Origin of the sequence: Lishizhenia tianjinensis, from assembly GCF_900116425.1 — a bacterium.
GTDB classification, from domain to species: Bacteria; Bacteroidota; Bacteroidia; order Flavobacteriales_D; family Crocinitomicaceae; genus Lishizhenia; species Lishizhenia tianjinensis.
Window position 1 is genome coordinate 1 of the sequence record NZ_FPAS01000003.1, and the last position, 115,343, is coordinate 115,343.

103 protein-coding genes and 1 tRNA gene (1 of these 104 running past the window's edge) are annotated in these 115,343 nt (G+C 37.7%); 52 read left to right on the forward strand and 52 right to left on the reverse strand.

What is annotated here, in order from left to right; genetic code table 11:
* Nucleotides 1-219 precede the first annotated feature (219 nt).
* The 3 genes from BM327_RS09745 to BM327_RS09755 all read right to left on the reverse strand — a co-directional run bounded on the left by BM327_RS09745 (nt 220) and on the right by BM327_RS09755 (nt 2,345).
* Nucleotides 220-837, reverse strand: coding sequence for an SET domain-containing protein (locus tag BM327_RS09745; protein ID WP_090248940.1), 618 nt, complete (start codon nt 835-837; stop codon nt 220-222).
* A 120-nt stretch (nt 838-957) separates the two neighbouring features.
* Nucleotides 958-1,941 carry a 6-phosphofructokinase gene (gene pfkA / locus BM327_RS09750; protein ID WP_211664732.1) on the reverse strand — a complete coding sequence of 328 codons (984 nt, stop codon included), beginning with the start codon at nt 1,939-1,941 and terminating at the stop codon, nt 958-960.
* The gene (locus tag BM327_RS09755; RefSeq protein WP_090248942.1) at nt 1,941-2,345 is read right to left on the reverse strand and encodes an SRPBCC domain-containing protein; all 405 of its coding nucleotides are present in this window, start codon (nt 2,343-2,345) and stop codon (nt 1,941-1,943) included. The genes pfkA and BM327_RS09755 overlap by 1 nt, the downstream gene beginning before the upstream one ends.
* A gap of 192 nt (nt 2,346-2,537) precedes the next feature.
* On the opposite strand from BM327_RS09755, the gene BM327_RS15785 reads away from it, so the two are divergent.
* The 3 genes from BM327_RS15785 (at nt 2,538) to BM327_RS09770 (ending at nt 11,083) form a co-directional block, all read left to right on the forward strand.
* Nucleotides 2,538-9,299 (forward strand): T9SS type B sorting domain-containing protein, encoded by a 6,762-nt coding sequence (locus BM327_RS15785; protein ID WP_139230328.1) that lies wholly within the window; start codon nt 2,538-2,540, stop codon nt 9,297-9,299.
* A gap of 112 nt (nt 9,300-9,411) precedes the next feature.
* Nucleotides 9,412-9,987 (forward strand): RNA polymerase sigma factor, encoded by a 576-nt coding sequence (locus BM327_RS09765; protein WP_090248945.1) that lies wholly within the window; start codon nt 9,412-9,414, stop codon nt 9,985-9,987.
* The gene (locus BM327_RS09770) at nt 9,962-11,083 is read left to right on the forward strand and encodes a tetratricopeptide repeat protein (protein WP_090248947.1); all 1,122 of its coding nucleotides are present in this window, start codon (nt 9,962-9,964) and stop codon (nt 11,081-11,083) included. Before BM327_RS09765 ends, BM327_RS09770 begins: the two co-directional genes overlap by 26 nt.
* A 49-nt stretch (nt 11,084-11,132) precedes the next feature.
* On the opposite strand, the gene BM327_RS09775 is transcribed toward BM327_RS09770, so the two are convergent.
* The 3 genes from BM327_RS09775 to BM327_RS09785 form a co-directional block, all read right to left on the reverse strand.
* Nucleotides 11,133-12,281 carry a 3-hydroxyacyl-CoA dehydrogenase NAD-binding domain-containing protein gene (locus BM327_RS09775; protein WP_090249858.1) on the reverse strand — a complete coding sequence of 383 codons (1,149 nt, stop codon included), beginning with the start codon at nt 12,279-12,281 and terminating at the stop codon, nt 11,133-11,135.
* Nucleotides 12,282-12,291: 10 nt separating this feature from the next.
* Nucleotides 12,292-13,065: an enoyl-CoA hydratase-related protein gene (locus BM327_RS09780; protein WP_090248949.1), complete on the reverse strand. Its 774-nt coding sequence runs from the start codon at nt 13,063-13,065 to the stop codon at nt 12,292-12,294.
* Nucleotides 13,066-13,152: 87 nt separating this feature from the next.
* Entirely contained in the window at nt 13,153-14,166 is a 1,014-nt protein-coding gene (locus BM327_RS09785) for a helix-turn-helix transcriptional regulator (RefSeq protein WP_090248951.1), read from the reverse strand.
* A 205-nt stretch (nt 14,167-14,371) separates the two neighbouring features.
* Between BM327_RS09785 and BM327_RS09790 the strand changes: the two genes are divergently transcribed.
* Both BM327_RS09790 and BM327_RS09795 read left to right on the forward strand, forming a co-directional pair.
* A complete protein-coding gene (locus tag BM327_RS09790) occupies nt 14,372-14,869 on the forward strand; it encodes a C40 family peptidase (RefSeq protein ID WP_090248953.1) in 498 nt (165 codons plus the stop codon).
* Nucleotides 14,866-15,468, forward strand: coding sequence for a toxin-antitoxin system YwqK family antitoxin (locus BM327_RS09795; RefSeq protein ID WP_090248954.1), 603 nt, complete (start codon nt 14,866-14,868; stop codon nt 15,466-15,468). The genes BM327_RS09790 and BM327_RS09795 overlap by 4 nt, the downstream gene beginning before the upstream one ends.
* On the opposite strand, the gene BM327_RS09800 is transcribed toward BM327_RS09795, so the two are convergent.
* The 8 genes from BM327_RS09800 to paaA all read right to left on the reverse strand — a co-directional run bounded on the left by BM327_RS09800 (nt 15,433) and on the right by paaA (nt 23,381).
* Nucleotides 15,433-15,987, reverse strand: coding sequence for a hypothetical protein (locus BM327_RS09800; RefSeq protein WP_090248956.1), 555 nt, complete (start codon nt 15,985-15,987; stop codon nt 15,433-15,435). The two genes, BM327_RS09795 and BM327_RS09800, sit on opposite strands and share 36 nt — an antisense overlap.
* The gene (locus BM327_RS09805; RefSeq protein ID WP_090248958.1) at nt 15,968-16,327 is read right to left on the reverse strand and encodes a DUF1801 domain-containing protein; all 360 of its coding nucleotides are present in this window, start codon (nt 16,325-16,327) and stop codon (nt 15,968-15,970) included. The genes BM327_RS09800 and BM327_RS09805 overlap by 20 nt, the downstream gene beginning before the upstream one ends.
* A 2-nt stretch (nt 16,328-16,329) precedes the next feature.
* The gene (locus BM327_RS09810) at nt 16,330-16,644 is read right to left on the reverse strand and encodes an antibiotic biosynthesis monooxygenase family protein (RefSeq protein ID WP_090248960.1); all 315 of its coding nucleotides are present in this window, start codon (nt 16,642-16,644) and stop codon (nt 16,330-16,332) included.
* 83 nt (nt 16,645-16,727) lie between these two features.
* Nucleotides 16,728-20,627 carry a beta strand repeat-containing protein gene (locus tag BM327_RS09815; protein WP_090248962.1) on the reverse strand — a complete coding sequence of 1,300 codons (3,900 nt, stop codon included), beginning with the start codon at nt 20,625-20,627 and terminating at the stop codon, nt 16,728-16,730.
* A 237-nt stretch (nt 20,628-20,864) separates the two neighbouring features.
* On the reverse strand, nt 20,865-21,353 hold the full coding sequence (gene paaD / locus BM327_RS09820; protein ID WP_090248964.1) for a 1,2-phenylacetyl-CoA epoxidase subunit PaaD: 489 nt from the start codon (nt 21,351-21,353) through the stop codon (nt 20,865-20,867).
* Between the two features lie 10 nt (nt 21,354-21,363).
* Complete coding sequence (gene paaC, locus BM327_RS09825) at nt 21,364-22,122, reverse strand: 1,2-phenylacetyl-CoA epoxidase subunit PaaC (RefSeq protein ID WP_090248966.1); 759 nt, start codon at nt 22,120-22,122, stop codon at nt 21,364-21,366.
* A 12-nt stretch (nt 22,123-22,134) separates the two neighbouring features.
* A complete protein-coding gene (gene paaB, locus BM327_RS09830) occupies nt 22,135-22,422 on the reverse strand; it encodes a 1,2-phenylacetyl-CoA epoxidase subunit PaaB (protein ID WP_090248968.1) in 288 nt (95 codons plus the stop codon).
* An 11-nt stretch (nt 22,423-22,433) separates the two neighbouring features.
* A complete protein-coding gene (gene paaA, locus BM327_RS09835) occupies nt 22,434-23,381 on the reverse strand; it encodes a 1,2-phenylacetyl-CoA epoxidase subunit PaaA (protein WP_090248970.1) in 948 nt (315 codons plus the stop codon).
* A 660-nt stretch (nt 23,382-24,041) separates the two neighbouring features.
* Here paaA and paaE point away from each other — a divergent pair.
* From paaE to BM327_RS09865, 6 genes are all read left to right on the forward strand, one after another.
* Nucleotides 24,042-25,118 carry a 1,2-phenylacetyl-CoA epoxidase subunit PaaE gene (gene paaE / locus BM327_RS09840; RefSeq protein WP_090248972.1) on the forward strand — a complete coding sequence of 359 codons (1,077 nt, stop codon included), beginning with the start codon at nt 24,042-24,044 and terminating at the stop codon, nt 25,116-25,118.
* A gap of 16 nt (nt 25,119-25,134) precedes the next feature.
* Nucleotides 25,135-26,208, forward strand: a complete 1,074-nt coding sequence (locus BM327_RS09845) for a 2Fe-2S iron-sulfur cluster-binding protein (protein WP_090248974.1) — start codon at nt 25,135-25,137, stop codon at nt 26,206-26,208.
* Complete coding sequence (locus BM327_RS09850; RefSeq protein ID WP_090248976.1) at nt 26,201-26,881, forward strand: SDR family NAD(P)-dependent oxidoreductase; 681 nt, start codon at nt 26,201-26,203, stop codon at nt 26,879-26,881. The genes BM327_RS09845 and BM327_RS09850 overlap by 8 nt, the downstream gene beginning before the upstream one ends.
* Before the next feature lie 134 nt (nt 26,882-27,015).
* On the forward strand, nt 27,016-28,062 hold the full coding sequence (locus tag BM327_RS09855; protein ID WP_090248978.1) for an AI-2E family transporter: 1,047 nt from the start codon (nt 27,016-27,018) through the stop codon (nt 28,060-28,062).
* Nucleotides 28,063-28,237: 175 nt separating this feature from the next.
* Complete coding sequence (locus BM327_RS09860) at nt 28,238-28,912, forward strand: hypothetical protein (protein WP_090248980.1); 675 nt, start codon at nt 28,238-28,240, stop codon at nt 28,910-28,912.
* A gap of 22 nt (nt 28,913-28,934) precedes the next feature.
* Nucleotides 28,935-30,602 (forward strand): hypothetical protein, encoded by a 1,668-nt coding sequence (locus BM327_RS09865; RefSeq protein ID WP_090248982.1) that lies wholly within the window; start codon nt 28,935-28,937, stop codon nt 30,600-30,602.
* 312 nt (nt 30,603-30,914) lie between these two features.
* Here BM327_RS09865 and BM327_RS09870 read toward each other — a convergent pair whose 3' ends face one another.
* Nucleotides 30,915-31,706 (reverse strand): hypothetical protein, encoded by a 792-nt coding sequence (locus BM327_RS09870; protein WP_090248984.1) that lies wholly within the window; start codon nt 31,704-31,706, stop codon nt 30,915-30,917.
* A gap of 12 nt (nt 31,707-31,718) precedes the next feature.
* Nucleotides 31,719-33,068: an APC family permease gene (locus BM327_RS09875; RefSeq protein ID WP_090248986.1), complete on the reverse strand. Its 1,350-nt coding sequence runs from the start codon at nt 33,066-33,068 to the stop codon at nt 31,719-31,721.
* Nucleotides 33,069-33,283: 215 nt separating this feature from the next.
* Between BM327_RS09875 and BM327_RS09880 the strand changes: the two genes are divergently transcribed.
* Together BM327_RS09880 and BM327_RS09885 are read left to right on the forward strand one after the other, a co-directional pair.
* Nucleotides 33,284-34,291, forward strand: coding sequence for an amidohydrolase family protein (locus BM327_RS09880; protein ID WP_211664733.1), 1,008 nt, complete (start codon nt 33,284-33,286; stop codon nt 34,289-34,291).
* 148 nt (nt 34,292-34,439) lie between these two features.
* A complete protein-coding gene (locus tag BM327_RS09885; protein WP_090248989.1) occupies nt 34,440-35,075 on the forward strand; it encodes a MarC family NAAT transporter in 636 nt (211 codons plus the stop codon).
* A gap of 72 nt (nt 35,076-35,147) precedes the next feature.
* Here BM327_RS09885 and BM327_RS09890 read toward each other — a convergent pair whose 3' ends face one another.
* The 3 genes from BM327_RS09890 to BM327_RS09900 all read right to left on the reverse strand — a co-directional run bounded on the left by BM327_RS09890 (nt 35,148) and on the right by BM327_RS09900 (nt 41,062).
* Nucleotides 35,148-37,220 carry a LamG-like jellyroll fold domain-containing protein gene (locus tag BM327_RS09890; RefSeq protein WP_090248992.1) on the reverse strand — a complete coding sequence of 691 codons (2,073 nt, stop codon included), beginning with the start codon at nt 37,218-37,220 and terminating at the stop codon, nt 35,148-35,150.
* 147 nt (nt 37,221-37,367) lie between these two features.
* Entirely contained in the window at nt 37,368-39,512 is a 2,145-nt protein-coding gene (locus BM327_RS09895; protein WP_090248994.1) for a peptide MFS transporter, read from the reverse strand.
* A gap of 11 nt (nt 39,513-39,523) precedes the next feature.
* Nucleotides 39,524-41,062, reverse strand: coding sequence for a peptide MFS transporter (locus tag BM327_RS09900; RefSeq protein ID WP_244526210.1), 1,539 nt, complete (start codon nt 41,060-41,062; stop codon nt 39,524-39,526).
* Between the two features lie 195 nt (nt 41,063-41,257).
* Here BM327_RS09900 and BM327_RS09905 point away from each other — a divergent pair, with 195 nt between their 5' ends.
* Nucleotides 41,258-43,174 carry a M1 family metallopeptidase gene (locus BM327_RS09905; RefSeq protein WP_090249863.1) on the forward strand — a complete coding sequence of 639 codons (1,917 nt, stop codon included), beginning with the start codon at nt 41,258-41,260 and terminating at the stop codon, nt 43,172-43,174.
* A gap of 73 nt (nt 43,175-43,247) precedes the next feature.
* On the opposite strand, the gene BM327_RS09910 is transcribed toward BM327_RS09905, so the two are convergent.
* The 10 genes from BM327_RS09910 to BM327_RS09955 form a co-directional block, all read right to left on the reverse strand.
* Nucleotides 43,248-44,102 (reverse strand): VOC family protein, encoded by an 855-nt coding sequence (locus BM327_RS09910; protein ID WP_090248997.1) that lies wholly within the window; start codon nt 44,100-44,102, stop codon nt 43,248-43,250.
* A 108-nt stretch (nt 44,103-44,210) separates the two neighbouring features.
* A complete protein-coding gene (locus BM327_RS09915; RefSeq protein ID WP_170853729.1) occupies nt 44,211-45,791 on the reverse strand; it encodes a M1 family metallopeptidase in 1,581 nt (526 codons plus the stop codon).
* A 203-nt stretch (nt 45,792-45,994) separates the two neighbouring features.
* The gene (locus tag BM327_RS09920; RefSeq protein ID WP_090249001.1) at nt 45,995-49,852 is read right to left on the reverse strand and encodes an FG-GAP-like repeat-containing protein; all 3,858 of its coding nucleotides are present in this window, start codon (nt 49,850-49,852) and stop codon (nt 45,995-45,997) included.
* Nucleotides 49,853-49,980: 128 nt separating this feature from the next.
* Nucleotides 49,981-51,939, reverse strand: a complete 1,959-nt coding sequence (gene gyrB / locus BM327_RS09925) for a DNA topoisomerase (ATP-hydrolyzing) subunit B (protein ID WP_090249003.1) — start codon at nt 51,937-51,939, stop codon at nt 49,981-49,983.
* A 214-nt stretch (nt 51,940-52,153) separates the two neighbouring features.
* Nucleotides 52,154-53,449 (reverse strand): NADH:ubiquinone reductase (Na(+)-transporting) subunit F, encoded by a 1,296-nt coding sequence (gene nqrF / locus BM327_RS09930; RefSeq protein ID WP_090249005.1) that lies wholly within the window; start codon nt 53,447-53,449, stop codon nt 52,154-52,156.
* A gap of 3 nt (nt 53,450-53,452) precedes the next feature.
* Nucleotides 53,453-54,160 carry an NADH:ubiquinone reductase (Na(+)-transporting) subunit E gene (gene nqrE / locus BM327_RS09935; protein WP_090249007.1) on the reverse strand — a complete coding sequence of 236 codons (708 nt, stop codon included), beginning with the start codon at nt 54,158-54,160 and terminating at the stop codon, nt 53,453-53,455.
* A gap of 35 nt (nt 54,161-54,195) precedes the next feature.
* Entirely contained in the window at nt 54,196-54,885 is a 690-nt protein-coding gene (locus BM327_RS09940) for an NADH:ubiquinone reductase (Na(+)-transporting) subunit D (protein ID WP_090249009.1), read from the reverse strand.
* 8 nt (nt 54,886-54,893) lie between these two features.
* Nucleotides 54,894-55,604, reverse strand: a complete 711-nt coding sequence (nqrC, locus tag BM327_RS09945) for an NADH:ubiquinone reductase (Na(+)-transporting) subunit C (protein ID WP_090249011.1) — start codon at nt 55,602-55,604, stop codon at nt 54,894-54,896.
* A gap of 2 nt (nt 55,605-55,606) precedes the next feature.
* Entirely contained in the window at nt 55,607-56,854 is a 1,248-nt protein-coding gene (locus BM327_RS09950) for an NADH:ubiquinone reductase (Na(+)-transporting) subunit B (RefSeq protein ID WP_090249013.1), read from the reverse strand.
* Nucleotides 56,855-56,880: 26 nt separating this feature from the next.
* Nucleotides 56,881-58,242 carry a Na(+)-translocating NADH-quinone reductase subunit A gene (locus BM327_RS09955; RefSeq protein ID WP_090249015.1) on the reverse strand — a complete coding sequence of 454 codons (1,362 nt, stop codon included), beginning with the start codon at nt 58,240-58,242 and terminating at the stop codon, nt 56,881-56,883.
* 188 nt (nt 58,243-58,430) lie between these two features.
* On the opposite strand from BM327_RS09955, the gene apaG reads away from it, so the two are divergent.
* Nucleotides 58,431-58,817 (forward strand): Co2+/Mg2+ efflux protein ApaG, encoded by a 387-nt coding sequence (apaG, locus tag BM327_RS09960; RefSeq protein WP_090249017.1) that lies wholly within the window; start codon nt 58,431-58,433, stop codon nt 58,815-58,817.
* Between the two features lie 145 nt (nt 58,818-58,962).
* A complete protein-coding gene (pruA, locus tag BM327_RS09965; RefSeq protein ID WP_090249019.1) occupies nt 58,963-60,591 on the forward strand; it encodes an L-glutamate gamma-semialdehyde dehydrogenase in 1,629 nt (542 codons plus the stop codon).
* 48 nt (nt 60,592-60,639) lie between these two features.
* Here the strand turns inward: pruA and BM327_RS09970 are convergent, their stop codons facing one another.
* Both BM327_RS09970 and BM327_RS09975 read right to left on the reverse strand, forming a co-directional pair.
* A complete protein-coding gene (locus BM327_RS09970; RefSeq protein ID WP_090249021.1) occupies nt 60,640-61,182 on the reverse strand; it encodes a GNAT family N-acetyltransferase in 543 nt (180 codons plus the stop codon).
* A gap of 70 nt (nt 61,183-61,252) precedes the next feature.
* Nucleotides 61,253-62,803 carry a glycosyltransferase family 39 protein gene (locus BM327_RS09975; RefSeq protein WP_090249023.1) on the reverse strand — a complete coding sequence of 517 codons (1,551 nt, stop codon included), beginning with the start codon at nt 62,801-62,803 and terminating at the stop codon, nt 61,253-61,255.
* A 139-nt stretch (nt 62,804-62,942) separates the two neighbouring features.
* Between BM327_RS09975 and trhO the strand changes: the two genes are divergently transcribed.
* Nucleotides 62,943-63,998 carry an oxygen-dependent tRNA uridine(34) hydroxylase TrhO gene (gene trhO / locus BM327_RS09980; RefSeq protein WP_090249025.1) on the forward strand — a complete coding sequence of 352 codons (1,056 nt, stop codon included), beginning with the start codon at nt 62,943-62,945 and terminating at the stop codon, nt 63,996-63,998.
* A gap of 95 nt (nt 63,999-64,093) precedes the next feature.
* On the opposite strand, the gene BM327_RS15935 is transcribed toward trhO, so the two are convergent.
* Both BM327_RS15935 and BM327_RS09990 read right to left on the reverse strand, forming a co-directional pair.
* Complete coding sequence (locus tag BM327_RS15935) at nt 64,094-64,627, reverse strand: DUF1573 domain-containing protein (protein ID WP_244526211.1); 534 nt, start codon at nt 64,625-64,627, stop codon at nt 64,094-64,096.
* 6 nt (nt 64,628-64,633) lie between these two features.
* Nucleotides 64,634-66,238, reverse strand: coding sequence for a S41 family peptidase (locus BM327_RS09990; RefSeq protein ID WP_090249027.1), 1,605 nt, complete (start codon nt 66,236-66,238; stop codon nt 64,634-64,636).
* Nucleotides 66,239-66,459: 221 nt separating this feature from the next.
* On the opposite strand from BM327_RS09990, the gene BM327_RS09995 reads away from it, so the two are divergent.
* A complete protein-coding gene (locus BM327_RS09995) occupies nt 66,460-67,368 on the forward strand; it encodes a C40 family peptidase (protein WP_139230329.1) in 909 nt (302 codons plus the stop codon).
* Here BM327_RS09995 and BM327_RS10000 read toward each other — a convergent pair.
* Genes BM327_RS10000 through speE form a run of 3 tightly spaced genes read right to left on the reverse strand, consistent with a single transcriptional unit; the run spans nt 67,365 to nt 70,205 of the window.
* Nucleotides 67,365-67,895, reverse strand: coding sequence for a hypothetical protein (locus BM327_RS10000; protein WP_090249030.1), 531 nt, complete (start codon nt 67,893-67,895; stop codon nt 67,365-67,367). The genes BM327_RS09995 and BM327_RS10000 overlap by 4 nt on opposite strands.
* Before the next feature lie 2 nt (nt 67,896-67,897).
* Nucleotides 67,898-68,926 carry an agmatinase family protein gene (locus BM327_RS10005; protein ID WP_090249032.1) on the reverse strand — a complete coding sequence of 343 codons (1,029 nt, stop codon included), beginning with the start codon at nt 68,924-68,926 and terminating at the stop codon, nt 67,898-67,900.
* Between the two features lies 1 nt (nt 68,927).
* Complete coding sequence (gene speE / locus BM327_RS10010; RefSeq protein WP_090249033.1) at nt 68,928-70,205, reverse strand: polyamine aminopropyltransferase; 1,278 nt, start codon at nt 70,203-70,205, stop codon at nt 68,928-68,930.
* 141 nt (nt 70,206-70,346) lie between these two features.
* Here speE and BM327_RS15880 point away from each other — a divergent pair, with 141 nt between their 5' ends.
* From BM327_RS15880 to BM327_RS10035, 6 genes are read left to right on the forward strand one after another with little or no spacing between them, the layout of a single operon-like run.
* Nucleotides 70,347-70,496, forward strand: coding sequence for a hypothetical protein (locus BM327_RS15880; protein WP_170853730.1), 150 nt, complete (start codon nt 70,347-70,349; stop codon nt 70,494-70,496).
* Nucleotides 70,497-70,502: 6 nt separating this feature from the next.
* Nucleotides 70,503-71,306: a hypothetical protein gene (locus tag BM327_RS10015; protein ID WP_090249035.1), complete on the forward strand. Its 804-nt coding sequence runs from the start codon at nt 70,503-70,505 to the stop codon at nt 71,304-71,306.
* Nucleotide 71,307: 1 nt separating this feature from the next.
* A complete protein-coding gene (locus tag BM327_RS10020; RefSeq protein WP_170853731.1) occupies nt 71,308-71,850 on the forward strand; it encodes a DUF4178 domain-containing protein in 543 nt (180 codons plus the stop codon).
* 2 nt (nt 71,851-71,852) lie between these two features.
* Nucleotides 71,853-72,533 (forward strand): hypothetical protein, encoded by a 681-nt coding sequence (locus BM327_RS10025; protein WP_090249039.1) that lies wholly within the window; start codon nt 71,853-71,855, stop codon nt 72,531-72,533.
* An 11-nt stretch (nt 72,534-72,544) separates the two neighbouring features.
* A complete protein-coding gene (locus BM327_RS10030; RefSeq protein ID WP_090249041.1) occupies nt 72,545-73,408 on the forward strand; it encodes a DUF350 domain-containing protein in 864 nt (287 codons plus the stop codon).
* Nucleotides 73,408-73,830 (forward strand): GNAT family N-acetyltransferase, encoded by a 423-nt coding sequence (locus tag BM327_RS10035; protein WP_090249043.1) that lies wholly within the window; start codon nt 73,408-73,410, stop codon nt 73,828-73,830. The genes BM327_RS10030 and BM327_RS10035 overlap by 1 nt, the downstream gene beginning before the upstream one ends.
* Nucleotides 73,831-73,875: 45 nt before the next feature.
* Here BM327_RS10035 and BM327_RS10040 read toward each other — a convergent pair whose 3' ends face one another.
* The gene (locus BM327_RS10040; protein WP_090249045.1) at nt 73,876-75,066 is read right to left on the reverse strand and encodes a proline dehydrogenase family protein; all 1,191 of its coding nucleotides are present in this window, start codon (nt 75,064-75,066) and stop codon (nt 73,876-73,878) included.
* A 91-nt stretch (nt 75,067-75,157) separates the two neighbouring features.
* Between BM327_RS10040 and aroB the strand changes: the two genes are divergently transcribed.
* From aroB to BM327_RS10055, 3 genes are read left to right on the forward strand one after another with little or no spacing between them, the layout of a single operon-like run.
* Nucleotides 75,158-76,222, forward strand: a complete 1,065-nt coding sequence (gene aroB / locus BM327_RS10045; protein ID WP_090249047.1) for a 3-dehydroquinate synthase — start codon at nt 75,158-75,160, stop codon at nt 76,220-76,222.
* 1 nt (nt 76,223) lies between these two features.
* The gene (locus BM327_RS10050; protein ID WP_090249049.1) at nt 76,224-77,234 is read left to right on the forward strand and encodes an AMP-binding protein; all 1,011 of its coding nucleotides are present in this window, start codon (nt 76,224-76,226) and stop codon (nt 77,232-77,234) included.
* On the forward strand, nt 77,215-78,081 hold the full coding sequence (locus BM327_RS10055) for a J domain-containing protein (RefSeq protein ID WP_090249051.1): 867 nt from the start codon (nt 77,215-77,217) through the stop codon (nt 78,079-78,081). Before BM327_RS10050 ends, BM327_RS10055 begins: the two co-directional genes overlap by 20 nt.
* Here BM327_RS10055 and smpB read toward each other — a convergent pair.
* Nucleotides 78,072-78,536, reverse strand: coding sequence for an SsrA-binding protein SmpB (gene smpB / locus BM327_RS10060; RefSeq protein WP_262987299.1), 465 nt, complete (start codon nt 78,534-78,536; stop codon nt 78,072-78,074). The genes BM327_RS10055 and smpB overlap by 10 nt on opposite strands.
* Nucleotides 78,537-78,577: 41 nt before the next feature.
* The gene (locus tag BM327_RS10065) at nt 78,578-79,282 is read right to left on the reverse strand and encodes a DUF6962 family protein (RefSeq protein WP_090249053.1); all 705 of its coding nucleotides are present in this window, start codon (nt 79,280-79,282) and stop codon (nt 78,578-78,580) included.
* Nucleotides 79,283-79,483: 201 nt separating this feature from the next.
* Between BM327_RS10065 and recR the strand changes: the two genes are divergently transcribed.
* Both recR and mscL read left to right on the forward strand, forming a co-directional pair.
* Nucleotides 79,484-80,101, forward strand: coding sequence for a recombination mediator RecR (recR, locus tag BM327_RS10070; RefSeq protein ID WP_090249055.1), 618 nt, complete (start codon nt 79,484-79,486; stop codon nt 80,099-80,101).
* A gap of 47 nt (nt 80,102-80,148) precedes the next feature.
* A complete protein-coding gene (gene mscL / locus BM327_RS10075) occupies nt 80,149-80,592 on the forward strand; it encodes a large-conductance mechanosensitive channel protein MscL (RefSeq protein WP_090249057.1) in 444 nt (147 codons plus the stop codon).
* 183 nt (nt 80,593-80,775) lie between these two features.
* On the opposite strand, the gene BM327_RS10080 is transcribed toward mscL, so the two are convergent.
* From BM327_RS10080 to BM327_RS10090, 3 genes are all read right to left on the reverse strand, one after another.
* Nucleotides 80,776-81,057: a hypothetical protein gene (locus BM327_RS10080; protein WP_139230330.1), complete on the reverse strand. Its 282-nt coding sequence runs from the start codon at nt 81,055-81,057 to the stop codon at nt 80,776-80,778.
* 248 nt (nt 81,058-81,305) lie between these two features.
* Nucleotides 81,306-82,376, reverse strand: a complete 1,071-nt coding sequence (locus tag BM327_RS10085; protein ID WP_090249061.1) for a branched-chain amino acid aminotransferase — start codon at nt 82,374-82,376, stop codon at nt 81,306-81,308.
* Nucleotides 82,377-82,494: 118 nt separating this feature from the next.
* Entirely contained in the window at nt 82,495-83,097 is a 603-nt protein-coding gene (locus BM327_RS10090; protein ID WP_090249063.1) for an acyltransferase, read from the reverse strand.
* Nucleotides 83,098-83,241: 144 nt separating this feature from the next.
* Here BM327_RS10090 and BM327_RS10095 point away from each other — a divergent pair, with 144 nt between their 5' ends.
* Nucleotides 83,242-83,796, forward strand: coding sequence for a DNA-3-methyladenine glycosylase I (locus BM327_RS10095; protein WP_090249065.1), 555 nt, complete (start codon nt 83,242-83,244; stop codon nt 83,794-83,796).
* Nucleotides 83,789-84,466, forward strand: coding sequence for a hypothetical protein (locus tag BM327_RS10100; RefSeq protein ID WP_139230331.1), 678 nt, complete (start codon nt 83,789-83,791; stop codon nt 84,464-84,466). The genes BM327_RS10095 and BM327_RS10100 overlap by 8 nt, the downstream gene beginning before the upstream one ends.
* On the opposite strand, the gene BM327_RS10105 is transcribed toward BM327_RS10100, so the two are convergent.
* From BM327_RS10105 to BM327_RS10125, 5 genes are read right to left on the reverse strand one after another with little or no spacing between them, the layout of a single operon-like run.
* Nucleotides 84,440-85,306: a serine/threonine protein kinase gene (locus BM327_RS10105; protein WP_170853732.1), complete on the reverse strand. Its 867-nt coding sequence runs from the start codon at nt 85,304-85,306 to the stop codon at nt 84,440-84,442. The two genes, BM327_RS10100 and BM327_RS10105, sit on opposite strands and share 27 nt — an antisense overlap.
* Nucleotides 85,307-85,310: 4 nt before the next feature.
* Nucleotides 85,311-87,716 (reverse strand): TonB-dependent receptor family protein, encoded by a 2,406-nt coding sequence (locus BM327_RS10110; RefSeq protein ID WP_090249071.1) that lies wholly within the window; start codon nt 87,714-87,716, stop codon nt 85,311-85,313.
* Nucleotides 87,713-89,050 carry an HTTM domain-containing protein gene (locus BM327_RS10115; protein ID WP_170853733.1) on the reverse strand — a complete coding sequence of 446 codons (1,338 nt, stop codon included), beginning with the start codon at nt 89,048-89,050 and terminating at the stop codon, nt 87,713-87,715. Before BM327_RS10115 ends, BM327_RS10110 begins: the two co-directional genes overlap by 4 nt.
* 19 nt (nt 89,051-89,069) lie before the next feature.
* Nucleotides 89,070-90,152 (reverse strand): imelysin family protein, encoded by a 1,083-nt coding sequence (locus tag BM327_RS10120; protein ID WP_090249076.1) that lies wholly within the window; start codon nt 90,150-90,152, stop codon nt 89,070-89,072.
* Between the two features lie 18 nt (nt 90,153-90,170).
* Entirely contained in the window at nt 90,171-91,316 is a 1,146-nt protein-coding gene (locus BM327_RS10125) for a DUF4856 domain-containing protein (protein WP_090249078.1), read from the reverse strand.
* A gap of 116 nt (nt 91,317-91,432) precedes the next feature.
* Here BM327_RS10125 and BM327_RS10130 point away from each other — a divergent pair, with 116 nt between their 5' ends.
* Entirely contained in the window at nt 91,433-92,275 is an 843-nt protein-coding gene (locus BM327_RS10130; protein WP_090249080.1) for a hypothetical protein, read from the forward strand.
* Between the two features lie 102 nt (nt 92,276-92,377).
* On the forward strand, nt 92,378-92,779 hold the full coding sequence (locus tag BM327_RS10135) for a DUF1987 domain-containing protein (protein ID WP_090249082.1): 402 nt from the start codon (nt 92,378-92,380) through the stop codon (nt 92,777-92,779).
* Here the strand turns inward: BM327_RS10135 and BM327_RS10140 are convergent.
* Together BM327_RS10140 and BM327_RS10145 are read right to left on the reverse strand one after the other, a co-directional pair.
* A complete protein-coding gene (locus BM327_RS10140) occupies nt 92,766-93,641 on the reverse strand; it encodes a DUF1853 family protein (protein WP_170853734.1) in 876 nt (291 codons plus the stop codon). The two genes, BM327_RS10135 and BM327_RS10140, sit on opposite strands and share 14 nt — an antisense overlap.
* 63 nt (nt 93,642-93,704) lie before the next feature.
* Nucleotides 93,705-97,139 carry a T9SS type A sorting domain-containing protein gene (locus BM327_RS10145; RefSeq protein ID WP_090249087.1) on the reverse strand — a complete coding sequence of 1,145 codons (3,435 nt, stop codon included), beginning with the start codon at nt 97,137-97,139 and terminating at the stop codon, nt 93,705-93,707.
* Between the two features lie 301 nt (nt 97,140-97,440).
* Here BM327_RS10145 and BM327_RS10150 point away from each other — a divergent pair, with 301 nt between their 5' ends.
* From BM327_RS10150 to BM327_RS10160, 3 genes are read left to right on the forward strand one after another with little or no spacing between them, the layout of a single operon-like run.
* Nucleotides 97,441-97,707 carry a hypothetical protein gene (locus BM327_RS10150; protein WP_090249089.1) on the forward strand — a complete coding sequence of 89 codons (267 nt, stop codon included), beginning with the start codon at nt 97,441-97,443 and terminating at the stop codon, nt 97,705-97,707.
* Between the two features lie 14 nt (nt 97,708-97,721).
* Nucleotides 97,722-98,381: an OmpH family outer membrane protein gene (locus BM327_RS10155; protein ID WP_139230332.1), complete on the forward strand. Its 660-nt coding sequence runs from the start codon at nt 97,722-97,724 to the stop codon at nt 98,379-98,381.
* Nucleotides 98,382-98,396: 15 nt separating this feature from the next.
* Nucleotides 98,397-98,957: a DUF4924 family protein gene (locus tag BM327_RS10160; protein ID WP_090249093.1), complete on the forward strand. Its 561-nt coding sequence runs from the start codon at nt 98,397-98,399 to the stop codon at nt 98,955-98,957.
* 108 nt (nt 98,958-99,065) lie between these two features.
* Here the strand turns inward: BM327_RS10160 and BM327_RS10165 are convergent, their stop codons facing one another.
* Entirely contained in the window at nt 99,066-99,512 is a 447-nt protein-coding gene (locus tag BM327_RS10165) for a PaaI family thioesterase (RefSeq protein WP_090249095.1), read from the reverse strand.
* 56 nt (nt 99,513-99,568) lie between these two features.
* Here BM327_RS10165 and BM327_RS10170 point away from each other — a divergent pair.
* Nucleotides 99,569-99,641: transfer RNA gene (locus BM327_RS10170), tRNA-Gly, on the forward strand.
* Nucleotides 99,642-99,678: 37 nt separating this feature from the next.
* On the opposite strand, the gene aroQ is transcribed toward BM327_RS10170, so the two are convergent.
* A complete protein-coding gene (gene aroQ, locus BM327_RS10175; RefSeq protein ID WP_090249097.1) occupies nt 99,679-100,083 on the reverse strand; it encodes a type II 3-dehydroquinate dehydratase in 405 nt (134 codons plus the stop codon).
* Nucleotides 100,084-100,088: 5 nt separating this feature from the next.
* Between aroQ and xerD the strand changes: the two genes are divergently transcribed.
* The 11 genes from xerD to BM327_RS10230 all read left to right on the forward strand — a co-directional run bounded on the left by xerD (nt 100,089) and on the right by BM327_RS10230 (nt 111,285).
* The gene (gene xerD / locus BM327_RS10180; protein WP_090249099.1) at nt 100,089-100,988 is read left to right on the forward strand and encodes a site-specific tyrosine recombinase XerD; all 900 of its coding nucleotides are present in this window, start codon (nt 100,089-100,091) and stop codon (nt 100,986-100,988) included.
* 119 nt (nt 100,989-101,107) lie between these two features.
* Complete coding sequence (locus tag BM327_RS10185) at nt 101,108-101,542, forward strand: hypothetical protein (protein ID WP_090249101.1); 435 nt, start codon at nt 101,108-101,110, stop codon at nt 101,540-101,542.
* A 160-nt stretch (nt 101,543-101,702) separates the two neighbouring features.
* On the forward strand, nt 101,703-102,065 hold the full coding sequence (locus tag BM327_RS10190) for a hypothetical protein (RefSeq protein ID WP_090249103.1): 363 nt from the start codon (nt 101,703-101,705) through the stop codon (nt 102,063-102,065).
* 243 nt (nt 102,066-102,308) lie between these two features.
* Nucleotides 102,309-103,115, forward strand: a complete 807-nt coding sequence (gene proC / locus BM327_RS10195; protein WP_090249105.1) for a pyrroline-5-carboxylate reductase — start codon at nt 102,309-102,311, stop codon at nt 103,113-103,115.
* A gap of 18 nt (nt 103,116-103,133) precedes the next feature.
* Nucleotides 103,134-103,919: a glutamate 5-kinase gene (gene proB, locus BM327_RS10200; protein ID WP_090249107.1), complete on the forward strand. Its 786-nt coding sequence runs from the start codon at nt 103,134-103,136 to the stop codon at nt 103,917-103,919.
* Nucleotides 103,920-103,946: 27 nt separating this feature from the next.
* Nucleotides 103,947-105,146, forward strand: coding sequence for a glutamate-5-semialdehyde dehydrogenase (locus BM327_RS10205; protein ID WP_090249109.1), 1,200 nt, complete (start codon nt 103,947-103,949; stop codon nt 105,144-105,146).
* 193 nt (nt 105,147-105,339) lie between these two features.
* Nucleotides 105,340-107,232: a SpoIIE family protein phosphatase gene (locus tag BM327_RS10210; RefSeq protein ID WP_090249111.1), complete on the forward strand. Its 1,893-nt coding sequence runs from the start codon at nt 105,340-105,342 to the stop codon at nt 107,230-107,232.
* 124 nt (nt 107,233-107,356) lie between these two features.
* Nucleotides 107,357-108,496, forward strand: a complete 1,140-nt coding sequence (locus tag BM327_RS10215; RefSeq protein WP_090249112.1) for a sensor histidine kinase — start codon at nt 107,357-107,359, stop codon at nt 108,494-108,496.
* Between the two features lie 15 nt (nt 108,497-108,511).
* Nucleotides 108,512-109,354 (forward strand): hypothetical protein, encoded by an 843-nt coding sequence (locus tag BM327_RS10220; RefSeq protein ID WP_139230333.1) that lies wholly within the window; start codon nt 108,512-108,514, stop codon nt 109,352-109,354.
* A 201-nt stretch (nt 109,355-109,555) separates the two neighbouring features.
* On the forward strand, nt 109,556-110,461 hold the full coding sequence (locus BM327_RS10225; protein ID WP_090249116.1) for a hypothetical protein: 906 nt from the start codon (nt 109,556-109,558) through the stop codon (nt 110,459-110,461).
* 95 nt (nt 110,462-110,556) lie between these two features.
* Nucleotides 110,557-111,285, forward strand: coding sequence for a sulfite exporter TauE/SafE family protein (locus BM327_RS10230; protein WP_090249117.1), 729 nt, complete (start codon nt 110,557-110,559; stop codon nt 111,283-111,285).
* 50 nt (nt 111,286-111,335) lie between these two features.
* Here the strand turns inward: BM327_RS10230 and BM327_RS10235 are convergent, their stop codons facing one another.
* Nucleotides 111,336-113,246 carry an acetate--CoA ligase gene (locus tag BM327_RS10235; RefSeq protein WP_090249119.1) on the reverse strand — a complete coding sequence of 637 codons (1,911 nt, stop codon included), beginning with the start codon at nt 113,244-113,246 and terminating at the stop codon, nt 111,336-111,338.
* 199 nt (nt 113,247-113,445) lie between these two features.
* On the opposite strand from BM327_RS10235, the gene BM327_RS10240 reads away from it, so the two are divergent.
* The 4 genes from BM327_RS10240 to BM327_RS10255 form a co-directional block, all read left to right on the forward strand.
* A complete protein-coding gene (locus BM327_RS10240) occupies nt 113,446-113,913 on the forward strand; it encodes a hypothetical protein (protein ID WP_090249121.1) in 468 nt (155 codons plus the stop codon).
* A gap of 80 nt (nt 113,914-113,993) precedes the next feature.
* Nucleotides 113,994-114,461, forward strand: a complete 468-nt coding sequence (locus tag BM327_RS10245) for a hypothetical protein (RefSeq protein ID WP_090249123.1) — start codon at nt 113,994-113,996, stop codon at nt 114,459-114,461.
* A gap of 190 nt (nt 114,462-114,651) precedes the next feature.
* Nucleotides 114,652-114,972 (forward strand): hypothetical protein, encoded by a 321-nt coding sequence (locus BM327_RS10250; protein WP_090249125.1) that lies wholly within the window; start codon nt 114,652-114,654, stop codon nt 114,970-114,972.
* Between the two features lie 60 nt (nt 114,973-115,032).
* Nucleotides 115,033-115,343: the start of a hypothetical protein gene (locus tag BM327_RS10255; RefSeq protein ID WP_090249127.1), read on the forward strand. 538 nt of this gene lie beyond the right edge of the window; the window shows 311 of its 849 coding nt (coding positions 1-311); the start codon lies at nt 115,033-115,035; its stop codon lies beyond the right edge, outside the window.

Consider the following 115,343-nt stretch of genomic DNA (forward strand, 5'->3'; position numbering starts at 1 on the left):
ATAGACCACTAAGCTGATCACAACGGAGTAGAACGGATAGCGCGGCTAACAGCCAATTATAATTCATCATTCAAAATTCAAAAATCAAAATTGAATAGTTCTACTTATAAGAATTCTTAATTCAGCTTTCTTAACTCTTAACTCAACATTCTTAACTTGATTTTATACCTTATATATAGTATAGTAAAAAAGTCCACCTAATAAAGATGGACTTTGGGGTTAAAGATGTGTGCCGTTGAGGAGATTTAACTTGTCATTAAACTTTAGGTGATAAACGGACTTGTATTTACTTGCATCCTTTTGGAATACCTTTAATTCTTCTTGGGTATCGTTATCTATAAAATTCCAGAGCTCTTGATTTACTTTAAACATTTTAGGGAGGGACTTTTTAATTTTCGTATCCCAATCCATGTAGTATCTATCGAAGTCCGTTGGATGTAACACTTTTCTACAATTATCGAAACCACAATTGAGCATCATGGGTTCATCTAGGTTAAAGATTCCGTACTCATCGGTAATTTGCTCTCCGGCTTTGATATCTCGAATGGCAATTTCAAAACCATAGCCTGTACTAATTGTATTACAGTTACAACAGTGATTTACATATTTGGCAAAATCCCAACTGATGATGCGGTATCCTCTTTGGTCTTTATAGGAATACTTTTCTATTACCTCTTGCATAGCAGAGGAATGATTTTGGTATTCGGTTGGACTCACTTCCAGTTCTAAACTATCTTTTACATAAACGATGGTTCCTTCTGGTATATCAGTTTTGGCAAATACTCCGTAACCGATTTGCTCACTGATGAATTTTAATTCCGTATGGGGGTGTATCATATACGATAATAAAACAACATAATTTTAGTTTTCATTTTGCACCTCATTGTGCAATTATAGACTAAAGTTACGCCAGAAAATCATACGAAATTCACCCCGCGAAAAATTTAACAAAAGAAGCTAATGCTGGTTATACATGTGTTTTAAAAGTGTATTTGCTTCGGCAGATATTTCTCGTTTTTTATCGATGATATCGGCAATGCTGTGCACCACAATTTTGTTGTCTTGGTAACCAATAAAAATACGGTTGTTTCCTTTTAACAACTGCAACACACTCTCTGCTCCCAGGGCCGTAGCTAAATAGCGATCGAAATAAGAAGGTTTTCCTCCCCTTTGCATGTGTCCCAACACCGTAGAGCGCAGTTCATGCTTAGGCAAAAGACTTTTCATTTTCGCTACCACATCTCCACTACCACCGGCGTCATCACCTTCTGCCACGATAATAATTGCGCTACGCTTCCCTTTATACTGTGTTTTAATAGTGTTGGCTACCTCCTCTAAATTGGTGTGGGTCTCCGGGATCAGCACATCATCGGCTCCAGCTGCCAGGGCTGAATGTAAAGCCAAAAACCCCGTATCTCTACCCATTACTTCTATAAAGAAAACGCGGTGATGAGAGTTAGCTGTATCCCTTATTTTATCTACAGCATCAATTATCGTATTTAAAGCCGTATCGTAACCTATGGTGTAATCTGTTCCAGCAATATCGTTATCTATTGTACCTGGTAGAACAATTACTTTGAGCGCTGGAAATTCTGTGGCCAATATTTCGGCCCCTTTGAAACTTCCATCCCCTCCTATTACAACCAAAGCATCGATGCCTCTCGACTCCAATTGTTGGTAAGCCTTGGCTCTTCCTGCTTGAGTTCGGAACTCTTCACTCCTAGAGGATCCTAGAATTGTACCCCCTTGCTGAATAATATTGGCTACCTCATCATAGCCCATGGGTTGAATATCTCCTTGAATGAGACCATCATATCCATTTCGAATTCCGAAGGCTTCTATATGATGATAAAGCGCAGTCTTTACAAAAGCCCTAACTCCCGCATTCATACCCGGGGAATCTCCTCCACTGGTCAATATAGCTACTTTCTTCACGCTCATTATAATTGCTCTGTATAGTTTTTGAAATTATTGAGTATGGCTTGCCAACCTTGTGTTTGCATTTCCTCAGGATTTTCTTTTTCAGGATCAAAACATTGTGTTAATGTAACCGATCCGTTTTCTTCTTCGAAGCTACATGTCACCTTTCTTCCATCTTCCAAGGTATAATCTAGCTGAACACAAGGGTTTACTACATCAAACTTTGCTTTTAAATCGAAGCCCATACTTCCATCTACCGCCTCCATTCTATTGTTCATTTCACCACCAACTCTTAAATCTACACTGGACTTAGGGCAACACCACGAAGGATGTGCAAAATTCCACTTGGTTATATGATCAGCATTTGTGAAAGAATCCCAAACTTTATCTTTCGACTGATGAATGATTGCGGCAACTTTTAGCATTTTGAATACGTTTTATTTCTACAGCTTTAAAATAAGGATAATTCTTTAGAAGATAACTTCTGGCTTGGTTCTTTACGTACACTTTTCAGGTTAACCCTATTACTTACTCTTGAAAGATACACGAAGTAACTTAAGCTAAACATTTCATTCTATTTAAGTTACATTTCTTATTTTTGGTAAAACACGAAATCTATGACACCCACTCTCTGTAAGAATAAATTCGTTCTTTATCTATTTCTCCTTTGTTTAATAGCACCTTTTTCATGGGGACAAAATGGATATTTTGAAATCAGTTCTTACATAGACAATGGGAATCCAAAAACATTGACCAACTACGATTATCAAAGTCATTCAGACCCTGAAATTAATCGTGTTTATTATTACGGTAGATTCAACAAAACGACATCCACAGTATCCTCATCCACTCCAGGTAATTTCTTAACAACGAATGGTACACATACAGACACCAGTATGATGGGGAATTATGCCTTTCTTATGGTTACTGACACCACAGGAACTTTAGAATATTCAACCCTCATCCCTTTTGGTCCAGGCAATACTTTCAACCTTCAACTTTACACAAAAAATGGAGATGTTTACTTATATGGAAATACACCCTCTGATAGTTTAGCAACCACAAACAACTCTAACCAAACCAGCAATAGTGGATTTATTCCTCACGGATTTATTATTAAGTATTCTAACAACACCATTAGCTCCAACGGTGTTCAACCCGATTACGCAAGTTATATAGGTGATAGCTCCTTGGTGGATGTGCAGAGTATAGAACACGATGGGAATACACTTTGGCTTTTGTGTAGAACCGGTGACACAACTTTACCTGTTACACAAGTTGCCAATAGTGCTCTCGCCACCTACAATTGTTATTTGTTAGGAATCTCTGATGCCATGATGGCGGCCAACAGTCCCATAAGCGCTACACCCTATGCACGATACTTTACATCAGACTCCCCCAACCTCATCCCCCGAAGTATATTATCTAACAACGGGAACCTTTATCTATTGATAAGAAATTTGGGCGGTAATTTCTACCCTATAACACAATCAAGTTCTGGCTCTTATGAAACTGTGCTTGTAAAAATTAGTGCGGCAACGCTGGCGAACAATTTAGCCTTCACCGCCGCGAATGGAAACTACAGTACTTATATCCCTATAAAAGCAAGTTTACCCACACAATCGGGTCAACTCTTACTCCACTCCAATAACAAAATTTTGCTTTGCGGTTTTCCAGATGGTGCCAACCTTCCCTTTACGGTTAGCAACTATCCCTTTGACTTGCAGGGATTGACGATAGCAGCCATTAGTGAGAGCACAATGAATAACAATTTGGCTTTCCCCCAAAACAATAGTGATTACCTCGCGCAAACCGGTATGCCCACCTTACAAGGATCTAGAATAAGGTATGAAAGCTACCAAGGAGATTTGTTTATTTACACACGTGCAGGAAACACAAACCCCAATAATTTAGTAGGTGTAACAAACAACAATGCGGTAATGACAGGTCCCTTATACCTTCAAAAAATTGGTGCATCCACTTTAACCAACAACCTCTCACCGAATACAACTTCGAATGATTGGATACAGTTTTTCGGCACACAAGGCTTAGACAATATTCGTCATTTAAAAGTGAATCAAAATGGTATTCATATTACAGCAGAGACCAATGCTTCATCCTTCACTACTGGACTCTCTTTCCCAACAAATTACACGGCTATCACACCAAGTTTCCCTACTCCTAACAGCTCAAATAAATTCGGTTGGTATGTTAACTTATGCTTTGATGGTTATATCAATTATTCTACCTTACTTTCCAATGCTAATTTCACTGGATTATCGTTAGGGGTTACAAATCACGCTACGTATATCACCTCAAGAATTATCCACTCTACCAATAGTACATTATCAGAACCTGCGCATCCATTAACCTTATCAACTTCTAATTGGGGAGGTGAACAAAATGAGTTTGGATTTCAAAAAATTGTATTTAAATCAGAGGTTACGATTACCGATAGTATTTTTCCCGTTTCACAAACAGTATGTAAATTTGCCACACCTGAAATGCTAGGGTCTGTAGCTCCAAGCTTTCCGAGTGACAGTCTTCCTTCTTTATATTTAGAAAATCAAGTTCTTAATCAATATATAGGCAGTAGTTATTTTCACTATCAATGGCAAATTTCAGCTTCTCCTAGCGGACCATGGACTAATATTTCTGGTGCCAATTTACCAAGTTACCTGCCCAGTGTAACGACCTTTGACAAGTATTACAGAAGACTAACTTACATACAAAATTGTGGAAACAATACACTTTTTTCAACCAGTAATGTTTCTGCCATATTGGTCAACAACCTAACGGCTCAAACTGTAGATGCTGGTGGACCTTATCATTCATGTCCTGGTGTAGCCTTAAACATTGGAGGTGCACCAACAGCTATTGGAGGATTAGCACCTTACACCTATGTATGGAATCAAAATATAGATTCGGTAGCAAATCCTCTCTTCTCTACCTCTCAAAATGCCATTCTAGAATTAACAGTTATTGATGCCAACGGGTGTATTAAAAAAGATCAAGCTGTATTTTACGTTCATCAAGCCAATGCTGGGCCCGATAGAGCAATATGCGATGGAAGTCCAACTTCGGTAGGAACTCCCCTTCAAGGTTTATCTGGGGTATCGTATAATTGGACACCCTCGGCAGGTTTAAGTTGCACCACTTGTCCAAGCCCTACAGCAACACCTACAACGCCTACTCAATATATCTTTACACAAACCTTGCAGTTAATAAATGGAAGTAGTTGTACAACCACCGACACGATCAATTTAGATATTGTTGCGGGACCAGGACCCAACTTTGCGGGTGCAGATACGGCCATGTGTTATTATGGAAGTATCAATATAGGTTCACCTTCTCTACCTGGTTTTGTCTACGAATGGAGTCCTATTGATGGTTTAACGACAACCAGTAATTCAATGACTGCATTTTATCCAACCTCCTTAACGAGCTCTGGTAATTTAAATCCCATTACCTATACATTAACTGCTCAAAATCAAAACTGTTTTTATACAGATGAAGTAACTATATCTTACATGCAAGCCAATGCTGGTCCAGACGTATGTGACTCCGGAGCCATAGGGACAGCAGACAATACACCCAGCTTAAATGAAACTTATAGTTGGTCAATTTTATCAGGGCCTGGTGATTTTACTGGTCCAACAAACACAGCAACTTCATCAGCTTATACTTATACAGGGCAAAGTACAATTTTAGAACTGGAAGTTACTTTGGACGGCGTTACTTGTGTTGATCAAGTGGTAATTTCTGATTGTGGAGGTTCTGCCAGTGCTGGAGGTGTTGGTTCAAACTCTCCGGTTTCTTGTCCGAGTAATATACTAGCGGGTGACACCATCACTTTAGCAGCTACTCCTATTCCCAATCCTAATGTGGTATACAACTGGTCTCCCCAAACAGGGTTATCGGCATATACAGGACAACAAGTTGAATTATGGACAAACCAGCACACGTATTACTATGTAACCTCTGTGGATACGGTAACCAATCAAGTACTAGCCTATGATTCTGTAGAGGTAAATAATCCACAATGGACCTTACCAGATGTGAGTTTGTTGGATACCTTAATTTGTCCAAACACCACTGTGGCTATCTTAAATAATTACAACAGTAATTACACCTATTACTGGTCTGGGTTACCTTTCGGTGCAGGAGCAAACCCTTATGTTACTCCTTATGCCACAAGTACCTATTATGTTACGGCACTTGATCCTTCTAACGGATGTTCAGCCTCAGATACCTCAACAATTATCGTTGATAACAAACAAATTTTTTCTGCTGCGGGACAAGATAAATTCACCTGTAGCAATGATATTATTCAAATTGGAAAAGTGGAGGATACCAACTTTACTTATTTGTGGAGTCCAGCCATTGCTCCTTGGCAAAATGGAACAGATGAGTATGATGCAGATCCTTATGTAAGTTTATCTACCACCACACAATTCTTCTTGACTTATACAACCAAATTGGCCGGATGTGTTTATCAAGATTCTGTGACCATAACCATTAGCGACCAACCTATCGCACCCGTTATTCCAGATGAAAGCTCTTGTAATGGTGGCTATACTTCTGTCAACTTAGGCAATCAAAGTGGAATTGAATACGCTTGGTCTCCAGCTTCGGCTGTAAACTGTTCTACCTGTAGCTTTAACGCGCTTTCCCCTGCCGCAACAACGCAATACACAGTTACCCTCTATTACGAAAACAGTTCGGTGTGTCCAGACTCATCTTCTACTTCATTTACCATCTTCGTTTCAGACCCATCTTTTAACTTAACAGACTTCACATATTGTTATGATGGTTCTGCAACCAGCTTACTGAATAGTAATCCCCCCGTAGGTTTTTCTCAATATAGTTGGACCCCCTCTAATTTATTTACCAACCCGAATACCATGGCACCCGATGCAAATTTGGTGAACGGAAACTATCAATTAAATTTAACCGTTACGGATAGTGCAGGTTGTACAGCCTCTGACGTTGTGAACATCACCTCCTCTCTCCCTTCGCCAAATGCTGGATACGATAAAGTTGTTTGTTTAGATGATTTACCGGTAAGTATAGGAAGTCCGAATAACACAGGTATTTTAAGTTGGTCGCCCGCTATAGGAATAGCAGATCCTAGCGCTGCACAAACTACTTTTACCACTACCACTCCAGGTACTTATAATTTGATACTCACCTCTACGGTTGGAAATTGTAGTCAAACAGATTCAGTTCAAGTTACAGTTCACGGTCAACCCGCAACGCCAACATTAACAGACCAGATGGTTTGTTCAAACGGGTGCGTGGATATAGGTATCACAGCTGTTCCGGGGATGTCATATAACTGGTCACCAATCACAGGCTTAACAAGTACAAATTCAGCAACAACAACGGCTTGTGTTTCCCAAACTAGTCAATATGATTTAGAGATCACTGACCAGAATGGATGTTCTACAACAGGCAGTGTCAATATCATAGTAAACAATGTACCACCGCCCGCCATTAGTTTACCTCCACTTACGGTTTGTGATGATGTTCCTACAGTAAACATTGCTTATCAAATAAACCCCGCAACTGGGAATTATGCGTATACATGGGGACCATCCTCTTTGTTCAGCAATCAAACATCTTCCAACCAAACTCTGAACACTCCTGCCCTGGGTAATTATAACATTTCTTTAGAGGTATTGGACCAATCAACAGGGTGTATAGGTAGTACAAATACGAACTTACAAGTAATTGATTGTAGTTTAATAGATACGTGTGAAGCTGACATAGACCTCAACCTTTCTGCTTCTGCATTGTGTAGCACTGACACGCTAAACTTCCAAATTAGCAGTGATACTATGCCCATCAATTATAACTGGACCTATACGGGATATTCTTCTAATTCCTCAGGTTACACCTCTTCAGGAAACATCATTTACACCAACACCATTAACCAAATAGATACCGTTCATTTCCAAATCTCACCTTATTTATCAACTTGTATTATAACCCCTATCGATAGTTTTTTCATTGTTTACCCTAACGTACAACCCAATTTATACGCTGACTTATTGTATTGTGCGGGAGATAGCAGTTTATTTTACACGGATGATATTTATACGTCCTACAATTGGAATGGCACCATAAATACGGATACTTCTGCCTACTTCACAGCTCAAAACAACCCTATACTTATCTCACTCACGGATACCAATAACTGTGTGTACACGGAAGAATTTAATATAGCTGAACACAATTGGCAAAACTATTATGATACGACCTACATTTGTATGAATGATTCTGCACTCATACATGGAAATTATCAAAGCCTGGCTGGAACCTATAGCGATACCTTCTCAACTGCCTTGTGTGACAGTATCAGCACTGTAACTTTACTCGTTAACTCAAGTGTAAACCTGACCAACAACTTCAGCTCTACAACTATTTGTCAGGGTGATGATATACAATTGAATTTAAGTGGAGCCGTTGATTATTATTACGATGGAAATCCCATCAGCGCAACTGAATTGATATCTATAGATTCAACTTCAACAATAATCATTTACGGTGAGGATGTAAATGGATGTTCAGATACACTTCAACTACAAGTAACCGTTAACTATACGGATAGTGTAACACTTTTTCCCCCTCCCATATCTTGTGATTACTTTGAAGGATATTTGAATATGCAGTCTGCTGTGAGTTTAAGTGATTGTCAATGGACACTTTCGAATGGAAGTACATACAATGATTGTAACCCGCTGGTTAGTGTAAATTCAACAGGTTGTTATGATGTTAGTTTTAGCGCCACAGATCCAAACGGTTGTTTAATTACTGCCAATGGTACAAATTTCATCTGTATAGAAGAAGGGCCGCAAGCTCAATTTACCATGACTCCGAACGAGGTTAGCACCATCAACAATCAAGTCACCTTCATATCACAGGCCACAAATGCCACTGATATTACTTGGCTAATCCATCAAGATCAATTCTCCACGGAACAAGTTTATTACAATTTCCCCACCGAGAACCCGGATAGTTATCAAGTATGTTTAATTGCAACCTCAAGCTTAGGATGTATAGATACCAACTGTATCTTACTAGAGGTTAAAGAAGAACTTATTCTATATGTTCCAAATACTTTTACACCAGATGGGAACTCAATCAATAATGAGTTTTTTGCCGTCTCAACTACGGAAGTGGAAACGTTCCACCTACAAATCTTTAACAGATGGGGAGAAGTGATCTTTGAAAGTAAAGACATCAATGAAGGTTGGGATGGAACTTATAAGGGAAAACTTTGTCAGGACGGAGTTTACACTTGGAAAATAAAATACAAAGAAATAGATAAACCCGAACCGAACTACATGCAAGGTCATGTAACCTTGGTAAAATAAAAATGAAAAGGGAGGTATTGTACCTCCCTTTTTTTTATGTTCTACAAAAAGAAAGGATAAAAAATCTAATTAGTTTTATGGAATATTAATTCAAACCTCATCTCTATAGCGTATGCTATTCAAGAAACGAAATTTAACACACTTAAGTGATGCCGAATTGGTGGATCTCTATAAGCAAAAACAGCAGAAGCTTGTGATTGCAGAGGTTTATCAACGCTACGGACATTTAATGATGGGACTTTGCTTAAAGTACTTGCAACAAAGTGATTTAGCGGAAGACATGGTGATGGATATCTTTGAAAAGTTACCCAAACTACTCCTCAAGCACGATATCACCTATTTAAAATCTTGGCTGTATACAACAACCAAAAACGAATGTTTGATGGCGCTGCGTAAAAAGAAGCATCATTTTAAAGACATCACCAACGAACAAGTGGCTTACGAAAATGAATTGGAAGACAAACAATTCTTAGACCTTCAATTGGAAATTGTTGAAGAGAAAATGGATGAATTAAAAACTCATCATAAAAAAGCGCTGAAACTCTTCTACATCGAAGGAAAATCTTACCAAGAAATTGCGGATTTACTCCATATTGATTTAAAGAAAGTAAAAAGTGATGTGCAAAACGCGAAAAGAAATTTAAAAATTAAACTACAGGAAGATGTTGTATTTAAATCTGCTCAATAGAATATTTGGTCCTTCTAAAGGCGTAAGTCGGGATGATCTAAAGGAGTACCAACAAAACACTCCTGGTATAGACAAGAACGAAATTGAACGCGCTTCACTTTCCGATGACTTCGAAGCAGAGGCTTTTGAAGGATGGGAAGGGCATGATGTCCAAAAACACATGCAATCCTTAGATAATAGATTTGCCAAAACTCATGGAGGTTCTTCTAAAAGATGGACTTTAGCTCTTATTGGAGGAAGTGCATTGCTGACACTTTTATTTATTTACCTTAATCTGAACACGGAAGAAGCTAAAAATATAGCTCAGGAGGTTCAACAAATTCAACCTGCTGAAGAAGGTTTACAAGAAAACACAGTTTTTGAAATTAAGGAAAGTAATGAGGAAGTTGAAATAGAAGCAATCGAAAACCTTCACCCCAAAGATCTTGAACATACTTTAGACAGAACAGAATTGGTAGAATTGAGAAAAGGAAACTCTCCTAAAGCTGAAGAATTCCAACAATCTCAATTATTAATGGAAAAACTAAGCATAGACGAGGTTGAATTAAAACAAAACCCCTTGCCTGAATTAAGTTATCTTCTCAAGAAAGAAATTTATCTCTACGAACTCAAATTGGTAGACTATAGGCCTTATCGTAAAGAGAAAATGAAGGAAGAAAAGTTAGTGATGACGGGTACTCCAGCTAGTCAAGAAACCAAAAATTCTAATGAGACTCAAAATTTTGAATTAAAAGAAGTGGACATTCCTTACATCGATTATTTGGACAAAAGCATGTATTACTTCTCAAAAGGTATGTACAAAAAGGCGCTTGTTCGCTTCCATAAAATATTGGAGTATTTCCCAGAAGATGTAAATGCTCGTTTTTATGGAGGTTTGTGTTACTACAATTTAAATGATGGAAAAGCAGCTTTAGATTATTTCAGTAAATCCTTCTCTCCTGCCTACGGGAATTTCAAGGAAGAAGCAGAATGGTTAAGTTATTTAACTTACGTTGATCTGAAACAAAAGAAAGAAGCCAACGCACTGCTTCAGCAAATTGCCCAACAAAAGGGCTTCTACAGTGAAAGAGCTCAAGCAATATTAAATAAGAAATAAAATTATTTCCCAAAAAAAGCCCCCCGATGATTTTCGGGGGGCTTTTGCTTTATGCTTGTTTATCTCTCACCATTCTTTTTAACAATGGACTAGGTCTGTATCTGTCTTCACCATATTCCTCGAATAATTCTTGCAATTGGTTCAATACCGTTTCTTCACCTATTTCTTCCATCCAAGCCAACAATCCCTTTGGATAGTTCACTCCTTTGGTCATGGCTAAATCTATATCTTCTTTCGAAGCAATGTTTAAGAACAAAGCATCAACCGCCTCATTGATCAACATCGCCAAAATTCTATTTAAGATTTTTCTTCCCAAAACCTCATCTTTCGTAGGCTCAGGTTTTACAGCTCCTTCCGCGTAATCGAAGTATCCTCTACCCGATTTTCTACCTAAGTAACCCGCTTCAGCATGACGCTTTTGTGTAAAGCTTGGCTTGTAACGTGGATCATAGTAGAAAGATTGGAATACAGTTTCAGTAACGGTATAGTTAATGTCATTACCGATGTAATCCATCAAAGTAAAAGGTCCCATTCTAAAACCTCCCAACTCAGTCATTGCCCAATCAATAGTAGCAAAATCTGCTACTCCTTCTTCATATATACGCAAAGCTTCACCGTAGAATGGTCGAGCAACACGGTTTACAATAAATCCAGGAGTATCTTTGGCCAATACGGTTACTTTCTTCCAAGAATCAATGATAGCTCTCGCTTCTTTCGTTACTTCCTCACTTGTTTGTACCGCTGGGATAATCTCTACCAAAGGCATCAAAGGTGCGGGGTTAAAGAAGTGTATCCCTATCATTCTGTTTGGCTTTTCCAATACAGAACCTATAGAGGCAACAGACAAAGAAGAAGTATTCGATGCCAAAATACAGTCATCACTAACGATAGACTCCATTTGCTTAAACATCTTGTGCTTTACCTCTAAGTTCTCAACGATGGCTTCTATGATCAATCCACAATTTTGAAAATCATTTCTATCTCCAGAATAGTTAATGCGCTCCAATATCGTTTCTGCTTCTTGGGCCGTATATTTTCCTTTTTCAACTAAACGACCAAATATTTTCTCCATGCTTGCTTGTGCTCTTTTCAAAGCATCAGCATTCACGTCTATCAAATTTACTTGGTGTCCGGCTTGTGCAGCAACCTGAGCAATACCCGCTCCCATTGTTCCTGCTCCTAAAACTCCTACTTCTATCATTTCAATCTTATTTTCCTGTAAACTCTGGTTTTCTCTTTTCTAAGAAAGCACTTGTACCTTCTTTAAAGTCGTGTGTTTGTCCAGCCTCTGTTTGCAACACTTCTTCCACGGCTAACTGCTGTGTTAAATCGTTGGTAAAACTTTGGTTGATCGCTTTTTTCGTAAGTCCTAAACCTCTGGTAGGCATTAGAGCTAATTTCCCAGCGAAGGCAGCCACTTCCTCTTCGAAAGTTTCTTCTCCTAACACTTTATAAATCATGTTCAGTTTTTCAGCTTCGGCCGCACTAACTTTATCTCCCGTCATCATCAAGGCCATTGCCTTTTGAGCACCAATTAAACGCGGTAAAAAGAAGGTTCCTCCAGAATCTGGAATTAAACCTATTTTAGAAAAGGCTTGAATAAAGCTTGCACTTTCCTTGGCAAAAACGATATCACACGCCAAAGCAATGTTTGCTCCGGCACCTGCTGCTACACCATTCACTGCTGCAACTACAGGTTTCTCTAAATTTCTAATTTTTTCAATAATCGGGTTGTAGTGCTTTGCCACGATAGATTTCAATTCTGGTCCGTTAGGATCCGTAGCTTCTGCCAAATCTTGTCCGGCACAAAAAGCTTTTCCAGCACCTGTTAATACCACACATCTTACGCTATCATCCGTAGCACATGCATCTATCTCGGCCTGCAAAGCCATCGCCATAGCTTGGTTAAAGCTGTTAAATACCTTTGGACGATTGAAAGTGATCGTGCGAACACCTCCGTTATTTTGTATATCTAAAACCATGATTTTTCTTTTGGGCGAAAATAGCCAATTTGTGTGCAAAAGCCAATCTTTACTGCCTTTGTACTCTGTTAGCCCTTTTCAATATGATTAATTATTATATAATTCTACAGATTGTTGGAAACGCATAGCCAATTCATCTCTCAACCATAAAGGTTTTACGACTTCAATTTCAAAAGCATAGCTCACCAATTGACGAATTAACTCTTCTGAAATCAAAACCTCCATCTCAAAACTGGTACGTTTTTTCCCTTCTTTTACAATTTTTTGAGAAGCGTGAAAAGGTTGAGACGCAATGTACTTTGCCGCCACATTATTGGCTTTGAATTTTATTTGTTCCGGACTGTTTTCGTTGGCTGTTATCCCCACAGAATGTTTAAAGAACAGTTCTGCATTAAAATTAGCAGGCTGTTTTCCCATTTCTTCAGATAACTCCAAATCCATCATTCTATCCAAACCATAGGTAATGATGCTATCCTTCACCAAATCAAAAGCGATAAGGTACCATCTGTTTCTATATTCCTTCAACAACAAAGGGGTAACTTTACGACGCTTCTTTTTACCAGAAACAAAACTTTCGTAATCAAAATACACTACTTTTTGTTCCTTGATGGCTTTCAATAAAGGACTTAAAAAATCACTTCCTTTAAATTCAGTTACCGTTTCAAACTGCACGTAATTATCCAATTCTTTGTCGTTAGGGTTGTTGGATATGTTTACGCGATCAAAAATTTTATCCAAAGCCGAACCAAATTGTTTAAACATGTCAACATCCCTAAACTGAACCAAGGTATTGGCTGCAAATTTTATGGCTTGTACATCATCCTCTGACAAAGGAATTTCATTGATGGTAAAATCATCTTCAGTGTAATAATAGCCTTTGTCTCTTTTCGAGTACTTAATTGGTGCATCATGTTCCATACGCATGGCGAACATGTCTTTCTCTATCGTTGAATCACAAATATTTTCACCGGTAGAATCTCCATAAAGCGCTTCTTCACAAGCCTGCCTTAAGTCTTGTTTACTCGGAAAGGGTTTGTATTTATTGCGTAAACATTTGTCTATAATTCTGTAACGAATAAGTGCATTTTTAATGTGAGGCATGATGAAATTTTCTTTCGTTCTTTTCCTGAAATGTGCGCGTAATAGCTGCGCTCATCAAAAATAAGAGAAAGCTTTTACAATTAACAGCAATGTTACTTTTTTCCGCGAATTTCACATCAATTTAACCTAGCATAGCCTTGCTTAGGATAGTGTTACTTTTCTGTAAAAAAGTATTTTAACATGAAACAATTCTTAATTTTAATGCATGAAAATAATTGTTGCTTTCATAGGACTTCTTGCTCTATACCAGGCGCGTGCATTTGAGCCTACGGCAGATAGTTCTGCACAGACTTTAGATACAGTTTGTTGGAACGATAGCCTCGTGCGTTTTGCTCAAAATCATCTCGGCACACCGTATGTTTACGGAGGTAGCTCCCCGAAAGGTTTTGATTGTTCTGGATTTGTACGCTATGTTTTTCAACAATACAATTGTACTGTTCCCCGAAGTTCTTCTTCTTACCATTCTTTTAACGACACCATACCTTTGAAAGAAATTCAAGTAGGAGATATTCTTGTATTCACGGGAACAAATGCAGCGATACGCAAACCAGGACATTTAGGAATCGTGACAAACATCACTGAAAATGAAATCATTTTTATACATTCGTCGTCATCTAAAAAACACAGTGGCGTTGTTGAAAGTAAATTATATACTACAGGCTACAGAAAACGTTATATTAAAACATTGAGATTACTACCATGAGAATTACTGTTTTTGCCCTTTTATTGATCACCTTATTTGCTTGTAAAGATGATAGTCTTACCTACGGCGAGGCGAAGTCTAAATTAATGTTGGGAGAATTTGAGGTATACGAAAACTTAGCTTCTTGTAACTGTGATAGTTTGGTAAAAAATGAAGAAGGTTTTTATCTCATGGCCGACACACTTTATACGGGTACGTGTTACTCTTACTATGCCAACGAACCCTCAAAAAAATTAGAAGCCAAACAAATCTTTAAAGGAAAATTGCACGGTGCTTACATCGTATACTCACCTGCTGGTGATACTTTGGAATTTAACCTATACAAAGAAGGTAGGTATTTGGGCAAAACTATAGCCAACGCTTTTGAGTGCAACTGTGACTCTTTAAAAGTTGTTGATCCAGAAGTTTTGATTAAAAAGAAAACCCTTTACGGATTTGATTACAACGGAGCCTGTATACGTTACTACCCCAATTCAGACTCCATTATTTACATGAGAGAGAATTACAAGGATGGTTATTTAGACGGCTCTTATTTCGTTTACGATAGAGAGGGAAACATCATCTCAGAACAAAAATATAAAGAGGGCGAATTGCAATAATTCGCTTTTTTTATGCTTTAAAAATTTACCAACTCTTTGTTGCATTCCTCTTTCATACAGCGGATAATTAGCAATTAAAATGGCGACTAACTCTTGGCTCAAATCAGGGTGTTGAAGTATCACTTTTTGCATTACCCTAAGTGCTCTAGATTGAATAGTCGTTGTATGTTTATTTTTCTCCAAGACCTCCATTAGATAATTAATTGCTATGGTTTCTTGACTAGACGGCACACCACAGTACCTCCAATAATTAGTGAAGGAACTTTTAAAATCGAAGCCTTCGACTTTCTCGGCTATTTCCCATAATGTGGGTAAGTCGCGTACTAAATATTCTGGATTTAATTGTGCTAAATTTGAAATCATCCAGGAAAACCTCCTCCCTGTTTTTTCACACAGCAACAAGTCTTTAAATTGAGAAGGTAAGCATTGAGAACGCATCATCTCTATGGCCATAGCTTTGCGTTGCTCCTCTGAACTTTGAGGTAGTATTTCTATGAGTTTATTTCGAAAGCTTTTCATTTTTCACCTTTATAGCTTCATCTAGAACCTCTTTCACTAAAGCAATAGGAATATCTTGTAATGGATCAATCTCCATACTTTTCATCTTTTTTCTCCCTTTAAAATCAAGGGCTGGATGATGTAAAGAATTCCCATCAGAAAAAAGGATATAGGGTTGGTTGGATTTTTTATCCTTCCAGAGGTAACACAAAATTTTATCCCTATACAAAAAACAGGGCGAGCCATATTTCACACACTCCGTAATTAAACTATCCTGCTTTCGAATAATGGTTCTTAAGGCCAACCAGCAAGACTGTAAAGGTTCATCTTGCTTTAAGTAGATATGACTGATCTCTTCCATCTTTAAAGAAAATCGTAATCCATTTCTACCTTAGCTATTCTGGTTTTATAAGTTGCAAACCAATCCTTCTTACCTTTTTCTTTGGCAAGGGTATGCAAGGGGTTATTTTTCCATTTGCGTATAGATTCTAAATCTTTCCAATACGAAACACTAATTCCCAGTCCATCCCTACAATCTTCTACCCCTAAAAATCCTTCAGCGTCCTTAACTGCTTCTTCAATTGCTGCATTCATTTCTTTATAATTCTCTACAACATCTGTTCTTGTAGAAGTGAAAATCACGGCGTAATAGGGAGGTTTGGGAGTTTGTGCTATCATGTTTACCTTGTTTTCACCAAAGCTACAAACAAAAAAGAGATCTCCTTTCGAAGATCTCTAATCAATTTAAGTGGTTACTAATTTTACTGAAGTACAAACTTAAAATTAGCTGATTCGTCGTCGTTATCTAGCTGTAATATGTAAAGTCCTTTTGCCAAATCATCTACCTGTAATTGAGTATTACTTTGGTTAATGGTAAATGATTGTACAATTTTTCCGGTAGCCACCTCAATTATATTCCCGTTTAGGTTATCACCCTTGAGTTGTTCCAACTTAACATTTAATACTCCTGATGAAACTGGGTTTGGATAAACTGAAATACCATAGGCTTCCAAATTATCCTCAACATTTAATAAGATGCTCTGCGCTTCAACGGCACCTATATCTCTTGTTCCGTCGTAAACTGCATTACCATGTTGATCGTCAAACATATCTGAAGGTGCACCTGCGTTGTATGCAGGACTTCCCACAACTAAACTGTGACTTAGCGTTACTCCTCCGTTAAATGCTAAAGGAGCAATCACTGGATCTACAGGGAGAGAGACCGTTCCTGTGATATCACCAGATGCAGAAGCAAAGGTGCTTACTTCAAGAATTCCGATTAAGTTGTACCCATCACTTGCTATAGGTGATGTTGAAGTATATAAGTCTGCACTTGTACCTAGGTTGAGGGCAACAATAGTATTTTTTAAAGTTGGTAACATAGCGCTGTTATTGGCTATACCTCCCCCTTCGTTATTTGCTGTGTTGTAAACAATAGTAGATGCATTTACATCTAACCCCGCATTGGAGTAAATTCCACCTCCTTGATTCATAGAACTATTTCCAGAGATCGTTGATGTCATAACCGTTGCCGTACCAGCTTTCACGTGAATAGCTCCACCATTACCTAGGGTTCCATTCGACATATTATTCATCAGGGTTGATGCGTTTACCACAAGATCTCCACCATTTACAAAGATGGCACCACCACCAAAGGCTTCACCGTCTCCGTTCGCTTCATTCTCCTCGAGTGTTACACTCGTCAATGTCATTGTAGAACCCGTTTGATTCCACAACGCACCACCTTCTCTTCCGGCCAAATTACCTTCAAAAGATGAGTTTTCTATATCTATGGTTGCAACTCCCGTAATGTGAATAGCTCCTCCATTTCCTGGTGCGGGTGTTCCTGCTGTTCCATCTACATCATTTTCTACAAAATCAGAATTTGCAATATCCAACACTCCGTTTACGACTTCAATAGCACCACCTGCTCTATTGGCTGCGTTTGCTTCAAAATGTGTATTAGAGATAAGTACATCACCATCTAAACTCAACACACCTCCACCAGAAGCAGAAGCTCCAGTAGCCATGTTATTGATGATATCAGCACTTACAATGTTTACTTCTCCCGAAACATTAAAAATTGCACCTCCTCCATCATCAGCTCCAGCACCAAGGGCAACATTGTTCATAATTTCTGTATTGTTTACAGCCATCATTCCTGAACCATTCCAAAGTCCTCCTCCTTCTAAACCAGCAGAATTTCCATTTACAGTTCCACCAATAATCGTTGCATTTCCAGCTCCTGTGATGTGTAATCCACCACCGTTACCAGGTGCAGATAAAGCAGAATTGTTATCTAGGTTTACATTAGAAAGCATGATGGTGCTTCCTCCAGAATTATCTTCAATTCCTCCTCCTGCTCTCAAGGCAGAATTCAGAGTAATACTAGAGTTGCTGATACTTAAATCAGCTCCTACATCATTTAAAATTCCACCACCAGAACCCGCAGCTCCATCGGCTGAATTGTTTGTAATCGTGGTATTTACGATGGTTAAATCACCTCCATTAAAGTTGTAGATTCCACCACCACCATTATCGGCAGCAGCACCTGAAGCAACATTTCCTGAGATTGTTGTTCCGTCTATATCCATAGAACCTGATCCGTTCCAAAGTCCACCACCTTCTGAACCCGCTGTATTTCCATTTACGGTTCCACCGTTTATTTCTATGGTTCCAGGACCAGTCATGTGTAATCCACCTCCATTTCCGGGTGCAGACAAAGCCATGTTGTTGTTTAAGTTTACGTTGTTAAGTGTTATAAAGGAAGTACCTCCTGTTGCATTACCTTCGATTCCTCCACCTGCTCTTAGGGCAGAATTCGCAGTAATAAATGAGTTGTTTATTGTTAGTATAGCGCCTACATCATTCAAAATTCCACCGCCAGAACCCGCTGTTCCATCTGCAGAATTATTCGTAATAACGGCATTCGAAATGGTTAAAGTACCATTGTTTAAGTTGTAGATACCTCCACCTCCATTATCGGCCAAATCACCTGAGGCTGTATTGCCTGAAATTGTTGTTCCATCTATGGTCATGGTACCTACACCATTCCACAATCCTCCACCTTCAGATCCTGCAGTATTATCGTTTACAGTTCCTCCGGTAATGCTTATCGTTCCTGGTCCTGTCATGTGCAACCCACCTCCATTTCCTGGAGCAGATAAGGCCATGTTATTGTTTAAATTCACATTCGTCAAAGTGATGTCATTGCTTCCTGCTGTAGCTACACCTTCAATTCCTCCACCTGCTCTTAGCGCTGAGTTTCCAGTTATAGATGTATTATCAACAGTTAGGGTAGCATTCACATCGTTGAGAATTCCTCCTCCAGAACCTGCTGCTCCATCTGCCGTGTTATTTGCAATACTTGCATTCATAATCACAAGCGTTCCACCTGAAAGGTTGTAGATTCCTCCACCACCATTATCGGCAGCCGCTCCTGAAGCAGTGTTTCCCGAAATACTCGTTCCGTCTATGGTCATAGTACCTGTACCATTCCAAAGTCCACCACCTTCTAATCCAGCTGTGTTCCCATTCACTGTTCCTCCAGTAATGTCTATAGTTCCCGGACCCGTCATGTGTAATCCACCACCATTTCCTGGTGCAGATAAGGCCATGTTATTGTTTAGCGTAACTCCTGTAAGGGTAATAGAATTTGTTCCAGCTGTAGCTACACCTTCAATTCCTCCCCCTGCTCTTAAGGCTGAGTTACCTGTAATTACAGAGTTACTAATTGACAAGGTAGCATCTACATCATTTAGAATTCCTCCTCCAGAACCTGCAGCTCCATCGGCGTCATTATTGGTTATGATAGCATTTGAAATTGTTAGAGTTCCACTGTTTAGGTTATAGATACCTCCACCACCGTTGTCCGGAGCCGCACCTGAAGCAGTATTTCCAGTAATGGTAGCTCCATCTATGGTCATTGTACCCGATCCATTCCACAAGGCTCCACCTTCTGCGGCAGCTACATTGTTTGAAAAAGTACCACCTGTAATTACAGCAGTTCCAGCGCCTGTAATGTGCAGAGCACCACCGTTACCTGGGGCTGGAGAAGCAGGACTCACCCCTGCATTGTTTCCAGAAAGTGTACACGTTGTTAAGGTAACCGTAGTACCTGCAACGGCCTCTATGGCTCCACCTGCTCGGTTTGCCTGGTTATTTGTAAAAGAAGAGTTTACCGCTGTTAAGGTAGCCCCTGCTCCAACGAGTATAGCTCCACCACTCCCACTTATTCCTGAAGCGGTGTTACTTTCAAAGTCTACGTTATTGGCAATTACGTTTGCCCCAACAACTTGAATGGCCCCACCATTTCCGGCAGAACCATTCGTTAAGGTTAAATTATTCAAGGTAAGGGTACCTGTTGTAACGTCAAAAATTCTTCCTAGGTCATCTCCATCTATAGTTGTTGTTCCGAAGATATTTCCATTAATGGTTAAACTTTTGTCTATGGTAATTTCACCACTTGCTAATACTATGTTTGAAACTGTAAAGTCGACAGATAAAGTTGCTCCTGGCGCGGCTGCTGCGATTTGACTCCTTAATGTACCGGGAGAGCCATCATCAGCACCACTGGTTATTATTTGTCCAAATGCCACCACCGAGCCCATGGCCAGTGATACAGAAAGGACCAAAAAACGAAGCGTAAAAGATGTTTTCATAGGTTCTAAAGTTTTAGATTAAATATTTTTTTGAAACCTACGCGTCAACTTCTTTTTTGGATTTCAGAACCCTCTAAAAAGCAAACGTTTACACCATAAAAACTCGTCCTAACTCACTATTTACAGGAGTTCAACGAAATTTATTTTTTATTAAATCCTCTTTAAAAAACACTTTTTTGTAAAAGTTTAGACCAAAAAAAAGAGCTCTACTGAGCTCTTACATATTCTAATAAACCTTTATCTCAAACATTTGAAATAATCGAAAGGTTCTTGACAATCTAAACACTGATAATGTGCTTTACATGCTGTTGATCCAAACTGACTGACCATTTTGGTATTTTTGGAATCACACTTTGGACAGGGAACTACAACAGGGTCTGAAAACAACACCGATTTATCTACCTCATCTTGTGGAGGTGCTATACCGTACTCTTTTAGTTTTCTTCTACCGTTTTCTGTTAACCAGTCTGTGGTCCATGCAGGTGACAATACCGTTTGAACGGTAACCTTCTCTAAGCCTTCATTCTTTAAAGTTTCTCGAATATCTTCTTCGATTACTTGCATGGCCGGACAGCCAGAGTAGGTAGGTGTGATGGTCACAGAAACTTCCTCTCCCTTCACTTCAACACCTCTTACCACGCCTAAATCGACAATGGTTAAAACAGGAACTTCCGGATCACTTACGTGTTCCAGAAGTTCCCAAATATATTCTTTCGTAATTGTCATAGTGCAAATATTACCACTCCATTCCTGGATAAGCTCTTTGCATGTATTGCATTTCTGCTAAGAGATATCCAAGGTGCTCTGAGTGCAATCCTTTTCTTCCTCCATCTAATTGCCATTTTGTTTCTGGCAAAGTTAAAGTTGCTTCTTCAACGACACGTTTTACCAATCCTTCCCAATCTGCTCTAAGATCTTCTAGGCTTGTTATAATACCCGCTTCAATTAAAGTTTGATTTACTTCATCTTCAAAGAAAATTTCTTGTGAGAACCTCCATAAATCATTCAAGGATGCTTGAACTCTTTGGTGCGATTCTTCTGTTCCATCTCCCAAACGAATTACCCATTCCGCACTGTGCTTCACGTGGTATTTTACTTCTTTCAAAGACTTCTCGGCGATAGCTGCCAATTGCTCATCTGAGCTTTTCGTTAAAGCTGCATACATGAACTGTTGGTAAGCAGAGAACAAAAATTGACGAACAATGGTTGCTCCGAAATCACCATTAGGTTGTTCACACAACAATAAGTTGGTGTAATCTCTTTCGTATCTCAAGTAAGCTAAATCATCTGCTGATCTATCTTTACCTTCAACCTTAGCGGCGTATTCTAAAAGTACCGTTGCCTGTCCTACTAAATCCAAAGCGATGTTTGTTAACGCGATGTCTTCTTCTAATATAGGACCATGACCACACCACTCTGATAATCGTTGAGAAACAATTAATGCATCATCTCCCAAACGAAGTGTATATTTAAATAATGCTTCTTCTTTTGTCATGCTAAAAATCGTTTACATGTGCGAAATACCATCTGGTACATCGTAAAAAGTTGGGTGACGGTAAACTTTGCTATCCGCTGGTTCAAATAAGCTATCCGCTTCTGAAGGATCTGAAGCAAAGATGTTTTTAGATTCTACAACCCAAATACTCACACCTTCTGATCTTCTTGTGTAAACGTCTCTTGCATTTTCTACAGCCATAGTTTCGTCAGCTGCACGTAAACTTCCCACGTGTTTGTGGCTTAACCCTTGTTTACTTCTTATAAAAACCTCGTATAAAGGCCATTCTTTTTTTGTCATGTAAATTCTTTTTAAGATGCTTTACGTTGAGCTTTTTTGGCAGCATACGCATTGGCAGCTTCTCTTACCCAACTTCCGTTTTCTTTTGCTTTTCTTCTTGCTTCAACACGTTCTTTGTTACAAATTCCGTTACCAGAAACTACTTGCCAGAACTCGTCCCAGTTAATTTCTCCGAAATCATAACTACCTTTCTCCTCATTCCACTTTAAATCTGGATCTGGAATCGTAAGTCCAACCAACTCCGCTTGAGGAACCGTTACATCCACAAACATTTGTCTTAACTCGTCATTAGAATTACGCTTAATTTTCCATTTCATAGATTGCTCAGAGTGCTGCGAATCTGCATCACTTGGTCCGAACATCATTAGAGCTGGCCACCAGAATCTATTTAAAGAATCTTGCGCCATTGCTTTTTGCTCTGGAGTTCCTTGTGCCAATTTGGTAACGATTTCGAAACCTTGTCTTTGGTGGAAAGATTCTTCCTTACATACTCTCACCATTGCTCTGGCGTATGGTCCGTAAGAACATCTACATAAAGGAACTTGGTTCATAATGGCAGCACCATCAACCAACCATCCAATAGTTCCCATATCTGCCCATGTTAAAGTTGGGTAGTTAAAGATGCTTGAATATTTCGCTTTTCCTGAGTGTAAATCATCTATGGTCTCTTCTCTATCTGCTCCTAAAGTTTCAGCTGCAGAATAAAGGTAAAGTCCGTGACCTGCTTCATCTTGCACTTTGGCCAACAAAACAGCTTTTCTTCTCAAATTCGGTGCTCTGGTAATCCAGTTCCCTTCTGGCAACATTCCAACGATTTCCGAGTGTGCGTGTTGAGATATTTGACGAATCAAGGTTTTTCTGTAGGCATCTGGCATCCAATCTTTTGGTTCGATTCTGATGTCAGCGTCTATCTTCTCCTGAAATCGTTTCTCTAATTCTTCTATGTTAATTTCTTTCATGCTTATTTTCTTTGATTCTCTCAAAAAACGTGTTTTGATCGAACGGTTTTATCAAAATAGCGGTCCACAAAGATACAAAAATTATGGTGCTTTTTGTGGCACTTTGGGGCCTAAAGCTCGCATCCTTCACGAGCATAACAAAACTACTTCACTTTTGTTTGGTATTTCTTTAAAAAAATCAATGCTTAGAATTTAGAGACTTTGCAGTTCCATTTCCTCAAAAACACACTAAATATCAGTCACAAATAGAATAATTGGCTACTAAGAATCTTAGCAACTTCTTCTTTTTTTCACAGTACATGAAAGGATGGTTTGTTGACAAAAATCATGACCTTTTTTAGCAAGTATTGATCATTATCAATCTAATTTTTTCAACTAAAATCCTCGCTCTTAAAGCGCAATATTTCACCCTGCTTTAAAGGAATGATAATTCTCAAAAAAGGAAGAATAAACTATGATAAATATCAATTAAACAGTGGGTTATCTTCTTTGCCTAGAGGTCGATTAAACGACCGCTTGAACTGATAATCAAGCCTTCTAATACTTTTTAGTAAGCAAAATAGAATTTACGTCTATGACAAGAAGGAAGGGATTGAACTCTTTATTACTAGGCTAAAGTCGTTAATCTGTTTATTTTTGTGCAGTTATTAAGCAAAACATATGACTCCAAAATTTCATACTTTAAAAATAAGCGAAGTTAGACGTGAGACGGAAGATGCTGTATCTGTGGCATTTGAAGTACCTAGCGAATTAAAAGAAGACTACAATTACAAGGCTGGTCAGTACCTTACTTTAAGAACAACTATTGATGGAGAAGATTTAAGAAGGTCTTACTCTATTTGTACGAGTCCATTAGATGGAGAATTAAGAGTTGCTATTAAGGAAGTTCCTGAAGGGAAATTCTCTGGATTTGCCAACAAAGTTTTAAAAGCGGGAGACGAGTTACAAGTAATGACGCCTACGGGTCACTTTAAACTAGAGCCGGATGCTGATCACCAAAAATCATATGCGTTGTTTGCTGCAGGAAGTGGAATTACACCCATTTTAGCTATAGCTAAAACCATTTTAAAAGCAGAACCTAACAGTGATGTTACTTTATTTTACGGTAACAAAGGTTTCCACAGCATCATTTTTAGAGAAGAATTAGAAGCTTTGAAAAACGTATACATGAACAACTTTAGAATTGTACATGTTTTAAGTAGAGAAAGCTTAGGTAATAAATTACAAAAAGGAAGAATAGATCAAGACAAGTGTATTAACTTGTACAACGCTTTCTTAAAAGATACAGATTTAGACGAGGTGTTTATCTGTGGACCAGAGCAAATGATTTTAGGCGTGAAAGATGCCATGAAAGCATTGAATGTTCCTTCTGACAAAGTTCACTACGAATTATTTACAACGCCAGGAATGGCTATGAATCAAGCACCGGTGAAGGCTACGGCAAACGAGCCAAATGTATCTTCTATGGTTCACATCATTTTAGATGGAGACCAAATAGACATTGCTTTAGATTCTACAGGAGATAACATTTTGGATGCTGCACAAAAAGCTGGAGCGGATTTACCTTTCGCATGTAAAGGTGGGGTTTGTTGTACTTGTAAGGCTAAAATCATTGAAGGTGAAGCAGTAATGGATGTGAATTACGCTTTGGAAAAAGACGAAGTTGAAGCGGGTTACATCTTAACTTGTCAGTCTCACCCAACCAGTGAGAAGTTAGTAGTATCATTCGACGATTAATAGACGACAAAAAATTATGGGATTATTCAAAAGTCTTTTCAAAAAAGACATTAAACCAAAGAAAAGAGGTTTTCTGTACGCAGAAATTATAGACCTTGTTAGAGAAACGAAGGATACTGTTAAGGTGGTTCTAAGTTTAGATGCCAAAGATAAATTTGTAGTTTATCCCGGACAACACATTAACATTGCTGTTGAAATTGACGGGAAGGAATACAGAAGATCTTACTCTATTTGTAGTGGAAGAGGCGAAGAATTAGCCATTGGTATTAAGGAAGTGACCTCGGGTACAGTTTCTAAATACATGAACAATGAGGTTAAGGTGGGAGATCACCTTTGGATCTCTAAGGCAGAAGGAAGTTTTAGGATAGCTCAAGAAAACAAGAATATTGTTGCCTTTGCTGCCGGAAGTGGTATTACACCAATTTTATCTTTTGCAAAACACATCGCAGGGATAGAAGGAAAAATGGAATTGTTATATGCGAATAAAACAGAGGCGGATATTATTTTCAAAAAAGATATAGACGCTTTAAGCAAGCATGTAAAGACACATTACTTCCTTACTCAAGAAGTGAAAGAAGGATACTTAAAAGGTAGAATTAATAAAGCGTCGGTAACTGCTTTTATTAAAGAAAACCTAGACGTTTTAAAAGCAGATGGTTTCTACTTCTGTGGTCCGGAAGAAATGATAGCTGATGCACTTGAAGCTTTGAAAGTTTTTGGCGTGAGCGAAGACAAATTACATTACGAGTTATTTACGACTCCTACCCTTTTGAAAACACATGAAACAGAAGTGCATGCTGATTTTAAAGGGGAAAGTAAGGTTACTGTAATCTTAGATGATGAGGAAACTCATTTCACGATGAAATCTGACGGAGACACTTTGTTGTCTGAATTAGAAAGTGAAGGTGTGGATGCTCCTTATTCTTGTAGAGGTGGTGTATGTAGTACCTGTAAAGCAAAAGTATTGAAAGGTTCTGCCCACATGGATATGAACTACACGTTAACGGACGAAGAAATTGCTGAAGGTTACATTTTAACGTGTCAATCTCACCCGAATTCTGAAGAATTAATAGTTACATACGATGACTAAAAACATAGTAGTATTAGGTTGTAGTAGAGGAATCGGCTATGAAGCGGTTAAGTTCATTTCTGAACATACAGACCATAATGTAATTGCTCTTTCTAGAAACGTAAGTTCTTTAGAAGGAATGAAGAATGTAGATGCTTTTAGTTTTGACTTAAACAGTCAAAACGTACGCGAAGAATTGTCTGCCATCCTGAAGAATTACAAAAGTCTGGATGTACTCATCAACAATGCAGGTACTTTAGTAAATAAGCCCTTTTTAGAATTATCTCAAGCAGATATTTCTACGAGCTACCAAACCAACATCGTTGGAATCATGGCAGCTACTCAAGCCTTTGTAGAACACGTAGGTGATGGTACTGCGCATATATTAAACATTTCATCTGTTGGTGGAATTCAAGGAAGTGTGAAGTTTGCTGGACTTTCTGCTTATTCTACTTCAAAAGCTGCATTAGTAAGTTTTACAGAATTATTTGCAGAAGAATATAAAGACACAAACATAGACATGAACTGTTTATGTTTAGGCGCTGTGCAAACAGAAATGTTAGCGCAAGCTTTCCCTGGTTATGAAGCTCCGATTAGTGCTGCTAAAATGGCGAAATACATCGTTGAGTTTTCGTTAACAGGAAACGAATATTACAAGGGGAAAATTCTTCCGGTTTCTATGTCAACACCCTGATAAGGCGCAATTAAAAATATTAAAAAGCGATACTCCAACAAGTATCGCTTTTTTTATACTTCACATTAACTTTTTATAAAGCCCTCACCTCTTTCTACATTTTGTATACCTTTAAACCAACAAACTCTACATGTATGGTTAAGAAGAATTCTAAGTTAGATAGATCCGCAAAATCATTATTCATTGGATTGATTATTTGTCTTTTGTTAATCTACGGAGGTGATATAGTAATGCCCATATTACTTTCAGGATTCATAGCTACTCTACTTACGCCTTTGGCTAACACTTTTGAGAAGTGGCATATGCCTAGAGCCTTATCTTCTTTAATATCTGTCTTGCTGGCCTTTACATTTTTGTTGGGCGTAGTCACTTTAATCAGCGTTAAAAGCACAGACATTATTACCGATTTAGACTTGGTCAAAAAAGTAAACCAACTTGAATTTTTAAATTCTAAAGACAGCTTTGATGCTGAAATGGACAGTAGACTAGGTGAATACAAAAACATGGTATACAGTAGTTTGGAGGGCGTGAAAAACATGATTTTCCAAATGGGAGAACAAGCCGCAACAAGTTTAAAAGACGCCTTTATCTTTTTAGTAACCTTTCCAGTGTACTTGTTTTTCATGCTCATGTACAGAGGAAACATAGGCGATTTCACCTTAGAATATTTAAAGGGAACAAACATCAATAATCCACAAGATTTAATCAAGGATATGCAAAAGGTATTGCAGCAATACCTCAAAGGTTTGGCTCTACTCATACTTATCATCAGTAGCTTAACGGGAATAGGATTATTTTTCTTAGGAATAAAGCACGCATTTATTATCGGTTTAATCAGCGGTATTTTAACCTTAATTCCTTTTGTGGGAGTTATCCTAAGCGCTTTGATTCCCATCATTATTGCTTTGGCCACCAAAGACAGCATATGGTACACAGTTGGCGTTGTAGCCGTTTATGCCGTTGTTCAATTTTTGGAAGGAAATATAATTACCCCAAAAGTAGTTGGGAACAGCATTAACATCAACCCTTTGGTTGTCATTATTGGTCTTGTAATCATGGGAGCTTTAACTGGAATAATAGGTATGATTTTAACCCTACCTATCCTTGCAATATTAAAGGTAATTACCAATCATTACAGCGAATTAAGACCTTGGAAAATATTAATGCAAGACAAAGAATAAAAGGCAAACTACTTTTCTAGGGGAAATCCCCTTAACCAGTCGTAGTCAATTCTTCTCATTCTCCCCTTTATTTAATGATTTCATCAATTTTTATTGCGTGGATTAATTAAACTAATTTTCTTTGCGCTCGCATAACTAAGAAGTACTTAGTTTACTTGTTTACACAATATTATTTATGAAGAAAAGATTACTGCTATTAACTGGACTTCTATGCTTAAGCTTTACGCATTTGGCGCAAGAAGAAACAGCTACTAGTTTTTCGCCAAGACCCTCTGTAGGTCTGCAAGTGGGAAGTTTGGGTGCCGGTTTACAATTTACTTATCCTTTATCTAAGAGGATAGAATTAAGAGCCTCTGGAACCTACTTACCTGAATTAGGAATGACATTTACAGGAAAATCAGGTGGTGCAGATGTAACTTCTGACTACAAATTTTCAACTGGAGGTGGCGCATTGGTTGCTACCTATTCACCTTTTGCTAAACGTACAGGTATAAAGATAGCTACAGGAGCCATTTACACCTTAACAAAAGTTAGCGCTGTAAATACCTATTACCTCCCTAAGTATGATGAAAATCTAGGGGTTTTGGGTATAGAAATTAATCCAGGATTACCCGTAAACCCTTACTTAGGAATTATTTTAGGAAATGCAGGAAAAGCAAAATGGGTGAGTTATGCCTTTGAGTTTGGTGCTATGTACCACGGTAAACCTCAGGTTACTATGACAGGTGAAGGTAGAATTGCTCCAACAGCGAATGAAAGTAATACGGCGATTATTGAAAACAACATATCAAGTTTACAATTCTATCCGTACGCAAATTTCCAGTTGAATTTCTTCTTGAAAAAACAATAAGTCAATCTAAGCTAAATAAAAAATGAAAAAGAATATAATTAAGGGAATTACCCTACTTGCAATACCAGCTTTGATCTTGGGAGCTTGTAAGAAAATTGATGTTACCGATGGTGTTGTAGAAATATTTAATATAACAGATTCTAGAACCAATGTAACTTTCCAATTTGTTGATGCCGTAACAGGTGAAAAATTGGACATGAATGGAAACGAAGATATTCAAATACGTTTAGGTGGACAAAATGCAGAAGATGTAACTGACAATTTTGGAAACAAAAACTTCGGCTCTGAATACGGGCTATTATCTTTGGCGATTCCTGGATATCTTACACCAAGTGAGAGTAACATTGTTGAATTTACACTACATGCCACGGCGAATGGGTACTTACCATCTAGCACGGATATAGTACTTTTTGATGAGGGGCTTAAAAGTATTACAATTCCAATGATAAGCACGAGCAATGCACCGCAAGATGTACGTCTGACAACAGATGTTCTTTCAGGTGTTAGTTCAGCAGGAGAATTGAATGCAAATTACACCCTTTCACCAGGATTATCTAACTCAGGTACAACAGCCGAAGTAAATATTTTGGCAGGTACAAAACTTATGGATAAGAATGGAATTGGCGTAACGGGTAATGTAGATGTTGAACTTGCTTACTTTGACCCAAACGGAAAAAGCACATTTACTTCTTTACCAGGTGATTTAACCCGCGCTCCTATTTCTAGTGGAGGATACGTAAGATTTAATACCATAGGAGCTATATCTTTGGATATGTTTGCGGGAACTAAAGAGGTGAAAAACTTCGATACCCCAATTCAAATGACGATGAGCATCCCTTCTGGAAGTCAAAAAATGGACGGAACGGATATAGTAGCTGGAGATAACTTAGGCATTTATAGCTACGACGAAGAGAATTCTGAATGGACATTAGAAAGTACGGAAACGGTTAGCTATAACACCTCAACTGGATTACTTGAAGTTACTTTTCCTATGTCGCACTTATCTACATGGCAAGTTGCAGAGGGTGAAAAAGAACCTGGAAACTTATCTTTTAACAATGTAACTTTTACTGCTAACTGTCAAGATTACTTTTTAAATACAACAAATATTGAAATTAGTTTTTGGTACGGTATGTCTGGACATTACTTTCCCTGGGGTTATAAAGAAGTGGCTAGATTTTCATTCGATTCACCGATGAAAATTAAAACAGGAAAAACTTCTGGACCTTGGCATTGGAATTTATTTTATAAGTGGAATAGAAAAAGTGACACTACAGACGTCATATGGGGAGAAGCCGATTATGGAAAAAATATAACTGTAGACCTACCAGAATCATGGTGTGTTTACGATATTGAGAAATTTAAAATTAAACTATCTACTTATTGTCCGGATACCCCGAATAGGTTAAGTAGACCTTCAATCCCTGTTTATGCTGTAGAGGAAGGTAAATTTTTCGTTCCAGGAAGTGAGAAATTATTAGGTTATATGAAACAAGGTGAACTTGAAACTTCAACGGCAGTTTTAGAAAAAGGTAAAAAATATACCTTATATACTATTTACCAATTTAAACTAGTCTTCTTAACAGGTTCTTTAGACAACTTCGATTTTGGATCGCGTTTGGTAGACGGAAAAGACATTGATTTAAGTAGACCATTGACTCAAAAAGAATGTGCGTATCTGAAAGGATAATATAGCATACTTAATATTTAGAAAGGAGTGATTCATCGTCACTCCTTTTTTTGTATTACAAAATCACAGATTAACATGATATTTAAGAAGCTTCATCAACATTTAAAGCACATTGATGTTGGATTTTTTCTGCCCCAGATAGCAGTGGCAACTTTACTTGAGGGAAGCTTAGCAAAACTTAATTGGTGGATACGACCACCGGAAGTATACACGAATTTTAGTTGCGCTTAGGAGTCCCCAAGTAAACTATAACGAATAGCTGGATAGCCCATTCAGTTTTAAAGCTTTTATAAATCTATTGGCGAGGGCAGCCTACTTCCTATCCTCTTCTTGCTCGTAACCTGGTGTTACATATTTAAAGCGTTTGGGATCGAAAATAAAACGCAAGTACAATTTTTCGCTTTGTTTTCTTTCTGGGAGAAAGTTTGGATTGGCCTTTAAGCTGTCTATATCGTAGTTCATTTCAGCCTTGTACAACCATATATCTTGGGCAATCGATGCACTTCCCTTCTGATAAACGGGTACATAAGCCGCCTCGTTTTCATCGCCCAAATCTGCAATTAATGGGAAACTTAACACCTTTAACAATTGCTGGTCTGCATAGGCGTAAATAGAGCGATAAAGACCATTTACCACGCGATAATCTACAATGATATCTTGTTTGGCCGGCGAGAGTATTTTATGGAAAGAAACTTCTAGCGGTTGTGTGATATTTGCCCCTATACCCGGTGTAGCCACAAATTCATCTCTTGCAGCATCATAAAGGAAAAGGTAGTTTTCTGGACTGTTGTATTCCATATCCTGAAAATTCTTCATACTACCCACTTTTTCCACTTTCTCAAAAGCGTACTTTTCGCGTTGGAGTACAAACACTTTATCCATCAAAGTATCTGTATTTACATGGGCATCATAGGAAAAAAACTTATACTCCTCTGCGGCATTAATTCCCAATTGATTTTCCATAAAGCGTTGTGCACGTTCTTCTATGCTTAATTCAAAAACTGGTGTTTCCGGTGTTATTGATGGGGTATCTGTAGTACTTTCTGTCGTACATCCCATTAAAATGGCTGAAAAAATTAATCCGAGTATTGTATTCTTTTTCATGCTACAAGTATACTATTTATTCGAAATTTCAGAGCGGTTCTTGCGTTTGAAAATTTCATAAACCAACAAGCCTACCGCCAATAAAATACACCCGTAGAGTGCAGGTTTGTTTCCGTCTGACAACACAGCGACCAAAAAACCAATAACCACAAGGGCAAAAACGGCAGGGATAATTGGTCCTAAGGGTATTCTAAAACTATAGTCCTTTTTATCTTTTACTCTTCTAAAATAGAAAACGCCCAAGCCTGCCAAAAGCAAGAATATCCATTCTATAAAGGTTACGTAATTGATGAGGTTTTCAAAGCTTCCCCAGAATACGAGTAGGACGGCACTCCAGAAAGATTGAACCATAATTGCATTTGCCGGCGTATCGTACTTTTTGTGTCGTTTTGCTGTCCATTTAAAGAATACTTGGTCCTTAGACATAGCATAATAAATACGAGGAGCGGACATGGTAAAAATAAACGCTGATCCAAAGGTTGAAATCACGATGAGTAAACTCACCAAAGTACCACCCTGATCAAGAATGAGATTCATGGTATCTACAGCTGGCTTTGTGCTAGACATCAGGCCCTCCACACCCAAAACTTGGATGTAGGTATAATTACACAGCCAATAGCACAGGGTAACAAAAGCAACTCCTATGAGCATGGACAAAGGGACAGATTTCTTTGGATTCTTTGCGTCGGCAGCAAGGAAAGACGCGTGCTGAAAGCCACCGAAAGACCACATTACTGGTATCATAGAAAGGGCTACTCCTATCCATAAATCAGAGCTGCTTTTAGCGACTTCTGGTGTTGGGGCAATTTCTCCAGCCTCTCTGTTTATGAAATAGAGTCCTGCCGCAATTAGTAGAAAAATTCCCACAATTTTAAGAACAGACAGAATATTGATAAAAATCTCGCCCAGTTTAATTCCTCTTACGTGAATAAGGGTATTGAAGGCGATCATAAGTAAAGCAATGATTATTACCTCTTGTTGCGAAAAGGGAGATCCTAATAAAGTATTGAGGTAAGAAGAACTAGCGATTACCAAAGCGGCAATAGATCCTGAAGTTATAACGCTCAGGACGATCCATCCATAAAGAAAAGCCATGCGTTTTCCGTAGGTTTCTTTTAAGAATACATAAATCCCACCGGCCTTTGGAAATAAACCAACCAATTCACTATACGTCAAGGCTCCACAAAAGGCCACACCTCCACCTATCAACCAAGCCCAAAGAATGTGGTTTTCCTCCCCTATATAATTCGCAACACTTTGCGGAGAAAGAAAAATTCCAGAACCTATACATGCTCCAACAACCACCATGGTGAGTCCGAAAACACTAATCTTCTTTGCTGAATTTTGTTTCAATTTTGCCATCCCTTTAAAAGTACTCAATTCGGAAAATGCTCAGCACAAAACTGAAAAATATCTCTGTTAAGTTTTACACACAATAAAGGAAAACGGTAGGCACTGGATTACAAGGAAGTAACAAAGCTTAACCTTGGCTTTATGAAAAGTATTTGTTCGCCGAGTGTGAATTTCTTATTTTCGCTGGGTCAAAAAAAACACATTCTTAAACTAAATAGAGACTTATGCTAAAAATAGATATGCACACGCACATCATTCCTAAACATTTGCCAGATTGGACAAAGAAATTTGGATACGGTGATTTCATTTACCTTGATCACAAGGAAGAAGGAGTTGCGGATATGATGCAAGGTGGGCAATATTTTAGAACCATTAAAGAAAACTGCTGGAACGAAGAAGTTAGAATTCAGGAATACAAAACTTTCGATACACAGGTACAGGTAGTATGTACGATTCCGGTAATGTTCTCTTACTGGGCCAAGCCAAAGGATTGTTTAGAGTTGTCAGAATTCTTAAACGATCACATAGCGAACTTGGTAGCGAAGTACCCTAAAAACTACATTGGTTTAGGAACGGTTCCTATGCAGGATACAGAATTGGCTGTTCAAGAATTAGAGCGTATTAAGAAAATTGGATTGGTGGGGATACAAATTGGATCTAACATCAATGACATGAACTTAAACGAGGAGCAGTTCTTCCCTATTTTCGAAGCGTGTGAACGTTTGGGCTTAGCAGTTATGGTTCACCCTTGGCAAATGATGGGCTTTGATAGCATGCGCAAGTATTGGTTACCTTGGTTGGTAGGAATGCCAGCTGAAACTTCTAGAGCTGCTTGTTCTTTGATTTTTGGAGGTGTATTGGAAAGGCTACCTAATTTAAGAGTGTGTTTATCTCACGCAGGTGGTGAGTTCTTATTCACGATGGGTAGAATTGAGCACGGTTTTAATTGTAGACCAGACTTGGTTGCCATTGACAACAAAAAGAACCCAAGAGAATACATCGGTAAAATGTGGGTAGATTGTATTACACACGATATAGATGCTTTGAAATACATCTTGAACATGCAAGGCAGCAAACGAGTGAGTTTAGGTTCTGACTACCCTTTCCCATTGGGTGATTTAGAAATTGGAAAATTTATAACGGATAGTGATTTACCACAAAATGTTATTGAAGATATTTTCTGCAACTCTACTTTAGAGTGGTTAGATTTGAAAAAGGAGATGTTCTTGTAACAAGAAGATAGAATGAGCAATTTGTTCACCCTTTTTTATGCACATTTCTTAAACTAAAGCTCACATTAGATTGATTTAGTTTTAACCATAGCATAACCATTTGGCTACCTATTCATCCTTAATGGCGATATAGCTTTGCGGCAAAAAAATGGAACTATTCTTAATCTCACTTGGAGCGATGTTCTCCATCATGAACCCGCTAAGTACTGTACCCGTATTTGTGAGTTTAACTGCCGACCATGACCTGAAAGAAAAGAACAGAGTTGCGGTATGGACTTCTATTAATGTTTTGATTGTACTCTTACTTTCTTACTTTGTAGGACAGTACATACTTCAGTTTTTTGGAATCAGCATCAACGCCTTAAAAATTGCTGGTGGTTTGATCATTACAAGTTCTGGCTTTGCTTTGTTGACAGGAAAATTTAAAGAGCATAAAGGAATGACCTCTACGAAAGTGGACAAGGATATACGTTCAAGATCGGATATTGCCTTAACACCCCTGGCCATACCTATGTTAGCTGGTCCGGGAACCATTTCCTTATTGATTACCCTAAATCAGGAACATGAAAAAATGATGGATATATTCATACTCATAGCCGCCATGTTGAGTGCCTGTCTTCTCATCTTCGTGATCTTGAAAAGCTCTCAATATATTGTGAAAATTCTCGGAGCATCAGGAATCAACGCGCTGTCGAGAATTATTGGATTTATCGTGATAGCTATAGGTATAGAATACATCATTTCTGCAGTGAGTAATCTATTTCCTGCATGGACACAAAGCTAGGATGTTTAATGCCACTTCACGGAAAAATATATCAAAGAAAAAAGGCTGACTCTATTCGAATCAGCCTTTTTTTTATTTCAAAATGTTTATATGTCCGAGTATATACTCGCTGTATACCTTTTCTGTAGTGTACTTTATTTTATACACGTATACTCCATCCGATACTAACTTTCCATTGTAGGTTCCATCCCACGTATCGTTGATATCATTAGAAGTAAAAATAAGTGTTCCTGTTCGGTTAAAGATGTTTAACTCATAAGTCATAAACTTACAATCTCCCTCTACCTTAAACAAGTCGTTTGCGGCATTACCATCAGGAGTAAAAGTATTTGGAATATAGATATTACAATCACAGTTCTCAAATAAAACCAACACGCTATCAACGGCTGTTCCACATTCGTTTTCCACGAATACACCATACATACCAGATTCATCCAGTGTAATACTTGAGGCGTTACTACCAGTAGACCAAATATATGTATCTATGCTCGAAACACTCAAATTGGATAAAGTAACTTGTTCACCGTCGCATGCAATTTGCGTAGTTCCCAAATTAATCTCTGGTTGATCTATAATTTCAACTAATATTGTGTCTTGATTAGTACAATTGCCATCGGTTACCGTTACATTATATTCACCTGTTGAGCTTACAATAAAACTATTGTTGGTACTTCCATCTTGCCAAAGGTGATTGTAGTTGTTTGATAAACCTGTAGTCAAACCGAAGGTTCCATTTCCACCACATAAGGTAGTATCCATTCCTAAATCAAAATCCAAATCTACCACCTGAACATTGATGGTATCCGAACCTGTACAACCTTGAACATCTACATCCACCCAATAGGTACCAGAAAGTGTTACATCATAAAAAGGCGTTGTTGCTCCATCTTGCCACATATACGTTGCGCCTGCAAAACTTTGTCCGATAGTTAAAGGAGAGGTACAAACGGAAGTATCATTTCCTAAATCAAAAACAAAAGGAGCTTGATCTAAAATATATTCGGCTCTGTAGGTATCACCCACAGAACTCTCATTGGCAAATTGAAAACTACAACTCATAGGGGCACCAACCAAAGTTGTCCATGGGCCACTTGCATTATCGTTGCGCTCGTTTAATGCAAAACAAGAAGTACAACCATAATCTTGAATGTTGTAATTAATATCAAAGGTACCATCTACACCCGTTAAGAAAACTCCGTAATAATTTCCAACAGGATTATTAATGTTCGTAAGGTTATTTGGCAATTGATTTACGCGGTAAATATGTACACCAAAAGAAGTGGTAGAATTGATATTAGATACTTCAAACACATCACCTGCAGTTACCACATAATTTAGGGTTGTTCCTGCCAAACTCGGCGCATACGCATAAGTAGATCCATCTCCCAACGGAGCACCAGATAAAATTGAAGGCGTTGGTCCAAAACCACTCAAAGTTCCATCATAGGTATTTGTACTTTCGTCTGGTGCGTTGGTTCCAGTAACGTTGTCTAAGTTATAGTAAGCCCTTAACCCAGGCTCATTTCCTAATAACTTTTTACACATGTTACTTCTAATTTCGTTTTCCGTACGGGCATCGTCCCAGAATCGAACTTCATCTATGTCACCGTCGAAATATCTCACGTTCATAATTCCCCACTGTCCTATAGTAGCATTGTCTCCTGTAGCTCCAGCGCTTATTGCATCAGTAGAGGCATCCGTATCTGCTTGTTGGATTCCGTTGATGTACATTTTCATACCATCTGTAGCATCTAAAACCGCAGCAACATGTATCCAAGTATTTGCAGGCCATGTATCCAAATCTGAATAAATCACAAAATTATTTAAACCAACTCTTCTCGAAAAACTGATCTTTCCTCCATTTCCTGGTGAAATAGCATTGGTTTCAAACCCTAAATGAAATTGATCTGTACCTGTTAAAGGATTACTAGCACTACGTCCTGCTATACACAAGCCCGTACCTAAAGTATTATCCACTGCATTATCTAACTTAAACCAAGCTTCTATGGTTCTTACTCCGGTAGCCACTTGGTCACCTAAAGAAATACCCGTGGTTGCTCCGTCAAAGTTTAATGCGTTTCCACTCCCCTGCGCGATGGTTATGGAAGAAATAAGTAAGCTAAAAATGAAAAATGTATATTTCAAAGTAAAGTCTTTTAATAGGGGACAAAACTACGAAATTTAATGGAAATGAGGAGGCTAATACCCGTGGAGTGCGTCAAATTTTACGACATAAAAAAAGGATGCGTTGAAAAGTCAACACATCCTTTAATATTCTTAAGAACAGTATAATTACTTTACACCGTGCATTAATTTTTTCAATAATCTTCCTGATAAGATAACCAAGATACCTGCTACGATAGGAATAATTGTAAAGATTAAGAAGAACGTAGATAAAGAATACTCCTCCTTAATGTTTTCAATCTGTCCACCCGCTACCGCTGCTAATTTGTTTCCGATAGCGATGGCTAAATACCACATACCGAACATGAAGGCTATCATTCTAGCAGGAACTAGTTTACTCACGTAAGATAAACCTACTGGAGATAAACAAAGCTCTCCAAGTGTGTGGAAAAGGTAAGCAAAGATCAACCAAACCATAGAGATTTTTACTCCATCTGTGATTCCGTAAGATCCCCAAGCTAGTAATCCAAAACCTATGGCCATAATGATTAATCCTAAACCGTACTTCATAGAAGCTGATGGGTTGTATTTAGAATCCCACCATTTAGAAATAATAGATGCGAATGCAATAATGAAGAAAGAGTTTAAGATAGAGAACCAAGAAGCAGGAATACGTACCCAGTCTTCTTTTACTTCAGCAACTGTAGTTGTAATCACTCCATTGTTCACACCTAACTCTTCACCTCTCTTAATTGCTTCAGCTAATCTTTCATCACCTATGTAAGCGAAAGTAGATCCATCATTACTTTCCGTAATCATGTGTAATTCTTGTCCTGCAGGAATTGTTTTATTCGCAATACCAATTACTGTCGTTTTCTCAACAATAGGGTTAGTAATTGCTGTTACATCCGTTTGATCCGTAATGGTTTTGTATTCGAAAACTAACTCACCCTTATCATCTTTCTTTTGGGTATTCGTTTCCTCATCCATTACTGCAATTTGCTCTGCTTTATACGTAACTTCGTGTGCAACAGTATTGAAATCTCTGATTAACATCCAACCTACTACAGCCCAAACTCCAGCAAAACATACGATTAACACCAAGTTAGATCCTAAAATTTTCTTTCCTGTTTTCTTCGCTAATAAGAACAAAACATAGGTAATGATACCTAATGGAACTAAAGTTAAAATAGCATTTACAACGTTAAAGGTTAATGCTGCACCACCGATTAACTCACGTTGGATGTAATCTCTGGCTACAATAATCAAAGAAGATGCACCTTGTTCAAACGACATCCAGAAGAATACCGTAAAGAAGGCAAAAATGATAAAAGCTATCATTCTATCCCTTACAATTCTAGAATAACGTGCAATACGCGATCCTACTAAAATCAAGAAGGCAGCTAAACCAAACAACACAGCTACGTATTGTCCGTCTAAATCTCCCACTCTACACCAAGAGAATAAATCTATACCTGCAATTTTTGACATCGGGTCGTTCAACGCATAACCAATACCAATTATAACACTAATAACCGTTAATACTTTATCTAAAAGTGTAAATGGATTTGGCTTATCTTCTACATCATCCTCACCACCAGCAACTGCAGCTGTATCATCTATAACTTCTGTTTCTACAGGAGCATGTGCTAAATCTGCATCTGTAGATTTTTTTGGTTTACCACCAATTTCTCCAAACAAGGGCTTAGATAACCAGAATTGCAAAGTACCCAATAACATAAATACACCTGCTAAACCGAAACCGTAAGACCAACCCACTTTTTCTGCGATGTAACCACATAACAACATACCAAAGAATGCCCCTGCGTTTACTCCCATGTAGAAAATGGTATATGCACCGTCTTTTTTCTCAGGTACATCTTTGTACATTTCAGAAATGATAGATGTCATGGTTGGTTTAAAGAATCCTGTACCAATTACCAATAAGGCCAATCCTAAATAAAGTGAGAACTCAGTTTCAAAGGCCATGGCAGCATGACCTAAAGTCATGATAATAGCACCAATTACAACCGCTACTCTATACCCTGTTACTTTATCCGCTATAATCCCCCCAATAATAGGTGTTACATATAACAACATGGCATAAGTACCGAACAAGGCACCAGCATTCTCAGCCGTCCATTCCCAACCTGGGTTATACCCTATGGCAGCCATGGTTAAGAAGTTGATTAAAAGCACTCGCATTCCGTAGAATGAAAAACGCTCCCACATTTCTGTAAAGAAAAGTACAAACAGTCCCGACGGGTGCCCTAGTACTTTAGAATCAAAAATTGTTGATTTTTCTGTTGACATTGTATTTATAATTAAATGTTGTTATCTAAAACCTCTTCATCGAAAGAATGCATTTCTACTTCATCATCTTCAGCACCATGAGTAAGTTGCTTTAATCTCTTTTTAAGTGCAATGATTAAGAAACCGAAAATAGCACAGAAAACTGCTATTCCTGTAAAGATGGTATACTCACCCAAGTCAGATGCTGACTCACCTAAGAACCCAGCCAATTTGTTTCCGAAACCTGTCATCGCGAAATAAGTACCCATCATGATAGATGCATATTTCACAGGTGCTAATTTTGTAATAAATGACAAAGCCACTGGTGAGGCACATAATTCACCAATTGTATGGAACAAATACGCGAATATTAACCAATACATAGCAGAAGAACCTGTAGCTTCATACTGAGCTGTAGCACCCGTCATGAATAAAAATCCTGCACCCATAATAATAGTACCAACAGCCATCTTAAATAAAGAAGAGCTCTCTTTTGACTTCAATTTTCTTTTCGCCCAAAATGATGCTACCAGCGTACCAAAAATGATAATAAACAAAGCATTTACAGATTGGAAAACAGAAGCAGGAATTTCAAATCCAAACAAGACTCTATTTGTTTTTTCCATGGTATAAATATTCATCAATCCTCCTGCTTGCTCAAATGCACCCCAGAATACTACCACGATTAGGAAAGAGATGAAAATAACCATAACTCTGTCCTTCTGTATCTTTGTTAAGTCCTTGAACATTGCTCCGAAAAAAGCAAATAAGAAAAGTAAAACCGCTAAGAAGAAACCTAAAGTAGAGTTCACCTGCATTCCAACGAATATTCCAGCAGGTACTGAAATAGCTGCAAGTATTAGCATCCAAGGATGTTTTACCATCGTTTTTAATAAATTAGAAGCGTCCTCTGTTTCTTCACTTGAAGATGTTTTATCCTCTTTAACTAGGTTACCAACTTGTGCTAAGTGTTTTTGTCCTGCCATATAAATAACTTGACCTAATAACATTCCGATTCCAGCTAAACCAAAACCGTAGTGCCATCCAATTGTTTCACCCACGTAACCAACAATTAAACTCGACAACAAGGCACCTAGGTTAATCCCTATATAGAAAATAGTAAATCCTTTGTCTCTTCTCACATCACCCTGTTGGTACAATCCTCCTACCATAGTAGAAATGTTTGGTTTTAACATACCAACACCAAAGATGATTAATAACAAACCTGTATAGAAAGCCCACATTTGTTCAATAGCTAAAATCCCGTGACCAGCACAAAGGATTAAACCACCCACTAAAACGGAACGTTTTTGACCAATTACCTTATCTGCAATGATACCTCCAGGAATAGACATTACATACACTAACATGGTGTACCAACCATACAACGCCAAGGCGTCTGAATTACTCCATCCTAAACCAGGATTATCTCCTCCAGTTGTTGATACTAAATACAATACAAGAATTGCACGCATTCCGTAGTAAGAAAATCTCTCCCACATTTCAGTAAAGAACAAGATGAACAACCCTATAGGATGTCCCATCCATTCTTTGGTAACTTTTCCTTCCATACTCATGAATTTCTAGTTTTATTAGGGTCGTGAAAATAATCAAAAATTGTGATTTAGGGCATTTTTACTGGGGGATTCGGCGAAACTACCGATTAAATCGGAAATATACCATTCATTTTCACCCCTCAACTAAGTGCAAGGTTTTGTTTCATGGCTAAAATTAAGTTCTTATTTTTGCACAAATTTTCCGAGAATATGACGTTGATTAAGAATCTTTTCACCCTACTCACATTAAGCCTTTTAACCTTTGCCTGCACAGGTATTTTACCTGAACAAAAGGAGGAAGTACAACCCCAGCAAAAGTTGGAAGTACAGGCCAAAGAAAATGGGGATGCTCACTCTTACGCCAACATCAAGGAAATTAAAACTCAACACCTGCATTTAGATTTAGAGGTTGACTTTAACGACAAGATAATTTTTGGGGTAGCGCGTCATACCATGCTAAATATGGGTACAGATACAGCTATTTTCGATGTTTCTGGTTTAGATATTCAACGCGTAACTATTGGTAAAACCAATGAAGTTGAAACTGATTATATTATAGGAGAAGAAAAAGGAGAGCAAGGAGCTCCTTTGGCGGTTCAAATTACAGATACTACTACACACATTAATATTTACTACAAAACAACAGAAGCTTCCAATGCTTTGGATTGGTTAGCTCCTTCTATGACAGAAGGTAAAGTTCATCCTTTCTTGTATACACAAGGTCAGGCCATATTAACTAGAACCTGGATCCCCTTGCAAGATACACCCGCAAATAGAATTACTTACAGTGCTGACTTAACTGTTCCTAAAGATTTAATAGCCTTAATGAGTGCGACGAATCCCACAGAAAAGAATGCAGAAGGAAAGTATCATTTTGAAATGGATCAAGCTATTCCATGCTACTTGATAGCTTTAGCCGTTGGTGATATAGCGTATGCATCTTTAGGTGAAAATTGTGGTGTTTACTCAGAGCCGAGTTTAATAGAAGTTGTTAAATATGAATTTGCGGATTTACCAAAGATGATAGAGGCTGCAGAGAATTTGTATGGTAAGTATCAATGGGAAGTATATGACGTATTGGTTTTACCTTACTCCTTCCCTTTTGGAGGAATGGAAAATCCACGTTTGACTTTTGCTAATCCTACATTGATAGCTGGAGACAGAAGTTCTACCTCTGTAATTGCCCACGAATTAGCACACAGCTGGTCTGGTAACCTTGTAACCAACGCCACTTGGGATGATTTCTGGTTAAACGAAGGATTTACCGTTTATTTCGAGAATAGAATTATGGAATCTATTTACGGAAAAGAAATTGCTGATATGCTTGCATTGGTTGAATTCCAAGAATTGAAACATACTTTGGCCAAAATGGCAGCAAGTGAACATCCAGAAGATTCTCGTTTGAAATTAGACTTAGACAAACGCAGACCTGATGATGGAATGACAGACATTGCTTACGTAAAGGGTGCCTTTTTCTTAAAAACGCTAGAAGACACGGTAGGAAGAGAAGCCTTTGACATTTTCTTAAACAAGTACTTTGAAACACACAAGTTTCAAACTTTAACAACAGAAGAGTTTATTTCTTATTTGAACAAAGAACTACTTACTCCGGCTGGAATAAAGTTCAATACTGAGGAGTGGATCTATGAAAATGGATTACCTGCGAACTGCAAAGAAATTAGTTCTAACCGATTTGAATTAGCAGAAGAGAATGCTAAAGCCATCGCTGAAGGGAACACAAAACAATTGAAAAGCTTACAACGCGACACTTATGTGATGCAAGAGTGGTTAGCCTTTTTAAGAACCCTTGATGGGCAAGACATTGATACCAATTTGATGGCAAAATTAGATGCCCATTGTGAATTTACCCATTGGGGGAATGCCGAGATTGCAGAGGAATGGTATGGATTGGCTATAAAAACAGGATACATGCCTGTAAAAGATGAATTGGAAGCTTTCTTAATGAAAGTAGGAAGAAGAAAGTTTTTAGAACCTTTGTACGAGGCTTTAATAGCTGGTAAACACGAAGGGTTAAATAAAGAGTTTGCTTTAGAAATTTTTGAAAAAGCGAAAGATAATTACCACGCCGTATCCGCTACAACCCTAAGAGAAATGTTGGATATATAATCTACATTGATCTTGGTATTGTTTTCAAAATTAACTACAAAAAAAGCGCCTTGGTTGGGCGCTTTTTTATGTTTTAAACTTCCACACCTGCTAGTGTTAAAGTTTCTATGTCAATTTTTTTCATGGCCATAAATGCTTTGCTGACGGCCTCTATTCTGCTTTGGTCTTGCATTAAACTTCCCAGTACCGAAGGTATAATTTGCCAAGAAATTCCAAACTTATCTTTGAGCCAACCGCATCTTCCTTCTTCTCCTCCTTCACTTAATTTTGACCAAAAGGAATCAATCTCTTCTTGACTATCGCACAATAGCATAAAGGAATTCCCCTCTGTAAACTGCCAAGTATGCTGTTGCGGATTTTCGGATAACATAAGGACTGTACCGTTAATGGAAAATTGGGTATGTTGTATTTTTCCACTGTAATCAGCCCCCATTGCTTCGGGGTATTTTAAGACACCTCCAGATTGGTAATCGCTAAATAATTCGGCGTATAAACTTAAGGCTTCTTCACCTCTACCAAAATTAGCTCCTGTAAAGGTGAGAAAAGGACTTACCCGTTGGTTGACCAAACTAATTTCTCCCAAGGCCAATTGCCAAGAAACACCAAACTTGTCTTCTACCCACGCGTATTTCTCTGCCCAAGGATACTGATCTAAAGGGAGGTAAACTTTACCTTCTTGCATCAATGCAGTGTAAACTTGGTTAAAGTCTTTTTCCTCCTCAATTAAATAGTAAAAAGACACAGCCGGTGATGGTCTGTAGCTTGGTCCGCCATTCATTAACGTCACGCGTGTTCCATCTATATCTATGCCTGTTAGAAAAGGACTCTCACTTAAAATTTGCACATTATGTAAAACCTGTGCGTAGAAACTCGCTGCCTCAGAGGCTGAATTATCTAGCCAAATACAAGTACTAATGTGCTTTTTCATTGCTTTATGCTTTAAGGGTCACCTTTCCTTCAACAGGAAAGAAGGTCTTACAAGATAAGTTTTCCGCACAATATTTAAAAGAAAAATCTAGTTCTTATTATCCGCTGCCTAATTAACCGAGTACAAAGATTGCTTTAAGAAACGGTAGCTTCCAGTTGGGGTATACTCCTTAATTTGCATGCGTTGCTCTGTGGTAGAGGGAGTTAAAATAATTTCTTCACCTTGAGCATTAAATTTTACCTTCAATTTATCAAAGGATGCAGGAACATTGGTCCAACGATAAGTCAATTCACCTGTTTTAGAAATTTCATATTCTAAATGTGGACTTTGGTGTTGTGTTAAATACACCTTAAAAAACCAAGTAAAGTCTTTCCCTGTTTTAGCATTGACCACATCAATAAAATCTTGAGAATCTACAAGCGAATATTTGTATTGATCGTAAAAACTAGAAATGATATCGAAAAACAGGGTGTCATCATTTAGCTGTTCCCTAAGCGTATGTAAAATCCAAGCTCCCTTCACATATACATCAGAATGTTTACGAAAATGGAACCATCTCCTCCCCTCAACGCCTACCACAGGATATTTATTTTCGATTGAGGGTCGAATTCTGCGCAGACTTATATCGTAATATTGCTCACCCAACATCTGTTCATAATACACCGATTCTGAATAAGTGGCAAAACCTTCTTGTATCCATACATCAGCCAAGTCTTTTACCGTAATGCTGTTTCCCCACCATTCATGCGCCGTTTCATGCAGGATAATATAATCCGTGGTAAATAAACCACCCTTACTGTACCCATTTCCATAAGCGATGGCAGATTGATGCTCCATACCTGCATAGGGAGATTCTATCATTTTAAAACCGTCCTTATACCAGGGATATAACCCAAAAATTCTTTCATACACTTTTAAAATATGATGGGTTTGTTTAAAGTGTTTTTCAGCTTTTTTAGCATGCTGTTTTAACACATAGTAATTTAAGGTTAATTCATCTCCACCCAAACCTTTGTAGCTATCCTGAACCAAGGTAAAGTCTCCCACATACACGGTTATATTATAGGTATTGATGGGGTAAGAAACAAACCAAGTATAGCTTGTAGTTTCCTTATTTTCTAAGGTATTTTCTAAAACACCATTCCCTACGCCAATAAGTCCTTTCGGAACAGTATAGGTCATTCGCACACTATCAGGTTCATCAGCGGTATGATCTTTCAACGGCCACCATAAACTCGCTCCATCCGATTCACAAGCGACACCTATCCAAGGTTTACCTTCAGTATCTTCCTTCCACACAAATCCACCTTTCCAGGGAGCTTTCTTCGCCTCTTCAGGAGCACCATTATATTTTACTTTTAATATGAATTCATCCCCCTTTTTATGCGAAGTTTGAACAAATACCGCACGGTGCTTTCTATCAAAGCTTAGAGCTTTATTGGAATGTACATCTTCTAGCGATGTGATTTCAAAATTTGGATGTAGATCTATTTGAAGTGTATCAAAATTGGCTGTTGCAATGGCGTGAATAAAGACTGTCCCTTTTAAGGTTTGATCCTCTGGATGAACCTCTATTTGTAAATCATAGTAATTTACATCGAAACAGGTTCTTAGAGGGGTGAGTTCTCCCAACAAGATTTGTTCTTCACTGAACTTGGGAATCTTTCCTTCTCTTTTAGGTGTTGCCATTTCTGAACGAAATAAAGAACAGGACCCAAAGAGGAGAGCTAAAATAAGGGCAAATAGGTAATTGATAAATTTCATATTGTGTAGTCTAACAGCTGTTAGACTTTCGAAAGGTGGAAAAGTTACATGCATGGTTGAATTTTTATGGGAATATAACAAAAAAGCCCCTCTCAATTGAGAAGGGCTTTAAACAGTTTATCATAAGGCTATTGAACCTGAACATTTCGAGAAAATAATATCTCCCCATTTTTAACTACGCGCAACACATATGCCCCTGTAGGAAGGTTCTCCCTCTTCAATTGAACAACATCTGATTTTTCAACTTCTTTTGTCACAGCAACTGCCCCTGTTGCATTCACTAATTCTATTGTCACATCTGACAACTCAGCATCAAATACAATATTCAATACTTCATTGAAAGGGTTTGGATAAATACTGATACTCGTTATCCCGTATTGTTCTAGTCCAAGACATTCATCTACAACTATGTCAAAACTATAGTTTAGAGGACAACCATTTTCAGAATCAACACTATAATTTAAAGTATGTACTCCCAATCCTACAGTAGAAGGATCAAACATAGTATCGTTCACTATTCCTGTCCCTGAGAAAACTCCTCCTTCTGGTAATAGATTTGGCAACTCCATCCAACCATAATAATCGCAAGTAACACTATCATATGCATTCACCAAAGAAACATTTTCATTTAAGGCCGCACAGTCTATTATCGTTAGAAATGCAGTATTCGTTATAACAGCTGGATTTTGATCAAAATAGATATACGCCGTATTATTTATAACTGTCCCTTTGGGTAAAGAAGGTACCAATTCCATGTTAAATTTAACATATCCTTGACTACCTAGATAATTTACATTACTATCTGGTAAAAAGATATTTTCAAAAGTGAATACAATTTCTCTTGTGGCTTTAATTTCATAGGTCATATTATGTGATGCACTTATAAATTCGAAACTGGAAATATCAAGTTCATCACCTATAATATCACTAATTACTACATTAGTTGCCGTATCATTACCCGTATTTTGAAAACGAATCAAATACTCAATAAGGGTATCTTCTTCGTTGATGTAATTTTCAACACCTAAACCTGCGGGAATTGATGTTTTATCGTTCGGATCGTAAGCACACGTGTTCATTCTTTCAGTACTATCCGTAAAATTTGAAACGATATTACCATTTTCCAATACATCCACCTTCAACTTATTCAGTTGGTAGGTTCCCATACTTAAGAATGATGGGTTATAATATGAAACATCCATTTTATGCTCATTACCAAAACCAATGTCACTAAAATTAAAGTAAAAGCTTTGACCATTTATTGAATCTGGAAGAACGCTGGCATCAAAATAATCGAGACTATCATCTAAGTTAACCAAGAATACTCCTGATGGTTTAATGGTACCTTCATTTCTAATGTTTACCCAAACTTTAGACAGACTATTACAAGAACCCTGACCGGTAGTGATTTTTGCTGAAAGTTGATAAAACAGAGAATCGGGTTCTAAACCGAAATCAAGGTTAACGTAACTCGTACCTACCGTATCTATTGAAATATGGTAAACTAAAGAGTCCGTACTTACACTCCACCCCCCTTTTTCTATCATCAATTCATATTGGCCAAGACCAGCATTGATATTGAAATCAAAATTACCATTGAAATCAGTTATAGTTATATCAGAGGTTGGATTCGTTTTTACTTTAACATAAGGGAGTCCTTCCTCACCAGCATCTTTAACTCCATTCCCGTTTAAGTCGGCAAATACATGACCTTTTACATTCGCCTGTGCTACAGATTCATTGTACATCACAGAAAAAACATCATTCACAAACATGTATAGCAAATCTTGGTCACCATCATTGTCTATATCCTTCAATTCAAACTTACTTGCATGTAAAGGGGTAATTAAGGTTTCCACGGCCTCAAAACTTCCATTTCCTAAACTTTTACAATAGTACATTCCCTTTTCAGGTTCATAGGTTAGACCTTTAGAATAAACTAAATCATTCCATCCGTCGTTATTTACATCTGCAAATTGAAAATCATTAATCACTATTTGGGTTGACAAAACAGAATTAGGTAATAATTGCACTGGAGTTACCGGGAAAACACCACCATTTCCCTGCTGAAACAACGCAAATTGATTGTTAAAATTATAACCTTTAACCACCAAATCTAGTTTTCCATCTAGAGTCACATCTTCAAATACATAGTTCCCTGCGGTATAATTACTACCAAATGGTGTCAGTTTATCTACATTCATAAACTGATGATTACTATCAGAATAACAAATGACCACAGTATCTGGAACTAAATTACTCGTTGATCTATAAGTCAAATCCTTAAATCCATCATTGTTAATATCATAAAACCCAATGTCGTATGGATAATAACTAGGTGCAGCTATGGCATATTTTGTAAAATTTCCTTGTCCATCATTGTGACATAAATAAAAGGAATCAGCTGGACTGTCTAAATAGAAATAGTCGGTAATTCCATCCTCATCATAATCTAAACTCATAGGCACAAAACTGCTATAACTGTTTTGTACTTCCGGGTTACTAAGGTGGAGCCCTGCATTACCTTCAAAAAGAGCAACTGACATCAAATTACTACCATCAAAAGGACCTATTAATAAAAAATCTGTAAGGTTATCACCGTTTAAATTTCCTGTTGTTGTAAAACTGAACGGTACTTCAGTACCTAATGCATTCTCAGCTGTTAAATAGCGTTGATCATAAACACCATTTCCCTTACCTAACCAAACATTTAGATAAGAATTAGAAAAACTCTGATTGAAAATATCCGTTATTCCATCTCCATTAAGATCTCCTACCATTATTTTCTTAAACCCACTATGTTGTAATAGGATAGGATGTTTTTCAGTTTGAATAATTCCATTCCCTATTCCCTTCAACACGAAAGGTTTCTGAGGATTCACGTTAGCTATGTCCTTAATTCCGTCACCATCTATGTCTTCAAAATAAACTCTGTGTATGTAAGGTATTTCATCGCTAATAACTACACCTTGCTCAAGTGGAAATGAATTCAGTGGATTTTTTTTATACAAAACCAGGTCATTCCCCCCTGAGCTTTTCATTAATAAATCTAGATCACCATCGTTGTCTATATCCACACTTAAATGTCCGGGCTGTCCGTTAATTTGCAAATTGGTAGGAAGAGTATCTGATACTACAAAGTTGGTTTGGTTGAAACTAAAAATATAATAGGCCCCCATCCAGTTACCATATACCATTTCCATCTTACCGTCATCATCGAAATCAAAATTAAATTGATGATTAATAGTTAATGAATTGATTAAAACAGTATCGGCCTGAGCCAAAACATGATTTCCTAAATTTTCAACAAAAACAGAATAGGTCCCTGTAGATGTATTTAATCCTTCAACGAAGTCTAAATCTCCATCATTGTCTACATCAAACCTTTCATAATTTGCCAAGTTATAGCTGTAAAGATTACCTTCATCGACAAATGCGCCACCATTGTTCCTGTACCATCTGCTATAAAACGAGTAATTTTCGATGAAAATATCCTTTTGATTATCTTGGTTTAGATCTTCAACATGAAACTGAATAAATCCAAAAGTTCCGATATTTAAATTGAAAAGAAAATTCAAATTTGAAAATCCACCATTACCATCATTGTAAAGCACGTAGATTTCAGTAAGGTTTCCTGTAAAAATTAAATCTTCAAAACCATCCCCATTCATATCAGCTATATTACAGCATTGAATATTGGTAATGTAATCCGGAAAAATAAAAAGAGATTGAGGAGCTACGAAACTAAGATCCGCATTCGCCTCCATATAATGAAAAATGTAATTTCCAGTATGATCGCTTTTACGCACGGCTAATACATCTAGGCGACCGTCATTGTTAACATCTAATAAATCATTTTTCTCACCACCGATAGTTTGTGCTACAAACAAATTATCCGCACTGAGAACTTTAGGACTACTGAATTGAGCAATTCCAAAAAGACTTGAAAAAATAGATAGTAATAGAAGGGTGATTTTGGTGTTCATAAAATTAAGTTTGATTCAAATTTAAATATTTCAATTTAAAAATAGCCGCTTAGGGCTTGATTTATACTATAATGCAAAAAAAAGCCCCTCTCAAAATGAGAAGGGCTTACATTAAATACAATTAAGTATTAAATATCAATATTTGCGTACTTCGCGTGTTTCTCGATAAATTCTTTACGTGGTGGAACTTCGTCTCCCATCAACATAGAGAAAATCTGATCACTTTCTGCTGCGTTTTCTATGGTTACTTGACGTAATGTTCTTCCTTCTGGATTCATAGTTGTATCCCAAAGTTGTTCTGCATTCATCTCTCCCAAACCTTTGTATCGTTGCACTCCAACTGAAGAAGCTGGTCCAGCACCTTTGAATTTCTCTATCAACAAATCACGTTGATCATCGTTCCAAGCATAGTCTGACTTACTTCCCTTCTTCACCAAGTACAATGGTGGTGTTGCGATGTAAATGTATCCTGCTTCTATCAACTCACGCATGTAACGGAAGAAGAACGTTAAGATCAATGTTTCGATGTGGCTACCATCCACATCGGCATCACACATAATAATGATCTTGTGGTATCTTAATTTTTCCGTGTTTAAAGCTTTTGCATCATCTTCTGTACCTACTCTTACCCCTAAGGCTGTGTAGATATTTTTGATCTCTTCGTTTTCGAAGATTTTGTGTTGCATTGCTTTTTCAACGTTCAAGATCTTACCTCTTAAAGGCATGATAGCTTGGAACATTCTATCTCTACCTTGCTTTGCAGTTCCACCTGCAGAGTCTCCCTCGACAAGGTAAATCTCACATTCTGCCGCATCTTTTGAAGAACAATCCGCCAATTTACCAGGCAAACCACTTCCGGTTAATACATTCTTACGCTGAACCATCTCACGTGCTTTACGTGCCGCATTTCTGGCTCTTGCTGCAAGGATAACCTTCTCAACGATTTTCTTAGCATCGTTTGGGTGTTCTTCTAGGTATATTTTCAACATTTCAGAAACTGCCTGAGATACAGGAGCAGTAACTTCTCTGTTTCCTAATTTCGTTTTGGTTTGACCTTCGAATTGAGGTTCCTGAACTTTTACAGAAACTACGGCTGTTAAACCTTCTCTAAAGTCGTCACCAGCAATCTCAATTTTTTCTTTAGTCAACATACCGCTATCGTCGGCATATTTCTTCAAGGTATTCGTTAAACCACGTCTAAATCCAGAAAGGTGAGTACCTCCCTCGTGCGTGTTAATATTGTTAACGTAAGCTTGAATATTTTCTGTGTAAGAAGTGTTGTAGGTTAAAGAAACTTCAACTGGAATACCGTCTTTCTCTCCATCAATGTAAATTACATCTTCTATTAATGGCTCACGGTTTCTGTCTAAGTACTGTGCGAATTCTTTCAAACCACCTTCAGAGTAAAATACTTCCTCTGGTGCTTTTCCATCTTCGTCTTGACTTTCTGCTCTATTATCTGTTAAAGTGATTTTAATCCCTTTGTTCAAGAAAGCCAACTCACGCATACGAGCCGCTAAGGTCTCATAATTGTAAACGTGGTGTTCAAATATTGTTCTATCTGGTTGGAAAGTAACAATAGTACCGTTCAATTCAGTTTCACCAACAACTTTAACGTCGTATAAAGGCTTACCAATTTCGTACTCTTGTTGCCAAATTTTACCGTCTCTATAAACTGTAGCTTGTAAGTGACTAGAAAGTGCGTTCACACACGATACACCTACCCCGTGTAAACCTCCTGATACTTTGTAAGTATCTTTATCGAATTTACCTCCGGCGTGCAATACTGTCATTACAACCTCAAGTGCAGATTTTTGCTCTTTTGAGTGTAAGGCGGTTGGAATACCCCTACCGTTATCTTCAACAGTGATTGAGTCTCCTTCGTTGATCGTAACTTTTATTGTGTCACAATATCCAGCTAATGCCTCATCAATAGAGTTGTCTACTACCTCGTAAACACAGTGGTGAAGTCCTTTTACACCAACGTCACCAATATACATGGCTGGACGTTTACGTACGGCTTCTAACCCCTCTAAAATCTGAATATTATCCGCTGAATAATTTGCTTTTGAATTTTCTTCGCTCATAATATAAATTATACAATTTATGATTTTCGTACCCGCATTAACATGGCGTTAAGACAGGGCTAACAAATATAGCGAATAGATACCGCAAAAGCTAGTTAAATAGACCTAGATATACATGCTATTTATTAACATGTAATCAACAAAAATATGATGGCTTAAAACTTAAAATTGAGGCATAAAAAAAGCCCTCTTAAAAAGAGGGCTTTTAAATATCTTAACCACCGAAGTCGTCGAAAGATACGTTTTCTGGTGGAACTCCCCAGTCATCACACATCTTAACAACCGCGTTGTTCATCATTGGCGGTCCACAGAAATAGAATTCTATATCCTCTGGCGCTTCGTGATGCGTTAAATAGTTATCAATTACCGCTTGGTGAACGAAACCAACGAATCCGTCTCCTTCGTCATCCATGTTTTTCTTTTCTTTCCAGTTATCTTCTGGTAATGGCTCAGAAAGAACCAAGTGGAACTTAAAGTTCGGGAAGTCACGCTCTAAAGAACGGAAGTGCTCTAAGTAGAACAACTCTCTTCTAGAACGACCACCGTACCAGTAAGAAACTTTACGATCCGTTTTCAAAGTCTTGAACAAGTGGTACAAGTGAGAACGCATTGGCGCCATACCTGCTCCACCACCGATGTATAACATTTCAGCATCAGATTCCTCGTTGATGAAGAATTCACCGTAAGGTCCTGAAATAACCGCTTTATCACCTGGTTTCAAGTTAAAGATGTAAGAAGAAGCAACTCCTGGGTTAACCTTCATCCATCCATTTGCATTTCTATCCCATGGTGGAGTAGCAATACGAACGTTCAACATAATTCTTCTTCCTTCAGCAGGGTAAGAAGCCATAGAGTACGCACGAACAACATCTTCGTCATTCTTCATTTGAAGATCCCATAAACCGAACTTATCCCATTCTGTTTGGAATTTCATTGGTTCTCCTGGGTGATCTTCTGGGTGCGCAGTGATATCCATGTCTTTGAAATTCACTACTGTGTTAGGAATACGAATTTGGATGTAACCACCCGCTTTGTAATCCATATCCTCAGGAATCTCAACTATAAACTCTTTAATGAAAGAGGCAACGTTGTAGTTAGAAACAACTTCTGCTTCCCACTCCTTAATTCCTAAGATTTCGTCATGGATTTTAATTTCCATGTCTTCTTTAACTTTTACCTGACAACCTAAACGGTAGTTGTCAGCAATCTCCTTACGAGAGAAGTGCGGTTCTTCTGTTGGTAAAATGTTTCCACCTCCAGAAAGTACTTGACATGTACACTGTACACACGTACCCCCACCACCACAAGCTGATGGTAAGAAAATACCTTGACTTCCTAATGTAGAAAGTAGTGACCCACCACCATCTACTTCTAATTGCTTATCACCGTTGATAGTAATTTTAATCTTACCAGACGGAGATAACTTTGCCTTAGCAAATAGCAACATACTTGTTAGCAACAAAACTACTATTAAGAATACTGCTACTGTTATAATAATACCTAAGCCCATATCTTATTTGTTTAATTCGATGTTTTGTGAAGTTTTAGGAGCTTCAACTTGTTCAGTTTCTGCTTTCTTATCTCCGTTTTTGTATTCAATTCCCATGAAACTCATGAAAGCGATACCCATCAATCCTGTAAGGATGAAAGTAATACCCAATCCTCTTAAAGGAGCTGGTACTTGAGAGTATCTAATTTTCTCACGAATTGCAGCAATCGCTACGATAGCTAAGAACCAACCAATACCAGAACCAATACCGAATGCTGTAGCATCAGCGATAGTAGAGTACTGACGGTCTGCCATGAACAATGCTCCTCCTAAGATAGAACAGTTTACCGCGATCAATGGTAAGAAGATACCCAACGCACCGTAAAGTGCAGGAGCAAATTTCTCTACCAACATCTCAACCAACTGTACCATAGAGGCAATTACTGCGATGAACATGATGAAAGAAAGGAAGCTTAAATCGATAGTGTGTGCACCATCTAAACCGTACTCAGGATTTAACCATCCTAAAGCACCTTCTTTCAATACGTAGTTTTGTAACAAGTAGTTCATTGGGATAGTGATTCCCAATACGAATATTACCGCTGCTCCTAATCCTACTGCTGTTTTTACAGTTTTAGATACAGCTAAGTAAGAACACATTCCTAAGAAATATGCGAAAATCATATTCTCAGAAAAGATCGCTTTTACAAATATGTCTAATGTAGTATCCATTATTTAATGTCTTTTATAATTAGTAAATCTCTTTTCTAGTGATCCTCGATTAACGCTTTATTTCTAGAACGCTGAACCCAGATAATGATACCAACAACGATCAAGGCCATTGGAGGTAAGATCATCATGTTGTTGTTCACGTATCCCATTGCGTACAAACCAGACTCTTCGCCTGGAAGGTTGTTTCCGAAAATTTCAAATCCTAAGATTTTTCCTGATCCAAACAACTCACGTACTAAGGCTACCAACAACAAGATCCAAGCATAACCAAATGAGTTACCTAAGGCATCCATGATAGATGGCCAAGGCTTGTTACCCATAGCAAATGCTTCGAAACGTCCCATGATAATACAGTTGGTAATGATCAAACCTACGAATACAGATAACTTCTCTGAAATATCTGGTACGAAGGCTTGTAACAATTCATCAACAATAATTACCAAAGAGGCAACAACTACTAATTGTACAATAATTCTAATTCTTGACGGAATTAAGTTTCTTAACAATGAAATTGATAAGTTACCCATTACCAATACGAACAATACAGAAACAGACATCCAAAAGGCCTGCTCAACTTGTACTGTAATCGCCAAAGCTGAACAAATACCTAATACCTGAATTGTAATTGGGTTATTGTCTGATAAAGGATCCGTAACTAATTTTCTATTCTTTTTAGAGAATAATGGCTCGCTAGGAGCTTTTGTTTTTTCTACAGTTTCACTCATCGCTTTCCTTATTTCTTGTTATTGAAATATTTTACGTAAACAGCCATAGTACGGTTCATCATTTCCCCTACTCCTACTGAAGTAATTGTACCTCCAGTAATACCATCTACTTTCATTTCGTTTACTCCTGATCCATCCTTCACAACTTGAATTGGTTGGAACTCATTGTTTACAGAAATTTTCTCACCAACCCATCTGTCTTCAAAGAAAGATTGTTTGATTTCCGCTCCCAAACCTGGAGTTTCTCCTTTGTGGTCGAATGCAGCACCTGCAATTGTTTCGTTATCCTCTCCAATCGCGATGTATCCCCAAATTGGTCCCCAAAGTCCTGCTCCTACAACTGGTAAAATTGTAATCATTTTACCTTCTGCGTTCTTCGCTTCGAAAACTGGGTATTTTCTATCTGCTTTTTCTATCGTCTTGTTTCTGTACTGGTTTCTTACATCTACGCTGAATGCTTTTTCACCTTCAATTACATTTCCAGTTGCATCCACTACGAAAGAGTTCAATACTGTTTCGTCGTAAATTCCATCTACCGTACTTCTTGTAGACTCAATTCCAATGGCACTTAAGATGTCCATTTTCTTTTTCTTCTCCGCGTTTGCTTTTTTGATATCCGCCAAACCAAGCGACAGAGATGCCAATATGGTACCTACAACAACAACTAATGCTATTGCAAATCCAAATGTATATCCGTTACTATCTCTATTAATTGCCATTACTATGCAGTTTTAAGTCTTTTTAAACGACGTTTAACATTTGCTTGAATTACGTAGTGGTCAATAATAGGAGCCATTACGTTCATAAACAAGATTGCTAACATTACACCTTCTGGGTAAGCTGGGTTCAATGTTCTAATTAACACTGCAATACCACCTGCCAAGAATCCGTACCATAATTTACCAACACTTGTTTGCGCTGCCGTTACAGGATCAGTTGCCATAAATACGGCACCGAATGCGAATCCACCGATGATTAAGTGGTAGTATGCTGGCATGTCAAAGTAAGCGTTACCACCTATCGCGTTCATCAATAAACCGAATAAGAATCCTCCTGCAAAGAAAGAAACGATGATTCTCCAAGAAGCAACACCTGTAGCCAATAAGATCAATGCACCGATTAATACAGCTAATGTAGAAGTCTCACCAACTGAACCTGGGATCATCCCCATAAATGCGTCAATTGGATCGTATTGTGCTTGGAATTTTTCTAACAATAATGAAGCACTTTCAGTAAGGTTCGTTTTCATTGCCTGTAAGTCAGCCAATGCAGTAGCTCCTGTTGCACCATCTGGCAACATTCCGTTGTTTGCAGCGATTACGTCAGCTGTTCCACCTTTCCATACTTTGTCTCCTGACATAGCAGTTGGGTAAGCGAAGAACAAGAATGCTCTAGCTGTTAAAGCAACGTTTAAGATGTTCATACCTGTACCACCGAAAACTTCTTTTCCGATAATAACAGCAAATGCTGTAGCAACACCAACCATCCATAATGGAACGTCAACTGGCATAATTAAAGGAATTAACATTCCTGATACTAGGTACCCTTCGTGTAAAGAGTGACCTTTTAAGAATCCGAAAACGAATTCGATGGCCAAACCAACACCATAAGAAACAACTAATAATGGAAGTACACGAGACAACCCGTACAATACTTTATCTCCAAAACCAGTCATGTAATCTCTGTATGCTTCAAACTCAGATCCTGGTAAGTACGATTGAATTTCGTAGTGCCAGTGACCTGTGTTGTAAATACCAAATAATAAACAAGGAATCAAGGCGATAACCACCATGAACATTGTTCTTTTCAAATCTACACCATCACGGATGTGCGCACCTTTTTTAGTAACGTGCTTTGGTGTAAATGCGAAAGTGGTCATCGTTTCATATAAAGGATGAAACTTTTCCCACTTGGCACCCTTTTCGAACATTGGGTCCCACTTGTGTAATAATTTTTCTAATGCTTTCACTTTATTATTCTCTTATGAAGTTAGTATTACATACATTCTTTTTGGATCAAGTCAAGTCCTTGACGAACTTTCTCTTGAATCTCAACCTTAGATGTACAAACGTATTCACACAATGCAAAATCTTCTGGAACAACTTCGTAAATTCCTAAATTCTCCATTCCATCGATATCATCTGTAATACAAGCTTTGATCAACTGCATTGGTAAAATATCGAATGGGAATACTCTTTCCATTTCTCCTGTAACTACAAACCCTCTTTCTTCACCGTTAAGGTTAGTATCCAAAGTATACTTTTTAGAAGAGTTTAACCAAGTTGGGAATAATTTAGAAGCTGAGAACTTATCGAACCCAGGACCTAACCAACCTTTCGTAAGGAAAAACTTATACTGATCACCTTCAGGAAGAATAGTGATTTGATTATCGTAGTAGCTTAAACAACCTTCAGCACCTATGCTAGTACCTGTTAAGGCGTTTCCAGAAACAACACGTACGTTGTCACCAGCAACATTGTTCTTCACTAAATCAGCAACATTAGCACCGATAACTGTTTTGTAGTACTTACGGTTTGTAGCTTCTGAACCTGTGTAAGCCACTAACTTCGTAGCGTCAAACTTACCTGTTAAGAAGTATTTACCAATAATTACAACATCCTGTACATTAACAGTAAATACGAATTCTCCTTTATTGATAGGATCAATGTGGTGAATTTGCGTACCTACGTTTCCTGCAGGGTGCTTTCCTTCAAAACGATTTACAACAACGTTCTTGGCATTTTCCAATGCTGCGTCTGCCTTTACCTTAGCGTTTAACCCCAAGTAAACTTTACCTGTAGTTAATTTTGCCAACGCATCAACCCCCGCTTGGAAAGCTTCGTCTTGTCCGTGTAAAATAAAGTCGTAATCTGGAGCTAAAGGAGCAGAATCAAACCCAGAAATAAAGATAGCCTTTGGAGCCGCCTCTGGATTTGCAACTACACCTAATGGTCTTTGCGTAATGAAAGGCCACAAACCAGCGCTTAACATAGTTTGCTTAACACTTTCTGCATCCGCACTCGCTGGAGCAACTGGAGAACCTTGAACGTATTCAGTATTAGCATCAGCATTGATCCTAACCTCCAGAATACGTCTCTTCTCTCCCCTTACGATTTCAGCGATTTCACCACTAACTGGAGACACATATTTTACAGCATCGTTGTATTTATCAAAAAAGATAACAGATCCTGCCTGTACCTTATCACCTGGTTTTACTGCCATCTTTGGCACTAAACCGTGAAAATCTGTGGGTTTAATAGATACGGTTTTTGGCATTGCTAAATCTGCCGTCACCTTATCAGCCTCTCCTACAAGCCTGATATCTAACCCCTTTCTTAGCTTAACTGTCTTTGACATGCTTAATATAGAGCTTTGTTTAAGTTGGGCAAAAATAAAAAATACTTGGAACTAGTTAAAAAGTTTACTGCACTACCTTTGGACTTATGCTAATTTGGAATAATTCTAAATAGACTCTAACTGCTTGATTTTATTTCAAGGATATCCAAAGTTTTGTATCTTAAGCTTTGAATTATACTCTTAATTTTATGAACACAGCAATCAACTCTGGTGTGAAAATTTCTGTAAGCACACAATTTAGACCTGACTTATCAAGAGTATATCAATCTGTATACTTTTTTACCTACAAGGTTGAAATAGAAAACAGAAATCCTTTTGCCGTACAGTTACTCTCTCGATTTTGGCGTATTTTCGACTCACTAGACGAGTTAAGAACCGTGCAAGGAGAAGGGGTAATAGGTGAACAACCCATTCTAGAACCAGGTGAGGTGTATACCTATTCATCGGGATGTGATTTTGTATCTGAACTAGGGAGTATGAGCGGCTACTACATCTTTCAACGCTTAGATACCCACAAGCTGCTTCAAGTGGATGTTCCCAAATTTGATATGATCTATTTAGGAAGGGTGAATTGATTCACTCTTTTTTTGTTTCCATACATCACTCTACTCCATTTTTCATCACATATAATTCCTTTTAACTCCCCAATCTGTGACTTCAGTTACACGAGGTTTGATAAAGTAATAAGTATGCTTATTTTTACGGCAAATTATTACAATCATGGCAAACGCATATTTTAAAGTACCAGAAGCGATTAACGAGCCTGTTAACGCATACGCTCCAGGATGTGAGAAGAGAGCATCGCTATTGAACAAATACAAAGAGATGTACAACCAAGCACCTATTGATGTACCTATGTACATTGGTGGTGAAGAGGTTAGAACTGATGATAAAAGACCTATGAACCCACCACACGATCACAAAAAAGTGTTGGGTCACTTCAACTACGGAGATAAATCTCACGTTGAAGCAGCCATAGACGCAGCATTGAATGCTCGTTTAGAATGGTCTGAATTACCATGGGAACAACGTGCTAGCGTTTTCTTGAAAGCAGCCGATTTAATTGCTGGACCTTTCAGAAATGAAATCAACGCAGCTACAATGTTAGGACAGTCTAAAAACTTAATGCAGACTGAAATTGATGCAGCTTGTGAGTTGATTGACTTCTTGCGTTTCAACGTAAAATTCATGACTGACATGTACAAAGAGCAACCTATTAGCTCTCCAGGTATGTGGAACAGGACAGAATACAGAGCATTGGAAGGATTTATCTTCGCCATTACTCCATTTAACTTTACAGCTATCGCAGGTAACTTATGTGCAGCGCCAGCAATGATGGGTAACGTTGTTGTTTGGAAACCAGCTGAAACTCAAGTATACTCTGCAGAGGTAATCATGAAAGTATTTAAAGCAGCAGGTTTACCTGATGGTGTAATCAACATGATTACAGTGGATGGACCAACTGCTGGAGATGTGGTATTTAACCACAAAGACTTCTCTGGATTACACTTTACAGGATCTACAGGCGTGTTCCGTCACTTATGGAAAGAGATAGGAATGAACTTAGACAAATACAGAACTTACCCACGTATCGTTGGAGAAACAGGTGGTAAAGACTTTATTGTAGCACACAAATCTGCAGTTCCTAAGCAAGTTTCTACAGCAATCGCTAGAGGTGCTTTCGAATTCCAAGGTCAGAAATGTTCTGCAGCCTCTAGAGTATACGTACCGAACAACATCTGGGCAGAAGTAAAAGAAGATTTAGTGGCACAAATGAGCACCTTTAAAATGGGTTCACCAGAAGATCCTTCTAACTTCATTACAGCTGTTATTGATGAAAGAGCATTTGATAAAATTGCAGGTTACATTGATTTCATTAAAGAACAAAACGATGCTGAAATCATCGCAGGTGGAAACTACGACAAATCTGTAGGATACTTCATTGAGCCAACAGTTGTTGTTACTTCTAACCCTAACTTCCGTACTATGGAAGAGGAGATTTTCGGACCTGTTGTTACAATTTACGTTTACGATGCTGAAGATTTTGATGCTACTCTAAAATTAGTGGACGAAACTTCTGAGTACGCTTTAACAGGATCTATCTTAGCACAAGACAGATACGCAATTAACAAAGCAGTTGTAGCTTTACGTAATGCAGCTGGTAACTTCTACATCAACGACAAGCCAACAGGTGCTGTTGTAGGACAACAACCATTTGGTGGAGCTAGAGGTTCGGGGACTAACGATAAAGCAGGTGCAGCAATGAACTTGATGCGTTGGATTTCTGCAAGAACGATTAAGGAAACTTTCGTTACTCCAGAAGATTACAAATACCCTTTCTTAGGATAAGAAAATTCTTCATAAAAAGAAAAGCTACTTCGTTTGAAGTAGCTTTTTTTATTTCCTATCTGTTGTTAACATACCAAATTCAAGGGTGTCTGACCAGTGATCTCCTAAAGGCAAACACTTTCGTTTTCTACCTTCTTGTACCATACCTGCCTTTTCCAAAACTTTTTTAGATCTAATATTTTCTACGGCACATCCCGCTTCAATTCTATGTAGTTTTAATTGATCAAACCCAAAGTCTATCACGGCCTTCAATGCTTCTGTAGCATAGCCCTTGTTCCAGAACTTTTTATGGTATTTAAACCAAACCTCTGCAGACTGATAAACAGCTCTTCCCGTATTGATTGCTATGAGTCCAATAAAGGCTTTGTCTTCATTCAGTACAGCCAAGGTCAACTTCCTACCCTCTTCCTTCTCACTACTCAACACCCATTCGCACAACAGGTCTCTGGTTTGCTTTATATTTTCGGGGATACCCAAGGTGTTGTATTCATCAACTGCCGGACTAGAGTGCAAAGCATGCACTTCATCTAGGTCAGACAACAATACGGATCTAAGGGTTAATCGCTCGGTATTTAGCTCTACTTTTCTCATCAGAGTTAAGGTACAAAAACTCTGATTACAATGCACTTAAAACGTCTTAAAATTCTCCAAGAACTCTATTTTAGTCTTTTTTATCTAATTGATAAACCTTCAAATCATCATCTTGAAAAACGATCAATTCTTGAAATGCACCTAAGTTAGGCTCAGGAAGGGTATCCACTTGTAAATAGAAAAAATGACTTGCACCTTTCAACTTATAGTCATCCAAAAGCGCAGGGGAAATTTCTCGCTCTGCAGGAATAAGCCACCCCTTTCTATTCAATACATTCAAACTACCATTTTGGCTATTATCTGGATACACCAATACTTTTGCCTCCTCTGGAATTTCTAGCTTTTCTAAGGTCGATATTTTCTGGGTTAAACTCAAAGTTGCAAAATCATATATGGTAGTATCTCTTTCTATACGTCCGTTCATTTTATGAGCGGCGTGATTTATCCCACTAAATACGATTACCGATAATAAGACAAAAACAAGTCCTCTCCCCCATTTTACCTTTATAAAATCTATAAGTATGCGTATACCTTGCCAATACACCATCATCACGATAGGAAGAAAAATTAGAAAATAGTAATCATGATCTCTAAACTGCTTAAAAAACAATATGAAGAAACAAAGTCCTCCCAGAGCAGCAAAAAGTAAGAACCACCTGTAACAAGCAGTAATGCGCTTGTAAAAAATAACAACTACGGCACTAAATAAGTAAAACAGGTGAAAGATAATTTGAGCAAAGTAACTACTGTTCCAGTACTCACTCATATACCTCCAAATTACAATTCTTTCTTCCGAAGGAACATCCCAAATTGGCTGAGCACTGGTATTGAAGGATGTTGATTCATTCAGCGTATTATAGTGTATAGCATAGAGGTTCCAACCTATGAGTATGGCCAAAGAAAGAATCACAGATATCACCTGAACCATGGTTTGGTTTTCTGAACTTAAGGCTTGACCTTTTCTATTCTTCCATTCAGCTATCCCCCAACTAAGCAAAGCTGCAAGTGGATAAATAGCATAGGTAACTTTTAATAAAGTCGCCAGTAAGAAAAAGAAAAGCATGGCGTACCACACTTTCATAGATTTTGACTGACGGTATATTAATAGTGCTCCCAAAGCGAAAAAGGTAAACCCTAAAGCTGGCCCATCTGGTAGATAATTAACCAAGTAAAAATTAAAAACAGCTGAACTTAAAGGAAGCAAAACAACAAGTAAAGCCAGCGTAAATTTAGTCCCCACCCTTCTTAAGGCATGAACTAAATAGATCATACCCGACCAAGTAATTAGAAAATCCATCACTCGAATTACGCTGAAATCTTCACCAAAAAGTTGAAAATAAACACCGGCGATGTAATAGATAATTGGAAACTCACAAGCACCTTTCCCATCAATGTTTTTAAGATTGAACAACTCGGGTTCAAAGAAACTATTTCCCTGGTTGGCATAATTTAGCGCAAAAGCTAAACCGTCTGATTGGCGCATAAAATGGAGTCCGTATGGCGCTTTAAACAAGAGTTCGAATACGCCGAGGAAGTAAAATAAAACCAAGGAAATGACCACAAAAACTATTGTTTCTATTCCTTTGATCTTCGTGGTAGGCAACGTCCATTTCACTTTCATGAAAACAAATAAAGTAAAAGATAAATGACTTTTTACACAAACGCCTCACTTAATTTAAACGGTGATAAAAGTCAATCTATTTTTTTTCTCCACCTCTATGCATTACTTTTGCATCCTTATTTAACGAAAAATACATAGCATGCAACTGTGGAATAAATTAAGTAGGGAGGAACTTGTAGAAAAATTAAACGAGAGCGGATTCAAATTCGTTACCGTATCTTTTTACAAATACGCTCCTATAGAAAACGTACAAGTTTTTAGAGATCACCTTTTCCAAATGTGGTCAGAACTAGATGTAGTAGGTAGAACTTACGTAGCTCACGAAGGTATCAACGCGCAAATTTCAATTCCAATTCCAAATTTCGAAAGGTTTAGAAATGAATTGTATTCAATTTCTTTCTTAGACGGAGTTCGTTTGAACATTGCCGTGGATGAGTCTGCAACAGAACACCCCTTCTTGAAGTTAAAAATCAAAGTTCGTCCAAAAATTCTAGCGGACGGTTTAAACGATGAAACTTTTAACCCTTCGGACACTGGAAAACACTTAAAAGTAGAAGAGTTCAATGCCTTAACAGATGATCCAGAGACCATCTTGATAGACATGCGTAATCACTACGAAACGGAAGTGGGACACTTTAAAGGTGCTATTACACCAGACGTAGATACGTTTAGAGACTCTTTACCAATTATCGAAGAAGAGATTTTAAAAGGAAACGAAGACAAAAACATCGTAATGTACTGTACAGGTGGTATACGTTGTGAGAAGGCTTCGGCTTGGTTTAAGCACCAAGGTTATAAAAATGTGCACCAATTGGAAGGTGGTATTATTAAGTACGCCAATGATGCCAAAGCAAGCGGTTTAGAAAATAAATTCATCGGTAAAAACTTCGTATTTGACGAAAGAAGAGGTGAACGTATTTCTGATGATATCATTGCGGTATGTCACCAATGTGGTGAAGCGTGCGACACGCACACAAACTGTGTAAACGACGCTTGTCACTTGTTATTTATTCAGTGTGACAGCTGTAAAGAAAAATACGAAAACTGTTGTTCAGAAGATTGTCAAGATGTGATTCACTTACCTGAAGAAGAGCAAAAAGCTTTGCGTAAAGGAAAAGAGAACTCTAATAAAATCTTCAAAAAAGGAAGATCAGAAAAATTGAAATTTAAAGGATCGGCTTGTATGGATGCTTAGCGTCTGTAACTTGAAATTACGAAAGATTTTAAAAGCAATAAAAAAGACCGTTTCAGCATTGAAACGGTCTTTTTGTTTTATCAAATAAATACTACTTATTCAGCTATCATTGGCTTCATTACATCCGCAGTAATTCTAAGTATCACTTGTTTTTCAGGAACATTCGCTGTTACCGTAACAGTTTTGTTCTGTGGTCCAAACTGACCTGGTTTTGATTTGAAAGAAACTTCTAATTCTCCTTCTTGACCAGGAGCGATAGGCTCTGTTGGTTTTTTAGGAACGGTACATCCACAAGAAGCTTTCGCCTCTTCTATCACCAACGGTTTATCTCCCGTGTTCATTACCTTAAAAGTATAACTCACTTCTGTTTCAGGATCTACCTTACCAAAGTCATGGATTCTTTCGTTAAAATCCATAGTAGTTTGCTTGGCCAATCTTTCAGCTTCTTCCTTCTGCCTTTTTTCTTCCAAACGTTTTTCATCCGCAGCTATTTCCTCAGGTGTTCTTTCTGAAGCTACCAATTTAGAAACTACCTCTCCTTCATTTGGTGAAACATCTGCATCTATACTTGATGAATCACATGCTACCAAAGCACCTAATACAGCTAATCCTAAGATTACTTTTTTCATTTTCATTTATTGTTTTGCAAGTTCAACCTTATTATAAATATCTCCGGCTAATATAGTTATTGCCTTATTTAAAATCTCATTCTTTTGGTTATAAATCCTGTAAAATGCATTATATCCCCATAGATTTTGAGCAATGGCTGCTTTCATTCTAACTTGTAAGAGCTCTTTACTGATGTCGTAGTCTTCCTGATTAAACTCTAAATCTTCATTCTCACCAACGGCATAACTAAAGAAATTGTTCATGAATTCCTCATCAAGGATGAAATCTGCATCAAAAGCTTCTACATCATCATACTTCTTTTTTAAAGTTTCTCTGTTGGTGTTCACATATTCCAAACAGAAAGAATTGATTACGCCTGACCTACTCAATGCTCTGTAATAATCAGAATATTCGTTGGTATCTAAGGGTACAAATACATCAGGCATAATTCCACCTCCACCATATACTGTCCTCTTAGTAATAAGCGTAGAATACTTTAATGAATCTTCCAATTTTATAGAGTCTTGATTCATCAACTCTCCGTGCATGTATCGCTCGTAATAATCGTTTTTGTAAGCCTCTAAATCATCGTAAGGCTTTTGAATGAAACGACCAGATGGCGTGAAATAACGGGCTATGGTTAAACGGATTTGAGATCCATCATTCAACTCTATTGGTCGTTGAACCAAACCTTTCCCGAAAGTTCTTCTTCCTACTATCAAACCTCTGTCCCAATCTTGAACAGCTCCGGAAACAATTTCACTAGCTGATGCTGTTCCTTCATCGGTTAAAATTACCAATCTCCCTTTTTCAAAATCACCTTTTGTATCTGCTACGTACTCTTGACGTGGTTGAGCTCTTCCTTCAGAATAAACAATCAGTTTATCATCCTTTAAAAACTCATCTGCAATTAATTTCGCCGCGTACAGAAGTCCGCCCCCATTACCTTGTAAATCCAGCACTAAATCCTTCATCCCTTCTTTCTTCAATTCCTCGAGAGCTTCTTTTATTTCTTGACTCGAAGTTCTTGAGAAGCTGGTCAACTTAATGTAGCCCACATTTTTAGATAGCATGTACTTAGCCACTACAGAATTAACTGGAATATCATCTCTAGTGATGGTAAAATTGAGTAACTTCTCTTTGTCGCCCCTCATAATTTCCACCTTCACTTTGGTATCTTTATCGCCCAGCAAGCGCTCTCTTACACCTGAATTTTGCAAACCAACACCGGCTACATTTTCCCCATCTATGTAAATGATTTTATCTCCAGCTTGTATACCAACTCTCTCAGAAGGTCCTGTAGGAATAGGATTCACTACAATTAACGTATCCTTCAAAATTTGAAACTGTACACCTATCCCCACAAATGATCCATTAATACTTTGGTTTGCACTTTGAACTTTTTCTCGGGGGATGTAGGTAGAGTGTGGATCTAATTTCTCCAACATGTTGCGAATGGCGTCGTCAGCAATTTTATCTCCTTCAACTTCCTCCACATAGTATCTGTCCACGTAATTAAATACCTCTCCTAATTTCACAGCATTTTGCTGGGTGGAGTTTTCTTCTTGAGCAAAAGCAATTCCCGTTGTAAAAAGGAAAGCTCCTGCGAGTATTTTATAGTTTATTTTCATCTTGATTTTTTATATAAGAATCCCTTGCAAAAGGCATACCTAGCTAATTTAAAAAATGTTTGGAATTAAACAGGGTGTTTTGGAAGACCTTTCCACATTCCCTTTTCGTCCGTCTAAATTTTAAACAGCGTTTTGTTAACGATATTGCCTTACTACAAGTAATTTATGCCCTTAATATTAGTTATTTAGTAAATCTTAATGTTACCCTAAAAATTGCAGTTATGCGTAAGCTCCTTTTTGCTCTGTTTCTACTTTTAACCAGCTTTGGTTATGCCCAGGATATACAGCTCGATAAACTTGAGATGTACTACGACCAAGGACATTACAAAATGGTAAACCGAAGAGCAGAACGTTTAATGGACAATCCAGAATACGACAATTCTTTGGTTCCTGGCTATTATGCGGCAGTAAGTAGCTTGGCTTTGTACCAGGATAAAAAATGGAAAAAAAGACATACAGAAGCTTTGGACAACGCTTTTACCTACCTGCTCGCATTAAAAAATTCTGACAAGGGAATAGATCTTATTGAACGACACATTTATGAATTGCGCAGCTTACAACGCGACTTAACCGACTGGGCCAACGATTTAAAATTACAAAAAGAAGAAAGTACTTTTCAAAAAGTAAATCTATTTTTGGAAAAATTCTACAGTACAGCTCAGCTAAACAATCAAGCCGTTGAGGAGAAACTAGAAGAAACGAATTCACAATTAAAAGATAGTTTGCAACCGGTTGAAGAAATAGATGCGAGCGTACAACAAAAAATAATAGTAGAAGCCGCAAGAGAACAACTCGGAGTACCTTATGCTTGGGCCGGTACTACCCCAAAAGGATTTGATTGCAGTGGCTATACAAGTTATGTATACAAGCAAGTAAACATAGATTTACCCAGAAGGGCCGAAGACCAACACGCAATTGCGAAGAAAATTAAGGCGAAAAATGTTGAAATAGGAGATTTAGTATTCTTTAAGAAAGGTAGCGGTATCAACCATGTTGGAATTGTTATTTCTAAAAACAACGGATCCATACAAATGATACATTCTAGTTCTAGTATAGGGATTTCTATTGTAGATATCTACGCTTCGAAATACTGGGAACAACGCCTACATTCTTTCGGACGTATGCTTTAGGCTTTTCTAAAGAAAGTTAAAGCGATGCTAGCCAAAGAAAAAATGGCCAACAAAACAAACAATACATTAAAGTAAATAGTACTGTTTAAGGGAATTAAAAAACCTACACTTAAGGCTGCTCCTAGCGAAAAAGTAGTAAGACCTACTAAAGCGTAAGCCTTACTATTTTCTATTTTAAAAAAATCTAATTTTTGTGCTATTCCCACCACTACTGTTAGCTGGGCACTGGCCAATATATAGGTCCAAGAATCTTCCATATCGTTCCCCAACATCCATACGTAGATGTATAAAACTAAAGGCAGTAAGGTCAAAGGATAAAACACAACTTTACCCAACCATTTCCCTGATTTATTCCCTACTAAAATTCGCAAGGTATAGGTACTTAAAGTTAGTAAAGCGCTTAAGATAATATAAGGTGTAAACCAAAGGAAAGAAAGCGGTTTGATAGCCACCAGAAAAAGCAAGGCCAACAAAACGATAAAAGCTAAAAAAGAAATTCTTAGCAAGATACTTTCCAATGAATTCATACTTAAATTTCCTTGTTTAATTTCAACGCACAGATTACGTTCCACAATGCACGTGCACCTACGTTTGCATCCCAAGCATCATCTCCCACCTCGCATAAATCAAAACCTATGATTTCTTTGTTAGAACGTGCTAAGGTATACAACAAGTAGTTGATTTGTTCTAAATCGAAACCACCTGGAACTGGAGTACCCGTATTTGGACATAAAGAAGGCTTTAAACCATCTATATCGTACGAAATGTAGACTTTGTTTGGTAAACTAGCAATGATATCCTCCACCTGCTCTTTCCACGTCTTTCCTCCAAAGTTTTCTTCTTTCAATTCCCAATCGTAGAAACAACGAACGCGTTTAGGATTTGCTTCTATGATATCCACCTCTGATTGAGCGATATCACGAATTCCTACTTGCACCAACTTTTCAACGTTTTCTAATTTGAGCGCATTAAACATGATACTTGCGTGCGATTGTTCGAAATTCTCGTAAGCATCTCTCAAATCGGCATGGGCATCTATTTGAAGAATACCAAACTTTGTTTGTTCGGCCAATGCTTCAATTAATGCAAGAGGTGTTGAATGTTCTCCACCTATTACACCTACCAATTTATTTTGTTTTAAATCGGCTGCAATTTTGGCTTTGTATTCTTCTTTCAACTTGGTTTGCACCGCGTTCATTTCTTGCACCAAGGTTGTAAACTTCTCACTTTCTTCCAACTTCCCACCTTCTTCTAAATAGTCGATGTAAGCTGTTGTTTGCGAAGAAAGATCTTCGTTTACCGCCTCCCAACGCTCATCTATAGGTTCCCAATACACTTTTGTATTGTACGCCTTCTTCACGTAAGGATTGTAAAAGTCTAACTGTGTTGATTCGCGTAAGATAGCAGCTGGTCCACCAGCCGTACCTCTACCATAGCTTGCGGTCGCATCCCATGGAAAAGGATACAAAACTATGTCCGCCTGAACATGCGTAACGGGAAATCCGAAGATATTCCCGTTAGCAATTCCTACCCCATTTGGATCAAAATCTTTCTTCATCTTATTTCAAAAGATCCTTCACAAAATTAGGCAATGCAAAACTTGCTGTGTGCAGTTCTGTATTGTAGTATCTTAAACCTTTTGCATCTACAAAAGCATCAGCTGCTGCTTGGTCTGCAAAAGACTTCATGTTTATATTTCCTTTGATTCCGTATTGGAACGACCACATACCCGTTGGGTAGGTTGGAACGTAGAATAAAGAAACTGGAGCTTTGTCTTCTCCGAATAATCCTCTCAAGGTTGCGTTCAATTCTGCGAAGGCATTTTCATTGAATTTAGGAGATTCTCCCTGTGCAATTAAAATTCCGTTTTCATTCAACGCGTTGTAACAGTTTTGGTAAAACTCTACAGAGAACAATCCTTCAGCCGGTCCAACAGGATCTGACCCGTCAACCACTAATAAATCGTAAGCTCCTGCAGCTGCTTGTTTCACGTACTCAATTCCGTCACCCACGATCAATTCTAAACGTGGATCATCAAATGCTGCTGCGATAGAAGGCAAGTGCTTTTTACACGCTTCAATTACTTCTCCATCTATCTCAACCATTGTTACCTTCTCCACACCTTCGTGCTTCAAAATTTCTCTAACGGTACCACCGTCTCCTCCACCAATAACCAAGACGTTCTTCACGTTTCCGTGAGCCATCATAGCTGGGTGAGAAATCATTTCGTGGTAGTGGAACTCATCGTTCTCTGTTGTCATGAACATATCGTCCAAGGTCAACAACTTACCATATTTTGGTGATTCCAAAATTCTCACGCGTTGGAAAGGCGATTGAACATCGTGGAAAACTTCACCGGTGTACTTCAAAGAAAGGGCTTGGTTTTCATCTTTATCTGTAAACCATACGTTTCTTGTGTACATTCCTGGGTTTACCCACTCATCTGCCTTCTGACGCATCGTAGAAATATCGAAATCGTTTCTTGTAAGTAAGTTTACAGAACCACGTTTCATTTCTAACGCCGAGTAATTTTTGGCTTGAAAACAGTCTTTTAGGAAATCAAAAGAAATCCATGCGTCCATTTCTCCACACGTGAACAAATCAACCGCTGCATAACCATATTCTGGCCAGGTATGTATGGCCAGGTGACTTTCTTGAATCACCACCACCCCACTTACTCCGTATGGATTAAAGTGGTGGAAAGTTGAGTTAATAACAGTAGCTCCAGCCTTTTGTGCTGCACCTACCATGTCTCTTTCAATAGCAGAAACGTCGTTCATAATCTCTGGTGAACAACCCATGAATTCTACTAGAATGTGATTTCCTAATGCACTCATTTAAATAAAAAAATTTGGGCGTAAAAGTATGCCAATTTCAAATAGTTTTCTAAAACTAGGAATATTTTTTTCAATGGAACTTACATATTGTCTTTTAATTCTTAAATTCAAGCCAATAAAGAAAAACTCAAACAACTCTATATGTCTAGAAATCAAAAGTTAATCACTCTTATCATATTAATTTTTATTGCTATTGCAGTTCTTAGTTGGTTCTTCAGAAGATGGGGATTTGTAGGTGCTGGAATAGGTGGATTTATTCTTGGATACTTTTTAGGAAGAAAAAACAGCTAATTTTTTATGCAAAGAGGACAAAAACCAAATGCACGTCGCAGGAAGTTAAATTACCAAAGATCCATCTTGCAAGAAGAGCTTGCGCTTTACAATAGGCAAAAAGAAATACTACCTGTACTCGGGGTTTTACTTCTTTTTGGTGTACTCTTTCTTTTCCTGAACTTCAAATTTTCAGTAAAGGGGAATTCTTTTGATGCGCATAGAATAGAACAAGGGTTTGAATTTACTATAGAAGATCCTGGAGTTCATCAAATAGACATTCTCAATCATCCGAATATTATTTCAGACAACCAAGCAACTCATTTAAAGACGGAAGTTTTTATTAAAAAGGAAGGTAAAAAACTCTACCATTATTACCTGACCAACAAAAGTGTTTCCGGTAGCCAATTGCAACGGTTGAACTATTATTTCCGAGAAGCTGGAAACTACCAACTTACATTTCGACACAGTTTAATTACAACTACCCAAAGCATTAAGGAACCTGCAGAGGTTAAGAAAGTAACGCTTACTCCAAGACAAGGAAACGCAAAGCTTATTACTTGGGGAATGCGCTTATTTCTCTTGGGAGTAATTATCATACTCTTATTGAAAGATTATTTTGGTCCAGTTAAAAACTACCAAAAAATCATACAAAACAAGGAATACAATTTAAAAAACAAAAGCCTCTATATAGCCCTATCTATAGCCGTTTTATGGTTAGTTTTGGGCTATGCACTAGCGAGTAGCGGCTATGGTTTTGCCGGGTACAACAATGACATGCATGCTCCGGCAAAAAGTGTTCAAATCGATAATAATTATTACATCAACTAATATGTTTGAAAAAATTATAAACTTCTTCAAAGGAAGCAGCAAAGACCCTCAAGTGGATTTTAAAGTGAAGGACTTAAAAGTAGGTTACATTTTAGAGTACAACCTTACTACTTGGATGGTTGAAAAAGAATACCACTATAACTGGGGAGAAGGATATGCTTCGAAAGAATGGTTAATCATGAATGGGAATGAAAAAGCCCTACTTTTTTACGATGATTCTGAAGGAGAAGAAATTTCAATCTCTAAGGAAATTAACCTTTTGCAAGATTTAAACAGCGTTCGTGAAGAAATCATTACCCAGGATATACCGCGCAGACAATTTGCTTACGAGGGAAAAACGTGGTCTTTGACTTCTGAAAACCCTTGTTTGTATAGTGAAGTAGGAAAAGGTGGACAAATCGAAATGGTCGTTTGGGTATTTGAGGATACCAACAAAGATGAATTTATTTCTTTCTCAAGAACGGGAGAAAACAATGTAACAGGATACAAAGGTTCTTACTTAAAAGAATTTGAAATAGGTAACATTTTACCGAGTCAGCAATAAGAATGAAATATTTACAAATAACACTATTACTCTTCGTACTTGCCGCCTGTGGAGGGAAAGCATGGGAAGCCAATATGGTAGACCAGTTGCTGGAAAAGTACAAAGACAAACCCAATACAGAAATACTTTTGAGCGACATGCAAGAGACTTCTGGAGGGAAATTTATACACGCTTACAAAGTTATAGGTACAGACAACAAGGGAGATTTTCACTTAATTACTACGGTTCAAGACAACAATGTTACCGAAGGTTTTTATGCCTTGCATTACGACAACTTGGGAATGTCCATTGGTAGAATAGATAGTTTAGGAAACAAAAGTACCATAGTTGCACCTCCCGGTTTCAACACAGTAATCGGTAATCCTAAATACGGTGAGTTCAGAGAAGAGAATGGTCATAGAGTATGGCATTTTTTCTCAACTTACCTCTTTTACCGCACCTTGTTTGGAATGGGAAATCGTATGATTTACTACAATCATTACAACGATTATTATCACCATTACAGATACAACAGACCTTATTACGGTTCTGGTTCAGGTTCTTCTCCTTCTTGGGGAACAAAATCAACGGCAACCAAACAAACGCATAAAAACTTTTACCAACGCTCTGTCAACCGTTCTGGGTCTTGGCAAAGATCATACAGCAGCTCTAGCTCACGAGGTGGCGGAGGATTTGGAAAATAAAACGAACACACATGAAATTAGCGATATCCATAGAAACTTATACCTATTACCCACTGCTCTATTTAGCAGTTTGTATACTACTGATCATTCTTTCAAGATTTGTTTATAAAATTCTACACCCTGCCATAGATTTAGATCATGAAATGGTGGAGAAAGACAATTTTGCCTTCAATTTATCACAAGTCGGTTACTACATCGGTATAGTAATAGCCATGGGTGGAATCATGACCAGTGAGGCACATCCTGACTTACTCAAAGATATACTCTACACTTTTGTGTATGGAATTGCAGCCATTCTATTAATGAACATTAGTAGCTTTTTAAACGACAAGTTATTGCTGTTCAAATTCAACATAAAAAAGGAATTGGTAGAAGATCAAAATTCAGGAATGGGAGCTTTAGAAGCTGGGAGCTACATTGCAACAGGACTTATCCTCTACGGTGCACTTCAACTGGAAGCTGATTACCCTATGGCCGCATTAGGATATTGGTTTATCGCAGAGCTTGCGCTCATTGTAACTGGACATTTTTACACCTGGATGGTTCCCTATAATGTGCATAAAGAAATAGAAGAAGATAATATAGCCGTAGGTGTTTCTTTTGGAGGAATGATAGTAGCCCTAGGTGTTTTAATTGAACATGGAATTGCCTTAGAACACAGCACATGGCTCGATGGATTAAGCTATATGGGACTCAACGTAATTGCTGGAATAATTTTACTTCCACTGTTGCGCTTTGTTACCGATAAGGTTCTCTTACCTAAACGCAAATTAGTAGATGAAATAGTACACCAAGAAGAACCTAATATTGGAGCCGCTTTGGTGGAAGCATTCTCTTATGTTGCAGGTGCCATTATCTTTACTTGGTGTTTCTAATGAAATTGAACTATACGCAATCGAAAACAGAAATGATGGCAGCTTACAATTGTTTGCTGCACTTATATCCTAGTCTAACATTGGAAGATTATTCCCAGATGTTAGATAATATGCTTCCCAATAACTACGGTCAGGTTCTGGCTTACAACACAGAAAATGAAATCATAGGTGTTTGTGGCATTTGGTTAGGTACAAAACTGTGGTGTGGAAAGTATTTAGAGTTAGACAATGTCGTCATTGCGCCGGAATACAGATCATCTGGCTTAGGAAAACAAATTACTGAATTTACAGAAAAAATAGCCCGAGAAAAGGAATGTAAGATTATGGTATTAGATGCTTATACGAGTAACTTTAAAGCACATAAATTCTATTACAACCAAGGTTTTGGTCCGAAAGGATTTCATTTTATAAAAGATCTTTAAACAAAAAAGGGAGTGCAATGCACTCCCTTTTTTTATCTCCTCTTTTTACTTTCTCTTGGTTGGCTTAGAAGAACTCTTTCTCCTTTGCTTTTCCTTGATCAATAAAGATAATTCTCTTCCCGTTTGACCCGCCACAGAAGTGTTTTCTTGAGCTCTCCTCATTAAATAAGGAATTACCTCTTTAACCGGACCATAAGGCACGTATTTCGCAACGTTATACCCTTCGTAGCTCAAGTTGTATGAGATGTGATCTGACATACCTAACAACTGCGCAAAGTAAATACGTCTGTCGTCTTTGTCTAAGTTATTTTTCTCCAACAATTCCGCTAAATAAGCCGAACTTTCCTCGTTGTGTGTTCCTGCACAAAGTTTACAATAATCAATGTGTTGTACCACATATTCCAAGGCTAAATCGTAGTCTCTATCTGTTGCTGCCTTATCCGGTTGTATAGGAGAAGGGTACCCATGTTCTTCTGCACGTGCTCTTTCTTTCTCCATGTAAGCACCACGCACCAATTTCACACCGTAGTTGTAACCTTGTTCTTTGGCTTCCTTAATACTGTCCTTTAAAAATTGCAACCTATCATGTCTGTACATTTGAACCGTATTGAAAACGATGGATTGCTCGCGGTTGTATTTGCGCATCATCATGGCACAAATTCTATCGATAATATCTTGTATCCACGACTCTTCTGCGTCAATGAAAACAGGAACACCGAATTCATGCGCCTTGGCACAAATGGTATCTATTCTTTCAATTACTAAATCCAAGGCTTTTCTATCGGCCTCAGAAATTTCAGCGTTTTCATCATTCACGCGCTTCAATAAGTTGAAATTGGCCAACCCTGTTACCTTGAACACGGCAAAAGGAATCGCTTTTTCACCATTTGCACGAATAATAGTGGAAATTAATTCATTTACTGTATCTGTAAAATCTTCTTTGTCCAACATCCCCTCTACCGAATAATCCAGTATGGTTCCAACGTTGAACTTGTTCAATTCCTCTATGGTACTATCACAATCTAAAATGGTCTCTCCTCCACAAAATTGTCTGAAGATGGTGCGTTTAACAATACCTTTAATCGGCAAATTCATTTTCATTGCCGTATTGAGTACTCCAGAGCCCATATTTACTAAGCTTGGATAACCCATGAGTTTGAAAAGACGATACGCTCGATTCAAATCTCTATTGCTCTTAGAAGCAAATGCTATTTCCGTATTTTCGAATGATACCATGCGGCAAAATTAATCGTGTTTTATTAATGACAAGCAATTTTTCGATGGCTAGCAGATTTTTTTCTACATTTCAGCCAACTAAGGCAAAGGAATGATAAAAAAGATAGAATCGCAAGGCTATTACATAGAGATTGGAAACCATGCAGAAAGCTCTCTGCAGCAATTACTTGACGTTGATTTTGCACAAGCAAAAAAAGTCATTATTGTCGACGAAAATACACACGACAATTGTTTGGAAGCTCTTTTAACTCACTATGAAGCCCTGAAAGAAGCAGAAGTTATTCTTTTACCCCCCGGTGAAGAGAATAAAGTGATGGAAATTTGTTTCCAAGTTTGGGAAGCGTTAACCGAATATAAAATTGGTAGACGTGATTTAATTATCAACCTCGGTGGAGGTGTAATTACCGACTTAGGAGGTTTCATTGCCTCCATCTATAAAAGAGGTGTGCAATTTATAAACATGCCCACGAGTTTATTGGCTATGGTGGACGCCTCATCTGGAGGTAAAACGGGAATTGATTTAGGTCCTTTCAAAAACCAACTGGGGCTTTTCGCTTACCCTATTTGTACCATCATAGATCCTGGTTTTTTACAAACTCTACCCGATAATGAAAAAGTTTGGGGGAAGGCAGAAATGCTCAAACACGGTTTAATAGCAGATAAAGCACATTGGGATACCTTAAAAGAAAAGGATGTACACGACATCACTTTAGAAGATATTGCCACGAGTGCGAGCATTAAAAACAACATTGTTTTAAAAGATCCGAAAGAAGAAAACGAACGCAAAAAATTGAATTTCGGACATACCATTGCCCATGCCTTGGAAGCTTACTTTTTGGATAAATCTCCTTTACCTCACGGTTATGCAGTTGCGCTGGGACTGTTGGTTGAGAGTAAAATCTCTATTGATTTGGGACTTCTATCCAAAGAAGAATATTACGAAATAGAGCATTTCATTTTACAACAATACGATAAGATAGACAACATTAGCACCATAGGTGAAACGCTTCTAGGATTCATGCAAAATGATAAAAAAAGAGAGGGACAAGAATATAATTTCACCTTGCTCAATACAATAGGTCAATCTAGTATTAACCACACAGTAACGGAAGAAGTTATCTTGGAAGCATTAAAAGTGATAGACACACAATTTTAAGATGAACGTAGAGGTATTAGCAGGAGGAGAAACTAGTTTTACACTGGTAGAAGAGTTTATCGCAGAATGGGAGAATGAAAAAGACTACATCGTCCAATTCACTTCAGGTTCAACGGGAAAGCCTAAACCTATAAAAGTGCGCAAAGCACACATGGTAGCTTCTGCGAAAACCACCAATGCTTTTTTTCAATTGAATGAAAACAGCACCTATTACCTCTGTATTTCACCCGCCTATATAGGTGGAAAAATGATGATCGTTCGTGCCCTGATTAACAAGGCTAAATTATTGGTTGGACCCATCAATAGCTCACCGTTAACGCCCCTGACAACAAAAGTAGACCTAGCGGCTATGGTTCCCTTACAAGTGAGCGCTTGCTTGGAAGACAAAAACTTCAACTTGCTTGAGAATTTAATCATAGGAGGAGCACCTGTGAATGATCATTTAGCTGCGTCTTTACTCAACCATAAGGTCAAGGCTTATTCTACCTTTGGAATGACTGAAACTGTATCTCACATTGCATTGAAATATTTGGGAAGTGCGAATGAATATTTTCATGTTCTGCCTCCTATACGTATTTCAAGTGATGCGAACCAGCGATTAATTATCCACGCTCCTCATTTGGGGGTAGATCATTTATTAACTAATGATATCGTTTCCCTTAAAGATGAAAGCACTTTTGAATGGATAGGCAGAGCCGATTTCACCATAAATTCGGGAGGAGTAAAACTTCAACCTGAAAAAATTGAAAAAAAATTGGTTACTTTATTCAAGAACAGGTCTTTTATTATATGTGGCACCACACATGAGACTTTGGGAGAAGCGGTAACTTTATGTGTAGAAGGAAGATTGGAAAATGCAGACCAAGTAAAACTCGAATTAACAGAGCTTTTAGATAAATATGAAGTTCCAAAATACATTTACGCCTTACCTGAATTAGCCCGAACGGCCAACGGAAAAATAAACAGACTACAAACTAAAGAAAGACTCAAGCTTGAAGGAGTATTACAGTAAAATACTAGGGGTTTCGGTTACAGCCTCCACCCAAGAAATAAAAAAAGCCTACAGAAAGAAGGCTTTGCTTTATCACCCCGATAAAAACCCTTCTGACGCGGCAATGGAGGAGTTTATTGCCATTCAAGAAGCCTATGAATACCTTTCTAACCCTCCTCTTGTAAGCACAGGTAAACAGTATTCTTACAAAGATTTTAATCACCCAGAAAAAACGCAAACCGACGAGGAAAAGAAAAAAAGATACAAAGAGGCACAGGAAAGATACGAACAACAACAAGCCAGAGAAAAGGCCGAAAACGAAGCCTATTTCTCTAAAATTACTCAAGGTAAACTCTGGAATTACTTCCGCTTTATCATGTGTTTTTCTACTGTTCTGGCCGGACTTTTAATAATTGATCAATACCTCCCCTCTCGTTGGGTAAAAGATCATATCACGCATGGAGACTCCAAGGTTTATTTCGAAGGCTTTAATAGAGAGAGCGTATCTCCTTTGTACACGGCAAGCGATAAAGGACTCTGGTTACCTCGGCAATACTACTATGAAATAATAGAAGGAAAGAATATTTACCTGGAAGAAAGTTTTATACTTCGAGAAGTTAAGCACTTAAGTTTTTTCAACAGAAAAGGAGAATGGATAACGGTAAACACCGACTATTCCGTACAAAGTATCTATTGGGTCATCGTAATCATCTTATTGATTCCCCTACTTACGTATGTAGCCAAAAGTAGAACACTGATCTACAGCTTCCTGTTTCAATTCAGTGTATACTTCTACACACTTTTTATTCTTGTGATTTTATTTAGCAACCAGCGCTGGCTACACCTTTTTACCTTCGGTTACTTGTAATTTTTCATTACACGATCCAAGGTACGTTTGTCATCCTTCTCTTTTAAAGTTTGACGTTTATCGTGAATGTTTTTACCTTGAGCTAAGGCAATTTCAAGCTTGGCCAAACCTTTTTCATTGATAAAAATACGCAAAGGAACGATGGTAAAACCTTTCGTTTCCACCTTCTTTGCCAGCTTATTAATTTCCTGACGGTTCAACAATAATTTTCTATCTGCCTTTGGTTTGTGTTGATAAAAGGAAGCATTAGAATATTCATTAATGAACATGTTTCTGATGAACACTTCATTGTTTTCTACCACACAGAAAGCTTCCATTATACTCGCTTTACCCAAACGAATACTTTTAATTTCGGTTCCACCCAATTGAATACCCGCTACAAAAGTATCTAAGATTTCATACTCAAACCTTGCGCGTTTATTCTTAATGTTAACTGTGTTTTGAATTTTATTCATGTTCTTCCTTGGTCTAAATATCTTCCACCAAAATCGGTCAATTATTTAAGGACATTAAAGGTATTATTTTCTTTAAAATAATTGGCCATAAAACGAATTCCAAAGTAAAAGAAAGTAATAGTTATCATCATTAAAACATGACTTAAATCGTCTTTGTTAAACCAGATGTGCGGGTTTAACTTCAATAAGAAAATGAAAGCAGATGGAATTAAGATAACTACACCAAACACGATGTATTTAAATCCTTCCATGCCCTTTTTCCAAAAGTAAACTCCAAAACCTCCACAGAAAATAAGGTAGGCAACAACGGCGTCAACGGTTACAAATAAGAAACTCTTCAAGGCGATGGCTAATACCCATAGAATAACCGCTTTGGCAATCAATATGCGAGTTAATAGCTTTTTACGCAGTGGATTATATAAGCTAATCATAGCTTTACCTGCGTAGAAACTGGTTAGTATACCCAAGGTCCAACACGGAAACTTCCCATAGATATCTGTGTAGTAGAAAAAAGTATGACCTAATCCACCGAAAACTGTAGACAAACCAAATAGCATGTAGAAACCTTTCCAGTACTTTTCAAACTCACTTTCAGGTTTTCCCAAATTGTAATAACAAACAAAACAAATGGTAGCAATTAACCAATTTGTGATCAGTGCCATTGGTTCTTGTAAACACAAACCGGCGAAGGTATACGGTAATTTTTCTGGAGAAATACCGCATTCAGATACTAATTCCACTAACATGGCGCAAAAATACGTCAAAGAATAACATAGACAAGTAATTTTAAAAACTATGCCTTCCCAATTTCCATTATTCGTAGAGCATTTCAAGAAATTAGCATCTTCGATACATTTCTCAATTTCTTGTTCCGGTTGACGGTGTATTTTTCAATTTAATAAATACATAAGCTGAACAAATCCCTGCAAAGCGTTAATTTTGTTGTAATGAATATTCCCTCTAAACATATAGAAGAAGCCGTTGAACAATTGGCATCCTTACCGAGTATAGGAAAACGAAGTGCGTTGCGTTTGGTTTTACATCTATTGAAAAGGAGTCCAGAAGAAATTGAGCGTTTTGCCCAAGCTTTCATCACGATGAAAAGTGAGGTGAAACAATGTACTTCTTGTGGAAATATTTCTGACAAAGAATTATGCGCCATTTGTTTAAACCCCAACAGAGATACTTCCTTAATTTGTGTGGTTGAAGATATAAGGGATATTATGGCCATAGAAGCGACTTCGAGCTATAAAGGAATTTATCATGTTTTAGGAGGAATAATTTCTCCCATGGATGGTATTGGTCCGAGTGACTTAAACATAGACACTTTAATTGACAAAGCGGAAAACCAGGAAATCACAGAAATTATTTTTGCCTTAAGTGCGACCATGGAAGGAGATACCACCAACTTCTATTTGTATAAAAAACTTAAAGATTTCGACTGTAATATATCCACGCTTTCTAGGGGGGTTGCTGTGGGATCTGAACTACAATACGCCGATGAATTAACCCTGGGAAGATCCATCATGCAGCGTTTGCCTTTCGAATCTACTTTTCAGAAATAGATTTTCTAAAGTCGATTTTTAGTGTAATTTTAGTAAAAACTATCATTATGCTTAAAGAATTCAAAAAATTTATTGCCAAGGGAAATGTATTAGAATTGGCTGTTGGTTTAATTATGGCTACTTACTTTGGAGCCATTGTAAAATCGTTGGTGAATGATATTATCATGCCTGCCGTTGGCTACCTAATTGGAGGAGTTGACTTCAACAAATTAACATTGGTTATTGCCGAAGCTGTACCCGAAGTGGTGAATGAAGCTGGTGAGGTGGTAACACCCGCAGTTGCCGAAGTAGCAATCAAATACGGGGTATTCATCAATACCATCATCGTATTTATTATTGTTGCTTTCTCTGTATTCTTAGTGGTAAAAGCCTACAACAACATGAAGGCTCGCATGGAAAAGAAAGAGGAAGAAGCACCTGCAGCTCCACCTGCACCCTCTAAAGAAGAAGTCTTATTGGGTGAAATTAGAGACTTGTTAAAAGAGAAATAAAGACAGTATTGAGTTTGAGTTTGGAGTGAAGAGATTTTTTACTTGGACTTAACAAAAAGAGCGAACCAATCAGTTCGCTCTTTTTTTTTGCACTCTTTTGTTTAGTATAATCTTCTGTAGTTATATAGTTCGCATAACGCAATCGTGCTGGAGCCGACGATACAATCTAGTTCCACAGTTTGCTTATGGAAGACTAAAATAAATACCCTTTACTCGTCTAAACCGAAATGTAAACCTAATAGAAAAATAATCGTAAGGATTACAAGGTGGTCTATCACTCCATTGATAGGTGTATTGCCCCAACACTTTATTATCTGGTTCACCTAATACTTGAATTAACTCTTTCTTTTTCAATCCACAAACCCCACTTTCGCAAGAGTATCGATGTACAAGTAAATAACATAAACTATCCCTATTGGTTTTACATACACTTGTATCACTCCTCCACAATTCAAATTGTTCCACGAGTGAATCCAATTTTGTTTGCCCCTGAGTAAAGAGAGGTGAAAATAAAACTAAAAGAAACAATCCTTTCAGCCCTATCCACCTTTTCCTTATCCATTTATTCATGCTCTTTCTGTTTATTTTAAATCTACTTACTATTCTTTTATAAGTAACTATATGTATTTGGTTAATGGAATTCAGAGAAAATATTAGCTAAAAAAAAGAGCTAACATCTCTGCTAGCTCTTTCTATATCTTATAGTACTTTACTTACACGTTGAAAACCCAGTTGTTTTCATCGGCAATTTTACCAATTTTCAAATCATCTAAGTACTGGTGTACTTTATTAGAGAATTCTCTAGTTTCCACTGCTGGAAGTTCGAATTTCTCATCTCTAAATCCTATCATTTTAATTGGTGCGATAGTAGCGGCTGTACCTGCTCCAAAAGCTTCTTGTACTCTACCTTCTTTACACGCTGTAATGATTTCTTCAACCGTTACTTTACGCTCTTCTACTTTCATACCCCATTGTTGAGCTACCTCTACAACAGATCTTTTTGTTATTCCACGTAAGATAGTATCACTCTCTTCGCTTGGCGTAATCAATACGTCATCAATAACAAACATGATGTTCATTGTACCAGACTCCTCAATGTACTTGTGCTCTTTTGCATCTGTCCAAACCAACTGGTGGAAACCTTCTTTTTGTCCTAACATTGCAGGGTATAAAGAAGCTGCATAGTTACCAGCTGTTTTCGCTCTACCTACACCACCTTCTGCGGCTCTTGTGTAGTTCTCTTCAATTTTCACGTTCAACGGTTGCGCGTAGTACGCTCCTACTGGACAAGTGAAAATCATAAATTTATAGGTGTCAGACGGCTTGATTCCGATGTAATCATCCATTGCAAATAAGAACGGACGAATGTACAAAGAGTATCCTTCTTTCTTTGGTACCCATGCCTCATCGATTTCTACCAATTTAGCGACCAATTCAACAAATAACTCTGGAGAAAGCTCTGGCATGCACATTCTTTTGCACGACTCAGCAAATCTTTTCCCATTCATTTCTGGTCTAAAGATAGAAACGCTTCCATCTTCCTTTCTGTATGCTTTTAATCCTTCAAAAATTGATTGTCCATAGTGGATTACAGAAGTTGCTGGGTGCATTTTTAAATCTTGAAAAGGACGAATAACTGGGTCTTGCCATTTTCCGTCCGCGTAATCCATTTCTAACATGTGATCAGAGAAAACTTTTCCAAAAGGAAGGTTGTCCCAATCTACCGCGTTAATCTTAGATTCCGCTGTTTTTTCAACTTGAAAATTTATTGTTTTAGTGTTCATACCTTGTAATTTCACAGCGCGAATATACTCATTTTCTAACGATGCGTCAAGGTGAAAGTGACTAACGGCGACAAAACCGCTAGCCTTTTGTCTTTCAAAAACTTCGCTTACCTAGACTTTATGCATTCTTCACTTTTTCCCAAGTTTCAAATAACTTGTCTTGAGAAGGTCTATCTGCTTCAATTTCTCGCAAGGGTTCGCATGGTTTTAAGGTATCCATACATTCCTTAGGTAAGGCTTGATAAAGTGCTGTTCCCTTTGTTTTCCAGGCGATCATATCATCACTTACCTCTTTCACTTTCTTGGCAGGATTCCCCACCATCAAAGATCTTTTTTCTACGTGCGTTTTTGCAGGAACGAAAGCCAAAGCTCCAATAATACATTCTGCTTCAACAACCACATCGTCCATCAATACAGCATTCATTCCTACCAAACAATTTTCTCCTACGGTGGCTCCGTGAATAATTGCTCCATGTCCAATGTGCGCTCCTTTCTTCAAAGTCATTGTTGTACCTGGAAACATGTGCAGAGTACAATTCTCTTGCACGTTACATCCGTCCTCAATTACAATTTGTCCCCAATCTCCACGTATAGCAGCTCCAGGACCTACATAAACATGTTCACCTATGATTACATTTCCCGTTACCGTAGCATTGGGATGTATAAAACTTGAGGCTGCAATTACCGGTTTAAAACCATTAAATTCAAATATGTTGGCCATTGTATTTTTTTGTTCAAAAGTATAAAAGTTCGTCGTTCCTTTTACTTTTAATCAAAAGCAAGAGAAAATTGGTCTAATTCTTAACCCAATAGCGATTTTTTTCGTTATATTTAGTAAGAGCTATTCTAGGAGAGAAAACAAAGCATGTCAAAAGAAATTAATCACCCGTATTGTAGGTTTGTACAAGATCTTAACAAAGACAATTTACACAAGCAATACCACGATTTCAGATATGGTTTTCGCATCACAGATGACAACGAATTATTTGGACGTTTGCTTCTAGAAATAAATCAAGCAGGCTTGAGTTGGGACATCATCTTAAAAAAGGAAGTCAACTTCAGAAAAGCCTTTGACAATTTTGACGTAAGTAAAATAGCCGCATATACACCTGAGAAGGTGGAAGAATTGTTGAATAACAAAGGAATTATTCGCAATAAACTAAAAGTAAATGCAGCCTTGCACAACGCCCAACGCGTTTTGGAAATACAAGATGAGTTTGGGAGTTTTTACAACTGGTTAAGCTTACATGAAGAACAAGAACTAACAAAACAAGCGTGGACGAAGTTGTTTAAAGGCAATTTCAAATTCACGGGAGGAGAAATAGTCGGAGAATTTTTAATGAGTACGGGTTTTATGCCTGGAGCTCATGATGAAAACTGCGAAATATACTCCAGAATAAACAACACTCTATATGAATAAGATACTCATCATACTTACTAGCTTCTTACTGAGCTTTGGGGGATATGCCCAATACAGTTTGATTGCTGGAGGGGGACCAGACTTAGGTTTGGGAACCGCTATTAAGGGAAGAACAACTTTAAATTTCGGATTGGAATTACCAGAATCTGAATGGCATACGATGCGCATTAATGCGACTTACTTTATGCCCCTTACGGATATTCAACGCGGAAATATGGTGGCCGAATTGCGTCCTGAATTTACGGGGCAAGGTAATTCTGTGATTTCTGTTCCGGTTACCGAAAGTATACGTCAATTTGCACTTTCCTATGGTAGAAGAAATTTCGCCTTTAACACCTATGATGATGGTTTGGCTTTCTACTTTGGTTCTAACACAACCTTGGGTATGATATCAGACATTATAGAATTAGGAGAATACGATACAGAAAAGTACTATTTCCCAAATGGAGATGTTGATCCGGGGAAACACTATTTTAGATCTTTTTACTTTGGAATTGGTATGGTGGCCGGACTTAAATACCAGCTTCCTGCTGAATGGAGAAGTGCATTAACACTTGAGTTATTGGGTGACTACAACATCATGATTTACGACAGAGCAAATGTTTACGGAACGTACATTTCTCCTCTAAACTTCGGTTTAAAACTAGGCTATAGAGTGGATATTTTCTAAATCTTTTCGCATTTCTCCCAAGTTCTGGTAGCGTTTTAAAATACCCTTCAAAAGGACCTTACCTTGTTGCTCTCGTGTGTATTGATTCGGCGGTTTGGCGAAGGATTCTTTTGCGGTTAGCTTATTTAAAAGACCTTGATACTTTCTCCATTTTCTCGATAAGGTAGGCAAAGGTAGATTCAATTGTAAATTAATACTTTGTACTGGATTGGGATGCAAAAAAGGCAACTCTTCCTCCATAAGTTCATACATCAGTATACCCAAAGCATAATAATCTGTTTGAGGAACAAAAAGCTCTGGCACATTCAATACCAACTCCGGAGCTGCATGTCCAAATGGATAATAACTTTTCCGTTTCGTTGAGGAATTTTCCATATACCTCCAAGCCAAACCAAAATCTATAAGCTTCACCTCAAAGGCATTGATATCTCCAGAGATAATTATGTTAGAAGGTTTAATATCCAAATGAAGTAAATGTTGATTATGGACTTCATCCAAAAGTTTTGAAAAGGAAAATAAAAATTGAGGTAGAAACTTTTTACGTTCTCTTCGTTTCAACTTCTTGTAAAAACTCAACAAGTTCTCGCCTTCAAAGAATTCTTTTAACAAGTAAAATTTACCTTCTTCTTCCCAATGTTTAAGGCTACTTTGTAAAGATGAAGAAGCAAAGGTGAATAGCCTTTCATTCTTCAGCACATTAACCGCCTTTTCATCCTTTAAACTTGCAATTTTTAATATGTGATGACAACCCGTTTGAATATCTTCAACCACATGCGTTGCAGAAAATTTTCTTTTGTTTTGAGAAATTTCTGTATCGAGAAATTTATATGCTGAAAGCACCTTCTTACTTTTTAGATTGCAAATGAATTTGCAGGGTAAGGTACAAACTTCTTCCGTTAGATGGAATTATTCCTGGACCGGGATAAGCTGTTGCTCTACGCGTAAAATATTTAGCGTCGAAAACATTGTTTATACCAGCTTCTATTTGGAAAGTTTTGTTCCATTCATACTTTGCAGAAAAATCACACACAAAATAAGAAGGGATAACTCCGTACAAGGCATCTCCAGAAGGATTTACAGAGTTCGAAGCATCACTAAATTGGTCAGAAGTATAGCTTCCTTGGAATTGTAAAGACAATTTTTCTGTTTTGTATTTCAATCCAGAACGCACAATGAAAGGTGCCACATACTCTACCCTATTTCCGATTAAACTCGGCTCTTTCGAAGTTATATAACGCGCATCTATATAAGCCACATTAGCAAACACCCTCAAGGCTTTTTTCTGCTTGCGGTTGAATATTTTCAACACATCCAATTCTGCAACCGCCTCTATTCCCATGTTTCTGGCATTACCAATGTTGGTTCTTTGACGTTTCAATCCATCTGGTGCTAATCCAATTTTATCTCCATAGAAAATGTAGAAAGCTCCTGCATCTATGAAGAAGAAATTATCTATCATACCCTTATAACCCAACTCAAAAGTCGCCCCATATTCATCTTGAATATTCGTATCTATCGTTAAGTTAGGGTTGTTAATTCGTATGTCGTTGAAGTTAATGGCTCTATAATTCTGACTCACGTTTCCGTAAATTTTCGCTCCATTTTTCAAACTATAGCTCGCTCCTGCTCCACCTAAAAAGACATTACGCGTTGTTGATCTACTATCACTAATTTGAAAACGGTCTATGGTATCTCCCAATAAAGGGTGAAGGTTGTATTGGTAATAATATCCCTCTGTTCCACTCTTAATATGTTCATACCTCACCCCCGCATTAATGGTCCACTTTTTAATCAACACCACTTGATCTATAAACAGCGACATGTTTCTCGAAGGGAAAGAGAAGTTCGAATTATCTACATCATCAGGCGTATTGAAACGGAAATCTGCATCATCTCCAGCTGAAGCCAAACCTTCTTTTGAAACAGTATGTCCTTCATAAGCTCTGGCTCCAAACAGCAATGCACCATTGATATCTGTTGCTTTAATTTTCGCATCATACTTGCGCATTAAACGTGCTTCTGTACCGTAATTTTTAAAGTCACCATAAATAAGCTTACGGAAACCACCAATATCGGCTTGATTAATTTTCCCTAAAAAACCAAGAGACTCTCGCGTTGACTTCATACCAAAAGCTCTTACGTTCAAATGGGTCTTTTTGCTTATTTCATAATCGAAATGCGTGGCCAATAAATTCCAATCTACAGCAAACCAGTTTCTATCTCTTATACTTTGTCTGGAATCTTCATTAAATTGTTGATCGGTTAAACCACCCGACTGCTGCGTGAGGTAATTCATTTTGGTGTACTCCAATTTCCAATCTATATTCTCTGTGAACTTATAACCAATTTGTGCAAAAGCTTGGTGTTGGTAAAATCCTCCATTTGGTCGGTAACCATTTCCTCTTTTATATTGATGATAGGCTTGATAATAAAATCGCTTTTTACCGCCACTAACTCTATTGTAGGTTCCTAAGTATCCAAAACTCCCCCCTGTGGTTCTTGAAGTAAAATCTATGAGTCGATCTGTATTGGCATCCTTTAATACAAAATTCAACAATCCTCCGAACTGTGTACCGAATTGTAAAGCTGCAGAACCTCTTGTAATTTGAATTTCTTTCAAGGCTTCAACAGGTGGTGTATAATAACTTTCAGGATAACCTAAGGCATCTGCACTAATATCATATCCATTCTGACGCGTATTAAAATTAGCGGTACGGTTAGGACTCAATCCTCTACCTCCTACTCCAACTTGAATACCTGCTCCGTCACTTTCCCAAATATTCAATCCTGGAACTTTAGCGTATAACTCTCTTGGGTTACCCGTAGATTTTGCCCCTGAAAGATTTTTCAAAGGAATGAACTCCGACTTACCGTAGTGGATTCTTGAACTTGTAATTACAGGTGGAATACCTATATCAAAATCTTCATACTTATCTCTAATGATGTCTACATCATCCATTACCAGTACAAGATTTCTAATTTTATATTGTTTAGCTGTAAAATCGGTGACTACAAAAAGTAAAGTATCATAGTCCGTAGCTGTTATTCTAATACTGTCTTGCAACTGAGCTTTTAGAGCAAATCCTCCAGCAATATCCACACGTGCTTTTGCACCTGAAGACAAATTGGTAACGATGGTAGAAATAACTACCTCCTGATTTTTAGCATCCACAACATTTCCCTTCAATACCTCTTGGGCATGTAGAAAGGGAATACCAAACGCTAATATGATCGTTACTAATATTTTCACGGCTTAAACTCTTCTATAAAGGTTCTGTGTTTTAAATCGTATTTCAGGTCTGCAAAATTATACTTTTTAGAAACAAATTGTTGGTTTAACCTACCATTTAAAGAAACTTTGACATCTGCGCGAACAATAGGGTCTACCAAATGCACTTGATGTTGTCCATAAACCAAAAGAGTATCTTTAAATTGATCGTATAAATGATGACCATATTGGATCAAAAAATCGGCTTGTGTGGCCATTTGTTTTTCCTGACTTTCCGTAAGGTAATCGGAATTATCAATTTCAATTTGCTTCCCTGTATTTCTATCCTCTATGTAAAAAGTGGCCAAACCTTCTTTATGCATCAGCATTACGCGCCAAGAAAAGCGAAAGCCCTCCTCGTTCCAAAATAGATTTCCTGGGTAGAGTAAATATCTAAAAGGCAAAAGCAATTGAACCACAACAAATACAAGAATGAAATACTTATATAGCTGATTCACTTTGGTTACAACCATACCTTTTTGTGTTTTCACCTTTAACCAAGCTTCTAACTTTTGCAACAGTTTTAAATGAAAACTAGCTGGAAAGAAAATCAAGGTTGAGCATATCATCACCCATGGAAAAACGCCTATGGGGAATAACAACCAGGTAATGATATGGAAACTGATTACAAAGAAATAAGCATAAGGTCTGGTTTTCTTCCCCAATAATAAGAAGGGAATGGTGGTATCGTAAATCAAACCAAAATAAGCAAAGAAATACGCTACGTAATCGTTGGCCAATATGCCACCTATCAAAGGCAAGTGATGAAATTTATCCAACCACAATTTTAAAGGTTGAGCCAACACCAACCAATCATATTCTATTTTAGCAATTCCAGCAAAAAAGTAAACCAAGCCCAATAGAAAGCAAATGATGTTTCTATAAATGGCTGGAACTTCGTCCCATTGCTGAAGCTTGAAAATTTTCAGATCTAAAGAAAACCTGCGGTGAGCAGGAATGAAAATGAGTAAGAGTAGCATCAAACTCACAAAGTAATAATGGTTAAGGTAATAGGTTTTATCGATGAGTTCTATGTACGAAAAACTCAAAAAAAGTAAAGTTGCATTGATGCGATAAAAAGCTCCAAGGATCATACCTATAGATGCTATTATCATAAGAATGAAGGGAAGATACATCCAATTCCCCGGAAGTTTCTCTACCCAATCGAATCCTAAATAAGTGAAATGAAAGTCGGGCAATATATAATTATCGAATACCCATCCTTTCGAAAGGAAACGCACCGCCCCAAAAAGCATGAGTGCACCAAAAATTATTCTAAACACCACAAGAGGGGCAATACTTACCCCTCTATACATTAATGTATGTGATATTTTATTAATCCCCGTCATTATCTTGATAAGTAATCATGATGGCAAACAAGGCAGGCATGTCTGTTTTAATATTAACCACCTGAGATTGTATCAAATCATAAGCCGCAGAAAGCTCCGTGTTTTCTGCATTAATTTCAGCTTTCAAAGTAGTATTGAAAGTCTCGAATTTATTCAATACACTTGTGTAGGTAGAAGTTATATCTGTATTAAGGGTCTGACCTTGATCCACAAAAGACAAAACATAATCTTGAAAACCTATACCGTCATTTCCTTTGTAATCTCCCTTGTAAACTTCTCTAGATGCCTCAAGACTCGCTTTTATTAAGTCAAAAGAAAAACCAGAGTAAGGAGCTTCTATATACTCAGGCTGAGGTATACCTAAACTTTGCTGACCAATAGGAATTCCGAATTTAGCTACCTTAGTTAACTCATAATCTTTATTAAACTCATTTACTAAAAATGACATAGAACTCGTAGATGACGTTCCTGTGTTTGCTTTAAACTCTTGGGTATATGAAGTATTCCAAGCATTAACAACTGCATTAATTTCTATTTGCATTTTATCAATTAATTCACCTAAATAAGTTAATCGATTTGCATCTGATGCTAGTCTATTCAAAGCCTCTTGCGTAGACAAATCAAACAACAAGTAATCCATAGCCGGGAAACCAATTGCATCTGCATTACCGGCTGCTCCTAGGGTATAAGAACCGCTCGTAATGTTGTTATCCACTTTAGCGGTATCACAAGGATAAGTTCCAAAAGCACCTTTAATTCCGTAATCCATAGATGGACCAAAATTGAAGATTTGACTGTGTTGAAACTGAAGGTAAGCTGTTTTCCAAGCGTTTTGTAAAGCCTCTAAATTGGCCTGAGTAACATCAGCCTGAAAAGAAGAAAAAGAGGATTTAAGCGTGCTAATTTCTCCCTGTAAATCTGTTAAAGAAGGAACTATCACCTTGTCAGCATAATCTGCCAACAATGCTGTTTTATTAAATTCTACTGTAGGTTCAACAGGTTCTTTACATTTAGATGAGAGTAAAGAAAGCGCCAATGCCGAAACAAAAACAAGCTTAAATCTTTTCATTTTTCTTTTAATATTTTACTAGTACTTCGCGTTGATTGCCGCTTTGATGTTGTTTAAGTCAACCAAAGTTAAATCCCAGAAGTTATCTCCGTACATTGCTAAAATAGCATTCAATTCTGTTTGTGTTAAAACACGCGTGTCTTGTGCTGCGTAACGGATACACATTGTAAATCCTAAAGCTTCAGATAAAGTGTGGAAATACAAAGCATCATCAGTACCAAAGTTAGCAATAGCCAAATCTAAGTAATGAACTGCTTGACGCGCTGCAATTTTTTCCCACATTACTTGAATTGCTTCGATCGCCTCATCTCTAGAAGTATAATCCTTTTGAGTAATTGCAAATCTTCCTTTTAAGAAGTTATTCATCATTACTGAGTTAGAGCTCAACTCAGTATCTCTACTGTTACAGTACTCTCCCCAGAAGTGATCAGGAATAGTTGTAGGGAAATCAACATCAACTCCAAAGTAACCAAAAGCCTCATCGAAGTGGTGCTCCATAGTTGTGTAGTACTTACCAGCAGTTGCATCCACAGCTGTAGTGTTGTCTACATCCATTTTCGCATCTGAGAAATAAACGTTGTTTGCTTGGTACATCAATACTGCACCCATCAATCCTTTTTCGATTAATTGCGTGTATTCAATTCCATTTGCCCCTAATAAATACGTTCTTGTTCCATTGGTAACGATTCCCGCTTGTCCGTAAGCCGCTGTCATATCGTAAGACTGTGAAGCCAAGGCCATAGAGTCTAAGGCATCTTCAAAGAAGCTTACATCTGCAGAGAAACACTTATCTTTCAATTGTTTTGAAGAAGAAAAAGTAAAGTTTCCATTTCCATTGTCACCAGTATTGGCGAACATATCTTGCAAATCTTGCGCACTTACTGGAGCGTTAACACCACTTTTCATTAAGGCTACCATTTCTGACAATTGCGCCAAACGATCTTGTTGTCCTCCATAAGAAACTGTTGAGTTTCCTTCCGCATCTGTAAACTCATAAGTAGTTGGTGCGAGGGGTGAGTTATCAATGTAAACACATGACCCATCATCTTTTTTCGCTTCTTCGCTGTAGTTAGATGCCGTTTCATCCGTACATCCTTCTTTTTTACAAGCTGTAAATGCCATTGCTCCTGCAACCAATACTAAAAGTGCTTTACTTTTATTCATCTTTAGTGTTATTTAGTCTTATTTTAAATAGTGCTGCAAAGATAGGCGGATAGCCTGCTGAGGGCAATACCACAAAAATGGTATTCTGTTTTTCAACTTTATTTTACCTTTAAGCCGTGGAAAAGAAATTCATCATAGCAGACAGTGGAGGGAGCAAGACGCATTGGATAATGTCTGATGAAAAAACCTATAAAGAATTTTTCAGTTCAGGACTTCACCCTAAAGAAATAACACCCGCAAAGGAAGAAGAAGTAAAAGCACTTTTTAATGCTTACGATTTAAGTGAATACGTGCTGTATTTTTACGGTACAGGTTGTTTACGCGAAGAAAATCAAACTCCCGTAAAAGAGTTACTTACTACCTTAGGCTTTAATGAAACCCATATTTATGGGGATGTTGTAGGAAGTTGTAGAGCCGCTCTTGCTGATGCACCTGGAGATGTATTAATTCTCGGTACAGGAAGTGTTGGCCTAAAATACGACGGTGAAAAAATTACCGAAACTTTTGGAGGTTTGGGCTACCCTCATGGAGACGAAGGTAGCGGTGCTCGAATGGGTAAAATGCTTATTGAGGGTTACCAACATAAAACGTTATCCCCTGAGTTAATTGCAAAATTAGAAGCTTATAAAACAAACATTTCTTTTCCTCTAAACACACCGGTAGAAGAGATAAACAGAAAAGAAATTGCCACCTTGAGCAAATTTTTATTTGAACACAAGGCCGAAGAAGAGGTGCAAAGTATACTTAGAACTTCTTTCCAAGAAATGTATACAACTACAGTAGAGCCCATGCATACCAATTCCATTTCGGTTACTGGAAGTATCGCTTTTTATTTCAAAGATGAACTGAAAGACTTCTTATTTTCTAAGCAAATTGTAGTAAATCGCATTGTAAAATACCCGGCTCTTAATCTCTATTCTTTACACTTTAATCAACACAAGGGAAGTTTAAATCAATAAAATCCTAGTTGACAAATAAAGATTTTCAACTTCTTATGCATAAATATGATAAGAAAATTTTGCATCTTTACGGCCAAGGAAAATTAAGACTGTTATAATTTTATGGATAATTTGTTCATTCAAGCAACTGCAAAGTCGCCTGCCATAGAACTAGACTCACTTACTGGAAATTTAAAAATCAAGGGTAGATTAATACCTGAAGATTCTGATAAATTTTGGATACCAGTACAGAACTGGGTAGAGAACTATGCCAAGCAGCCAGCTGCAAAAACGAGCTTCGTATTCGACATAGAATACATGAACATCACCTCTTCCAAATACATTCTTAACTGCTTGTATGCACTCAATGAGGTGTTTTTAAAAGAACAAAACATTGAGGTTATATGGAGGTTTAAAGAAGGCGATGTTGATGTAAAAGAAATTGGAGAAGACTTTGCTTTTATGGTAAAGATACCTTTCGAATTTTGTCCGTACAGCGAAGTAGAATTTGCTATGGCAATGTAGGCCAAGCATCCGGAACTAAAACTATAGACGTATACCCATTTTTATATAGCAGTCCAACATGGACTGCTTTTTTTTGGTTAAAACTTTTCTGCATTCTAGCCAACAACTCTTCCCTACCTTGTAACTTTAAGCTTTCGTTTGTTTCGACCGTTGCACTTAACCAATTGGGTTTTTCTAAGAGAAAATACTCAAGAATAGCTTCGTTTAAAGACCACTCCTCAAATGTGCTCGCCTTCATATATCCTTTGCGTTCACTTTTTTCATTTTGCCAATACACCAAAGGTGAGTTTTGATAAAATTGACCACATATTAAAGCTTTAGAAGGAATATCTTTATAGTCATTTAAATGCTGCGTTAAGTTTAATTGATGTTCTTTTAACTTTAATATTTTTTTTGCGAGGTTATCTTTAGCGTTCGGCCCTAACCATTGTTCAAACTCTTGGGCTTCCTCATTTTGCAAATAATATTTCACGGCTAATTCTAAATGATAAATCTCTTGATCTTCTTTGAGAATAAAATCTATTTCACCAAGTGTTTGTTTCTCTCTAATGATTTGATGGTTGGCTAATTCAACTTTTATGTATGGACTTAAATGAAAAAAAGTATGCATCAAGGCTTCAAAGTAATAGCCCAATCTGTGATTTTTGGTAAAGGCTTTTAGTTGAGAATTGAATTCTTCGGGAGAGTTATCCCAGAGCTTGAGCAAGGCATAATGTTGTTGATACCACGTATATTTTTTAGCATCACTCACCAAAGGAATTCCTACCTCTTCGTTGAGGGGACAAGGAGAACAAAGTGCCCAAACCAAATCTTTAATGGCTGGAGTTTGAAATTTTGAGATATTGTTTTGAAGTGTATCCACACCGCAAAATAACAAAAAAAGGTCACCCATTTGGGTGACCTTCTGACTAAAAATAAACCATAACTATTGTACTACAATCTTTACAGTTTTGAGGGTTTTACCATTCTGTAATTTCAGCGTGTAAAGCCCTCGTGCCAATTCAGAAGTGTTGAACTGCACCACTTGATTTTGAGCACCAGAAAGTTGGTGAACCAATCTTCCTGTGTTATCATAAAGTGCAATATCAACCGCTACATTGTTTAGCTCGGTAATATCTATGTTAAGAATATGTATTGTTGGATTTGGGTAAACTCTTACCGCATTCAAAGGATTCACATCATCCAAACCTACTACAGTAGTTACAGAAGCAGTTGTTTCACATCCATTATCATCTGTTACAACCACGGTTTGAACTCCTAACTGAACGGTTGTCTGTGTTTGCGTTTGATCTCCATTATCCCAAACGTATTCGTAAGGAGGAGTTCCACCCGTAACATTTGCCGTTGCAGTACCATTCAAATTGTCTGTTGCCGTTGCTACTAATTCAGTAGGTTCTGCAACTGTATAATCAGGAGTCGTGAAAGTACATCCATTTGCATCTGTTACTGTCAATGCGTAATCTCCAGCCATAACACCTACCGTATTATCTTCAGTAGTTTCTCCATTATCCCATAAGAAATCTAAAGGTGCAGTACCTCCAGTTGCTGTAACGTAAAGCTCACCGGTAGAACCTCCGTAACACAATACATCAAAAATTGAATCTAAACTTACTTCGATTAATGCCGGTTCAACCAAGTTAATTTCAATACTGTCTTGACATCCAATTGAATCAACTACATACCCCATGTAAACACCAGCACCAAGTCCAGTAATTGTTGGTGTAATAGCTCCATTCGCATTTGAACTCCATGAATAATCTACATTACCTATTGCATCCACAGTAGATAAAGCAATTTCACCATTCATATCACCATTACATAATATATCTGTAACCGTTGCCGAAACATCAGGAGCTGAAACATACACTGTAATCGTTTCGCTATCGTTTGTTCCGTCTGCATCACCATTTAAGCTGGTTACAACGTTAACATCGTGTGCACCAACCGTTGGAGTTAAAGGACCTACCGTTACCAATACAGAATCATCAGCAGGAATATTTTCAACACCTGTAGCTAAACTTACTCCATCCACGAATACCTCATAATCAACATCTGCTGCATTGGTTAATGAATTATTTACCAGGTAGAAATCTGCGTTTATTGCACCTGTTCCACAGTAGATCGTAGGTACTTGCACCAAGGAAGGCGTTACATCAGGAACAAGCTCTACTACAAAATTATCTACGAAAACATCAATATCTTCGTTTGATGCATCAGACTTCGCATAAAACCCGATTCTAACCGCAGAAAAGCTCGTATAATCAGTTAAATTGATGGTTACAGTTTCTCCAGCAGCCGCTATAGGATTAGTTGCTGTAAATACTTTTTCAATATTTGCATTACTCCAAGTTGCACCATTGTCTGTAGAAACAACGATAGCCAAACTATCATCAGAACCCCAAACGGCACTGGATGTACTCCCCCATTCAGTTGCAATCATATCAAAAGAAACTTGGGTATTACCTCCAGTAAGGTCTATAGAAGGTGAAATCAACCATTCCTCTACATTATCTGAATAGATATTGATACGAGCCGATTCACTTCCTGCCGATTGATTACCATAATCATCGTTAGTCCATGATGAAGACCCTCCATTTAAAGTTACATTTGAGCCTAATAAACCGTCAGCTTCTCCCCAACATGAAGGAAGGTAGTTTGCAAAGTCTTCGGTGTAACCAAGACCAACAGCATCACATGCTGTAGTAAATTCTTGAGCCACAGTTGTCCAACCACTTGTATCGCCTGCACCACAAATTTGACGGATATAAACCTCGTAATCTGTGTTCGACATTAAACCAGAAATTGTAGTTGAGTTTCCTGTTTCTAAAGATAAAGTAGCTGTTGAAAAAGCTTGACCCGCTTCAACTATTCCTACTTGAAAATCAGTTCCTGTACCATAGTAAGTAGTCCATGCTAAATCAACACTATTGTTGGTAACCGTACCTACTGTCAAACTTGTGGGTACTAAACAAGAAGGTTGTTGCCCTACAAAGAAATCATCCACATACACATCTATGTCTTCATTAGAAACAGTTGACGCTGCATAAAAGGCAAATTTCACCGTACCTGTATACGCAGATAAATCATACGATTTAACTTGAGCGGTAGCTCCAGGGTTGTTATTTACATTGAATAATTCTAATATGTTTGCTGTTGACCAAGTTGCACCATTATCTGTAGAAATAACAACAGCCATCGAATCATCTGCTCCCCAAATGGCGTCTGCAGATGAGAAATATTCGGTTGCTCTTATATTAAAGCTTAAAAAATTATTCCCGGCACTCAAATCAAAAGAAGGAGATATCAACCATTCGTCTTTCGATGTTGAATAGATATTCACTTTTGCGCTTCCAGAAGAACTTCCCCAATCTGAAGAACCAAATGAAAGAGAAGAATTTGTTGTTAAAGCTCCACTAGCTTCTACCCAACATTCAGGTAAGTAATTCGAAAAATCTTCAGTATGATCTGGTATGTAGGTTACACATTCCGTAGTAACACTAGCAGGTCCAAATACTGTACTTGTATCTGTAGTTGAACAAACTGAACGCACATAAATATCATAAGTCGTGTTAGACATTAATGTATCCAAATTCAAGGAATCTCCAGTAATTATTGTTGTATTACCTGACCCTTGTGTGAAACCAGATAAACCAAACTCCACTTCATAAGAAGGGGCTGTAAGGGCATGATCTATAATAATATCGAAGCCATCGCTTGTAACCGAATTCAAATCAACACCATCGACTGGAGTACAGGCTGGTGTAATTCCCAAGAAAGTAATGTTTGGAATGTATGCACGTGTAGTATTTGCGTCAAACAAACTCGTCATATCCTGAGCGTCATAATCATCATAATAAGTAAGCGCTCTATCATTGGTAGTGCTTGAACACAAAAATTCGTCGGAATTTGCTCCAAAACCAGTTTGATTTTCAGCCACTGCCATAATGATGTTGTCTGTTCCATTATAGGCGAAAGGACTGTCAAATAAAATTTCTACATAATCACCAGCAGGATCAGAAACTACATAGGCAGAATCTGCATAGACTTGTGTAAAGTTTGAAACTGGCTCCCAATCAGAGACTCCAGAAAAGGAAGTTTTGGTGGAAGTAGCAATAGACACAACCCAATCATAAGAGTTAGCGTCTAAGCTTGTACCAGAAGCAGTGTAATAACGCACTCCAGTTATAGAACCAGATGCGCTAATTTCAGACGATAGGTAAATTGATTGTGAATAGGTGTAGCCATAGTAAGGTTCAATAGGTATGGCTTGACCGGTTGAGGTTCCTGACCCCACATTTGTTTGGGCGATGCTGAGAGATGTAAGCAGCAAGCCCATGAGCAATAATGAAATTTTCTTCATGATTAATTTAGTTTATTAGTGTATTTTATTCTACTTGGATGTAGAAGTCGACACAAAACTAAGGAAGAAAAAAGAGCATGCAAATTTATAACAAATATTGGTCGTTTTGTTATTTTTTAAGCTGCCATTCAAGTTTTAAAGGATGTATAAAACATTTAACACCTCATTCAACACAAAATCACTTTAACTAACAATTACGTTATATATGCAACAACTGCTTTCAAAAAAGGAAGAGTTAAGAATGCAACACATTGTTTCCCCTGCACTTTATACTTTCATGTATTTTTAGCATTTTTGCAGCGTGAGAGTAATAGAAGAAATAGAACACCCAAGATTTAAGATACAAATCTTTAATTTTAACAATAAGTACATTGTTAAAGTAGAACTAGGTCAATTCGAACAAACTTATAAAATTGGGGAAATTGATGTAATGGGATTAGCAGACGTTAAAGCCATGATCACGAGTGATTTTCTACAAGGTTGTTTAAACCGTTTTGTAGATATGCGTGCCGATTGGGAAAAATCTTTCCGCAACAAGAACGTTCAAGAAAATTCAGAAACAAAATAATCAAGCAACTTAAGATGAATAAATTAATAGCATCATTTGCGATGGGAGCCTTAGTATTGGCCTCTTGTAACTCATCAACTTCTACAACAGAAGAAAGCAAAGCACAAACACCTGCTAAAACAGCAAGTGAAATTCAGGTAAAAAACTCGGAAGGTTTAAAAATTGCTTTCTATGTTCAAGATAGCATTCCATCAGGTTTTAACTACTACAGAGAAATCGACTCGATGTTGCAAGCTAAACAAACGCAATATCAGACGAAACTAGAGCGTATGTACGCGAAATACGAGCAATATGCTGCTGAAATTCAAAGAAGAGATCAGAACAATGAAATTTCTTCATTTGAATTACCAAAAGTACAAGAAGAGATTGCACGAAGACAACAAGAGATTGCCCAAATTGAACAAAATGAGGGTAGAATTTTGCAACAAGAAACGATGAACTACACCAATGCTTTGGCTAACAAAATTTCTGGAGCAGGAAATGAATACGCCAAAGAAAACGGTATAGATATTTTGTTCTTTTACCAAAAAGGAGGACAAATAACTTACATCTCAGATGCATTTGACGTAACACAAGATTTCATTGCCTACTTGAACAAAAGAGAAAAAGAAATCATCTCAGGTGTTGAAGAAAGTGTAGAGGAAGAAACAAACGCAGAAGAAACTGCAAAATAAGAAGGACAAGAACCTATGTTTATTGCACAACAGAAATTGAAGGAGAACATTGCTGAGTACGTGTTATACATGTATCAGATTGAGGATTTGATCCGCGCCTACAATTTTGATTTGGAGCGCATCGAAAAAGAATTCATCAGCAAGCAAGTTCCGAGTGAATCTTTGGCCAAAGAATATGTGAATTGGTACAAAGGGCTTATTCAGGAGATGAAAATACAGGGGGTTGAAAAACAAGGTCACATCAATAGAGTAAAAGAAGTTCACTTCGAATTGGTGTACTTACACAACACTTTATTGACCGTTACCAAAGATCCAAAATACCTTGGTTTATTCGAAGCAGCTGAAGAGCATATTAAAGCGTTTCAGGAAAAAAGCAATTTGGGAGAATTACATCCCTTAGAAATTTGTTTTCATGCTTTATACATGAAGTTGTTGTTGAAACTTCAGAAAAAAGAAATTTCTCCCGTTTCTGAAGAAGCCTTTGATACCATGCGTATCATGCTTGCCTACGTAGCACAAGGCTATCACAAAATGAAAGCAGGCGATGTAGATTTTCTCACGCCACATGATAATTAAAAAAATGCTGTCTGAAGGGACAGCATTTTTTTTGATTCAAGGATTCAACAATTCAAAGATTTAAGGGATAAGCTGGTTGAGGAACCTATAGTTTAAACGCCAAAAAGTCTAACCATCTATAAAATGCATTTTTGCTTTTTCTGCAGGATAGGCGTTAAAGGTTCCATTCGCCTTAGCTATTACAATTTTTTCTTCGCCATCAAATTTGTAAATCTCCCCTTCTATATATAGAATTCTTTTCCCAGCTGAGATTACATGTCCCAAAGCTTCTAACTCATCATGTATTTTAGCAGGGGCCAAATAGTTAATTTTAAATTCAACGGTAGACACAATTTTACCATGTTCAGCCATTTTACTTAAGCCCGCAACGCCTAAAGTTGCATCCATTAAACCAGCCAAAGCACCACCATGAGCTGCAATTGGAGTTGCTAAATGCTCTTTTCCTACCTTCATTTTGTATAAAACTTTACCTGGAGCTAAAATCTCAAAATCCATATTTAACTGATTTCCAAAGTGATTAAATTCACGATAAAGTTTTATTATTTTTTCTTTCATTTTTTTTCAATTTTTTGATTGCCGAATTAGATTAATTTACTACTTTTGACCCGTCCGCGGGAGTAGCTCAGTTGGTAGAGCGTCAGCCTTCCAAGCTGAGGGTCGCGAGTTCGAGTCTCGTCTCCCGCTCAAAAGGTTCTGATTTATCAGGACCTTTTTTTTTACACTAACTTTTAAGGTATTCAATTGCCAAGTCATAACCTTTTAAACCCAGTCCCAAAATGGACCCCACACAAACTGGAGTTATATAACTGGTATGTCTAAAGCTCTCCCTATTGCAAACATTAGAAATGTGCACTTCTACTACTGGTGTATCCACCGCCTCAATAGCATCTCGAATTCCAATAGAGGTATGTGTATATGCCCCAGCGTTTAGAACTATACCGTCAATATCCTCACGTTGAATAGCATCTATAATTTCTCCTTCTATATTAGATTGAAAATAGCTTAACGCTACACCATCCACTTTCATTCTATCAAAATAGGATTCAAAGCTTTCATTTCCGTAGACTTCAGGTTTACGTTTGCCTAATAAGTTTAAATTTGGACCGTTGATAATAAGTATATTCATTGCATATGAGTTGGGAACGCTATATTAAGCATTTTGTGGCTTACTTGAAAATAGAAAAAGGCCTATCGGAAAATACGATTCTGGCCTATCAACGCGATGTGACAAAACTCAGAGATTTCTTTGAAGTTAGTCATACAACTCCCACCACAATTTCCTATAACGACCTTAAAAACTTCATAGCAGATTTATATGATTTAGGCATCAGCGCCCGTTCTCAGGCACGAATTATTACAGGAGTTAAACAATTCTTTCTCTTCCTCATTTTGGAAGAAGAAATGGACCACGATCCTTCTCAATTGTTGGAAATGCCTAAAATCGGAAGAAAGCTTCCTACCTTCTTAAGCATAGAAGAAATAGACGAATTAATTGGAGCCATTGATTTAAGTACTAACGAAGGACACAGAAACAAAGCTATACTCGAAACTTTGTACAGTTGTGGACTCCGTGTGAGTGAATTGGTTAACCTTAAATTCTCCCATATCTTTTTTGAACAGGGTTTCATGCGCGTAATTGGTAAAGGCAATAAAGAAAGACTAGTACCCGTTGCTCCCGGCGTTGAAAAAGAAATAAAACTATACCAGGAGGGCATTCGTCAACACCTCAATATTCAAAAAGGGCATGAAGATTTCGTTTTTCTTAATAGGCGTGGAAAGCAACTCACCCGCGTAATGATTTTTACCATCATCAAACAATTATCAGAACGTATAGGGTTGAATAAAACCGTGAGTCCACATACCTTTAGACACAGTTTTGCTACGCATCTTATAGAAGGTGGCGCCAACCTTAGAGCTGTACAAGAAATGTTGGGCCATGAATCCATCACCACCACAGAAATCTATACACATCTAGATAGCTCATTTTTGCGTGAAGCTATTATTAGTTATCACCCCAGAAATAAAAAATAAAGTCCTCCCCGCTCTTGGCAAGATTTGCCAACAAACGTTAAAACACCTCAAAAACAAAACTCAGCATTAAACCCCTCTCTTTTTCACAAGTCTAAAAGGTAAATACAAAAACAAAAGACATGAAAAAGTACATTTTAATTTTAGCCCTCGCCATCATTGCACCTTTAAGTTTTGGTCAAGACCATCCTGAACATAAAAAAAAGGAACACGTAGAAATGACCGCTGAACAGAAGGCGCAAAAACGCGTAGATAAATTGGCAGAAAAGTTAGAGCTTACAGATGCTCAAAAAGAAAAAATCTACAAAATAGAATTGGACAACATCAAGAAGGCGGAAAAAACACACAAAGAAATGATCGCCTTAAGAGAAAAGGCGAAACAACAACGTGAAGAAGGTAGAGCAAAAGTTGAAGCTGAACTTACTCAAGAACAAAAAGATAAGTTAGCCGAAATGAAGGCGAAAAGAAAAGAAGCCTGTAAAGCAGATTGTAAAGAAAAATGTAAAGGTCACAAAGAAGGCGGACATAAGCCTCACGGTGAAGCTCACCAACACTAGAACTTTTTAAGTTATACAAACATATAGTTAGCAGCGATCAGAAAAGCAGGTGTGGTTTACATCTGCTTTTTTTAGTTGATTTCCCACCTGAAAGTCAACTTTTTACCTACTTTATACGTTTATATATATAGAAAGACTTACAATACTAAACAACACAGTCATGAACACTTCAAACATATCACAAATAAATAAGGCACTTTTGGTGTTGAAAAATTTTGTGGAGTTAAGTGCTACCCTGTTACCCTATTTAGACCAATTAAAAGAGAAACAAAGTATCACTCCCACAGAACAACAAGAGTTAGAATCCATTAAAAGTGTGTTTACCGATCAAGAAATTGATGAGCAAGCCTCTATTTTACTTTTGCACTCTGATATTATCGGACTCATTAAAAGTAGTTTTAAAGCCATCAACGATAAAGATCCATTTTCGAACAAAAAAGGAGCTGTAAATTATTACCTCTCTCGCTTTAAAAAGGAATATCTCCGTTTACGTGAGAATTGGCACAAAATAGAACTCAACTAATTCACTGGTAAGGAGCTGTAACATCCAAAGTAGAGCTGCAAAACTTATGCATAAAGGTGTATTTCTATACTTAACACCTTATTAATCAGGATTAATTTTTGATAAACCAAGAAAATTACTATATTATAAGCAACTTGAAATAATTAGTAATAAAGCGTTTTGTTAGACGAAGAAATGACCAAATAACAAAAGTTACTTGGTTTTTTTGCGTCTAATAATTTGCGAAAATTAAAATCTTTTAAGATGAAAATTTTAATGATAGGGGCCGGGAATATGGGGCTTACCTATGCAGAAGGAATGGCCACATCGCCATTCAAAAACCGAAGGAACATTCAAATTTATGATGTTTCTGAAGATGTACTCGTTAAACTAGATGAAGTACCTCACTTCGATACTTTTAGAAATATCGAAGATTGTTTGCCAGAGGCAGACATTGTTTTTTTAGCTGTAAAACCTTACCACTGTGAGGATTTGTACGCTAAAATAAAGCACTTGGTGAATGAACAGCAAATCTTTGTTTCGCTCATGGCCGGTGTAACTATAGAATCCATCCAAGAAGGATTGGGTGTGAAAAAAGTAGTAAGAACTATGCCCAACCTACCCGCTCAGGTAGGAAAAGGAGTTACCTCTTACACTGAATCACCTGAAGTTTCTAAAGTAGAATTGATAATGGTGAGAAACTTACTGGATACTACTGGAGAATCTATACGCGTTAAAAATGAAAACTTTATTGATGCCTCAACAGGTATCTCTGGATCTGGTCCGGCTTATGTTTTCTATTTCATGCACTCTATGATGGAAGCCGCCTTAAAAATGGGCTTCTCTCCAAACGATTCTAAAATACTCGTATCCAACACTTTTGAAGGAGCCGTAGAGCTTTTCAACCACGAAAACGTGAGTCCACAAACACTAATGGACAGAGTTGCCTCTAAAGGAGGTACCACTCGCGCCGCCTTAGATTCTTTAGAAGACAATAACGTTAACGAATTAATTAAGAAAGCCGCCTATGCAGCCTTTGATAGAGCTGTAGAACTTGGCGAACAAAGTTAATTCACTCAAACAAAAAATATGAACAAGAAAAAAGTGGTCATCAAAGTAGGAACCAATGTGATGACCAATAGAGACAACAGAATTGTAGGCCCAATATTAAAAAACTTAGTCAGACAAATCGCCTACTTATACGAAAGAGATATTATTACTGTACTTGTTTCCTCCGGATCTACTATAGCCGGTAAAGAAGTATTGGGAGAATGTTCTATACAAGATCCTTCCATACGTCGACAAGTATTTTCTGCGGTAGGACAACCGCGAATGATGCGTCATTATTACAGCATGTTCCATGATTATGGTATGCGCTGTGCACAGGTATTGGCCACCAAAAGAGATTTTGATCCAGGCCTACATAGAGAAAACATGATCAATTGTTACGAAGCCTTATTGCATGAAGGAATTATCCCTATTGCCAATGAAGACGACGCGGTATCCTTGTCTATGTCTATGTTTACCGATAACGATGAATTAGCCAGTTTAGTAGCCGAACTTATCGATGCTGACATGCTCATCATCCTTACCGATATAGATGGATTATACACCGGGCACCCCGACGATGAAGACACCCGTAAACTCAATACGGTAAGTGTAGATCAAAACGTTGAAAAATACGTTCAAGCTTCAGAAAAAGGAGAAGGCGAAGGACGTGGTGGAATGAAGTCCAAACTACGCATTGCCAAAGGTACAGCCAAGAAAAACATTCCTACTTACATAGCCAACGGTAAGTACGATAACATCATTATTGACATCTTGGAAGGGAAAGAAGTTGGTACCAAATTCGTGAACAACGAGACAGAAAAATAACATACAATATTTACAAGACTTACATACATGGAATTACTCAATACAAACAAAAAGAACGACGTACTAGATGCTATGATGCGCATTATAGCAGAGAACAAACAAGAGATAATAAAAGAAAACCAAAAAGATTTAGACGCATTTACCAAAGATGACCAAGCTTTGTATGACCGACTCGTGGTGAACGAAGCCAAGGTAGACGGTATGATACAAGCCATCAAAGAGGTGCGTCAACAAGAAGACCCTGTTCAACAAGTGATATCTAATAGAACTTTGGAAACAGGATTGAACATTCAGAACAAAACCGCTCCCTTTGGTACCATCATGATTATTTACGAATCTAGACCCGATGTTACCATAGAAGCAGCTGTTTTGGCCTTTAAAGCCAACAACAAAATTTTATTAAAAGGAGGAAAAGAAGCCAAGTTCTCTAACCTCATTTTAGAAAAATGCTGGCACCAAGCCTTAAAAGAAAATGGCTTAAGCAAAGATTGGATTAAACTCTTACACATGAACAGAGCAGAAACCCAAGAATTTTTGCGCAATCCTACGGAGAAATTAGATTTAATTGTTCCCCGCGGAGGTGAACGCTTAATTGCTTTTGTAAAGGAACATGCACAATGTGCTGTTTTAATCAGTGGTCGAGGAAACAACTTCCTATACATTACTCCAAAGGCAGATTGGGAAAAAACCATCAAAGTTGTCATTAACGCGAAAACAGATAAAATATCAGGTTGTAATGCCTTAGACAAGGTGTTAATTGATAAAAACATTGCTGATTTTGAAGCGAAGGTAAAAGACCTTAACAGCATCTTAAATGATCATCAGGTTGAGGTTGTTGTAGATCCTAGCTTGAAACAAACTTTACCCAACAATACCGTGGTTGAAGATCAGAATACGTGGTACGAAGAATTTTTGGCCATGAAAATAATGTTGAGTGTGGTAGAAAATGAAGATGAAGCCATAGCTACAATCAACAAATATTCTGGAGGACATTCAGCTGCCATATTAACTGAAGATGCTAAAGAGGCTGAACTATTTATGGAACAAGTAGATTCTGCAGCAGTTTACCATAACGCCTCAACCCGCTTTACGGATGGTGGACAAATGGGGGTTGGAGCTGAATTAGCCATTTCCACAGACAAACTTCACCACAGAGGTCCTTTAGGATTAAAGCAATTGGTAACCAATAAATACTATGTATTTGGAGATGGACACATTCGAGTGTAAGTCCAAATAACACACATAAAAACCTCCCAAACTTGGGAGGTTTTTTTATTTAATTCAACTTTATTATCTCTTCCCTTACTCACTACTCCCTGTTATAGAGAACTACGTCACAATTAATTGATTAACTCTCCTGTTTTCCTTAACTTACTCTAACACTAATTTGCATTGCTAGAAGTCTAAAAAACACCTATTGATGAAGTTCGTTCAACACATACAACAGAAAATAAGACTTAAAATTCTTATTGCCTTTATTGGCCTTGGTGTGCTTACTATTTTAGTGGTTGGTTTCTATTCCTTTAACCTTACAAAGAAAGCCATCCTCAATAGAACTTTTGAACAGCTTACAACCTCTCGGGTTATTAAAACTAAATTCATAACAGACTTTCTTGAAGGAAAATTAAAAAGTACACAAATTGCTGCCACGTCGGTGGAAATAGACTTAATGTTTAAAGGAGTAAAGAAAAAAAACGACTCTGTTTTTGAACGAAAACCCATCAATTCTTTTATGACCAATGAGTCTTTCCACGACATGATTATCATCTATGATTCAAACAATTTTTCTCTCGCTCATTTTGATGGCAAACTCACTTTCAATCCTATCACCCATAACCCCTTAAAAAAATATGTGCAACACATTTATAAGCAGGTAATTTCCAGTAAAAAAAACACCCTCTTTGATTACATCCAAATTCGAGATCAACTGTACCTTACAACAGCTGCTCCAGTCTATCATAGCGACGGTTCTTTTCGAGCTATACTCTGTTTTACCATACCCTCTAGTTCCATCGACAATATCATGATTACCAATACGGTACTTCAAGGACTCGGTAATACAGGAGAAACCTACCTTGTGGATAAGAATCATCGCTTAAAAAGTCAATCTAGATTCATTCCCAATGCAGTAAATCAACTCCTCATCAATACACCTGCAGTATACGAAGCTTTGGAAGGAAATACCTTTACCTCCATTATAAAAGACTACAGAGGTATAGAAGTACTCAGCTCTTCTAGCTCCCTAGAACTTCAAGGTTTAGACTGGGTAATACTTGCCGAAATAGATAAAAAAGAAATACTAGCCCCTATCTTAAAACTTAGGTTCAAGGTATTAAGCTTGAGTGCCATAGTTATTTTCATTTTCATAGCCTTGGTAACCTGGATAACCCGACAGTTTTCAAAACCTTTGATTAAACTAAAATCTATCGCTACAGAAATAGCACATGGTGATTACGGCAAAACATTGCAACCCACCACACGAGATGAAATTGGACAGTTAACTGAAGCCTTCAATGCCATGTCACAAGAAATACTTAATCAGCGAGAAGAACTTATAGAAAAAAACAAAGAAATTCAAGATTCTATCAACTACGCCAAGCGCATACAATTGGGCTTACTTCCTTCCAAAAAGAACATTTATAAATTACTCGAAGACTCCTTTGTGCTCTACCTTCCTAAAAATACGGTAAGTGGAGATTTCTACTATTGTAGTAAAATTAAGAACAAAGTAATTGTTGCCGTAGGAGATTGTACCGGTCATGGCGTACCTGGCGCCTTTGTAAGCGCCTTGAGTCACGGTTTAATTCAACGTACCATCAATGCCTACGGTATCACTCAACCCGCTACCATTTTAGACAAACTTCACGTGCTTTTCGATGAGATGTTTTCCTTTTCTGAGCTCTCTATTAAAGACGGTATGGATATTTCTATATGCTCCTTTGATTTTGAGAAAAAGGAAGTTGAATTTGCTGGAGCAAACAATCCCGTATTTAGAATTCGTAAAGGGGAACTTGATCTTTTCGAGGCCGACAGACAGCCCATAGGAGGATTAAAATCTTACACCCCATTTACCCATCAAATTTTCAACCTTCAGGAGGGAGATTGTTATTACTTACTATCGGATGGATTGGTGGACCAATTTGGCGGTGCGAAAAACAAGAAATTCATGCGCAAAAACCTAAAACAACTCCTCCTCGATATACACGAGCTTCCTATGAAGGATCAAAAATTAAAAGTCAACAAAACCTTTCAAAATTGGAAGGGAACAAACGAACAAGTAGATGACATTTGCATTTTCGGCATCAAAATATAGTTCTATTTCACACTAAATAAAGTGTGTTAAAAAAAATTGAAACTTGTTATTAATATATAGATGCGCTCCACCTAATAATAGCTATCTTAAGCAGCTAAAATACCCGAAACCAATATTACATTACATGGAAAATGTCCAGAATCTGTTCGTCGATTTCAAAACCTTAGATGAAAAAGGTGATATTTTCAAACAAATGTTTGATCTCGCAGTTCTTCCCATATTAATTCACGATATGGAAATGAACATCATACGAGTAAATGAAAGTGCTTGCACAGAATTTGGATATACAAAAGAGGAGTTCAAAGCCATCAAAGTTTTTGATTTACACACAGCTGAAGAACTACAACATTCCAATGCCGTTTTAAAAGAGATGGAAACTGAAAATAAACTAACGGTACAAACCGTCTTTCAGCGAAAAGATGGTACTACTTTCCATGCCGAAGCTACGCCTTGTAAATACATTTTAGAAGGCAAGCCCATCATACATGTCTTCATTCAAAACACAGATTATAAAATAAAAGCGATACAAAAACAGCAAGAATTCAATGCCTTTTTAGAACGCACGGTGCATGAAAAAACACAAGAACTACTTGCAAAAAATGTTGAACTGGAGAACTTCGCCTACATCGCATCGCACGATTTAAAAGAACCACTTTTTACCATTACGAGTTTAGTTACCCTGCTGAAAAAACATTTGGGAATAGAAATCGATGAAAAATCAGATCAATTCTTAAACTATCTTCAAAGCTCAAGCAATCGAATGAGAGAAATCATTGACGGGATTTTAGACTACAGTAAATTGGGGCAAAACAGGCAATTAACAGCGGTTAATACAGCGCAGCTCATCCAAAGTATACTCACAGATCTAAACGGTTCTGTAACGCAAAAAGCTGTTCAAATTTCCTACGGAGAGCTACCAACCATAGAGGGTTTAGAAGTAGAATTACGACTGTTATTTCAAAACCTCATCAGTAATGCTATTAAATTTCGCAAAGCAGATATCACCTCAGAGATAAACATTAGTGCCGAACAAAAAGAGGGACAATGGATTTTTTCCATCGCAGACAATGGCATAGGAATTCCACCCAAACATCAGCATGAAATTTTTGCTCTTTTCAAAAGATTGCATTCCAAATCACATTACGAAGGAACGGGAATTGGTTTGGCACATTGTAAAAAGATCGTTCAACTACATCAAGGCGAAATATGGGTAGAATCGAAAGAAAATGAAGGAAGTAGTTTTTATTTTAGTATACCTGTTTAATCCTAAAACTTAAAGATGAAATTCAAACCCAACCTTCTTCTACTATTAGTTTTACTATTGATATTTAGCCCGAATATGGTTAAGGCACAAGACTCATCCACGGTATATTCAGTAGACACCCTTCTCATTGGTGATTGGTATTTAGACCATCAACGCATTACAAGTTTTGAAGAAGACAGCACGCATTATTTTCCACCTTTCCTTTCAGAAATTGCCTTTACCCCAGACTCCATAATCCTTCAAAAAACAGAACCACGAAGATTTTACACACCTTCCACCAAAAGCTTTACCTACGAAATTTCTCATAATGCGCTAACCCTTTATTCATGGCAAACTCACAGAAGAAAAAACAAAAATTCTTCTCGTGTAGAAGAAGCCAACTTCGAAATTTTGCTTTGTACAACAGATCAACTTGTTTTATCCTACTACCTCTTTGACCCTACACCTTTAGGAAACAATTCTTTTAAAATTATTCTAACCTACAAAAGAAAAGCACATCAATCTCTACAAACTCAATTAACCAAAACTTGGTTCACTTGTCTTGATAACCATCCCAAAAACAAGGACACTATTTACTTTACACCAAGTACTCCACCCAACTGTAAGCAAAATACATTGACGTTGGAAATAAACCCATCCAAAGCAAAAATCGCTGAGACATTTGTAACTCATACATCTAATTTTTCTGGAATTATGGATGGAGTATTTCTCTCACACCCTTACATGTTAGAACAAAGAAAGGAGAAAACTTACCTCCATTATTACCGAGCCCAAGAAAATTTAAACCTACAAATAACCACTAGCTACGAAATCGTTTCTTGTACTGCTCAAGAACTCATTTTGTATAAAGTTTATTAGGCAAACGGCTGGGCTATCCTTACAAGTTCAGTGGGTAAAAAGTAGTATAAGGGTCGTTCACAAGCTTCTTTGGTCGCTTTTTCCCTCCTCCTTATACCTTACATTTTCCCTGCCCTCACTTTTCATCCTATCCCGGTTTGAATTTTACTTTTGCTCTTCCTTTTCATTATAGTAAATTTGTGACAGAAATTAACTTGCTGCATGTTCAAACGAATTATTTTAGGAGTGTACACCTTGCTCCTTTGCTTTACTTTAAAGGCCCAAGACTATACGTGGTGGAATGAAACCCATAACTGGGACGGCCATACTCCATGGACCAATTACATCACCACCAACACTGCTCACATGGGGCCAAATGCACTACCAGTACCTGAAGTAAACCAGGGAACAACACGCAAAAAAACAGAATTAAAAGTAGGAACAGATCTACACTTTTCTCCGGGAGATAAAACCCAAAACCCCAATACTTCACTCTACCTTCCACTCTACACCCCTAAAGTTGGATTGCAACTACAAATAGTACCCATAGAATTCTACCAAACCGACACCATCACTAGAGATTTTAGAGCCGCTAGAAATAGATCAGGAAAAGGATATGCCGTTGGAGATTTCTACATCAGCACATTTGTGCAAGTCGTGGAAAACCATAAAACACTACCCGATATTATGCTCTCCATCAATTTAAAAACGGCTTCGGGCAACAAATTTTCTGACGCCCGCTTCACAGATGCTCCCGCCTATTATATGGACCTATCCTTCGGTAAAAACTATACGCTAAATGCATCCAAAAACATCACCTTAAGGCCCTATTTAATGGGTGGTTTTTACGTGTGGCAAATGCGCGGGTTTACACAACCACAAAATGACGCACTGTTGTACGGACTAGGTGCTAAATTAGCAACAGACCACTTCACCTTATTTTCTTCATTGGCAGGTTATCACGGTTACTTAAAGAATGGCGACAGTCCCCTTGTATTCAGGGCTAGTTTTCGTACAAATTTCAAGGGCAGGATAAATTACTCCTTTCGTTATCAAAAAGGAATAAAAGACTTCCCTTTCAACACTTTTTCGCTTAATCTCATTGCTAAATTCAAAGCTCCTCACTAAATCAATTGAATATCGCAATTTATTGCCATGAATATTGACGCTTATCATTTTTCGCTGCTTTCTTTCATGTATCTTTAGGAGGCAGAACCAATGCTATGAAAGACCTTAATTTCATTTTTTTAATTCTGGCCTTATTGGCAGAAATAATAGGAACCATAGGTGGTTTTGGGTCTTCTGTGTTTTTTGTCCCTTTAGGAAATTTCTATTTTGATTACCACTCTGTTTTAGGCTTAACTGCTCTTTTTCATCTATCTAGTAATGTGAGCAAAATCTTTCTTTTTAGAAAGGGATTGGATAAAAAACTACTCATTAACATAGGTGTACCGTCTGTAATTTTCGTGATTTTAGGAGGAGTACTTTCCAAATATGTCGCCTCCAATTACCTACAAATTGTACTGGGTATTTTCTTGGTAGCCTTTAGTTTGTTTTTCATTATTAAACGCAATTTTGCCATTGCCGCCAATAAAAAGAATGCTCTGATCGGGGGTAGCTTTTCTGGACTTTCAGCAGGCCTTCTCGGTACAGGTGGAGCCATAAGAGGATTAACCATGGCAGCCTTTAATTTGGAGAAAAGTGTATTCATCGCCACCTCCGCTTTTATTGATTTTATGATAGATTTCACCCGAACCTTTGTTTACTGGGGAAATGGATACATACACCAACACGATTTAAAATACATTCCTTTTTTATTCATTATTGGTGTTCTCGGCTCCTATTTAGGCAAACGCATTTTGAACTATATTCCTCAAAATAGGTTTAGAATACTTTCATTAAGTTTTGTACTAATTATAGGTATCATTACCTTGATACAAATTCATCTTTAATAGAAAAAGTCCCAACATAGTGCCGGGACTTTCTCTTATCATCTATTAATCTAGGACTTAAAACGTCCTACCTTATTTTCTTCAAAAGTCATTTCTATTTCACCTATCACATCTATATTATCTATGGTAGATGGAATGTTGTATTGATCAGAATCGGCAATTTGGCGCAACAACTTACGCAAGGTTTTTCCCGATCTCGTTTTTGGTAAACGTTGAACGTGCACAACTTTTTTAAAGCTAGCTACAGGACCTATTTCCTTGCGCACTTCGTTAATAATAGCCTTAGAAATTTCCTCCGCACTCTCTGTTACATTAGATTGCAAAACAATTAATCCCAAGGGCTCTTGTCCTTTTAAATCTGAGTGAATTCCGACCACGGCACATTCGGCTATAGCGGGATGTTTGGCCACAATTTCTTCCATTTCTGCTGTAGACAAGCGGTGCCCCGCAACATTAATTACATCGTCTACCCTACCGGTGATAAAGAAATATCCATCTTCATCTTTGTATCCACCATCTCCTGAGAAATAATATCCTGGGAAACGCTCTAAGTAACCTTTTTGATAACGGGTTGGATTTTGCCATAAACTTACCAAATTACCTGGAGGCAAGGGTAATTTCACAGCCACGTAGCCTTCTTCATTGGCACCCAACGCTTCTCCTTCAGCATTTAAAATTTGAATATCATAACCACACACTGGAAAACTAGCAGAGCCCGGCTTCACATCAAACAATTCCAAACCAGCCATATTCGCCAACATGGGCCACCCCGATTCTGTTTGCCACCAATGATCAATAACAGGAATTCCCAATTGCGCCTTTAACCAATGTAAAGTGGCCGCATCACATCGCTCGCCCGCAAGAAAGAAATATTTAAAATGAGAAAGATCATACTTTTGGATAAACTCCCCTTTTGGGTCTTCTTTACGAATAGCGCGTATAGCCGTAGGTGCTGTAAACATCGTTTTTACTTTGTTTTCTTCTATGATGCGCCAAAACGTTGAAGCATCCGGTGTTTTGATGGGCTTTCCTTCAAAAACGATGGTCGTACTGCGGTTAATTAAAGGCGCATATACTATATAACTATGTCCAACCACCCATCCAACATCACTGGCTGCCCAGAAACATTCTCCAGGTTCTACGGCATAAATATTTGTCATAGAGAATTTCAAAGCCGTAGCATAACCTCCCGTATCTCTTATTATTCCTTTAGGTGTACCAGTTGTTCCCGAAGTATACAAGATGTAAGAAGGATGATTGCCCTCCACCGGAACAACTTCAGCAGCTTGAGATTTCTCCACCAATTCTCTGTAATCTATATCTCTGTCTGATCTACTGTAATACACATCCCCCCTGTCGAATATCACCACGTTACTTGGCTTGTGTTCTGCAACATCTATGGCCTTATCCACAAACTCCTTGTAAGGAATCACCTTGTCGATTTCAATTCCATTAGAAGCGCAAATGATGGCCTTGGGTTTACAATCGTTAATACGTATAGCTAATTCGTGCGGAGCAAAACCACCAAAAACAACAGAATGAATGGCGCCTATACGGGCACAGGCTAACATGGCATACACGGCCTGAGGTATCATGGGCATGTAAACAATTACGGTATCTCCTTTTTTGATTCCTAAAGAAAGAAGTCCGCCAGCAAGTCTACTCACCTCATCGTGTAACTCGTTATAACTGATCTCTCTTCTGGTGTCCGTAACAGGAGAATCATATACTATAGCGGTCTGACTTCCAAACCCATCCTCTATGTGTTTATCTATGCACAAATAAGAGAGGTTTAATTTCCCATCAACGAACCACTCATTTTTCAAGGGGTCTTTACCTTTGATGATGGAAGGTTTTTTAAACCAGTGTATTTCATCTGCCTGTTCTTTCCAAAATCCTTCTGGGTTTTCTATACTATATCTATGCGCATCAGTATAGCTTTTCTGCATGGTCTTTATCATTGTTTTATAGTGTTGTAGCCATTGAATATTTAGCCGTATCCAATGCTTCTCAAGATAACAGAAATCGAGTTGACTCCGATTGATAAAAATCACTTCTGGAAGATTATCCTATCCTTTTCTTTTTCGTAAATTGTAAAAAAAGGAAGAACAGGAGGATGTCAACAATCACCGCTGTTCTTACTGAAAAAAAATCGATAAGATGAAAAACAAAGCAACACTCTTATTAAGCTTATTACTCATAAGTCCCCTTAATTTTAGTCAGGAAAGAGAACAAGAAATAATCGTAAAAGACTATTACCCCAATGCCGTTTACGGGTCCCTTGGCATTGGCGGACTCTACTTTACAGCAACCGGTTTTTACGAAAGAACCTTGAGCTATAATGGAAGGTTAAGAACCTTTGCAAAAGTGGGTGTTGGTGGTTATGCCCTTTGGGGGATAGGTGGTGTCTATGGTATGGGGCATTTGGGATTGTTAACAGGTGCGAATAACAATCACCTGGAATTAAGTGCCGGTTACAACCGCTTTTTCACTGGAGACCTTCAAGGAGACTATCCTTTGTCAGGAACAATGGGCTATAGGTTTCAAAAACCAGATGGGTTATTCATATTTAGAACAGGTGTTTCTTTTCCGGAGGCTGTGTACTTAGGTTTAGGCTTTAGTTTTTAAGCAAAGCTAACCATCCGGTAATCTTCCTAGAAATTCTAAACATCCCCTGATTGTGTTTTTCATGTATAATAACATTAGCTATGAAAAATTTTATTTCACTTCTACTTAGCCTTTGCTTTTTACCCCTTCAAGGAAATACACAAATTCCCGAAAAGCAAGCCATTGCCCAAGAATACTATTCCAATGCCTTGTATGGATCTTTGGGATATGGAGGAAAGTACGCTACCGCCAACTCCTATTTTGAACACTGCTTAACCGCGAATGATAAAATCAAAACTTTGGGTAAAATAGGATATGGAGGATATTACACCGTACATGGAACAGGGAGCTATTTATTGGGACACGTAGGACTTTTAACGGGGGCAAAAAATCACCATTTAGAAGCTAGCATAGGTGCAAATTTCTTTTTTGGGGATGCACTTATTGAAGAGATCCCACTGGGCGCAAACCTGGGCTACAGGTTTCAAAAACCACAGGGTATATTTTTACTTAGAACGGGAATTTCTTATCCAGAAGGCGTCTATGTTGGAATTGGAACCTGCTTTTAGGAGGAAGGAACAAAATGTTGTAAATTATAGAGAAATTACTTGAAGCATGAAGACTATAGTTTGTGTTATACTCTCGGTATTTTATACTTTTTGCTTTTCACAAAGCTCTATACAAACACGCAGAGACTCTATTTTTCAACCCCGTGCTTTGTATGCTAATTTAAGTGCAGGTGTCCGCGTTATCTCAAGCATGACAGCATACTATGAATCCACGTTAAGGACAAGAGGAAACTCCAGAACCTATCTTAAGGCTGGCTTGGGTTATTACGCCGTATTTGGGAGAGGAGGAATGCATGTAATCGGCAACCTTGGGTGGTACGGGGGTGGTGTAAAGCACAAAATAGAATGTGGTGGCGGACTTGATTATTTCATCCTGGGAGATCTACAAGGTGCGATTCCTCTTTCAGCATCGCTAGGATATCGTTTTCAAAAACCTCAAAAACGCTTTCTATTCAGGACTGGATTTTCTTATCCCGAAGGAGTTTATATTGGGGCCGGGTATAGATTTTAGACGTTCCCAACTTCAATTTCTTAATTGAAAAGTTAATTTTAACCCTAAGAAAACAACAGGATGAAATCACTAATCCCCCTACTCGTCTTAATTATTACGCTTAATACTTCGGCCCAGAACGAATTGAGTTTTACGATTAATCAGGAAAGAAAACTTTTTGCAAAGATAGACAATCACGTTACGGTTGGTGGAACAGAAGGAATTCAAAAGTTAGGGAAGGTAATTTGTAGTGATTGCGACACTATCTATCAATTTGGAAAAAACACAGTTTATGTTAGACCCAAAAAAACTGGTCGGGTTACGGTAGATTTTATTGTTGAAAACACAAACGATAGAACGGATACTTTATCCTATACATTTATCGTAGAACC

Excerpts from the sequence above, each read along its gene's own strand:
- BM327_RS09745 (WP_090248940.1), bottom strand. The coding sequence starts at position 837 with ATGATACACCCCCATACGGAATTAAAATTCATCAGTGAGCAAATCGGT.
- pfkA (WP_211664732.1), bottom strand. The coding sequence starts at position 1,941 with ATGAGCGTGAAGAAAGTAGCTATATTGACCAGTGGAGGAGATTCCCCG.
- BM327_RS09755 (WP_090248942.1), bottom strand. The coding sequence starts at position 2,345 with ATGCTAAAAGTTGCCGCAATCATTCATCAGTCGAAAGATAAAGTTTGG.
- BM327_RS15785 (WP_139230328.1), top strand. The coding sequence starts at position 2,538 with ATGACACCCACTCTCTGTAAGAATAAATTCGTTCTTTATCTATTTCTC.
- BM327_RS09765 (WP_090248945.1), top strand. The coding sequence starts at position 9,412 with ATGCTATTCAAGAAACGAAATTTAACACACTTAAGTGATGCCGAATTG.
- BM327_RS09770 (WP_090248947.1), top strand. The coding sequence starts at position 9,962 with ATGTTGTATTTAAATCTGCTCAATAGAATATTTGGTCCTTCTAAAGGC.
- BM327_RS09780 (WP_090248949.1), bottom strand. The coding sequence starts at position 13,065 with ATGGTTTTAGATATACAAAATAACGGAGGTGTTCGCACGATCACTTTC.
- BM327_RS09785 (WP_090248951.1), bottom strand. The coding sequence starts at position 14,166 with ATGCCTCACATTAAAAATGCACTTATTCGTTACAGAATTATAGACAAA.
- BM327_RS09790 (WP_090248953.1), top strand. The coding sequence starts at position 14,372 with ATGAAAATAATTGTTGCTTTCATAGGACTTCTTGCTCTATACCAGGCG.
- BM327_RS09795 (WP_090248954.1), top strand. The coding sequence starts at position 14,866 with ATGAGAATTACTGTTTTTGCCCTTTTATTGATCACCTTATTTGCTTGT.
- BM327_RS09800 (WP_090248956.1), bottom strand. The coding sequence starts at position 15,987 with ATGAAAAGCTTTCGAAATAAACTCATAGAAATACTACCTCAAAGTTCA.
- BM327_RS09805 (WP_090248958.1), bottom strand. The coding sequence starts at position 16,327 with ATGGAAGAGATCAGTCATATCTACTTAAAGCAAGATGAACCTTTACAG.
- BM327_RS09810 (WP_090248960.1), bottom strand. The coding sequence starts at position 16,644 with ATGATAGCACAAACTCCCAAACCTCCCTATTACGCCGTGATTTTCACT.
- BM327_RS09815 (WP_090248962.1), bottom strand. The coding sequence starts at position 20,627 with ATGAAAACATCTTTTACGCTTCGTTTTTTGGTCCTTTCTGTATCACTG.
- paaD (WP_090248964.1), bottom strand. The coding sequence starts at position 21,353 with ATGACAATTACGAAAGAATATATTTGGGAACTTCTGGAACACGTAAGT.
- paaC (WP_090248966.1), bottom strand. The coding sequence starts at position 22,122 with ATGACAAAAGAAGAAGCATTATTTAAATATACACTTCGTTTGGGAGAT.
- paaB (WP_090248968.1), bottom strand. The coding sequence starts at position 22,422 with ATGACAAAAAAAGAATGGCCTTTATACGAGGTTTTTATAAGAAGTAAA.
- paaA (WP_090248970.1), bottom strand. The coding sequence starts at position 23,381 with ATGAAAGAAATTAACATAGAAGAATTAGAGAAACGATTTCAGGAGAAG.
- paaE (WP_090248972.1), top strand. The coding sequence starts at position 24,042 with ATGACTCCAAAATTTCATACTTTAAAAATAAGCGAAGTTAGACGTGAG.
- BM327_RS09845 (WP_090248974.1), top strand. The coding sequence starts at position 25,135 with ATGGGATTATTCAAAAGTCTTTTCAAAAAAGACATTAAACCAAAGAAA.
- BM327_RS09850 (WP_090248976.1), top strand. The coding sequence starts at position 26,201 with ATGACTAAAAACATAGTAGTATTAGGTTGTAGTAGAGGAATCGGCTAT.
- BM327_RS09855 (WP_090248978.1), top strand. The coding sequence starts at position 27,016 with ATGGTTAAGAAGAATTCTAAGTTAGATAGATCCGCAAAATCATTATTC.
- BM327_RS09860 (WP_090248980.1), top strand. The coding sequence starts at position 28,238 with ATGAAGAAAAGATTACTGCTATTAACTGGACTTCTATGCTTAAGCTTT.
- BM327_RS09865 (WP_090248982.1), top strand. The coding sequence starts at position 28,935 with ATGAAAAAGAATATAATTAAGGGAATTACCCTACTTGCAATACCAGCT.
- BM327_RS09870 (WP_090248984.1), bottom strand. The coding sequence starts at position 31,706 with ATGAAAAAGAATACAATACTCGGATTAATTTTTTCAGCCATTTTAATG.
- BM327_RS09875 (WP_090248986.1), bottom strand. The coding sequence starts at position 33,068 with ATGGCAAAATTGAAACAAAATTCAGCAAAGAAGATTAGTGTTTTCGGA.
- BM327_RS09880 (WP_211664733.1), top strand. The coding sequence starts at position 33,284 with ATGCTAAAAATAGATATGCACACGCACATCATTCCTAAACATTTGCCA.
- BM327_RS09885 (WP_090248989.1), top strand. The coding sequence starts at position 34,440 with ATGGAACTATTCTTAATCTCACTTGGAGCGATGTTCTCCATCATGAAC.
- BM327_RS09895 (WP_090248994.1), bottom strand. The coding sequence starts at position 39,512 with ATGTCAACAGAAAAATCAACAATTTTTGATTCTAAAGTACTAGGGCAC.
- BM327_RS09900 (WP_244526210.1), bottom strand. The coding sequence starts at position 41,062 with ATGGAAGGAAAAGTTACCAAAGAATGGATGGGACATCCTATAGGGTTG.
- BM327_RS09905 (WP_090249863.1), top strand. The coding sequence starts at position 41,258 with ATGACGTTGATTAAGAATCTTTTCACCCTACTCACATTAAGCCTTTTA.
- BM327_RS09910 (WP_090248997.1), bottom strand. The coding sequence starts at position 44,102 with ATGAAAAAGCACATTAGTACTTGTATTTGGCTAGATAATTCAGCCTCT.
- BM327_RS09915 (WP_170853729.1), bottom strand. The coding sequence starts at position 45,791 with ATGGCAACACCTAAAAGAGAAGGAAAGATTCCCAAGTTCAGTGAAGAA.
- BM327_RS09920 (WP_090249001.1), bottom strand. The coding sequence starts at position 49,852 with ATGAACACCAAAATCACCCTTCTATTACTATCTATTTTTTCAAGTCTT.
- gyrB (WP_090249003.1), bottom strand. The coding sequence starts at position 51,939 with ATGAGCGAAGAAAATTCAAAAGCAAATTATTCAGCGGATAATATTCAG.
- nqrF (WP_090249005.1), bottom strand. The coding sequence starts at position 53,449 with ATGGGCTTAGGTATTATTATAACAGTAGCAGTATTCTTAATAGTAGTT.
- nqrE (WP_090249007.1), bottom strand. The coding sequence starts at position 54,160 with ATGGATACTACATTAGACATATTTGTAAAAGCGATCTTTTCTGAGAAT.
- BM327_RS09940 (WP_090249009.1), bottom strand. The coding sequence starts at position 54,885 with ATGAGTGAAACTGTAGAAAAAACAAAAGCTCCTAGCGAGCCATTATTC.
- nqrC (WP_090249011.1), bottom strand. The coding sequence starts at position 55,604 with ATGGCAATTAATAGAGATAGTAACGGATATACATTTGGATTTGCAATA.
- BM327_RS09955 (WP_090249015.1), bottom strand. The coding sequence starts at position 58,242 with ATGTCAAAGACAGTTAAGCTAAGAAAGGGGTTAGATATCAGGCTTGTA.
- apaG (WP_090249017.1), top strand. The coding sequence starts at position 58,431 with ATGAACACAGCAATCAACTCTGGTGTGAAAATTTCTGTAAGCACACAA.
- pruA (WP_090249019.1), top strand. The coding sequence starts at position 58,963 with ATGGCAAACGCATATTTTAAAGTACCAGAAGCGATTAACGAGCCTGTT.
- BM327_RS09970 (WP_090249021.1), bottom strand. The coding sequence starts at position 61,182 with ATGAGAAAAGTAGAGCTAAATACCGAGCGATTAACCCTTAGATCCGTA.
- BM327_RS09975 (WP_090249023.1), bottom strand. The coding sequence starts at position 62,803 with ATGAAAGTGAAATGGACGTTGCCTACCACGAAGATCAAAGGAATAGAA.
- trhO (WP_090249025.1), top strand. The coding sequence starts at position 62,943 with ATGCAACTGTGGAATAAATTAAGTAGGGAGGAACTTGTAGAAAAATTA.
- BM327_RS15935 (WP_244526211.1), bottom strand. The coding sequence starts at position 64,627 with ATGAAAAAAGTAATCTTAGGATTAGCTGTATTAGGTGCTTTGGTAGCA.
- BM327_RS09990 (WP_090249027.1), bottom strand. The coding sequence starts at position 66,238 with ATGAAAATAAACTATAAAATACTCGCAGGAGCTTTCCTTTTTACAACG.
- BM327_RS09995 (WP_139230329.1), top strand. The coding sequence starts at position 66,460 with ATGCGTAAGCTCCTTTTTGCTCTGTTTCTACTTTTAACCAGCTTTGGT.
- BM327_RS10000 (WP_090249030.1), bottom strand. The coding sequence starts at position 67,895 with ATGAATTCATTGGAAAGTATCTTGCTAAGAATTTCTTTTTTAGCTTTT.
- BM327_RS10005 (WP_090249032.1), bottom strand. The coding sequence starts at position 68,926 with ATGAAGAAAGATTTTGATCCAAATGGGGTAGGAATTGCTAACGGGAAT.
- speE (WP_090249033.1), bottom strand. The coding sequence starts at position 70,205 with ATGAGTGCATTAGGAAATCACATTCTAGTAGAATTCATGGGTTGTTCA.
- BM327_RS15880 (WP_170853730.1), top strand. The coding sequence starts at position 70,347 with ATGTCTAGAAATCAAAAGTTAATCACTCTTATCATATTAATTTTTATT.
- BM327_RS10015 (WP_090249035.1), top strand. The coding sequence starts at position 70,503 with ATGCAAAGAGGACAAAAACCAAATGCACGTCGCAGGAAGTTAAATTAC.
- BM327_RS10020 (WP_170853731.1), top strand. The coding sequence starts at position 71,308 with ATGTTTGAAAAAATTATAAACTTCTTCAAAGGAAGCAGCAAAGACCCT.
- BM327_RS10025 (WP_090249039.1), top strand. The coding sequence starts at position 71,853 with ATGAAATATTTACAAATAACACTATTACTCTTCGTACTTGCCGCCTGT.
- BM327_RS10030 (WP_090249041.1), top strand. The coding sequence starts at position 72,545 with ATGAAATTAGCGATATCCATAGAAACTTATACCTATTACCCACTGCTC.
- BM327_RS10035 (WP_090249043.1), top strand. The coding sequence starts at position 73,408 with ATGAAATTGAACTATACGCAATCGAAAACAGAAATGATGGCAGCTTAC.
- BM327_RS10040 (WP_090249045.1), bottom strand. The coding sequence starts at position 75,066 with ATGGTATCATTCGAAAATACGGAAATAGCATTTGCTTCTAAGAGCAAT.
- aroB (WP_090249047.1), top strand. The coding sequence starts at position 75,158 with ATGATAAAAAAGATAGAATCGCAAGGCTATTACATAGAGATTGGAAAC.
- BM327_RS10050 (WP_090249049.1), top strand. The coding sequence starts at position 76,224 with ATGAACGTAGAGGTATTAGCAGGAGGAGAAACTAGTTTTACACTGGTA.
- smpB (WP_262987299.1), bottom strand. The coding sequence starts at position 78,536 with ATGAATAAAATTCAAAACACAGTTAACATTAAGAATAAACGCGCAAGG.
- BM327_RS10065 (WP_090249053.1), bottom strand. The coding sequence starts at position 79,282 with ATGTTAGTGGAATTAGTATCTGAATGCGGTATTTCTCCAGAAAAATTA.
- recR (WP_090249055.1), top strand. The coding sequence starts at position 79,484 with ATGAATATTCCCTCTAAACATATAGAAGAAGCCGTTGAACAATTGGCA.
- mscL (WP_090249057.1), top strand. The coding sequence starts at position 80,149 with ATGCTTAAAGAATTCAAAAAATTTATTGCCAAGGGAAATGTATTAGAA.
- BM327_RS10085 (WP_090249061.1), bottom strand. The coding sequence starts at position 82,376 with ATGAACACTAAAACAATAAATTTTCAAGTTGAAAAAACAGCGGAATCT.
- BM327_RS10090 (WP_090249063.1), bottom strand. The coding sequence starts at position 83,097 with ATGGCCAACATATTTGAATTTAATGGTTTTAAACCGGTAATTGCAGCC.
- BM327_RS10095 (WP_090249065.1), top strand. The coding sequence starts at position 83,242 with ATGTCAAAAGAAATTAATCACCCGTATTGTAGGTTTGTACAAGATCTT.
- BM327_RS10100 (WP_139230331.1), top strand. The coding sequence starts at position 83,789 with ATGAATAAGATACTCATCATACTTACTAGCTTCTTACTGAGCTTTGGG.
- BM327_RS10115 (WP_170853733.1), bottom strand. The coding sequence starts at position 89,050 with ATGTATAGAGGGGTAAGTATTGCCCCTCTTGTGGTGTTTAGAATAATT.
- BM327_RS10120 (WP_090249076.1), bottom strand. The coding sequence starts at position 90,152 with ATGAAAAGATTTAAGCTTGTTTTTGTTTCGGCATTGGCGCTTTCTTTA.
- BM327_RS10125 (WP_090249078.1), bottom strand. The coding sequence starts at position 91,316 with ATGAATAAAAGTAAAGCACTTTTAGTATTGGTTGCAGGAGCAATGGCA.
- BM327_RS10135 (WP_090249082.1), top strand. The coding sequence starts at position 92,378 with ATGGATAATTTGTTCATTCAAGCAACTGCAAAGTCGCCTGCCATAGAA.
- BM327_RS10145 (WP_090249087.1), bottom strand. The coding sequence starts at position 97,139 with ATGAAGAAAATTTCATTATTGCTCATGGGCTTGCTGCTTACATCTCTC.
- BM327_RS10155 (WP_139230332.1), top strand. The coding sequence starts at position 97,722 with ATGAATAAATTAATAGCATCATTTGCGATGGGAGCCTTAGTATTGGCC.
- BM327_RS10160 (WP_090249093.1), top strand. The coding sequence starts at position 98,397 with ATGTTTATTGCACAACAGAAATTGAAGGAGAACATTGCTGAGTACGTG.
- BM327_RS10165 (WP_090249095.1), bottom strand. The coding sequence starts at position 99,512 with ATGAAAGAAAAAATAATAAAACTTTATCGTGAATTTAATCACTTTGGA.
- aroQ (WP_090249097.1), bottom strand. The coding sequence starts at position 100,083 with ATGAATATACTTATTATCAACGGTCCAAATTTAAACTTATTAGGCAAA.
- xerD (WP_090249099.1), top strand. The coding sequence starts at position 100,089 with ATGAGTTGGGAACGCTATATTAAGCATTTTGTGGCTTACTTGAAAATA.
- BM327_RS10185 (WP_090249101.1), top strand. The coding sequence starts at position 101,108 with ATGAAAAAGTACATTTTAATTTTAGCCCTCGCCATCATTGCACCTTTA.
- BM327_RS10190 (WP_090249103.1), top strand. The coding sequence starts at position 101,703 with ATGAACACTTCAAACATATCACAAATAAATAAGGCACTTTTGGTGTTG.
- proC (WP_090249105.1), top strand. The coding sequence starts at position 102,309 with ATGAAAATTTTAATGATAGGGGCCGGGAATATGGGGCTTACCTATGCA.
- proB (WP_090249107.1), top strand. The coding sequence starts at position 103,134 with ATGAACAAGAAAAAAGTGGTCATCAAAGTAGGAACCAATGTGATGACC.
- BM327_RS10205 (WP_090249109.1), top strand. The coding sequence starts at position 103,947 with ATGGAATTACTCAATACAAACAAAAAGAACGACGTACTAGATGCTATG.
- BM327_RS10210 (WP_090249111.1), top strand. The coding sequence starts at position 105,340 with ATGAAGTTCGTTCAACACATACAACAGAAAATAAGACTTAAAATTCTT.
- BM327_RS10215 (WP_090249112.1), top strand. The coding sequence starts at position 107,357 with ATGGAAAATGTCCAGAATCTGTTCGTCGATTTCAAAACCTTAGATGAA.
- BM327_RS10220 (WP_139230333.1), top strand. The coding sequence starts at position 108,512 with ATGAAATTCAAACCCAACCTTCTTCTACTATTAGTTTTACTATTGATA.
- BM327_RS10225 (WP_090249116.1), top strand. The coding sequence starts at position 109,556 with ATGTTCAAACGAATTATTTTAGGAGTGTACACCTTGCTCCTTTGCTTT.
- BM327_RS10230 (WP_090249117.1), top strand. The coding sequence starts at position 110,557 with ATGAAAGACCTTAATTTCATTTTTTTAATTCTGGCCTTATTGGCAGAA.
- BM327_RS10235 (WP_090249119.1), bottom strand. The coding sequence starts at position 113,246 with ATGATAAAGACCATGCAGAAAAGCTATACTGATGCGCATAGATATAGT.
- BM327_RS10240 (WP_090249121.1), top strand. The coding sequence starts at position 113,446 with ATGAAAAACAAAGCAACACTCTTATTAAGCTTATTACTCATAAGTCCC.
- BM327_RS10245 (WP_090249123.1), top strand. The coding sequence starts at position 113,994 with ATGAAAAATTTTATTTCACTTCTACTTAGCCTTTGCTTTTTACCCCTT.
- BM327_RS10250 (WP_090249125.1), top strand. The coding sequence starts at position 114,652 with ATGACAGCATACTATGAATCCACGTTAAGGACAAGAGGAAACTCCAGA.